This is a genomic window from Flavobacterium hydrocarbonoxydans (genome assembly GCF_009789235.1).
GTDB classification, from domain to species: domain Bacteria; phylum Bacteroidota; class Bacteroidia; order Flavobacteriales; family Flavobacteriaceae; genus Flavobacterium; species Flavobacterium hydrocarbonoxydans.
In genome coordinates this window covers 57,672-173,014 of the sequence record NZ_WSTB01000004.1, presented here as the reverse complement: position 1 = coordinate 173,014, position 115,343 = coordinate 57,672, and the positions used below count along the sequence as shown (strand labels likewise).

105 protein-coding genes and 1 tRNA gene (2 of these 106 cut by a window edge) are annotated in these 115,343 nt (G+C 34.5%); 53 read left to right on the top strand and 53 right to left on the bottom strand.

The features are described from left to right. Positions 1–734 carry the 5' portion of a rhomboid family intramembrane serine protease gene (locus GON26_RS08615; protein WP_160374430.1) on the bottom strand. 28 nt of this gene lie to the left of the window's left edge, so only the first 734 of its 762 coding nucleotides appear in the window; the start codon lies at positions 732–734; its stop codon lies beyond the left edge, outside the window. A gap of 208 nt (positions 735–942) precedes the next feature. Between GON26_RS08615 and GON26_RS08610 the strand changes: the two genes are divergently transcribed. Beyond that, complete coding sequence (locus GON26_RS08610; RefSeq protein ID WP_160374429.1) at positions 943–2,220, top strand: replication-associated recombination protein A; 1,278 nt, start codon at positions 943–945, stop codon at positions 2,218–2,220. A gap of 65 nt (positions 2,221–2,285) precedes the next feature. On the opposite strand, the gene GON26_RS08605 is transcribed toward GON26_RS08610, so the two are convergent. Genes GON26_RS08605 through GON26_RS08580 form a run of 6 tightly spaced genes read right to left on the bottom strand, consistent with a single transcriptional unit; the run spans position 2,286 to position 5,932 of the window. Continuing rightward, on the bottom strand, positions 2,286–3,050 hold the full coding sequence (locus GON26_RS08605; protein WP_160374428.1) for a hypothetical protein: 765 nt from the start codon (positions 3,048–3,050) through the stop codon (positions 2,286–2,288). A gap of 2 nt (positions 3,051–3,052) precedes the next feature. Then, entirely contained in the window at positions 3,053–3,742 is a 690-nt protein-coding gene (locus GON26_RS08600) for a YjjG family noncanonical pyrimidine nucleotidase (RefSeq protein WP_160374427.1), read from the bottom strand. A gap of 10 nt (positions 3,743–3,752) precedes the next feature. Next, positions 3,753–4,211, bottom strand: coding sequence for an RES family NAD+ phosphorylase (locus tag GON26_RS08595; RefSeq protein ID WP_160374426.1), 459 nt, complete (start codon positions 4,209–4,211; stop codon positions 3,753–3,755). After that, the gene (gene parS / locus GON26_RS08590) at positions 4,211–4,714 is read right to left on the bottom strand and encodes a type II RES/Xre toxin-antitoxin system antitoxin (protein ID WP_160374425.1); all 504 of its coding nucleotides are present in this window, start codon (positions 4,712–4,714) and stop codon (positions 4,211–4,213) included. Before parS ends, GON26_RS08595 begins: the two co-directional genes overlap by 1 nt. A 54-nt stretch (positions 4,715–4,768) precedes the next feature. After that, entirely contained in the window at positions 4,769–5,458 is a 690-nt protein-coding gene (radC, locus tag GON26_RS08585) for a RadC family protein (protein ID WP_160374424.1), read from the bottom strand. A 12-nt stretch (positions 5,459–5,470) separates the two neighbouring features. Further along, entirely contained in the window at positions 5,471–5,932 is a 462-nt protein-coding gene (locus GON26_RS08580; RefSeq protein ID WP_160374423.1) for a GNAT family N-acetyltransferase, read from the bottom strand. 125 nt (positions 5,933–6,057) lie between these two features. On the opposite strand from GON26_RS08580, the gene GON26_RS08575 reads away from it, so the two are divergent. After that, positions 6,058–6,699, top strand: coding sequence for a DUF1287 domain-containing protein (locus GON26_RS08575; protein ID WP_160374677.1), 642 nt, complete (start codon positions 6,058–6,060; stop codon positions 6,697–6,699). Between the two features lie 133 nt (positions 6,700–6,832). On the opposite strand, the gene GON26_RS08570 is transcribed toward GON26_RS08575, so the two are convergent. Beyond that, complete coding sequence (locus GON26_RS08570) at positions 6,833–8,188, bottom strand: UDP-N-acetylmuramate--L-alanine ligase (protein WP_160374422.1); 1,356 nt, start codon at positions 8,186–8,188, stop codon at positions 6,833–6,835. A gap of 45 nt (positions 8,189–8,233) precedes the next feature. Continuing rightward, on the bottom strand, positions 8,234–8,941 hold the full coding sequence (locus GON26_RS08565) for a tetratricopeptide repeat protein (protein WP_160374421.1): 708 nt from the start codon (positions 8,939–8,941) through the stop codon (positions 8,234–8,236). A 130-nt stretch (positions 8,942–9,071) separates the two neighbouring features. On the opposite strand from GON26_RS08565, the gene GON26_RS08560 reads away from it, so the two are divergent. Further along, positions 9,072–15,545 carry an alpha-2-macroglobulin family protein gene (locus tag GON26_RS08560; protein ID WP_160374420.1) on the top strand — a complete coding sequence of 2,158 codons (6,474 nt, stop codon included), beginning with the start codon at positions 9,072–9,074 and terminating at the stop codon, positions 15,543–15,545. 109 nt (positions 15,546–15,654) lie between these two features. Here the strand turns inward: GON26_RS08560 and GON26_RS08555 are convergent, their stop codons facing one another. Beyond that, positions 15,655–17,799, bottom strand: a complete 2,145-nt coding sequence (locus GON26_RS08555) for a S46 family peptidase (protein ID WP_160374419.1) — start codon at positions 17,797–17,799, stop codon at positions 15,655–15,657. 314 nt (positions 17,800–18,113) lie between these two features. Here GON26_RS08555 and GON26_RS08550 point away from each other — a divergent pair, with 314 nt between their 5' ends. Further along, the gene (locus GON26_RS08550; RefSeq protein WP_160374418.1) at positions 18,114–18,644 is read left to right on the top strand and encodes an outer membrane beta-barrel protein; all 531 of its coding nucleotides are present in this window, start codon (positions 18,114–18,116) and stop codon (positions 18,642–18,644) included. Between the two features lie 115 nt (positions 18,645–18,759). On the opposite strand, the gene obgE is transcribed toward GON26_RS08550, so the two are convergent. The 4 genes from obgE to hpt all read right to left on the bottom strand — a co-directional run bounded on the left by obgE (position 18,760) and on the right by hpt (position 22,579). Then, positions 18,760–19,761 carry a GTPase ObgE gene (obgE, locus tag GON26_RS08545; RefSeq protein WP_160374417.1) on the bottom strand — a complete coding sequence of 334 codons (1,002 nt, stop codon included), beginning with the start codon at positions 19,759–19,761 and terminating at the stop codon, positions 18,760–18,762. A gap of 164 nt (positions 19,762–19,925) precedes the next feature. Next, positions 19,926–21,200, bottom strand: a complete 1,275-nt coding sequence (locus tag GON26_RS08540) for a hemolysin family protein (RefSeq protein ID WP_160374416.1) — start codon at positions 21,198–21,200, stop codon at positions 19,926–19,928. A 201-nt stretch (positions 21,201–21,401) separates the two neighbouring features. After that, positions 21,402–21,974: an adenylate kinase gene (locus GON26_RS08535; RefSeq protein WP_160374415.1), complete on the bottom strand. Its 573-nt coding sequence runs from the start codon at positions 21,972–21,974 to the stop codon at positions 21,402–21,404. Between the two features lie 74 nt (positions 21,975–22,048). Continuing rightward, complete coding sequence (gene hpt / locus GON26_RS08530; RefSeq protein ID WP_160374414.1) at positions 22,049–22,579, bottom strand: hypoxanthine phosphoribosyltransferase; 531 nt, start codon at positions 22,577–22,579, stop codon at positions 22,049–22,051. Positions 22,580–22,763: 184 nt separating this feature from the next. On the opposite strand from hpt, the gene GON26_RS08525 reads away from it, so the two are divergent. The 15 genes from GON26_RS08525 (at position 22,764) to GON26_RS08455 (ending at position 35,437) form a co-directional block, all read left to right on the top strand. Beyond that, entirely contained in the window at positions 22,764–24,038 is a 1,275-nt protein-coding gene (locus tag GON26_RS08525; protein WP_160374413.1) for a PQQ-dependent sugar dehydrogenase, read from the top strand. 69 nt (positions 24,039–24,107) lie between these two features. Beyond that, the gene (locus GON26_RS08520) at positions 24,108–26,141 is read left to right on the top strand and encodes a TonB-dependent receptor (RefSeq protein ID WP_230407909.1); all 2,034 of its coding nucleotides are present in this window, start codon (positions 24,108–24,110) and stop codon (positions 26,139–26,141) included. A 25-nt stretch (positions 26,142–26,166) separates the two neighbouring features. Further along, positions 26,167–26,718, top strand: a complete 552-nt coding sequence (locus GON26_RS08515; RefSeq protein ID WP_160374411.1) for a hypothetical protein — start codon at positions 26,167–26,169, stop codon at positions 26,716–26,718. Between the two features lie 164 nt (positions 26,719–26,882). Beyond that, positions 26,883–27,131: a DUF6364 family protein gene (locus GON26_RS08510; RefSeq protein WP_160374410.1), complete on the top strand. Its 249-nt coding sequence runs from the start codon at positions 26,883–26,885 to the stop codon at positions 27,129–27,131. Further along, positions 27,128–27,541: a type II toxin-antitoxin system VapC family toxin gene (locus GON26_RS08505; RefSeq protein ID WP_160374409.1), complete on the top strand. Its 414-nt coding sequence runs from the start codon at positions 27,128–27,130 to the stop codon at positions 27,539–27,541. The genes GON26_RS08510 and GON26_RS08505 overlap by 4 nt, the downstream gene beginning before the upstream one ends. Positions 27,542–27,546: 5 nt before the next feature. Next, positions 27,547–28,695 (top strand): 5-(carboxyamino)imidazole ribonucleotide synthase, encoded by a 1,149-nt coding sequence (locus GON26_RS08500; RefSeq protein WP_160374408.1) that lies wholly within the window; start codon positions 27,547–27,549, stop codon positions 28,693–28,695. Positions 28,696–28,777: 82 nt separating this feature from the next. Then, on the top strand, positions 28,778–30,097 hold the full coding sequence (locus GON26_RS08495; RefSeq protein ID WP_160374407.1) for an AAA family ATPase: 1,320 nt from the start codon (positions 28,778–28,780) through the stop codon (positions 30,095–30,097). Between the two features lie 2 nt (positions 30,098–30,099). Beyond that, entirely contained in the window at positions 30,100–30,696 is a 597-nt protein-coding gene (locus GON26_RS08490; RefSeq protein ID WP_160374406.1) for an HNH endonuclease domain-containing protein, read from the top strand. A 74-nt stretch (positions 30,697–30,770) separates the two neighbouring features. Next, a complete protein-coding gene (gene purE, locus GON26_RS08485; protein WP_160374405.1) occupies positions 30,771–31,256 on the top strand; it encodes a 5-(carboxyamino)imidazole ribonucleotide mutase in 486 nt (161 codons plus the stop codon). Between the two features lie 156 nt (positions 31,257–31,412). After that, positions 31,413–31,640, top strand: a complete 228-nt coding sequence (locus GON26_RS08480; protein ID WP_160374404.1) for a hypothetical protein — start codon at positions 31,413–31,415, stop codon at positions 31,638–31,640. Beyond that, positions 31,640–31,927: a type II toxin-antitoxin system RelE/ParE family toxin gene (locus GON26_RS08475; protein ID WP_160374403.1), complete on the top strand. Its 288-nt coding sequence runs from the start codon at positions 31,640–31,642 to the stop codon at positions 31,925–31,927. Before GON26_RS08480 ends, GON26_RS08475 begins: the two co-directional genes overlap by 1 nt. A gap of 39 nt (positions 31,928–31,966) precedes the next feature. Further along, positions 31,967–33,994 (top strand): M3 family metallopeptidase, encoded by a 2,028-nt coding sequence (locus tag GON26_RS08470; protein ID WP_160374402.1) that lies wholly within the window; start codon positions 31,967–31,969, stop codon positions 33,992–33,994. A 34-nt stretch (positions 33,995–34,028) separates the two neighbouring features. Beyond that, positions 34,029–34,616, top strand: coding sequence for a zeta toxin family protein (locus tag GON26_RS08465; protein WP_160374401.1), 588 nt, complete (start codon positions 34,029–34,031; stop codon positions 34,614–34,616). Beyond that, positions 34,603–34,764: a hypothetical protein gene (locus GON26_RS08460; protein WP_160374400.1), complete on the top strand. Its 162-nt coding sequence runs from the start codon at positions 34,603–34,605 to the stop codon at positions 34,762–34,764. Before GON26_RS08465 ends, GON26_RS08460 begins: the two co-directional genes overlap by 14 nt. A 22-nt stretch (positions 34,765–34,786) precedes the next feature. Beyond that, a complete protein-coding gene (locus GON26_RS08455) occupies positions 34,787–35,437 on the top strand; it encodes a SanA/YdcF family protein (protein ID WP_230407908.1) in 651 nt (216 codons plus the stop codon). 103 nt (positions 35,438–35,540) lie between these two features. On the opposite strand, the gene GON26_RS08450 is transcribed toward GON26_RS08455, so the two are convergent. Further along, positions 35,541–37,001, bottom strand: a complete 1,461-nt coding sequence (locus tag GON26_RS08450; protein WP_160374398.1) for a hypothetical protein — start codon at positions 36,999–37,001, stop codon at positions 35,541–35,543. A gap of 363 nt (positions 37,002–37,364) precedes the next feature. Here GON26_RS08450 and GON26_RS08445 point away from each other — a divergent pair, with 363 nt between their 5' ends. From GON26_RS08445 to GON26_RS08420, 6 genes are all read left to right on the top strand, one after another. Beyond that, entirely contained in the window at positions 37,365–37,868 is a 504-nt protein-coding gene (locus GON26_RS08445) for a GbsR/MarR family transcriptional regulator (RefSeq protein WP_160374397.1), read from the top strand. A gap of 68 nt (positions 37,869–37,936) precedes the next feature. After that, positions 37,937–38,269 (top strand): hypothetical protein, encoded by a 333-nt coding sequence (locus tag GON26_RS08440; RefSeq protein ID WP_160374396.1) that lies wholly within the window; start codon positions 37,937–37,939, stop codon positions 38,267–38,269. A 2-nt stretch (positions 38,270–38,271) separates the two neighbouring features. After that, positions 38,272–38,715 (top strand): hypothetical protein, encoded by a 444-nt coding sequence (locus GON26_RS08435; RefSeq protein WP_160374395.1) that lies wholly within the window; start codon positions 38,272–38,274, stop codon positions 38,713–38,715. Between the two features lie 2 nt (positions 38,716–38,717). Continuing rightward, entirely contained in the window at positions 38,718–39,065 is a 348-nt protein-coding gene (locus GON26_RS08430; protein WP_160374394.1) for a hypothetical protein, read from the top strand. Positions 39,066–39,083: 18 nt separating this feature from the next. Next, on the top strand, positions 39,084–39,470 hold the full coding sequence (locus GON26_RS08425; protein ID WP_160374393.1) for a hypothetical protein: 387 nt from the start codon (positions 39,084–39,086) through the stop codon (positions 39,468–39,470). 68 nt (positions 39,471–39,538) lie between these two features. Continuing rightward, positions 39,539–40,444, top strand: a complete 906-nt coding sequence (locus tag GON26_RS08420) for a TIGR01777 family oxidoreductase (protein WP_160374392.1) — start codon at positions 39,539–39,541, stop codon at positions 40,442–40,444. A gap of 118 nt (positions 40,445–40,562) precedes the next feature. Here GON26_RS08420 and GON26_RS08415 read toward each other — a convergent pair whose 3' ends face one another. From GON26_RS08415 to GON26_RS08405, 3 genes are all read right to left on the bottom strand, one after another. Then, entirely contained in the window at positions 40,563–41,468 is a 906-nt protein-coding gene (locus GON26_RS08415; RefSeq protein WP_160374391.1) for an energy transducer TonB, read from the bottom strand. Between the two features lie 475 nt (positions 41,469–41,943). Then, positions 41,944–43,170 (bottom strand): Glu/Leu/Phe/Val dehydrogenase dimerization domain-containing protein, encoded by a 1,227-nt coding sequence (locus GON26_RS08410; protein ID WP_160374390.1) that lies wholly within the window; start codon positions 43,168–43,170, stop codon positions 41,944–41,946. A gap of 91 nt (positions 43,171–43,261) precedes the next feature. Next, positions 43,262–43,849, bottom strand: a complete 588-nt coding sequence (locus tag GON26_RS08405; RefSeq protein ID WP_160374389.1) for a chalcone isomerase family protein — start codon at positions 43,847–43,849, stop codon at positions 43,262–43,264. 481 nt (positions 43,850–44,330) lie between these two features. Here GON26_RS08405 and GON26_RS08400 point away from each other — a divergent pair, with 481 nt between their 5' ends. The 12 genes from GON26_RS08400 to GON26_RS08345 all read left to right on the top strand — a co-directional run bounded on the left by GON26_RS08400 (position 44,331) and on the right by GON26_RS08345 (position 53,087). Next, the gene (locus GON26_RS08400; protein WP_160374388.1) at positions 44,331–45,473 is read left to right on the top strand and encodes an acyl-CoA dehydrogenase family protein; all 1,143 of its coding nucleotides are present in this window, start codon (positions 44,331–44,333) and stop codon (positions 45,471–45,473) included. Between the two features lie 105 nt (positions 45,474–45,578). After that, on the top strand, positions 45,579–46,256 hold the full coding sequence (locus GON26_RS08395) for a Crp/Fnr family transcriptional regulator (RefSeq protein WP_160374387.1): 678 nt from the start codon (positions 45,579–45,581) through the stop codon (positions 46,254–46,256). Between the two features lie 81 nt (positions 46,257–46,337). After that, the gene (locus tag GON26_RS08390; RefSeq protein WP_160374386.1) at positions 46,338–46,934 is read left to right on the top strand and encodes a peroxiredoxin-like family protein; all 597 of its coding nucleotides are present in this window, start codon (positions 46,338–46,340) and stop codon (positions 46,932–46,934) included. Positions 46,935–46,940: 6 nt separating this feature from the next. Beyond that, complete coding sequence (locus GON26_RS08385; protein WP_160374385.1) at positions 46,941–47,399, top strand: YHS domain-containing (seleno)protein; 459 nt, start codon at positions 46,941–46,943, stop codon at positions 47,397–47,399. 8 nt (positions 47,400–47,407) lie between these two features. Then, complete coding sequence (locus GON26_RS08380) at positions 47,408–47,794, top strand: DoxX family membrane protein (RefSeq protein WP_160374384.1); 387 nt, start codon at positions 47,408–47,410, stop codon at positions 47,792–47,794. Between the two features lies 1 nt (position 47,795). Beyond that, positions 47,796–48,284 (top strand): DinB family protein, encoded by a 489-nt coding sequence (locus GON26_RS08375; RefSeq protein WP_160374383.1) that lies wholly within the window; start codon positions 47,796–47,798, stop codon positions 48,282–48,284. Next, the gene (locus tag GON26_RS08370; protein ID WP_160374382.1) at positions 48,272–48,982 is read left to right on the top strand and encodes an NRDE family protein; all 711 of its coding nucleotides are present in this window, start codon (positions 48,272–48,274) and stop codon (positions 48,980–48,982) included. Before GON26_RS08375 ends, GON26_RS08370 begins: the two co-directional genes overlap by 13 nt. Positions 48,983–48,993: 11 nt before the next feature. After that, on the top strand, positions 48,994–50,028 hold the full coding sequence (locus GON26_RS08365; RefSeq protein ID WP_160374381.1) for an ATP-grasp domain-containing protein: 1,035 nt from the start codon (positions 48,994–48,996) through the stop codon (positions 50,026–50,028). Next, positions 50,025–50,672, top strand: coding sequence for a hypothetical protein (locus GON26_RS08360; protein ID WP_160374380.1), 648 nt, complete (start codon positions 50,025–50,027; stop codon positions 50,670–50,672). The genes GON26_RS08365 and GON26_RS08360 overlap by 4 nt, the downstream gene beginning before the upstream one ends. 32 nt (positions 50,673–50,704) lie before the next feature. Then, the gene (locus GON26_RS08355) at positions 50,705–51,682 is read left to right on the top strand and encodes a M20/M25/M40 family metallo-hydrolase (protein WP_160374379.1); all 978 of its coding nucleotides are present in this window, start codon (positions 50,705–50,707) and stop codon (positions 51,680–51,682) included. A gap of 35 nt (positions 51,683–51,717) precedes the next feature. Further along, positions 51,718–52,395 carry an SDR family NAD(P)-dependent oxidoreductase gene (locus tag GON26_RS08350; protein ID WP_160374378.1) on the top strand — a complete coding sequence of 226 codons (678 nt, stop codon included), beginning with the start codon at positions 51,718–51,720 and terminating at the stop codon, positions 52,393–52,395. A gap of 86 nt (positions 52,396–52,481) precedes the next feature. Beyond that, positions 52,482–53,087 (top strand): SprT-like domain-containing protein, encoded by a 606-nt coding sequence (locus tag GON26_RS08345; protein WP_160374377.1) that lies wholly within the window; start codon positions 52,482–52,484, stop codon positions 53,085–53,087. A gap of 101 nt (positions 53,088–53,188) precedes the next feature. Here the strand turns inward: GON26_RS08345 and GON26_RS08340 are convergent, their stop codons facing one another. From GON26_RS08340 to gcvP, 6 genes are all read right to left on the bottom strand, one after another. Then, a complete protein-coding gene (locus GON26_RS08340) occupies positions 53,189–53,950 on the bottom strand; it encodes an ABC transporter ATP-binding protein (RefSeq protein ID WP_160374376.1) in 762 nt (253 codons plus the stop codon). Further along, positions 53,947–54,696, bottom strand: a complete 750-nt coding sequence (locus GON26_RS08335; protein WP_160374375.1) for an MlaE family ABC transporter permease — start codon at positions 54,694–54,696, stop codon at positions 53,947–53,949. The genes GON26_RS08340 and GON26_RS08335 overlap by 4 nt, the downstream gene beginning before the upstream one ends. A gap of 80 nt (positions 54,697–54,776) precedes the next feature. Further along, the gene (locus GON26_RS08330; protein WP_160374374.1) at positions 54,777–55,625 is read right to left on the bottom strand and encodes a glycosyltransferase; all 849 of its coding nucleotides are present in this window, start codon (positions 55,623–55,625) and stop codon (positions 54,777–54,779) included. Between the two features lie 93 nt (positions 55,626–55,718). Further along, positions 55,719–56,246 carry a class I SAM-dependent methyltransferase gene (locus GON26_RS08325; protein WP_160374373.1) on the bottom strand — a complete coding sequence of 176 codons (528 nt, stop codon included), beginning with the start codon at positions 56,244–56,246 and terminating at the stop codon, positions 55,719–55,721. A gap of 161 nt (positions 56,247–56,407) precedes the next feature. Continuing rightward, positions 56,408–57,466, bottom strand: coding sequence for a 3-oxoacyl-ACP synthase III family protein (locus tag GON26_RS08320; protein ID WP_160374372.1), 1,059 nt, complete (start codon positions 57,464–57,466; stop codon positions 56,408–56,410). 549 nt (positions 57,467–58,015) lie between these two features. Continuing rightward, positions 58,016–60,865: an aminomethyl-transferring glycine dehydrogenase gene (gene gcvP / locus GON26_RS08315; protein WP_160374371.1), complete on the bottom strand. Its 2,850-nt coding sequence runs from the start codon at positions 60,863–60,865 to the stop codon at positions 58,016–58,018. 221 nt (positions 60,866–61,086) lie between these two features. Between gcvP and GON26_RS08310 the strand changes: the two genes are divergently transcribed. Beyond that, positions 61,087–61,893, top strand: a complete 807-nt coding sequence (locus tag GON26_RS08310; protein ID WP_160374370.1) for a UbiA prenyltransferase family protein — start codon at positions 61,087–61,089, stop codon at positions 61,891–61,893. A 217-nt stretch (positions 61,894–62,110) separates the two neighbouring features. Here the strand turns inward: GON26_RS08310 and GON26_RS08305 are convergent, their stop codons facing one another. The 3 genes from GON26_RS08305 to GON26_RS08295 all read right to left on the bottom strand — a co-directional run bounded on the left by GON26_RS08305 (position 62,111) and on the right by GON26_RS08295 (position 63,999). Next, positions 62,111–62,593, bottom strand: coding sequence for an SRPBCC family protein (locus tag GON26_RS08305; protein WP_160374369.1), 483 nt, complete (start codon positions 62,591–62,593; stop codon positions 62,111–62,113). 311 nt (positions 62,594–62,904) lie between these two features. Next, complete coding sequence (locus tag GON26_RS08300; protein WP_047774417.1) at positions 62,905–63,300, bottom strand: ExbD/TolR family protein; 396 nt, start codon at positions 63,298–63,300, stop codon at positions 62,905–62,907. A gap of 3 nt (positions 63,301–63,303) precedes the next feature. Then, positions 63,304–63,999, bottom strand: coding sequence for a MotA/TolQ/ExbB proton channel family protein (locus tag GON26_RS08295; protein ID WP_160374368.1), 696 nt, complete (start codon positions 63,997–63,999; stop codon positions 63,304–63,306). A 131-nt stretch (positions 64,000–64,130) separates the two neighbouring features. Here GON26_RS08295 and GON26_RS08290 point away from each other — a divergent pair, with 131 nt between their 5' ends. The 3 genes from GON26_RS08290 to GON26_RS08280 all read left to right on the top strand — a co-directional run bounded on the left by GON26_RS08290 (position 64,131) and on the right by GON26_RS08280 (position 65,912). Next, a complete protein-coding gene (locus GON26_RS08290) occupies positions 64,131–65,363 on the top strand; it encodes a bifunctional folylpolyglutamate synthase/dihydrofolate synthase (RefSeq protein WP_160374367.1) in 1,233 nt (410 codons plus the stop codon). Positions 65,364–65,526: 163 nt separating this feature from the next. Next, positions 65,527–65,601, top strand: a tRNA-Val gene (locus tag GON26_RS08285). 59 nt (positions 65,602–65,660) lie between these two features. After that, on the top strand, positions 65,661–65,912 hold the full coding sequence (locus GON26_RS08280; protein WP_160374366.1) for a GIY-YIG nuclease family protein: 252 nt from the start codon (positions 65,661–65,663) through the stop codon (positions 65,910–65,912). A 365-nt stretch (positions 65,913–66,277) separates the two neighbouring features. Here GON26_RS08280 and GON26_RS08275 read toward each other — a convergent pair whose 3' ends face one another. From GON26_RS08275 to GON26_RS08240, 8 genes are all read right to left on the bottom strand, one after another. Then, on the bottom strand, positions 66,278–68,014 hold the full coding sequence (locus tag GON26_RS08275) for a phosphatidylinositol-specific phospholipase C (RefSeq protein ID WP_160374365.1): 1,737 nt from the start codon (positions 68,012–68,014) through the stop codon (positions 66,278–66,280). A gap of 306 nt (positions 68,015–68,320) precedes the next feature. Further along, complete coding sequence (locus GON26_RS08270; RefSeq protein ID WP_160374364.1) at positions 68,321–69,655, bottom strand: metal-dependent hydrolase family protein; 1,335 nt, start codon at positions 69,653–69,655, stop codon at positions 68,321–68,323. A 142-nt stretch (positions 69,656–69,797) separates the two neighbouring features. Continuing rightward, positions 69,798–71,108: a hypothetical protein gene (locus tag GON26_RS08265; protein WP_160374363.1), complete on the bottom strand. Its 1,311-nt coding sequence runs from the start codon at positions 71,106–71,108 to the stop codon at positions 69,798–69,800. A 105-nt stretch (positions 71,109–71,213) separates the two neighbouring features. Continuing rightward, a complete protein-coding gene (locus tag GON26_RS08260; protein ID WP_160374362.1) occupies positions 71,214–72,278 on the bottom strand; it encodes an outer membrane protein assembly factor BamB family protein in 1,065 nt (354 codons plus the stop codon). Positions 72,279–72,397: 119 nt separating this feature from the next. Then, positions 72,398–72,619: a hypothetical protein gene (locus GON26_RS08255; protein ID WP_160374361.1), complete on the bottom strand. Its 222-nt coding sequence runs from the start codon at positions 72,617–72,619 to the stop codon at positions 72,398–72,400. Between the two features lie 340 nt (positions 72,620–72,959). Next, entirely contained in the window at positions 72,960–75,143 is a 2,184-nt protein-coding gene (locus GON26_RS08250) for a hypothetical protein (protein ID WP_160374360.1), read from the bottom strand. Between the two features lie 197 nt (positions 75,144–75,340). After that, on the bottom strand, positions 75,341–76,564 hold the full coding sequence (locus tag GON26_RS08245; RefSeq protein WP_160374359.1) for a hypothetical protein: 1,224 nt from the start codon (positions 76,562–76,564) through the stop codon (positions 75,341–75,343). Between the two features lie 452 nt (positions 76,565–77,016). After that, a complete protein-coding gene (locus tag GON26_RS08240; protein ID WP_160374358.1) occupies positions 77,017–77,907 on the bottom strand; it encodes a winged helix-turn-helix domain-containing protein in 891 nt (296 codons plus the stop codon). A gap of 113 nt (positions 77,908–78,020) precedes the next feature. Here GON26_RS08240 and GON26_RS08235 point away from each other — a divergent pair, with 113 nt between their 5' ends. Together GON26_RS08235 and GON26_RS08230 are read left to right on the top strand one after the other, a co-directional pair. Beyond that, a complete protein-coding gene (locus tag GON26_RS08235) occupies positions 78,021–78,560 on the top strand; it encodes a hypothetical protein (RefSeq protein WP_160374357.1) in 540 nt (179 codons plus the stop codon). Between the two features lie 33 nt (positions 78,561–78,593). Further along, positions 78,594–79,241: a YceI family protein gene (locus tag GON26_RS08230; protein WP_160374356.1), complete on the top strand. Its 648-nt coding sequence runs from the start codon at positions 78,594–78,596 to the stop codon at positions 79,239–79,241. Between the two features lie 314 nt (positions 79,242–79,555). Here GON26_RS08230 and GON26_RS08225 read toward each other — a convergent pair whose 3' ends face one another. From GON26_RS08225 to GON26_RS08205, 5 genes are all read right to left on the bottom strand, one after another. Continuing rightward, entirely contained in the window at positions 79,556–80,089 is a 534-nt protein-coding gene (locus tag GON26_RS08225) for a hypothetical protein (protein ID WP_160374355.1), read from the bottom strand. Between the two features lie 117 nt (positions 80,090–80,206). Beyond that, complete coding sequence (locus GON26_RS08220; RefSeq protein WP_160374354.1) at positions 80,207–80,767, bottom strand: DUF7010 family protein; 561 nt, start codon at positions 80,765–80,767, stop codon at positions 80,207–80,209. Positions 80,768–81,018: 251 nt separating this feature from the next. Beyond that, positions 81,019–82,572: a rhomboid family intramembrane serine protease gene (locus tag GON26_RS08215; protein WP_160374353.1), complete on the bottom strand. Its 1,554-nt coding sequence runs from the start codon at positions 82,570–82,572 to the stop codon at positions 81,019–81,021. A 180-nt stretch (positions 82,573–82,752) separates the two neighbouring features. Then, positions 82,753–85,095, bottom strand: a complete 2,343-nt coding sequence (locus tag GON26_RS08210; RefSeq protein ID WP_160374352.1) for a DEAD/DEAH box helicase — start codon at positions 85,093–85,095, stop codon at positions 82,753–82,755. After that, positions 85,089–85,787, bottom strand: a complete 699-nt coding sequence (locus GON26_RS08205) for a hypothetical protein (protein WP_160374351.1) — start codon at positions 85,785–85,787, stop codon at positions 85,089–85,091. The genes GON26_RS08210 and GON26_RS08205 overlap by 7 nt, the downstream gene beginning before the upstream one ends. Before the next feature lie 435 nt (positions 85,788–86,222). Between GON26_RS08205 and GON26_RS08200 the strand changes: the two genes are divergently transcribed. After that, positions 86,223–86,750 (top strand): helix-turn-helix domain-containing protein, encoded by a 528-nt coding sequence (locus GON26_RS08200; RefSeq protein WP_160374350.1) that lies wholly within the window; start codon positions 86,223–86,225, stop codon positions 86,748–86,750. Between the two features lie 495 nt (positions 86,751–87,245). Here GON26_RS08200 and GON26_RS08195 read toward each other — a convergent pair whose 3' ends face one another. The 6 genes from GON26_RS08195 to GON26_RS08170 all read right to left on the bottom strand — a co-directional run bounded on the left by GON26_RS08195 (position 87,246) and on the right by GON26_RS08170 (position 91,800). After that, a complete protein-coding gene (locus GON26_RS08195) occupies positions 87,246–88,715 on the bottom strand; it encodes an FAD-dependent oxidoreductase (RefSeq protein WP_160374349.1) in 1,470 nt (489 codons plus the stop codon). 30 nt (positions 88,716–88,745) lie between these two features. Beyond that, positions 88,746–89,150, bottom strand: a complete 405-nt coding sequence (locus GON26_RS08190) for a hypothetical protein (protein ID WP_160374348.1) — start codon at positions 89,148–89,150, stop codon at positions 88,746–88,748. A 190-nt stretch (positions 89,151–89,340) separates the two neighbouring features. Next, positions 89,341–89,661 carry a nucleoside triphosphate pyrophosphohydrolase family protein gene (locus tag GON26_RS08185; RefSeq protein WP_160374347.1) on the bottom strand — a complete coding sequence of 107 codons (321 nt, stop codon included), beginning with the start codon at positions 89,659–89,661 and terminating at the stop codon, positions 89,341–89,343. 31 nt (positions 89,662–89,692) lie between these two features. Continuing rightward, complete coding sequence (locus tag GON26_RS08180) at positions 89,693–90,025, bottom strand: nuclear transport factor 2 family protein (RefSeq protein ID WP_160374346.1); 333 nt, start codon at positions 90,023–90,025, stop codon at positions 89,693–89,695. Positions 90,026–90,031: 6 nt separating this feature from the next. Then, the gene (locus tag GON26_RS08175; protein WP_160374345.1) at positions 90,032–90,955 is read right to left on the bottom strand and encodes a helix-turn-helix domain-containing protein; all 924 of its coding nucleotides are present in this window, start codon (positions 90,953–90,955) and stop codon (positions 90,032–90,034) included. A 38-nt stretch (positions 90,956–90,993) separates the two neighbouring features. Further along, positions 90,994–91,800 carry an SDR family oxidoreductase gene (locus GON26_RS08170; protein ID WP_160374344.1) on the bottom strand — a complete coding sequence of 269 codons (807 nt, stop codon included), beginning with the start codon at positions 91,798–91,800 and terminating at the stop codon, positions 90,994–90,996. A gap of 433 nt (positions 91,801–92,233) precedes the next feature. Between GON26_RS08170 and GON26_RS08165 the strand changes: the two genes are divergently transcribed. Next, positions 92,234–92,668 (top strand): PepSY-like domain-containing protein, encoded by a 435-nt coding sequence (locus GON26_RS08165; RefSeq protein WP_160374343.1) that lies wholly within the window; start codon positions 92,234–92,236, stop codon positions 92,666–92,668. A gap of 382 nt (positions 92,669–93,050) precedes the next feature. Further along, positions 93,051–93,545 (top strand): response regulator, encoded by a 495-nt coding sequence (locus GON26_RS08160; protein ID WP_160374342.1) that lies wholly within the window; start codon positions 93,051–93,053, stop codon positions 93,543–93,545. Here the strand turns inward: GON26_RS08160 and GON26_RS08155 are convergent. Both GON26_RS08155 and GON26_RS08150 read right to left on the bottom strand, forming a co-directional pair. After that, positions 93,517–94,767 carry a sensor histidine kinase gene (locus GON26_RS08155; protein ID WP_317164691.1) on the bottom strand — a complete coding sequence of 417 codons (1,251 nt, stop codon included), beginning with the start codon at positions 94,765–94,767 and terminating at the stop codon, positions 93,517–93,519. The genes GON26_RS08160 and GON26_RS08155 overlap by 29 nt on opposite strands. Positions 94,768–94,849: 82 nt before the next feature. Then, positions 94,850–96,199 carry a sigma-54-dependent transcriptional regulator gene (locus GON26_RS08150; RefSeq protein WP_160374340.1) on the bottom strand — a complete coding sequence of 450 codons (1,350 nt, stop codon included), beginning with the start codon at positions 96,197–96,199 and terminating at the stop codon, positions 94,850–94,852. Between the two features lie 289 nt (positions 96,200–96,488). On the opposite strand from GON26_RS08150, the gene GON26_RS08145 reads away from it, so the two are divergent. Genes GON26_RS08145 through GON26_RS08135 form a run of 3 tightly spaced genes read left to right on the top strand, consistent with a single transcriptional unit; the run spans position 96,489 to position 102,040 of the window. Next, positions 96,489–97,202 carry an ABC transporter ATP-binding protein gene (locus GON26_RS08145; RefSeq protein WP_160374339.1) on the top strand — a complete coding sequence of 238 codons (714 nt, stop codon included), beginning with the start codon at positions 96,489–96,491 and terminating at the stop codon, positions 97,200–97,202. Positions 97,203–97,206: 4 nt separating this feature from the next. Then, positions 97,207–99,627, top strand: coding sequence for an ABC transporter permease (locus GON26_RS08140; protein ID WP_160374338.1), 2,421 nt, complete (start codon positions 97,207–97,209; stop codon positions 99,625–99,627). 1 nt (position 99,628) lies between these two features. Continuing rightward, positions 99,629–102,040 (top strand): ABC transporter permease, encoded by a 2,412-nt coding sequence (locus GON26_RS08135; protein ID WP_160374337.1) that lies wholly within the window; start codon positions 99,629–99,631, stop codon positions 102,038–102,040. A gap of 109 nt (positions 102,041–102,149) precedes the next feature. Here the strand turns inward: GON26_RS08135 and GON26_RS08130 are convergent, their stop codons facing one another. Then, entirely contained in the window at positions 102,150–102,884 is a 735-nt protein-coding gene (locus tag GON26_RS08130) for an SDR family NAD(P)-dependent oxidoreductase (RefSeq protein WP_160374336.1), read from the bottom strand. Positions 102,885–102,961: 77 nt separating this feature from the next. Beyond that, a complete protein-coding gene (locus GON26_RS08125) occupies positions 102,962–103,531 on the bottom strand; it encodes a Crp/Fnr family transcriptional regulator (protein ID WP_160374335.1) in 570 nt (189 codons plus the stop codon). Between the two features lie 1,488 nt (positions 103,532–105,019). On the opposite strand from GON26_RS08125, the gene GON26_RS08120 reads away from it, so the two are divergent. The 4 genes from GON26_RS08120 to GON26_RS08105 all read left to right on the top strand — a co-directional run bounded on the left by GON26_RS08120 (position 105,020) and on the right by GON26_RS08105 (position 110,724). Further along, a complete protein-coding gene (locus GON26_RS08120; protein ID WP_160374334.1) occupies positions 105,020–106,204 on the top strand; it encodes a helix-turn-helix domain-containing protein in 1,185 nt (394 codons plus the stop codon). 71 nt (positions 106,205–106,275) lie between these two features. Further along, positions 106,276–108,666: an arylsulfatase gene (locus GON26_RS08115; protein WP_160374333.1), complete on the top strand. Its 2,391-nt coding sequence runs from the start codon at positions 106,276–106,278 to the stop codon at positions 108,664–108,666. Between the two features lie 326 nt (positions 108,667–108,992). Beyond that, positions 108,993–110,489: an MFS transporter gene (locus GON26_RS08110; protein WP_160374332.1), complete on the top strand. Its 1,497-nt coding sequence runs from the start codon at positions 108,993–108,995 to the stop codon at positions 110,487–110,489. A 10-nt stretch (positions 110,490–110,499) separates the two neighbouring features. After that, positions 110,500–110,724 (top strand): DUF6814 family protein, encoded by a 225-nt coding sequence (locus GON26_RS08105; RefSeq protein ID WP_160374331.1) that lies wholly within the window; start codon positions 110,500–110,502, stop codon positions 110,722–110,724. Positions 110,725–110,782: 58 nt separating this feature from the next. On the opposite strand, the gene GON26_RS08100 is transcribed toward GON26_RS08105, so the two are convergent. The 3 genes in view from GON26_RS08100 to GON26_RS08090 are tightly spaced (at most 60 nt apart) and all read right to left on the bottom strand, a layout consistent with a single transcriptional unit that may run on beyond the window. After that, positions 110,783–113,653 carry an alpha-amylase family glycosyl hydrolase gene (locus tag GON26_RS08100; RefSeq protein ID WP_160374330.1) on the bottom strand — a complete coding sequence of 957 codons (2,871 nt, stop codon included), beginning with the start codon at positions 113,651–113,653 and terminating at the stop codon, positions 110,783–110,785. 60 nt (positions 113,654–113,713) lie between these two features. Beyond that, positions 113,714–114,823 (bottom strand): SusE domain-containing protein, encoded by a 1,110-nt coding sequence (locus tag GON26_RS08095; protein ID WP_160374329.1) that lies wholly within the window; start codon positions 114,821–114,823, stop codon positions 113,714–113,716. A 25-nt stretch (positions 114,824–114,848) separates the two neighbouring features. Further along, positions 114,849–115,343, bottom strand: partial view of a RagB/SusD family nutrient uptake outer membrane protein gene (locus GON26_RS08090; protein WP_160374328.1) — the 3' portion only. Its footprint extends 1,113 nt past the window's final position; 495 of the gene's 1,608 nt are visible here — the last part of the coding sequence; its start codon lies off the right edge, out of view; its stop codon occupies positions 114,849–114,851.

Sequence of the window (115,343 nt, the reverse complement as noted above, 5' to 3'; positions counted from 1 at the left end):
ATAATATAGTGCACGGAAACATCAGAATTGAAATAAGTAGAACTATTTTCAGGTTCTTCTTCCGGAATTTCAGTATTGACAAAATTTCCGTTTTCGTCAAAATGTTTCATAAAAGCATCTTCTTCAGGATTGAAGTCAGGTTTTTGCCAATCATAGACAATAGGTTTTGTGTATTCTGGTGTTTTATAAAACATTGCTATTCCGAAACCTGTGATAAAACCTGCCAGATGTCCTTCCCAGGAAATAGACTGATCGACATCTGGAAAAACATACCAAATCATTCCGCCATAAAGCAAAATTACAGATAAGGAAAGCGCTACTAACCGGTAATATTTGGTTTGAATTCCTTTGAAAAATATAAAACTTACCAAAACATATATCAGTCCGCTGGCGCCAATATGATAATTTTCGCGGCCAATAATCCAGGTTATCAATCCTGAAAAAAGTATTCCGAAAGTGATAACGCCAAAAGTTTGTCTGGGATAAAAATATTGCATCGCTGCTAATAAAACCAAAAGCGGAATCGAATTGTTATACAAATGCCCTAAGTTTTCGTGAATAAAAGGGCTAAACAGAACACCTTGCAAACCGGAGAATTCACGAGGATAAACACCATGCTGGTAAAAGTCAAAATCGAAACGAATCTGAGCCCAGTAAACCACCCAAATGAAAAGCACAAAAAAAACCGGAAGCCCGATAACTGCATTTGAAAACTTAAAATGATTGTCGTTCATATTTAGCATTGATTTGAAAAGGAAGCATCAAAAAACTATCCAAAACTAATTTACTGATATTTTGTCAGCTAACTGAAAAACATTCTTTCGAAGCCGGATTTAGCCCTGATGGAAGCGGCATCCTTTTTATTTTTTCTTTAAAAATAAAAAGATACAGCGGACAGCAGGAAATAGCTCCTGAAAAAATTAAAAATAGTAATTTTACAAAATGGAAGCACCTTTAGCCGAGCGTATTCGCCCACAGCAATTAGAAGATTATATTAGTCAGAGTCATTTGGTTGGACCAAACGGTTCGCTGACGCAGCAAATTTCGAAAGGAATTATTCCGTCGTTGATTTTCTGGGGACCGCCGGGAACGGGAAAAACGACTTTGGCACAAATTATTGCACAGGAATCGAAGCGTCCGTTTTATATTTTGAGTGCGATAAATTCGGGCGTGAAAGACATACGTGATGTGATTGATAAGGCGAAACAAAGCGGTGGTTTGTTTACGGCTAAAAACCCTATTTTGTTTATTGATGAGATTCACAGATTTAGTAAATCGCAGCAGGATTCGCTTCTGGCAGCGGTCGAAAAAGGCATTATTACCCTAATTGGTGCCACGACCGAAAACCCAAGTTTTGAAGTTATTCCCGCATTATTATCGCGTTGTCAGGTGTATATTTTGAATGCTTTTACAAAAGATGATCTGGAAGCTTTACTGCACCGCGCGATGAAAACTGACTCGTATTTAGCATCAAAAAATATTGTTCTGAAAGAAACGGAAGCATTGTTGCGACTTTCCGGAGGTGATGGCAGAAAATTGCTGAATATTTTTGAATTGGTTGTAAACGCTTCGGCTGGCGATGAAATAATTATTACTAATGACAGAGTTTTTGAACTGGTGCAGCAAAACACGGTTTTGTATGACAAAACTGGTGAGCAGCATTATGATATTGTTTCGGCCTTTATAAAATCGATTCGTGGCAGCGATCCAAACGGTGCGGTTTATTGGCTGGCAAGAATGATTGAAGGCGGCGAAGATGTAAAATTTATCGCCCGAAGAATGCTTATTTTGTCCAGTGAAGATATTGGCAATGCCAATCCTACGGCTTTTATTATGGCTAATAATACCTTTCAGGCGGTGAGTACGATTGGCTATCCTGAAAGCAGAATTATTCTGAGCCAATGCGCTATTTATCTGGCCACTTCTCCTAAAAGTAATGCTTCGTATATGGCGATTGGAAATGCGCAACAATTGGTAAAACAAACCGGAGATTTGCCAGTTCCGATTCATTTGCGAAATGCCCCAACGAAACTGATGAAAGAGTTGGGTTATGGCGAAGATTATAAGTACTCGCACGATTATGCCAATAATTTTGCAGAACAGGAATTTTTACCTGAAGCGATAAAAGAAACGGTTCTTTATAATCCGGGAAGCAATTCCAGAGAGAACAGCAACCGCGAATTTTTAAAGAACCGTTGGAAAGATAAATATGGATATTAATATACTGTTTGTTGTTTATTTTTTTTCTAATAGCTGTTTAACATTCTTAATCTAAAATCTAAAATCTAGAACTTAACTACAACTTTTTCAGAAACTAATTTGTCGTCTTTATAATATTCAAAAAACCATTGATTGTCCTTTGCATTTAATGTTCCCTGAACACCATCTTTGATTGCAATAAAAGAATCCGGACGTGATGTTTTCATTAATTTCATCACTACTTTTGGCGTTTTATCAATCAACTGATAACCAGTTTCTGTTGGTTGTGCATATAGTAAATTCGGGTCTGAAACATCAGGAGTAGGAGTTGCAACAACCGCTGATACAACCGGAGTCGCAACAACTGCTGTTGTAACTGCTGGAGCAGCTACAGTTGATGTCGCTCTTGCAGGCAATGCTGCTTTTGTTCCGTTGTATTTATAATGCAATTCATTGATTGAGACAAAAGCCATATCCAGACATTCCTTATAGGCAACTTCATATTCTTTTTCTTTGCTTTTTCCAACACCGGATGTATAAATTACTTTTCCGTAACAATCTTTAAACTCTACAAAAAGTTTTGTCATTAAAAAAGCGTTATCTCTTTTTACCTCGGCGTATAAAAGATCGCAACGTTCGTTATAGCCTTCCGGGAGCTGTTCGTTTGAATAAAAAGCTTCAAAACCTGCTTTGATCAAATTTGCTTTTGTCATGGTTGACAATCTGTATTGATTATCTGTTTTTTGAAAATCATATCGCAGCGGTACAATCACAGCCTTATAATCGTTAATAGATTGTGAAAATCCGATAACGGAAGCAAATAGGGCAAGCAATAAAAATTTAATTTTCATAATTATAAATATTTTTTAAGTTCTAATAAATGATTAATTTGTTTAATATTTTCAGGTGTTTCGATTTTTTTTTCATTAAAAAAAATAGCATCCAAACCTGCATTCAAAGCTCCGTTAATATCTGCATCCAGACAATCTCCAATCATGATGCTGTTCGCTTTAGAAGCCTTCGCAATATTAATCGCATAATCAAAGATAATACTATTTGGTTTCTTTACGCCTGCTAATTCAGAATTTGTAATCGTTGTAAAATAACCTGAAAGCAACGCGTTGTTTATTTTTTTATCCTGAACACCCGCAAAACCATTGGTTATAATGTGCAATTTGTACTTTGATTTCAAATACTCCAAGACCTCAATTGCACCATCAAAAAGATGATTATTGTCGGTTAAGAATTCGATATAATCAACAGCAATTTCGCTAATTTCGTCATCTGAGATGTCAATGTTCAGAGCGTCAAAAGAAAATCTTAATCTGTTATAACGCAATTCCTGATGGGTGATTGTATCGTTTTGGTATAATTTCCAGCAAGCCTGATTAATAGGCGCATATTTTTCGATAAAATCAGTTGTCTTAATATGCGGATATTTATCTTTAAAAATTCGATCAAAAGCCATTTCGGAGTTTTTATCAAAATCCCAAAGTGTGTGATCTAAATCAAAAAAAACATCTGTAATCGTATTTTGTAACATGGTAATCTAATTATTTAAATATTCGTTTATCAAATGGAAAGTCATGCTGATCTATAATTTTAATTTTATGAAAATCCTTGTGATACGGATTAATAAGCAAATTAAAATCTCCCTTTACGACTGCTGATGGAACTTTCAAAACACAAGAATCATTTCTTCGGATGAAATCATCGCCCATTGCCGCTGTTTCGAATGTGCCGGGAAAAACAGACCAATCTTCTTTCAGGGTTTTCAGATCTAATACCTCAATGTCAATTTCGTCAGGAATAATAATAGTGAGCATTACAAAATCGCCTGGCAAAGTTGCTAACGAAAGATGTACTAAAACCTCAGCCATGGCAAGTGCCCTGTTCTCTGCACAATAAATAATTTCAGTTCCTTTAGAATTCCATCTTGCGCCTGAAATTGCTGCACCACGTCCAGACAGCTCAATCGGATATTTTTTGCGCGCTAATCGAAAAACTTCCATTACACAAAAATTCCCTGATCAATTTTATTCAATTCGTTCACCACCATTTCTTTTCCGTAAGAATCTCTTAAGAGTTCAAAAGGAGTTAAGGAAGCTAATGCAAACGAAGGTGTGTTCAACCATAAATAAAATTGTTCTTCAGAGTCAAAAACTTCTTTTCCTAATGAAGTAACCTCAGCTAATTCGAGAATTTTTTCTGACTGTAAAGACTTGAATATAAAATTCTCTTTTACTTTATTTCTTTGAAGTGATTTGGTTGAAATTCCTAAAAAAGAAGCCCAATCCTCTTCATTAAAAGGGGCATTTTCTTTTATCAGATTAAAAAAATCATACGGAATTCCTTCGCGAATAGAATGACTAATCAACATTTTGTTTTTTAAAAACTCCCTATAGGTTATGTTTTTAGTAATGAGTTTGTACCCACTATCCTTCTCGACCTTGGTGATAAACCCTCTTACAGCCTTATCAATGGCTTCTCCCGATTTTAATTTTACAGCTTCCATAAAAAAGACATTTGACCGTAAATATAAGACAAATGTCTGAAAGAAGCAAATTTATCAAAAAACGCCTTCATCTACAAAACTATAATATTTTGTTTCGGTTATAATCAGATGGTCTAAAACTTTAACATCTAAACTATCACCGGCTATTTTAAGTTTTTTAGTAATCTGAAGATCGGCGTTACTCGGTTTCAAAACGCCAGACGGATGATTGTGACACAAAATCAGTCCTGTAGCACCCGATTCGAGAGCCAATTTAAACACCAAACGCACATCGACAATGGTACTCGAAATTCCGCCTTTGCTTAATTGTGATTTCGAAATTACTTTATTTGAATTATTCAGAAAAAGAACCCAAAATTCTTCGTGTGGCAGTTCGCCAATAATAGGCTGCATGATTTCGAAAACCAATTTGCTTGACGTAATTTTAACAAGTTCAACAGCATCTTCAGACCTTCTTCTTCTACCTAATTCGAGTGCTGCAATGATTGCGATAGCTTTTGCCTCTCCTATTCCTTTAAAATTTATCAATTGCGAAATCGACATTTTCCCTAAAGAATTTAATGTATCTACACTTGCTAAAATTCGTTTACTCAAATCTACAGCCGATTCGTTTCGACTGCCGGAACCAATCAAAATTGCAATCAGCTCGGCATCACTTAACGCACTTTTTCCTTTCAGCATTAATTTTTCGCGCGGCCTGTCGTCTTCGGACCAATTTGTAATAGGAAAATGTGTTGATTCCATTAAAATTAAATATTAAATAATGCTTTTGCTCATACAAATGCTATTTGTCATACCTACATAAGGTTCATAGTTTTCTACTATTTCAAAACCTACTTTTTGATAGAGACTAATTGCTTCTGTCTGCTTGTACAATGTTTCTAAAATGAAAGTCTCAAAACCCTGCTCTTTGGCTTTCAGCTCCAATTCTTTGATAACTAATTGCGCCAGACCTAAACCTCTGGCTTCAGGAGAAACGAACATTCTCTTTAGCTCAGCCGAATTTTCATTGTACCTTTTAAAACAGCCACAGCCAACTGGTTTTTCATCAAGATAAACGATAATCACATTTGGGTTAAACTCTATCAGGTTATTGCCCCAATACTCTTTTTTTAATTCGGGATATCTTTCCCATAAAAAAGTATCGAAGGTTTGTATTAAAAATATAAAATCTGGGTTCTCGCTTGTCGTAGCGATCACTTTTGTTGTTGCATTCATACTTAAAAATAGTGTTTGGGGATTTTTTGTTAAAAATAAGAAAAATCATTCATTAAAAATGTATTCGCATTCTAAAAAGAATTAAATTTATAGATAATCCGAATAACAAATTCTAACCCAATATGATGAAGACTATTTGTGTCCTATTTCTAATCGCATTTTCAGTGATTTCCTGTAACCAAAAAGAAAAAACGCAATTTGCAGTACATCATTCTACAGAAAAAACGGTTAAAACATTTGAAGAAAAATTATCCGAAGCGGCAATTTCAATAATCGACCCTTCTATTGATTATGATCCGGCTTACTTTTCGATTAAATATCCAAACGGAGATGTTCCTGCAAATAAAGGTGTTTGTACCGATGTGATCATTCGTGCTTATAGAAAACTAGACATTGATTTACAAAAAGAAGTGCATGAAGATATGATAGGTAATTTTAATCTTTATCCAAATTTAAAGAAATGGGGAATGACCAAAACCGACAAAAATATCGATCACAGAAGAGTTCCTAATCTGGAAATTTTCTTTGAACGAAAAGGAACAAAATTACCCGTAACCCAAAATCCATCCGATTATAAAACTGGCGAGTTAGTAACCTGGATGATAAACGGAAAGTTACCGCACATTGGTATCATCACTAACAAAAAATCTCAAGACGGAAAACGAAATTTAATCGTTCACAATGTAGGCGGTGGACAAGTGTTGGAAGATTGTTTGTTTGAATATCCAATTGTGGGACATTTTTTATATACAAATTCCAAAATGTAAATCCTATTAAGGAAATTCCAAAACAGAAATTCCAAATTCCAAACAAGTGATGGTGAAATGAATTTCAAAAAAAAATGTGCCAATTATATAAAAACAATTGACACATTTTCAAATTATCTCATTGACTAATTAATTACTCAATCAAACCTTTTACCTCATCAAAATTCAATCCGCCGTAGTTTCCTGAACTCATTAATAAAAGTGCTGAATTCTCTAAATTTAAATTGAATAAATATTCTTTGAATTCAACAGGATTCGTGTAAATTATTAAATCTTTTCTATTGAAAGAGCTGGCGATTTGCTCGTAAGTTACTTCTTCTAATTGTTTGATTTTTACTGCATCCGGCGAATAAAAAACAACCGCTACACCAGCATATTCAAGTGCTCCTTCGTATTCTTTCAAAAACTCAGCATTCAAACTAGAATACGTATGCAATTCTAAACATGCCACCAACGTTCTGTTTGGATATTGCTCCTTTACCGCTTTTGTAGTTGCAGCCACTTTACTTGGCGAATGTGCAAAATCTTTATACGCTACTTTGCCTTTTCCTTCAGCAATTTTCTCCAATCGTTTAGACGCTCCTTTAAAACTGGCGATAGCTTCGTAAAAATCAGCTTCGTCAACGCCCATATTCTGGCAAATCCATTTGGCTCCAGCCAAATTATTTAAGTTGTGCGCACCAAAAACTTCGATTGGCATATCGCCTTCGGGAGTTTTCAATAACGTTACACCATCGTTTACGGAATATTCTGGTGTGTGATAGGCTAATTTACGAATTGGGTTTACAGCGGCCTCTGCAACGCGTTTTACTTCTGGATCATTTTCGTTGTACACTAAAATTCCGCCATTGGTGATTTTGGCAATAAAAATTTCGAATTGCTCCACGTAATTTTCATACGTTGGAAAAACATTAATATGATCCCATGCAATTCCGGAAATCAAGGCAATATTAGGCTGGTACAAATGAAATTTTGGTCTTCTGTCAATCGGAGAAGATAAATATTCGTCGCCTTCCAGAACCATAAAATCATTCTCTTCAGTAAGATGCACCATTGTATCAAAACCTTCCAGCTGTGCTCCTACCATATAATCAACTTCGATATTATGATAATGCATAACGTGCAAAATCATCGAAGTAATAGTAGTTTTTCCGTGAGAACCACCTATTACAACACGTGTTTTATTTTTAGACTGTTCATATAAAAACTCCGGGTACGAATATATTTTCAAACCTAATTCCTGCGCTTTTAGCAATTCAGGATTGTCAGCTTTGGCGTGCATTCCTAAAATTACAGCTTCGATATCAGCAGTAATTTTTTCGGGAAACCAGCCTAATTCAGCAGGTAAAATTCCTTTTTTATCCAAACGCGATTTCGATGGTTCAAAAATAGCATCGTCGCTGCCGGTAACCTTGTATCCTTTGTTATGTAATGCTAATGCTAAGTTGTGCATGGCGCTTCCGCCTATGGCGATGAAATGTGTTTTCATTTTAAATTTCAATTTTTTTATCTGATTCCGTTCTTAATCCGGAAGTTACGATTTTGATATTTCGTTATTTTTATCAAACTCCTGTTTTAAATGCTTTGCTTTTTTAGGGTCTTTTAATTTGTTCAAATATAAATTATATAATTTTTGAAATGTAATTTTTGATTTCCCAATTTCGTCTGCTTTTATATAATTTTTTTCAGCCTCAGCATATCTTTCAAAATATTCATCAATTCTCCCTTTGGACATATACCCGTCAACCGGCGATAACCGGGCCAGTTCATGCGAGTATTTCAAAGCTTTTGACTCACTGCCTCCTACTATTGCCGGCAGTTGCAGGTACAGCTCTATCAAAGCCCATCTCGCAGGCAGATGTTTTGGATCTAAAAGAATAGCTTTTTCGAATGCCTTTTTCATATCCGACACCATTCCTAAAGCTTTAAATTTATTGGCTTCTAAAGCCAGCATCCCTAAAGAACCTCCATATTTATAAAAATAATCGGCTTCGGTAGGTTTTATTTCTTTGAGCTTTTTATAATATACAGCAGTCTGCTCCCAATTTTTATGATGGGCAGCAATATCTGCCAGGCGTTCTAATGTTTTAATATCATTAGGATTACTTTTTAAAACTGCCTTAAAAGCAATCTCGGCTTCTTCATACTTTTTAGAATTAAATAACTTATCCGCTTTTTCAAAGTTAGATTGTGACCAAACAAATATTGGTATCATCAAAAAAAGGAATAGTAGCTTTTTCATGTTTCAAAAATAAGGAAATATAAAATGTATCATTAGGTTTTAGGGATAAATTAGTAATTTGTACGAAATTTATTTTATTACGTTTCCAACCTTTTTCAAAAAACAACACTCTATATAGAAAACTCACTTTATGAAAAAAATATTATTTGCGTTCTTATTGTTTTCTACAACGCTATTCGCTCAACAAAATGATAAAAAATGGGCCAAAGTAATTAACTATGAAAACGAAGGAAAAATAAAATCATCGAACGAGATTGTTGTCGAAATCTATAAAAAAGCGGTAGAAAATAAAGACGAAGTGCAAATGATAAAATGCTTTTTTTATCAGTCGAAATACCTGCAAACGGTTGATGAAAATGCACAAACGAAGATTATAAATAATTTGAAAAGCGAAATTAACCGTGTTTCGATTCCATCAAAAGCAATATTGAATTTCGTTTACGCGAAGTGTCTGAATGATTATTACAACAGAAACAATTCTAAAATCAGAAGCAGAACCAATACCAATGCTTTTGATGAAGATTTTTTGACCTGGACTGAAGCTACTTTCAAAAATCAAATAGGTTTGATTATGAAAAAGACTTTAGAAAACGAAACCGTTTTAAAATCAACTTCATTAGAAAAATACGAGGCAATCTTTGATTTTTTTACCTTAGAGAAATTCAAAAAAGAAAACCTTTTTGATTATCTTTTAAAAGAAAATCTGGCTTTTTACAAACAAAAAGTGCATCAATGGGAAGTTGTAAAAAGTGATTTTACGCCCTATACCAAACAACTTTTAGGGAAATCTACAGATTTCATAAAGGTCGATTTCGGTTTTGCTACAAATGAAAACCTACGTACCGTTTTATCTTTATATCAAAATCAGGAATCGAACAACCCCTCCGGAGACAATCAGCTGGAGCGCATGCAATACTGCAAAAATAATCTTCTGGATTCTGACGAGGCTTATTTCCCAGCTTTGACTTCCCTTCAAAAAGAAACAAAAGAAGCTATTCTGATTCAGAACATTCAATTGGAAAAAGCTTCTGTTTTATCGCAAAAAGCTTCAAAAGAAACTCATCCGGATTATAACATCCAGGCTGTCTTTTTATTAGACAGTATTATTGCCGTAAATAACAGATCAAACGCTTACAAACTGGCTGTACAGCAAAAAGGATATATTCAATCCAAATCATTAAATATTCAGCTTCAGAAATACAGTTATTCAGATGAAAATACGAGAGCCCTTATTCGATATAAAAATGTTTCAGAAGTAAAAGTTTCTTTCTATAAAATCAATCAAAAACAACTTTTAGATTTAAGAGATTATTCTAAAAAAGGCACTTTAGCATCCGTTATTATCCAAAAAGGGGCAGTTATTGTAACCCAAAACTATACCATCAAAAACAAAAATGATTTTTTTGAATACACTACCGAGGTACTTTTACCAAATTTAAAAACCGGTTCTTATTTGGTTTATTTTGAAAGTGATTCAGAAACCAAAGACGAAAAAGCTTTTTCCTATGAAACCATTACTGTTTCTAATTTAGCTGTTTTGGCTTCTCAGAATATTTCCGGAGAAACGTTTCAGGTTCTGGACAGAAAAACCGGAAAACCATTAGAGAATGTGACGGTAAAATCGAAACATTATAATTTAAAAACGAATAAAAACGGTGTTGCATCTTACAGTCAAAAGAAATTCATTTACAACAATAACGATATTGAATTATCAACGAAAAATGATACTGTTTTAGTTCAGAAAAACTATCTCAGCTATTTTAATGAATATTCCAAAAATGATAACGAAAACGAAGATGATTTTAAAGGAAAAGTAGATTTTTATTTAGACCGGGCAATTTATCGCCCCGGGCAAACGGTTTATTACAAAGGGATTGCCATCCAAAAAAAGAATAATGAAACAAAGGTAGTGGCTAAAACAACATTCAAAATTATTATTCAGGACGCTGATTATAATGATTTTAAAGAATTTGATGTTATTACAAATGAATTCGGTTCTTTTTCGGGGGAATTCGTTTTACCAAAAAATGGCTTGACAGGTAATTTTACCATTGAAGCAGATGAACCTGATACTTATGAAAATGACATAGACTATAACAAAGGTAAAGACGAACACGCTTTCTGGGAAAATGTTGACTTTGAAGATTCTGCAATTGATTTTAGAGTTGAGGAATACAAACGTCCAAAATTTGAAATTACTTTTGAACCAAAAAAAGAGAGCTTTAAGGTCAATGAGCTGATTAAAGTACAAGGAAGTGCGAAAGCTTTTGCGGGCAGCAACATTTCTGATGCTGTAGTGAAATACACGGTTACCCGATATTCCAATTATTTTAGAGGTTTTTCCGGACCAGATGAAGAAACGGAAATTATAATTACCGGCGAAACGAAAACAGATGCTTCGGGAAAATTCAGTATTGACTTTACTGCAATTCCTCCTAAAAACACTAAAAAAGAGCAATTACCTGTTTTTAATTATCATATAAAAACCACTGTTACTGATATTAACGGCGAAACTCACGATGCTGAAACCGATGTAAAAGTTGGTTATCATGACTTGGTATTGGGTACCTCAGTTCCTTTTCAAATTGAAACCAAAAATAAAAACGAAATTCTACTTACGAGCACCAACTTAAATGGCGAATTCCTGGCTGTCAAAGGCGAAATCAAAATCTTTTATAAAAGTCCTTTTTCCGGAAAATTCAAACCCAGAGTCTGGCCCGTACCTGATTTTGAAACCATAAAGAATGCAGATTTTGAACGCTTGTTTCCTTATGAACAAAACGAAAAAATAACAACTGATACCACAACAACTTTACTTTATTCTAAAAAAATAGATACAGAAAAAGATAAAAAGATTGTTTTGGATTTCATTTCAAATTATAAATCAGGGAATTATAAAATAGTATTTTCAGCTAAAGATAGTTTTGATAATACTATAAAATCTTCCACGGATTTTCAGATTACGCAAAGCAAAGACAAGTTTAATACCAGTACTTTATTTAGTATCAAACAGATTAATGAAGATCCTAAAAAAGATGGTTTTGTTCTCTTAAAAATAACGTCGGTGATTCCTGAGCTTTATTTTTCTGTTACAGGAAATTACGATAGTAAAGTCTTTTTTGAAAAAACAGAACATCTTGAAAACAATGAAAAAATCATTAAAATCGCATTAAAAAAAGAATTTGAAAAGCATTTAAAAATAGGAATTCAGAGTGTTTTTGAGAATACTGTTTTCAACAAAGATATTGACGTATTTTTAAAAACTGAAGCACCAAAACTGGAGTTTACTACCGAAACTTTTAGAAGCAAACTACAACCCGGAACTAATGAAAACTGGTCCTTTAAATTAAAATCGACCCATACTAAAAATGAAGCCGAAGTGCTGGCCTCGATGTATGACAGCTCCTTAGACCAATTTGCAGCAAGCAGTTGGAACACTTTGGGATTTTATGATTACTCCTATAATAGCAGTAATATTAAATCAGATTTGGGTTTTGAAAAAACATCAAGTTATCTTCAGAATTTAAATATCCCAAAAAACAGAATTGAACTTCATAATGAAACGGCCAAGCTTATCTGGTTTGGATTTGATTTTAACAATGCTAATAATTCTGTTTTCCTTCAAAGAGAATATCAAAAACAACTTCGCAAAAAAGCAGAAAAACCAATTAATGCCAAATTGATTTCCGGAATCGTAACAGACGAATCGAATATGCCGCTTCCTGGGGTTAGCATTACAATCGAAGGAACACAACGAGGTACAAGTTCTGATTTTGATGGTTATTATGAAATTGAAGCTGTAAGAAACGAAGAACTTGTTTTTAGTTATATCGGTTTTAAAAATCAGTCCATAATAGTCAAAGATGCAAAAATTATCGATATAGTTCTAACTGAAGACCACAATAGTCTAGAAGAAGTTGTTGTTACCGGTTATGGGATACAGACTAAGAAAGCCAGTCTCTCTGCATCAATTTCGCGAATTAGTACAGGAAATTTTCTAGTTGGAGCAGACAGTACCAGTGTTGCAGGTGTTGTTGCAGGTGTACAAATTAGAGGAGCAGCCAGTCTTGAAGGAAAAACTCCTTTATATGTGGTGGATGGACAAATTATAAATGATATAAAAAATATAGATCCTGCGACTATTTTATCTGTTGATGTTTTAAAAGATGACAAAGCAACCGCTCTTTACGGAAGCAGAGGTGCAAATGGAGTGATTATCATTAACACCAAAAAAGCATTAGAAGAACTGACACAGGTAAAAGCAAGAAAAAATCTTTCTGAAACTGCTTTCTTTTTACCGAATTTAAGAACTGATGCAGACGGAAAAGTAAGCTTCAACTTTACTTCTCCGGAAGCATTAACATCTTGGAAACTTCGTTTGCTAGCTCATAATAAAAAAGCGATTACAGGTTATTTAGAAAAAATTGTCCTTACTCAAAAAGAGTTAATGATTTTACCCAATTTTCCTCGCTTTTTCAGAGAGAAAGACACCATTGTAATTAGTGCTAAAATCTCGAATATTACCGGCGAAGCCAAAACAGGAATTGCCATGCTGCAGTTTTTTGATGCTGCAACCATGCAGCCAATAGACAACGAAATGCTGAATGCGCAAAACGTTAAGAACTTTACCATTCCGGCTTTTGGTAATACAACAGCCAACTGGACTATTACAATTCCGGAAGGCTTACAAGGTGTTCAGTATAAAATTCTGGCAAAATCAGGTGATTATTCGGATGGTGAAGAAAACATACTTCCGGTTTTAACGAATAATATGCTGGTTACAGAAAGTATTCCGATTTGGGTTCGTGAGAATTCTAAAAAAGAATATACGTTTGAGAATTTAAAAAACAATACCTCATCGACTTTAAAAAATCATCAGTTTACTTTCGAATATACATCAAACCCAACATGGATTACCATTCAGTCTCTTCCTTATTTGATGGAATACGAACATGAATGCGCGGAACAGACTTTTGCACGATTTTATGCCAATGCGCTGGCTTCGGATATTATCGGGAGTAATCCAAAAATTGCTACTGTGTTTGAAAAGTGGAGAAAAAGCGGAAATCTAAATTCCAAATTAGAAGAAAACGAAGAATTAAAATCGATAATTCTGGCAGAAACACCCTGGCTAAATGATGCTAAAAGTGAAGACGAAAAGAAAAAGAATCTGGGGCTGTTATTCGATTTAGAAAAAATGAAAAATTCTCAGGAAGCCACTTTCGATAAATTAAAGCAAAAACAAAAATCATCCGGAGGTTTCCCATGGTTTGAAGGCAGCGACGAAAGCGAATACATCACCAGACACATTCTGGCAGGATTAGGCCATTTATCTAAATTGAGTAAAGACGAAAATAATACTTCTAAAATGGACGAAATTGCTAAGACTGGAATTCCGTTTTTAGACCGTAAGTTTTTAGACTATCACAAAATCAGAACAAAGAATGCTAAAGCTACAAATAAATTGATTTGGGTAAATCCTAATGCTGATTTACATTATTTCTACACAAGAAGCTTTTATTTGGAAAAACACCCACTTTCGGATACTTTGAAAAAAGCGTCTAAAATGTATTTTGAAGCCGCTAAAAAAGACTGGCTTACCTATTCGCTTTACGAAAAAGGATTAGCCGCTTTGGCACTGAATCGTTTTGGAGAAAAAGAAACGGCTAAAAAAATCATCGAAAGCCTAAAAGAAACGTCATCAAATAACGAAGATTGGGGCATGTACTGGATTGCCAATAAAGCAGGCTGGTATTGGTATCAGGCGCCTATTGAAACTCAGGCTTTATTGATTGAGGCTTTCGCCGAAGTGACTCAGGACACCAAATCAGTCGATGCTATGAAAGTCTGGCTATTAAAAAACAAACAAACCAAAAACTGGCCCACCACAAAATCAACAACCGAAGCCATTTATGCTTTATTGATGCAAGGCACCGACTGGACAAGTGTAAAAGACAATACTATCATCAAACTTGGTAATGAAAAAATCATAACCAAAAAACTGTCAGAAAACGAAAAAGAAGCAGAAACAGGTTACATCAAACTCAACTGGAAAGCAGAAGAAGTAAAAAAAGAAATGGCGTCAATTTCTATCGAAAACAAATCGAAAGTTCCGGGATATGGCGGCGTGTATTGGCAATATTTTGAAGATTTGGATAAAATTCAAAATAACTCCGGGGCAGTTTTATCTGTTAGTAAAGAATTGTATTTGAAGAAAAGCACTTTGAAAGGAGATGAATTAGAAAAAATCTCTTCTAAAAATGAATTAAAAACGGGCGATTTGGTTACCGTGAGATTGATAATTTCATCGAAGGAAGACGTGGAATTTGTACATTTAAAAGACATGCGTGCTTCTTGTTTTGAGCCTGTAGCTGTACTTTCAGAATACCAATACAAAGATGGTTTAGGATATTATAGGAGTACAAAAGATGCTGCAACACATTTCTTTTTTGACCAAATCAACAAAGGAACCTATATTTTAGAATATGATATTCGGGTGAACAATAGTGGAGAATTTTCTAATGGAATTACCACAATCCAGAGTATGTATGCTCCTGAATTCGCCAGTCATACCAAAGGAATTCGGGTAAAAGTGAAACAATAAGTATAACTAAAATTCCAAAAATAAAATTCCTAATTCCAAAAAAAATCCGCCACGAATTCACGAATTATTTTAAAAATATTCGTGAATTCGTGGCGGAAAAAAAATCAGATTATTTAATAATCGTCAATTCATTTATAATATTTTTTGCTCCGGCGTATTTGTCAATAATCCAAAGTACATAACGAATATCAACGTTGATAGTTCTTTGCAAATTAGGATCAAAAATAACATCACCCGCCATAGCTTCGATATTTCCGTCAAAAGCAATTCCAATTAATTCTCCTTTTCCGTTAAGAACCGGTGAACCTGAATTTCCTCCTGTGATATCGTTATCCGTTAAGAAATTTACTGGCATATATCCTGCTTTATCCGCATATTGACCAAAATCTTTTGCTTTGTTCAATTCTAATAAACGAGCCGGTAAATCAAATTCCTGATCACCTGCTTTATACTTTTTCACCATACTTTCCATGGTTGTATAATTGTTGATTTTAGCATCATTGCGAGGGTCTGCAGGTAAAGCGCGAACTTTTCCATACGTCAATCTTAATGTAGAATTGGCATCCGGATATTGAATCGCATTTAGTTTTGATTCTCTAAAACCTTCAACCAATTTACGATAAGCTGTTGCAAAAACGTCGTCAGCTCTGGTTTGATCATCTGTTTTTGCACGGTATTTTGTCAATAAATCATTAGAAATAATATACAACGGGTCGTGTACAATTGCCAATGGCTTTGGATCTGCCATAAACGCCAGCACTTTTTCTTTAGTAGTAAAATAACTTACTTCTGTTGCTTTTGCTACATCATTTGTAAAATCTCCATTATTTTCAGATTTCATTTTAGCGATATGTGTTGCCAAACCATATTCAGCAGCTTTAGAAGAATACAAATTTAATTGTGCCGTTAAAACATCTTTTTCTAATGGAGCGTAAAATTCGCCATAGATGGTTTCAATCATGGCATTTATTTTAGGAAGCATTTCTGCTTTTTTTGCATCATTTTCGTTATAGTAAGCGATTAATGCGTTTCCTAAATTTGCTGGTCCTGTTGCATAACTAGACGTACGCAAAAGCTGCATAAGGTAATTATCGTGGCGTGCTTTTATATTGGTTTGTCGGTAATAGTTGTTAATAGTTGGAATTACATTTTCGTATTTTTCCTTATTAGCATCCTTACTTGCCCATTCGTAGAACTTATCTTCTTGTCCCGTTTTAGCTTCAACCGTTCCAGCTTTTGTTAAAGCATCAATCATTCCCTGACGATTTTTCCAGTAATTCGCTGTCGAAGCATATTTTGAAGCATATTGCAAACGAACTGTTGCATCAGCATCCATATATTTTTTCATTTGGTCCATTCCGGTTTTAGCACCTTCAACCCAGGCAGGATAAGCGTATTGAATGTTTTGCTCGATTCCACCAGCCGGCATCCAGCGGTTTGTTCTTCCAGGATAACCCAAAATCATGGCAAAATCATTTTCTTTAACCCCTTTGATACTTACTGGCAAATAATGCTTTGGCTGCAAAGGCACATTGTCTTTAGAATACGCTGCAGGATTACCGTTTTTATCAGCATAAACTCTGAACATAGAGAAATCTCCTGTTTGACGAGGCCACTCCCAGTTATCTGTATCCCCTCCAAATTTACCAACACTTTCCGGAGGCGTTCCTACTAAACGAACGTCTGTGTAATCCTGGTAAACAAAATAGTAATATTCATTTCCCTGAAAGAAAGGACGAACAGAAACCGTATATTTTCCGCCTTCGTTATTTTCTTTTTCAATTAATGCAATCTCTTGCTGAATGACTTTGTTTCTTTCTGTTTCTGTCATTGTATCGTTTACTTTTGACAAAATTCTTTTCGAAACATCATCCATACGCACGAAGAAACGAACGTATAATGATTTTGGTTTCATTTCAGCGCTTTTTTCTTTCGCCCAAAAACCATCTTTTAAATAGTTTTGTTCAGCAGTCGAAAGTTCTGCAATTGCGTTGTATCCACAGTGGTGATTCGTTAGAACTAAACCTTCTTTTGAAACGATTTCAGCAGTACATCCACCATTAAATTGTACAATCGCATCTTTTAAACTGTGATTGTTAATACTGTAAATTTCCTGAGCTGTCAATTGCAAGCCCATTTTTTGCATATCTCGATGATTCAGTCTTTCGATGAACATCAAAAACCACATTCCTTCATCAGCTCTTACCGGAAAAGCCATAAGTAACATGGTAAAGAATAAAATTATTTTTTTCATGATATTTTGTTTAAGTTATGCGAATATAATTCATTTTCTCAAAAAAATAGAAGCTTAACATATAAAAGCTAAAAAAATCAAATTCATTTTGAATAATTTTTAGTAAATCTATATTTATACTATAAAAAAAGAGAAACCGATTTCGTAAAAATTTAAAACAGAAAAACATATTAAAAACTAACATAAATTATAATTTCATTCTAAAAAAATATTTTATTTGTAAAAATAAACTCTCAATGAAAAAAATTTAATCAAAAACTTTTCTTACAAAATAAATAATACTAGTTTTGTAAAAATTAATTTACAAAACTAAAATGAAAAAATTATTAGTATGTGCTGCATTGCTTATAAGCGGATTGGCAAGTGCACAAAAAGGATCTGTATTAGTAGGTGGAAATATTGGATTTGCATCAGACAAAGTAGGAGAAGCCAAATCGACTTCTTTTGAATTTAACCCAAAAATTGGATATCAATTTGCGGATAAATGGACAGCAGGTGTTGAAGGATATATCGCAAGTGTTGATAGTGACTGGGCTGAGAAAACTGAAAAATACAAAATTGGCGGATTCGTCCGTTACACACAATCCCTTTCTGAAACCTTTGCTGTATTTGCAGATTTAGGAGCCGGTTATCAAAATGAATCCGTAAATGATGCAAAAGGAATGTATGTAAATCTAATTCCAAATTTATTCATTAATATGAAAAACGGATTTGGTTTGAATTTCTCTATTGGAGGAATTGGCTATAATAATCTTGACGGCAGAAATGACGAAAGAAGAGAAAGCTTCGGATTTGATTTTGGAAAAACATTCAACATCGGAATTTCTAAAAACTTCGCACTATAAAAATGAATACATAAAATAAAAGACCGCATAAAAACGGCCTTTTGTTTTTTGTTTGAATTTTAATGGTGAGTGTGAACCCGGGAAAATAGTATTATTTTTTCGGGTTTTGTATTTTCTATTCGTTCAACATTTTCCAAAGTTTGTCTTTCAATTCTGTCAAACCTTGTTGTGCAACAGATGAAATAAACATATAAGGAACATCTTTGAAAGCAACATCCAATTCTGCTTTCAATTCTGCTTTCAGTTCGTCGTCCAGCATATCGCATTTTGAGATAACCAGCAAACGTTCTTTATCTAACATTTCCGGATTGTATTTTGTTAATTCGTTTACCAAAATATCATACTCTCCCTTAATATCCGGCGTATCCACAGGAACTAAAAACAATAATGTTGAATTACGCTCGATATGACGCAAGAAATAATGTCCAAGACCTTTTCCTTCAGCGGCACCTTCGATAATTCCAGGAATATCAGCAATTACAAACGATTGATAATCTCTGTAAGCCACAATTCCTAAGTTTGGTTTTAGCGTTGTAAACGGATAATCCGCAATTTTTGGCTTAGCCGAAGTCAATACAGACAACAAAGTTGATTTTCCCGCATTAGGAAAACCTACCAATCCAACATCTGCCAAAACTTTAAGTTCCAGAATAACATCCATTTCTACTCCAGGCAAACCTGGCTGTGCGTATCGTGGTGTTTGATTGGTTGAACTTCTAAAGTGCCAGTTTCCTAAACCACCTTTTCCTCCTTTTGAAAGGATTCTTTTTTCACCGTCTTCGGTAATTTCGAATAAGGTTTCTCCGGTTTCTTTGTCTTTTACCACAGTTCCTAATGGCACTTCGATAAATTTATCATCTCCATCAGCCCCCGTACTACGGTCTCCTCCTCCATCTCCACCGTGACCAGCTTTAATATGACGAGCAAATTTTAAGTGAAACAATGTCCAAAGACCTTTATTTCCAACTAAATATACGTGTCCACCGCGTCCACCATCTCCTCCGTCTGGCCCACCTTTTTCAATAAATTTCTCTCTATGTAAATGTGTAGATCCTTTTCCTCCCTTTCCGGAAGAAACATATATCTTAACATAATCTACAAAATTTCCTTCTGTCATTGTTTTAAATTTCAGATTTTAGATTTTAGATTTTAGATTACTCTGAAATCTTATTTCCAAGATCTATTGTTAACTTATAGTTTCAAGTTTCAAGTTTCAGGTTTCAAGTTGGCACAACGCACGTAACCTGAAACCTGAAACAAAATAAAACCTGAAACAATTTTCTATTCTTTTAGTGTTTTTACCAACACTTTATCAATTTTTACGCCGTCCATATCGATTACTTCGAGCACAAATTTTTGCCAGATTAATTTCTCGCCTTCCTTCGGAATATGTGAAAGCTCGGTCATAATCATTCCGCTCACGGTGTTGACTTCATAATCATTTGTCAGTTCGTCTAACTCAAAATAAGTTAAGAAATCATGCAATGAATAATGTCCGTCCACCATCCAGGATCCATCTTCTCTTTCGATAAGTTGAAATTCATCTTTATAAAAATCGGATGCATCACCTACCAAAGCTTCCAGAATATCATTCAGGGTAATAATTCCCTGAAAAACACCATATTCATCCGAAACTAAAGCGTAGTGAACACCTGTTTTCTTAAAATTTTCAAGGGCTTTGTAGGCCGTCGTTTGCTCCATTAAATACGGTGCATCTGTCATTATTGCGCCTAAATCGAACGTATCTTTTTCGATGGAAGCGAATATGTTTTTTAATGTTACAATTCCTACTATATCATCGTAATTATCACTGTAAACTGGATAAATAGTATGTAAGTCTTCTAAAACCAGTTCTTTTATTTTTGCTTTATCAGCATTAAGCGGCAACATATCTACCGACTTGCGATGCGTCATTAAGGAGTTTACTTTTCGGTCGCCAATATGAAAAACACGCTCCACGATGTCCTGCTCTATTTCCTGAACTTCACCGCCTTCGGTTCCTTCTTTGATGATCGCTTTTATTTCTTCTTCGGTCACTTTTCCGTCGGCTGATGGTTTAATTTGCAGAACATTCAATAAAAAATCTGTCGATGATGTCAACAACCAAATAAATGGTGCTGTAATAATCGATACGATTTTCATCGGTAAGGCAACTGCTTTTGCAATCGCTTCCGGGTAATTTAAGCCAATACGTTTTGGCAATAATTCACCCAGGACCAATGAGAAAAACGTTAGTGTAACGACCACAATTCCCACTGCAACCGAATGGGCAAAGGGTTTTAAAACTGCAAATCCGCTAACAAATGTTTCTACATCCATCGTGATTTTGTCGCCAGAATAAATACCCGTCAAAATCCCGATTAAGGTAATTCCGATTTGTACTGTGGACAAAAACTTGTTTGGAGAATTGGCTAAATCGAGCGCAATTTTGGCACTTTTGTTCCCTTTTTTTGCTGCTGTCTCCAGTCGGTTTTTTCTGGCTGAAATCAGTGCGATTTCTGACATAGAGAAAACTCCGTTTAATAGTATCAGAAAAAATATTATTAGTATTTCCAATTTTTAGTAGATTCGTTATTTATTTGGTTCGTTAATGCAATTATTAATTCGGGTCGTTTCTAGCCCAGATGGAAGAGAAAAGCCCGGAGCTAAAAAAACTAATTTTTCTTACCAGAAAACAGCGACCAGCGGAAGCTCGTTTTATGGTGTAGAAAAATAGTTTTTTTAGCGAGGACTTGTAACGTACAGCTGGATTGGCTTCTACAAATTATCTATAACTGACGTTAATCTCTCAGTAATTTCTTCGATAGTTCCGATACCGTTTACGGCGTGAAACTTGTTTTGTTCTTTATAATACCCGATTAATGGGGCTGTTTTTTCGTTGTATTCCTGATATCTTACGCGAATTTTTTCTTCGTCCTGATCATCCACTCTTCCGCTGGTTTTTCCTCTTTCAAGTAAACGAGCTACCAGAATCTCGTCGTCAGCCTCCAAAGCGATTGTAGCGGTAACGCTAGAACCAATTGTTGGCAAAAATTTATCTAAAGCTTCAGCCTGATTGATTGTTCTTGGGTAACCATCGAACAAAAACCCGTTTGAATCTAAGTGTTTATTTACTTCATCGATCAACATTTCGGTAGTTAATTCGCAAGGAACCAGCTCTCCGTTATCCATAAAAACTCTTGCTTTTTTTCCTAAATCTGTATCATTTTTTAAGTTAAAACGAAAAATATCTCCTGTAGAAAGATGTGTTAATTTGTATTTTTCTTTTAAAAATTCTGCCTGAGTTCCTTTTCCTGCACCAGGCTTTCCGAATAAAACGATGTTAATCATAATGTTAGTGTTGCTTTGACTTCTTTAATTTTTAAGAAGTTTAAAATGAATATTATAGTTGTGTGTTTGTTATTTTATTCTGCTAATTTGTAAATTTCCGGCAAATTTCTGCCCAATCCATCGTAGTCTAAACCGTAACCTACGATGAATTTATTTGGAATTCTGATTCCGATATAATCTATTTTGATGTCTTTTTTGTATGCTTCGGGTTTAAAAAACAAGGTTGCAATTTTGAAATGCTTTACGTTTTGTTCTTTAAACATTCTTTTTAATTCTTCGATCGTGTTTCCGGTATCGATAATATCTTCGATAAGAACTACGGTTCTGCCTGTTAAATCCTGATTAATCCCAATTAATTCTTTGACGGTATTGGTCGAGGCTGTTCCTTCGTAAGAGGCCATTTTGATGAATGAAACCTCGCAATTGTGTTTGTATTTTTTCATAAAATCGGCCACAACCATAAAAGCTCCGTTAAGAACGCCAATAAAAATTGGAGTTTCATCTGCAAAATCGTCCTCTACCTGAGCAACTAACTTGGTTAAAGCAAAATCAATTTCTTTAGCCGAAATAAACGGAACAAATTGTTTATCGTGAAGTTGTATCATTATTTTGGGTTTAAAATAATGCGCAAAGATACAGAATTACAACCAAACTGTAAGTATCAAATTATAGTGTAGGCAATACTTTTTTCAGAATGTTAAATATCACTTAATATTTACAAATTTTTCCTTAAAAAGATTTTTAATTTTATTAAATTGTTGTTTTTAAAACTTTTAACTTCAAATCGAAATGAAAAATACCACGCAAATCTTATCCGCATCCCTATTGCTATTGATGACAGCCTGCAATGGGCAGGTCAAAAAAGAGGAAAAAGATGCTTTAGCAAAACAGCCCTCTATTATTGTAAAAACCGCTGTTGGAGATATTACGCTGCCTCCACCCTACGCAACAGAATCTAAAGCAAACAATAGTAAGGTTATTCAATGGCCAGAAGGAAAAACACCAACAGCACCGGAAGGTTTTACAGTAACGAAGTTTGCTGATGGTTTTGAGAATCCGCGCTGGACGTACATTGCGCCCAACAATGATATTTTTGTGGTAGAAAGCGGCACCAGAACAAGTAAAAACCAGATTATTATTTTACGTGATAAAGACAAAGACGGAAAATTTGAAACCCGTGAAGTATTCATTAAAGATCTCAACAGACCTTTTGGAATGCTGGTTCTAAAAGACTTTTTCTATATAGCTAATACGGATGGTTTGTATCGCTATCCTTATAAAAATGCTCCACTAAAATTAGAAACCAAAGGCGAAAAAATTCTGGAACTTCCAGCGGGAGGTTACAACAATCACTGGACAAGAAATATTATTGCCAATACTGACGGAACAAAAATCTACGTTTCTGTAGGTTCCGGAAGTAATGTAGGTGAAAACGGAATGGACAAAGAAGTACGCCGTGCCGATATCCTGGAAATTAACCCCGATGGAACCGGCGAGGTAATCTACGCTGCCGGACTAAGAAATCCGGTAGGAATGGACTGGAACCCTGTCAACAACGAATTGTGGACAGCTGTAAATGAACGTGATGAATTGGGTGATGACCTTGTTCCCGATTATATTACAAGCGTTAAAAAAGATGGTTTTTATGGCTGGCCGTATTCTTATTATGGTAACATTTTAGACCCAAGAATGAAAGGCGAACGAAAAGATTTAGCTGCAAAGGCTATTGTTCCGGATGTTTCAGTTGGGGCGCATACCGCTTCATTAGGATTGGCTTTTTATACTAAAAAAGGGTTTCCTGAGAAATATAAAAACGGTGCTTTTGTAGGGCAGCACGGTTCGTGGAATCGTTCAAAAATATCTGGTTATAAAGTAGTTTTTGTTCCTTTTTCCAACGGAAAACCTTCCGGAAAACCAGAAGATTTTTTAACAGGATTTGTAGCCAACGCTGAAAAAGCAGAAGTTTACGGACGCCCTGTGGCAGTTACCGTTATGAATGACGGATCGCTATTGGTGAATGACGATAGCGGTAATACAATCTGGAGAGTAACAGCGAATAAATAACCAACTCCTTTTATGATTTATAAAAAATATTGTTTTCTTTTTTTTGTGCTACTTTGTTTCCAAAACATTTTGGCACAAAAAAAAGAAGGCAAAAACATTGATGCTGCCAAAGCTGAAAAATTAAACGAAGTTGTTATCAGCTCGCTTCACATCAATGACAGTTTATTGAATGCTCCCGCTTCTATCGGGATTTTATCTAAAAAAGATTTAATGCAAAACAATACGACCGATATCAGCACGGTCGTTAATACCATTCCCGGTGTGTTCATGCAGTCTGCAAATTTTACTACAAGCCGTATTTCGATTCGGGGTATTGGCGCGAGAACTACTTATGGCACCAATAAAATCAGGGCTTTTTATGGCAGTATTCCGCTGACATCCGGAAACAGCGAAACCGTAATTGATGATATTGATCTGGAAAATATTGGCCAGATTGAAATTATAAAAGGACCTCTTTCGAGTGTGTATGGCGCTGGATTGGGCGGAGCCATTATAATTTCGCCTCAACTTCTGAAAATTCAGGGACAAAATGCTTCTATCAGTACCGTTTATGGTTCATTTGGTTTATTAAAAAATACGCTGAACTATTCCTTAAATAAAGAAAGTTCAAGCCTGAACGTGAGTTATCACAAACTAAAAACGGATGGCTGGCGGGAAAACAGCGCGTACAACAGAGAAGGAATCACGCTTGCAGGAGAACTTTTAAAAAGAAAGAACAGTCAATTGACTTATTTTTCAAATTACACCTATTTAAAAGCTTTTATCCCGAGTTCGATTAGTAAAAACGTCTTTGAAAATAATCCGCAAGCCGGTGCACCAACCTGGGTAGCTTCGAAAGGTTTTAAAGAATACAAATCTACATTGGCGGGATTGGCGTATGATTTTAAAATTAATGAAAATTTAAGCAATTCGTCATCCGTTTTTATCAATTATAAAGGCAGTAACGAGCCGCGGCCTTTTGATATTTTACGTCAATATACTTTTGCCACTGGTGCCAGAACGCAATTTTCGGGGAATTTTAAAATTAAAGAAACACAAAATCAATTCATTGCCGGAATCGAATATTTTACAGATAATTATAATGGAAATACGTTCGAAAATTTATATCAGCAAAATAATGGATTAGGGAGCTTACAGGGAAATCAACTGACTGAAACAGACCAGAAAAGACATTTTTATAATATATTTTCTCAAGTCCGAACCTTGCTTTCTGAGCAGTTTGAAATTCAGGCTGGAATTAACTATAATAAAACAGAATTTGAGTTAACAAATTATAACACTTCTTCTACCCAAAAATACAGTTATGACGGTATATTGGCTCCACAATTTTCTCTATTATTTAAGCCTAATACGCAACGAACGCTTTATTTTTCAGTTAGTCGCGGGTTCTCATTGCCAGCAACTGAAGAAACTTTAACCACTGAAGGTACAATCAACACGGACATTAAACCCGAAAATGGTTATAATTTTGAAACCGGAGGAAAATTCTATTTTTTAAACAAAAATCTTTACACCGAATTTGCCTTGTATCGCATGCAGATCAAAGATTTACTGGTAGCAAAAAGAATAGGCGATGATCAGTATGTAGGTATAAATGCAGGTGAAACATTTCATCAGGGTTTAGAAATTGCCTTAAAACACAACTGGCAGATGAACAACTTCTTTTTGTTAAACTCGTATGTTTCAGCTTCAATAGGAAATTATGAATTTAAGGATTTTATGGATAGCGGAAATGATTATTCCGGAAACAAATTAACCGGAGTTGCTGCCAACAAAGCGAATGCAGGCTTACTTTTAAACACTAGTTCTGGGCTTTACTTTTCTGCAGATTTTCAGTTTGTTGATGAAATTCCGCTAAACGACGCCAACTCAGATTACTCAGATGCTTATAATATTGTCAATCTAAAAACAGGCTATCGTTTTGAAATACTCCCTCAATTAACAACTCACCTGGCTTTTGGCGTAAACAATTTATTTGACGAAAAATATACTTCCTTAATTTTACCCAATGCCGTAGCGGTAGGAAACAATACTCCGCGATATTACTACCCGGGACTTCCTGTAAATTATTACGGCAGTATTTCATTAAATTATTTATTTTAGAGCAATGTTAATTCAAAATCTAAAAATGTCTTCTGAACTGCAAAGAAAACTCGACTACGTAAATGCTTACAGAGAAAACCGGCTGAAGGCGGCACAGGAAATTCTGGAAAACAAAGACTTATTTGACGAATTGATTGCTATTTGTTTTTCTCCTTCTGATAAAAACAATCACAAAGCCTGCTGGATTTTAGAATTTGTCGCTTACGAAGAACTTCTTTGGCTACAGCCGCATCTTGATTTTTTTTGTTCCAATATCAAAATCTTAAAAGATGAAAGTGCTATAAGACCGATTGCAAAAGTGGTTCAGCTTTTGGTTAAATCGCATTACCAAAAAGCAGAAAATAGTATTTTGCTTTCTGAAGAAAATCTTCAGGAATTAATCGAAATTAGTTTTGACTGGTTGATTACCGATGTAAAAGTGGCTACAAAAGCCTATTCGATTCGAACTTTATACTTACTCGGAAATCATTATGACTGGATTCATCCTGAGTTGAAAATTATTCTGGAGAAAGATTTCGGAGACCATTCAGCGGCATATAAAGCTGTCGCTAAAGAAGTTTTAAAGAAAATAAAATAGTTTTTGCCACAGATTAAATGGATTTGAAACTATTTTTTTCCGCCACGAATTCACGAATTTTTGAAGTTATATAATTAGAAATTCGTGAATTCGTGGCGGAAAAATTAAATTTGTAATTCGATCAAAATAATTATTTTACGTACATTTGTAAAAACTTTACGTATATGAATACCAAACTCACTTTATCGTTAGAAAAAGAAGTTATCGAACAAGCAAAATCGTATGCTAAAAAAACGGGCAGAAGCTTATCTGAACTGGTAGAAAGTTATTTTAAAAATCTGACTGAAAAAACAGAAACCTACGATGACATTCATCCAAAAGTAAAAAAACTGATTGGCATTGTAACTTTGCCTGACGATTTTGATGAAGAAAAAGTAAAAGAAGAGCATTACAGAGAAAAATACGGTCTATGAAAAACGTTTTTATTGACACTAATATTCTGATGGATATTTTTGCAAATAGACAACCTTTTGTACATAATTCTTTAAAAATTTACGCCTTAGGAGTTGATAAAAAAATAAATCTATATTCTACATCAAATACGGTCATCACGCTTCATTATTTGTTAAAAAAACTGATTCCTGAGGAAAAAATCCGAATGGCTTTGGATGAAATCACAGAAAATATTGAAATAATTTCAATTGATGTAAACATCATTAAAAAAAGCTTAAAATCAAACCATAAAGATTTTGAAGATGCCATTCAAATTACAGCTGCTCAATCTATTCATAATATGGATTGTATTGTTACCCGGGATTTGAAAGATTATAAATTTTCAGAAATTAACGTTTTCACACCAGATGAATTCTTAAATACACTATAAAAACAATGAATTATTTTTCTTCTGATTTTAAATTAGGAATCTTAGGAGGCGGACAATTAGGTAAAATGCTATTGTTTGACACTCGAAAATTTGACATACAAACTTATGTTTTAGACCCAAGCGATGAAGCACCGAGTAAATTTGCGTGCAATAAATTCTTTCAGGGCGATTTAATGGATTATGAAACGGTTTACAATTTCGGGAAACAAGTGGATGTTTTGACTTTTGAAATTGAATTGGTTAATCTGGAAGCTTTAACGCAATTAGAAAACGAAGGGCTAAAAATTTATCCGTCGCCAAAAACCTTAAAAGGAATTCAGAATAAAGGAATTCAGAAACAATTCTACGCTGATAACAATATCCCAACTGCTCCTTTTGAAAGATTTGAGAATTTAGATAATTTGAAATCTAAAATCAACGATTTAAAATTGCCTTTCGTCTGGAAATGTACCGAATTTGGTTACGACGGAAATGGTGTAAAAGTAATTCGCCAAGCATCTGATTTAGACAGTTTACCTAATGTAGAATGTATTGCTGAAACGATGATTCCTTTCAAAAATGAATTGGCCGTTATTGTTTGCAGAAATCCGTCAGGCGAAATCAAAACGTATCCTGTGGTCGAAATGGAATTTCACCCAGAAGCCAACCAAGTTGAATACGTAATTTGTCCGGCAAGAATCGACGAAAAAGTGGCTGAAAAAGCCCGAGCAATTGCGTTGAATGTTTCAGAGAAATTTAATCATGTTGGTTTATTGGCAGTTGAAATGTTCCAAACCAATGATGATGAAATCTTGGTAAACGAAGTCGCTCCACGACCACACAATTCAGGACATTATTCTATCGAAGCCAGTTATACATCACAATTCGAAAATCATTTACGTGCCATTCTGGATCTTCCGTTAGGAAATACCGACAGCAAAGTTGCCGGAATTATGGTAAATTTAGTAGGCGCAGAAGGTTTTTCTGGAGATGTAGTGTATGAAAACATCGAAACCATTTTAGGCTGGAACGGTGTTACACCACATATTTATGGTAAAAAACAAACACGCCCTTTCAGAAAAATGGGTCACGTTACGATTGTAAATGAAGATATGGCGGAAGCGAGAAGAATTGCGGAGGAGGTTAAGAATACGATTAGGGTGATTAGTGCTTAGTTCTTAGTCCTTAGTGTTTAGTCCTTAGTCCTCAGTTTATATTAGCAATCATTTTTTAATTAGCTTTGTAAAAATTCAATAAATGAAAATTTCAAAATTACATATCGATCAGTTTAGACATTTAGAAAATCTAGATTTTGATTTTACTTATCCTGAAGATTTCCATATTGAAGAAAAAAGAGGAAAACCTTTAGATAAAATATGTTTTATTGGACAGAGTGCTACTGGGAAAACTGGTTTGTTGGAATTATTTTATGAAAGACATTTTTTTATAAATAATCTTTTCATTAATAATCAAAATTATGTTGATCCTCCACTTGGAGAAGAAAAAAAATTTAATGGCAGTATAAACTTTAATTGGTTCGATAACAATGATAACAATATTGAGTTGTCAAATGAAAATTTAAAATATAATAATGACATCTATTATAATAAATTTATAGGTGGTTGGTCAGGTCAATTATTTGAAAAACGTGAAGAAAAAAAACTAATTTATTATTTTAAAGCTAATTTAATTTCAGATAAAAATATTGATATTTTTACTAAGAATCCAATTGACCTAATCGAAAAACACCAAAAAAACTCTGAAATTAGTCTCGAAAATATTCTAAATAGTAGTTTTAACACCCCAAACATACTTTTTAATGATGATGTAGATGTAAAAATATGGCTTTTTCTTCTAAGTGAAATTTTAGAATACCGCAAAAATTTCACTCAAAAAATGTCTGAATTAATCCATAAGGGGCTATTATCAAACCCTACTAAACTAGATAGCGAATATAAAAAATGGCAAAAAGAAAATCCAAATGAATTGGAAGCTTTTGTTGAAAATTTTAATCCAATTTTAGAAAAACTAAATCTAGAAGTTGATTTAGTGAATACAGAATATTCAATCCCTATTAAGAATAAAAGAAATGATGAAATAATTCCAATACAAAATACTAGTACAGGAACAAAAGGATTATTACTGTCATTTTTACCCCTATTCAAACTAGAGACAAAAGATTCTATAATTTTAATTGACGAACCAGAAAGATCCTTATATCCAGATATGCAAATGGACTTGATGGATCATTATCAAAACCTTGCTCCAAAAGCTCAATTTATAGTAGCAACTCATTCTCCATTTGTTGCTGCTTCATTTGAACCAGAGGAAAGATTTATTCTATATTTTGATGAGGAAGGAAAAGTTGCTGTTAGAAGAGGAAGTTCTCCAATTGGTGATGACCCGAATGATATGTTGAAGAATGATTTTGGAGTAAATTATTATAATAAACACGGAGAAGAAGCCTATCAAAGATATATTACTCTAAAACAAGAAGTTGCAAACGAAAGTGATCCTAAAAGAAAAAAAGAATTATTATTAGAAACCGTTAAACTCGGTGACACTTATAACTTCTAAATATGAGAAGAGTTATTAAAAATGACGATTCCGAAGTTAAAAAAAGTAATTTGGGTTATATCGAAGGCAATTCAAATAATAATTTAAAAATTTCGAAAATCTTATACAAAGAACAAAAGGGATTTTGTGTTTATACAGAAGAATATTTAGGAAGAGCAGACGCAAGAGATATCGAACATTTTAATCCAACTTTAAAAGGAACTAAAAAAGATTCTTATTCAAATTGGTTTTTAGTCAAACATCAATGGAATAAAGAAAAATCTACCAAATGGGAAGATTATCAACCTGTTTTGCACCCAACAGCAATTGATTTTGATGAAAGAGTAGTTTACGATGATGGCGATTATAGAGTTTCTGATTTAAATGATAATGAAGCTGTCAATTTGATAAATTTATTAAAGCTTGATGATATTATTTTAGCTGACGAAAGAAAAAAATACATTCAAAGAAAAACTAAAGAACTTGCCTTATATGGTGAATCACCAGAAGTTTTCTTTAAAGTATTAATTGATGACGATGTAAAACAAATATCTTATTTGAGAGCCATTGATAAAGAATTCAAGATTGACATTTGGAGTTTACTACCTGATCCACAATAAAAATTAAACAATATTATAGTAACAGTTTTCAAACCTGAAACCTGAAACCTGAAACAAAACAAACAAAAAAACACATGAGCAAAGTAGCCATTATAATGGGAAGCATCTCAGACATGCCAGTTATGCAGGATGCCATCGACATATTAAAACAATTTAATATTGAAGTAGAAGTAGATATCGTTTCGGCACACAGAACTCCGGAAAAATTATTCGATTTCAGCAAAAATGCACACACTCGTGGCATTTCGGTCATTATTGCCGGAGCTGGAGGAGCTGCACATTTACCTGGAATGGTGGCTTCGATGTCTCCTCTTCCTGTAATTGGAGTTCCAGTAAAATCAAGCAATTCTATTGATGGTTGGGATTCGGTTTTGTCGATTCTGCAAATGCCAGGCGGAGTTCCTGTTGCAACTGTGGCATTAAACGGAGCAAAAAATGCCGGAATTTTAGCCGCTCAAATCATCGGAAGTCATGATAAAAACGTTCTTGAAACTATTATCTCCTACAAAGAAGAATTGAAAGCTGCCGTTAACAAAGCGGCTGAAGGATTGAAAAAATAAGGTTATTTATTCCGCAGAGACTCACAGAGAAATACCACAGAGATTCGCTAAGATTTTTTTTAATTTATTATTGAAGAAAACTTTGTGAATCTCTGTGTTTACTTAGCGAGACTTTGTGGAACAAAAAATAAACCTTAACTTTGATAAAAAAGCGAAATGAACATTCAAACCTCTAAAATAGAACTGGCCAAAATTGTTTTAGATATAGATAATCCTGATCTAATTCAGGAAATTGTTGACTTCATTCAATCAAAAGAAAATCTTTCTGATGAGCAAAAGCACCGCATAGACGAGGCTATATATTCTTTAGAAAATAATGAAGGAACTCCGCACGATGCTGTTATGGAAGAAACCAAAAATCGTTATTCAAAATATTTTAAATAATGATTGTAATTTGGGCTCCACAGGCTAAAAAAGACTTTTGGAATAATATCGATTATTTAGAAGCCGAATGGTCTGTAAAAGTTGCAGCAAGTTTTATTGAGAAAGTAGATGCTACAATAGCTCTTTTAAAAAATGACAATGTTTTATTTGTAAAAACTAACTACAGAAACGTTTATAAAATTGTCATAACAAAACATATTTCACTTTATTATAGAATAGAAAACAACACTATCCAATTACTGCGTTTTTGGAATAATTTTCAAGATTTAAAGCAATTCAAATTATAATTCTTTCAATCTTTTAATTTTTAAATCATTAAATTCTACATGAGCATCTTAACACAATTTTTCAATACAAAACATAACACAGCACCTTTTTCTCAAATCAAAATCGAAGATTATTTTCCTGCTTTTCAGGAAGGAATTACTTTGGCGAAAGCCGAAATTGATGCCATCGTAAACAATCCTGAAGCACCAACTTTTGAGAATACCATTCTGGCAATGGAATTTGCAGGTGATATTTTGGACCGTCTTTCCAGTATTTTCTTTAATCTGAATTCGGCTGAAACGAATGATGAAATGCAAAAAATTGCTCAGGAAGTTTCGCCTTTATTATCAGAGTTCGGAAACGACATCACCTTAAATGCTGCCTTATTTACAAAAGTGAAAGCCGTTTACGACCAAAAACAGCAATTAAATCTAAATGCAGAGCAAACGACACTTTTAGATAAAAAATACAAAAGTTTTTCCAGAAACGGAGCCAATTTAGCCGAAGACAAAAAGGATCAATTACGCGAAATTGATAAAGAATTGTCCATGTTGAGTTTGCAGTTTGGTGAGAATGTTTTGGCCGAAACCAATGCTTTCGAATTGCATTTAACAGATGAGAAAGATTTATCAGGATTACCAGAAGGTACCATCGAAGCGGCCAGATTATTGGCGAAAAGTCAGGAAAAAGAAGGCTGGATTTTCACTTTAGACCATCCGAGCTATGTTCCGTTTTTGACGTATGCCGATAATCGCGAACTGCGTAAAAAAATGGCGATTGCTTTTGGGGCAAGATCTTTTCAGAATAACGAATTTGACAATCAGGAAAATGTACTGAAAATTGCCAAATTACGTTTCGAAAGAGCCAATTTATTAGGGTATAAAACGCACGCCCATTTTGTTCTGGAAGAAAGAATGGCGCAAAGCCCGGAGAAAGTTTTTACATTTTTAAATGATTTATTGGCTAAAGCAAAGCCGGCAGCTCAAAAGGAATTTGCTGAATTAACCGCTTTTGCGAAAAAGTTAGACGGAATCGAACAATTGGAAAAATGGGACGGAGCGTATTATTCTGAAAAATTAAAACAACAGCTTTTTAATTTGGATGACGAAAAACTGAAACCTTATTTTCAGTTAGAAAAAGTTTTAGAAGGTGCTTTTACGGTTGCTAAAAAATTATTCGGATTAACATTTACCGAAATTTTTGATATTGATAAATACCATGAAGAAGTTATAACTTACGAAGTAACCGACGAACAAAATAATTTGGTTTCGATTTTCTACGCCGACTTTTTCCCTAGAAAAGGAAAACGTAACGGTGCCTGGATGACTTCGTTTAAATCACAATCTATAAAAGACGGCGTAAACGAAAGACCACATATTTCGAACGTTTGTAATTTTACAAAACCCACAGAAACAAAACCTTCGTTGTTGACTTTTAATGAAGTAACGACTTTGTTTCATGAATTTGGTCACGGTTTACATGGGATGTTGGCCAACACCACCTATCCGAGTTTATCGGGAACTTCTGTGTATTGGGATTTCGTAGAATTACCAAGTCAGATTATGGAAAACTGGTGTTACGAGCCGGAAGCTTTGGCTTTGTTTGCCAATCATTATGAAACAGGCGAAATCATTCCACAAGAATATGTTCAGAAAATTAAAGAAAGTGCCAGTTTTCAGGAAGGACTAGCAACTATGCGTCAGTTGAGTTTTGGATTATTAGACATGGCCTGGCACGGACAAGATCCGACGAATATTACCGATTTGAAAACTTTCGAAACAGCACAATTCGCCAACACACAATTGTATCCTGATGTAAAAGAAAACGCGATGAGTACCGCTTTTTCGCATATTTTTCAAGGTGGCTATTCATCAGGTTATTACAGTTACAAATGGGCTGAAGTGCTGGATGCCGATGCTTTTGAATATTTTCAGGAAAACGGCATTTTCAATCCTGAAGTAGCGAAGAAATTCAAAGACAATGTACTTTCAAAAGGAGGAACAGAACATCCGATGATCTTGTACAAACGTTTTAGAGGTCAGGAACCAAAACCTGAAGCTTTATTAAAGAGAGCGGGATTGTTGTAGAAAATTTAGATATCTTTGCTTAACATTCAAACTATTGAAAGATAAAAACTTATATATCATAGCAGGTTGTAACGGAGCTGGAAAGACAACAGCTTCCTATACAATCTTACCTGAAATTTTAGATTGTAAAGAGTTTGTAAATGCTGATGAAATTGCTAAGGGGCTATCTCCTTTTCAACCTGAAAAAGTTAGTTTTGAAGCTGGCAGAATAATGCTCCATCGCATTGATGAATTATTAGAAAAGCAGGCCGATTTTGCTTTTGAAACAACTCTTTCAGCAAAGAGTTATATTTCGATTGTAAAAAAGGCTCAAAATCAAGGATACTTTGTAACATTAGTTTTCTTTTGGCTAAATTCTATCGAGCTTGCAAAACAGAGGGTCCTTGTTAGGGTTAGCGAAGGAGGACATAATATTCCTGAAGATATTATTGAACGACGATATCATAGAGGAATTAAAAACCTTTTCGAAATTTATTTAGATAAATGCAATAATGTAATGTTATTTGATAATTCTAATAAATTACCAGTTCTTATACTGGAAAAGGAACTTAATGAAGAAGCTATAATTTTAGATGAAATTTTATTTAAGAAAATAAATAATTTAAGAAATGACAAAAGATAAAATCAAAGAGTTGCAACATAAGATAGTAGAAGGTCTTAAGGTTTCATCAAAAAAAATGATTGAAAACAAAAAGAAAATTAACGGAAAAATTGTGGTCTATGCTGATGGAAAAATTCAGACCATAAACGCTGTTGATATTAAAGATTAATTCGTTTTTAAAATTGAAAAAATTGCTTAAAAAACTCGTTTTACTTTCTTTCATTGTATTAATTTTAATTATTGCGGTAAATTCACATGTAAAGTCAGCTACCAAAAGAGATATTCATTATTCGTTAAGGAAATTTCCGAAAAATGATGTCGGAATTATTTTTGGTGCCGGAATCAACGGAGACCAACCCAGCAAATATCTAAAAGACAGACTTGATGCCGGAATCTTTTTATACAAAGCGAAACGAATTAATAAAATTTTACTGTCTGGAGATAACGGCCGTGAAGGATATGATGAATTAACGGTAATGAAAAATTATTGTTTCAAACATGGCGTTGACACTACTAAAATCTTTATCGATTACGCAGGTTTCGATACCTATTCGACTATGTATCGCGCCAAACATATTTTTAAAATCAAAAAAGCCACTTTAATATCTCAAAAATATCACTTAAACCGAGCAATTTACATCGGACAAGAACTCGGAATAAAATCAGCAGGTTACTCTGCTAATAAAGGAAAATATCGAGGTTATAAATATGTCTGTTTTAGAGAATATCTTTCGACTTTCAAATCTTTTTTTGATGTCTTGAGAAATCGTGAACCTCACTTTTTAGGTAATGAAATTGATATTAATGGTGTTTCAAATTATTCAAAAGAAGACAAGCGATAAAGAAAAATCCGAAGTACAAACGACTTCGGATTTTTTTGTTTAAAACTAAATGTAATACAAAAAGTCAATTTCAGAATGATTTATTTAAAAATAATAAGACACTTTATTTATGATCGCGAACAAACTCCTTAAACTGTTCAAGTTTAAGTGCTTTTGTTTCTTCAATACGATTGCTTTTAGCAGTATTCTGTTTGCTTAGTAATTTAGGTTTATTGATCATCAGATAAGATTCGAAAACATGACTTAAATACAAAGGCGATTTACCGTTTCCTCGTTTCGTATCAAAATTATGAGACTGATGACAGGTAAAACAATTTACCAGATTACCTGCATTAATATCGTGTATGCTATCACTAAACGTTTGTGTGTAGGTTTCCATGGTAATGTTCGCCAAATTAGAAGAACCTCTTGCCAAAGAATCCGGTAAGACACTAGAAATTTTACTTTTTACAATGGTCTTTGCCTGTTGTTCAGAAGATAATCCATCCGTATTTAGCCAGATAGAACCGTTATAAAAATAGTTTTTGAAAACATCTTTTAATTTTCCTGCTACACATTTATTGATATTGTCAATATTATCAAAATTCAAAGGCTCAGATTGGCTGGTAGTCATAAAGGCACCAGAGCCGGAAACCTTTGGAACTCCATACTCAAAAAGAACAAATGCCTGATTTGGAAGAATTGGTTTATGCGTGAGGGTATCCCATGTAATACCACCCAACTCGGTTGTTTTTCCTTTTCCGTAAAACAACGTTTCAGTTGCCGAATTGGCATTATTGTTTTTCCAATCATAAACTGGAGCCATATCTTTATGCTCAAAAGTCGCCCAGATAAATTCAGGATGGTTTTTGACCACACCTACCACGTGCATTCCTAATAACGCCATCGTTTTTATGGCATACTGTCCGCTATTATTTTTCACAGCAGCTTTGGTTGTAAAATAATCTGCACGTTTCTCTTTTGCAATAGCATTAATATTAATCCATGAAACTTTTAATTCGAATGCACCAACAGGGAAAGTTTCTAAATTAGAATACGGTGTTCTTCCGCTATTAATCATAGAAGCAGCCAAAACAGCTTTATCCATAAAAGCATTGTTAATGTGAATGGAATAAAATACGGTATCACCAACAGTCTGGCCCGCATTTACTTTTGGATTTGAAATCAAAACACCAGCAGGACCAGCCTGGTTGTAGGAACTTAAAACCAACTTTAAGCCTAATTGCGGACTTACACTTTCCATCTCCGGACTCACTAGATTAAGAGAGTCTAAAAACAGCGGATTACCACTTGGCAACGGTTTGGTCAGCCACAAAAACTTCTGCCATGACCATTGATGAAAAATACAGTTAGTTGTGCTTGTGGTGTCAAACGGGCTTCCGTCACCTTCAGCCGGCGGTGGAGTCTGGTCATGAGGAAACCAGCTTTCTTCGCAATCGCAAGATTCAGAAGATACACTTGTGTATGAATTTAATGCGTTATTTCTATTAAAAAGAAAAAACCACAAAGCCACAGCAATTACCACAAGAAGTAGCAAGCTAATAATAGTATATTTTTTTTTCATTATTTCTAAGTTTATTAATTATTACGGAAAAACGTTTTTTAAGTGGGTTCTGCTCCTATTTGATTCGTTACTTGTATCATTACAGCTGTCTTAAAAACATCCTAAACAATACATTTTAGGTTATAATTCAAGTTCAAATCTATATCTAATAAACAGCCTTCATTAATAAAATGTTACAGGATTGACTTTATTGGGTATAAATCAGATAAAGCATTGACACAAAATAATCCTACAAGTATAAATACCTGATTTAAAGGTTTTTCTCGATTTAAATTAAATTATATCAAACAAACTTTCATTTATTTTTGAAAGTTTAAAAACTTTTACTTACATTTGTTTCATCAAAAGAAAAGAACGCTGAAAATGGAATTCAAAGAAGCAAAAAATAAGTTCGTACAAACCTGGGGAGCATTAGGTTCTCAATGGGGAATTAATAAAACCATGGCGCAAATTCATGCTTTATTGATGGTTTCGAACGAAGCTGTTTCTATGGAAGACATTATGGACGAATTGCAAATTTCGCGCGGAAATGCAAGTATGAATCTAAGAGCTTTAATGGATTGGGGAATTGTTTATAAAGAATACAAAGCCGGAGAAAGAAGAGAGTTTTTTACTGCCGAAAAAGATTTAGATGAATTAGCCGTAAAAATCGCCAGAGAAAGAAGCAAAAGAGAAATCAAACCAGCGCTTAAAATCTTAAAAGAAGTTTCCTCGATTGATTCGAAAGATTCGGCTGAAGAAAAACACTTTGTTGAGCAAACCTCCAAATTATATGATTTTGTTTTAAAAGCAGATAATATGTTAGACAAAATGACGGAATTCAACGAAAACTGGTTAGGACGTCTGGTTCTGAAAATCATGAAATAAAACTTCAAACTAAAAAAATTTAATTAAAACTTTCATTATTTTCTGAAAGTTTAAAACAAATAATAACTATGAAAACTATAAAAAACATTAACACATTTGCAGTCGGACTTCCGTTTTTGATTCTTTTAACTTATCCTATAGCAAAAGAAAGTGCTTACTTTTTCGCTTTATTTTCAACAATGGCAACGGGCTTTATACAAGTACTATTGGCAATAAAACTAATAGTTAGAGAACCAAGTAATAGAAATCTTCAAATTTATTTTGCGGGAGTAATTTTCTTTTTCTGCTTATGGTTCATCAATTCTCAAATCTATTATAATGATACTATAGATTACATACTATTTGGGATTCCACCAGTTTTAGCCATTTATCTATCAATACTAATCTATAAAAAGCTATAATCATGAACACACCAATACCAAACTGGATCATTATCCTTAGCGGGATAGGCCAGATATTTACTGCCCTTATCTACCCGTACATTCGACACAATGTATTTGATTGGTACAATGATGTAAAACAGCTTAAACCCTTAAATCAGGAAATTGCAAAAACGTATGGCAGATATATTCAGGGATTGAATTTTTGTTTTGGATTAATTGCAATTCTTTTTACAACCGAACTAAAAGAACAATCTGCTTTAGCGGTCGCACTCACCGGATTGATTGCCTTGTATTGGGTTGGAAAAGTTGCCACTCAAATTGCCTATTACCCGATGTATCAGATTCCGCAAAGATTAATTTTTAAAATTGGAAGTTACTTTATGAATACACTTTTTGTATTGTTTGCCACCGTAAATACAGCGTTGTTTCTTTATAATTTAATTGGCCATTATAAACTTCTTTAATCATGAATCTCAACATCGTAGGATATTTTATTTATCTCAGCATTACGGTTTTCATTATTCTGAAAGTTGGAAAAATCTGTTACAAAAACGGAAACATTTATGTAGCAGAATTGATTCCGAATCACGCAGACATCTGTCAAAAAATCAATCAGGTTTTGCTTTTGGGCTATTATCTTTTAAACATTGGGTATTGCGCCATGACTTTGATTTCCTGGAATAAAATCCTTTCAGCAACGCAATTGATTGAAACCATCGGGACAAAAACAGCGATTATTATTTTTATCATTTCAATATTGCATTACCTCAATATTATTATTCTAACCAAGTACATTCAAAAATTAATTAAATAACTCCTTAAATTAAATATCATGGAAACTACAAAAATCTTAATCGGTTACAGCATCTATTTACCAATAGCTTTGTTTCTTACTTACTATGTTTCTAAAACGCTTTTCAAAAACGGAAAAATCTTTATGTTAGACATTTTCAAAGGTCGCGAAGATATTGCCGAAGCGACAAACAGACTTTTCGAAACAGGATTTTATCTCTTGAATATTGGTTTTGCTTTGATGATTCTGGAAATGAATATTTACAAAGACGATTATCAAAGTTTGATTGAAGCTTTGAGTTACAAAATTGGTGGATTTGCTATTTATTTAGGAATTATGCTTTTCTTTAATTTGTATTTTTTCTTTAGAGGAAAAAGAAAAGCCAAAGAAGCACAAATTGAAGAAAGATTGGTTTTTAAAGCATAATTATTTACATTCTAAACCCGACAGGTTTTAAAAACCAGTCGGGTTTCGTCAACAGAAATAAACAGATCATGAAAAAACTCGTAATAGCTGCAGGAACAGGATTTTTAGGGCAAGTTTTGATGAATCACTTCAAAGATAAATTTGAAGAAATCGTGATTCTAACCCGAGGAAAATCAAAAACGATTGACGGAATTAAATATGTAAACTGGAACGCCAAAACTCTTTCCGGCTGGGAAAACGAATTGGAGAACGCAACCGTTTTAATCAATCTGGCAGGAAAATCTGTTGATTGCCGCTATACGAAAGAAAACAAAAAAGAAATTTTATTGTCCAGAATCGAAAGCACAAAGGTGTTAAACAAAGCGGTTGTAACTTGCAAAAATCCTCCGAAACATTGGCTGAATTCTTCCACTTCTACTATTTACAGATTTTCTTTGGATAAACAGATGGATGAAGTTGATGGCGAAATCGGGAATGACTTTTCAATAAATGTGGCGCTTTCCTGGGAAAAAGCATTTTTTAAAACCGAAACGCCAAAGACAATGAAAACGGCGTTACGGACTTCAATTGTATTAGGCAAAAACGGCGGCGCTTTTATTCCGTTAAAGACTTTGGCAAAAATTGGTTTTGGCGGAAAACAGGGAAAAGGAAATCAATTTGTCAGCTGGATTCACGAAGAAGATTTTGCCCAAGCAATAGATTTTGTTATCGAAAAAGAACTTACCGGAAAAATAAATATTGTTTCTCCGCAGCCAATTCCAAATCAGGATTTCATGAAAAAACTTCGAAAAGCTGTTGGTTTTCCTTTCGGGATTCCTTTAAATGCTTTGCTGCTTAAAATTGGTTCTTTCATCATTCGGACTGAACCAGAATTGGTTTTAAAAAGCAGAAATGTGATTCCGAAACGACTTTTGGATAATGGATTTGAATTTAAGTATGGGGATATTGATGAGGCATTTGAAAATTTGCTGTGATAAGCTTTCTTAATCATTATTCCTCCAATATTATCAGAAATGACACAAAAAAAAGGCTTTCTGAAAAGAATCAGAAAGCCTTTTTTATTTGTGTAAATCTGTGTACGCTGTGTTTGTTTTAATTCAAACTAAAATTATAAGTAATAGTTCCAGTTTGTTTGGTTGGAGCATTGCTGTCTGCATCCCATTTAGTATTCATAGCGGCCATTTTAGCCTGTTCTCTTAAACATTTAGCAGTAATTGTAGTTCCTTTTACTCCAGAAACAGCACTAATAGTATTGCCGTTTTTATCAACGGTAATTTGCACAACTACTGTACCTGTTTCATTGCTGCATTCACTATTTGGTTTTGGTTTAGACAATGCTTTTCGGCCGTTTAACGAATACCCTGAGCCTCCACCAGAACCGCCGCCGCTTCCGGCTCCGTAACCGCTTCCGGTACCAATACCATTCCCGGTACCGTTTCCGCCGCCAGTTCCACCTCCGGAACCACCCGTTCCGTAATAACCATTAGAGCCTAAGCTTCCGTTAGCTTTTCCTTTGTTTCCTGCCGTTTTATCATCGCCGTCACCTCCTTTGTTAGAACCTTTTAAAATACTCGATAAAGCATCATTGGTAGAATTCGAAACTTTTGGTTTTTGAGGTACCGGTTTTGCTTCCGGTTTTACAACAGGTGTATTTTTTTTAGATTTTTCTTTTACCGGAATTACTACGTCATTCACATCATCTGCGGTGTTTTCCTGAGTAATAATAGCCTCGTCTGGTGTTGCTTTTGCGGGAGTTTGTCTGGCTTCGTTTTTTACATCCAAAACCTCGCTTTTATAATTGTCCCCAGAACCTAAATCACTATCTCCAAAATTTACCGTTACGCCGCCACCGCCACCGCCTTCTGCAAGGGCAACGTTGTTTTCCGGATTATAAGGAGGCCAAAATCGTATAAAAAACAACAGCAGTAATACTAAAGCATAAATTGCTGTGGTGATTAATAAGGATTTCTTTTTGTCTGAAGAATCGGTTGAAGTCATTGTGATTCTGAATTTTTGTAATAGTATTTAATAAAAACGTTTAAAAGTACTAAAAATTGTTTAGAATCAAAGGTTGAGAAAGATTTTATAGACTGCGTTTTTTTGCACGCAGATTCCGCAGATTGGAGCAGATTTTATTGATCTCTGAAATATTAAAAACTGCATTTCGATTTCAGCTTCTAAAAAAAACAACCACAAATTCTCGTAAATTAATTTGTGCAAATTAGTGTAATTTGTGGTTAATGAACACTAACTATAACTTCGCAGGTTTTCAGTTTGCTAAATTTAAACTATTAACTTTTGTCAATAATGGTTTGTCTCTTTCCATATTTAGATATAATTAATTAGAAAAAATCTGCCAGATCTGCTTTTATCTGTTTTAAATCTGCGTGAAATTCTTTTGCCAATAACATCAAAAAAAAAACGAACCAAATATAGTATTTGATTCGTTTTATATTCAAGGGGGAAAAAGGGATTATACTAATTGTTTCAGTGCAATTTCAAAAGCTGTTGCGCTGATATTTGTTTTGGATGGATTCAAAGCATGTGCTTTTACAATCGCATTTTTTATAATTTCTGAAGTATCATTAAAGATTGCCTCGTCCGTCATTTGCACTTTTTTCTCCATGAAATAAGCAAAAACTCTTGCCATTCCGCAGTTTGAAATAAAGTCAGGAATCAAACTTACTTTATGATCTACTTCTTCCATAATCGAACCAAAGAAAATTTCTTTGTCGGCAAAAGGAACATTCGCTCCACAGGAAATAACTTCCAGTCCGTTGGCAATCAAACTATCAATTTGGGTTTGCTGTACTAGTCTTGAAGCAGCACATGGTGTGAAAATTTCAGCACCAATCGTCCAGATTTTAGCGTTGATTTCCTCAAACGGAATCATATTATCGGCAACTAATTTGTTACCGTCTTTGTTTAAAAACAACGTTCTGATTTCTTCAAAAGAAAAACCATCTTCCTTAATTAATCCACCATCGCGGTCAATAATTCCGATAACTTTAGCGCCCATTTCTGCCAGATAAAAAGCAGCAGCCGAACCTACGTTACCAAAACCCTGTACGATTGCTTTTTTGCCTTTGATGTCACCACCATAAGTTGCATAAAAATGGCGAACCGCTTCGGCAACTCCAAAACCGGTAATCATATCGGCAACGGTATATTTACGGGTTACATCTGGTGAGAATTTTGGGTTTTCAATAACCTTAATTACACCCTGACGTAATTGTCCTATTCTATTAATTTTATCAGCCTCAGTTGGTTTGAAGTGTCCGTTAAAAACACCTTCCTGGGGATGCCATACGCCACATTCTTCCGTCATCGGGATTACTTCGTGAATTTCATCTACATTCAAATCTCCACCAGTTCCGTAATAACTTTTCAGTAAAGGTGAAACGGCTTTGTACCAACGTTGCAAAACACCTTTTTTACGAGGATCGTTCGGGTCAAAATTAATTCCAGATTTTGCACCACCAATGGCTGGGCCAGAAACCGAAAATTTCACTTCCATTGTTTTGGCTAAGGATAGAACTTCGTTCATATCTAAGCCTTTTCTCATTCTGGTACCTCCACCAGCGGCTCCTCCACGAAGGGAGTTAATCACCGTCCATCCTTCAGCTTCTGTTTCAGAATCTTTCCAGTTAAAAACAATTTCAGGTGCTTTATTTTCAAATTGCTGTAATAAATCTTTCATTTTGTTGAGATATGTTTATTTTCAGCAAATATATACATTAGATTAATGCGAATACTTTATTGATATAGAAAAAATTTGAGGATAAGTCTAATTACTCGTATTTTCCTAAAAGTTCTTGTTTTAAATCTTTATCTACCGGATTTTCAGAAAGCCAGATTCCAAAAAATGCTTTTTTAAATTCAAAACCTTCAATTTTTCCTTCGTAATTATCATTTTTATAAATCCATAAAGAATGATCAAAAGGATTGTAAATAAGGTTGAAACAGTCTCCTGATTTTGTAGCTTCTTTGCTTAAAAGAGTTTCCAGTTCGGCAACTTCTTTGGCTAATTTTAGCATGACTTGTTCTCCAACAGAACGCTCCATTCCTTTTTCTAATGCTTTAGATAATTTTTTTGAGGTAACTAATGAAGAGGTAACCTGAATTCTGATAGCCATTTCGATATCACTTTCCATGATAAGTTTTGCGTCTTGTGTAAGTACAGAAAGGTATAATGCCTGTACATATAATTCAGTAAACATTTTAGAACGTTGTCCTACACCATTTAAAGTCAAACTTTTTCCTTTAAAATCTAAAGTTCTTGGAACTTTAACACCATTTATTTCTAAACTCTTTTGAGCGTTAACTGTCGAAAATTGTACGCTTAGGATTAACGTAAGTAATAATAGAATTTTTTTCATTTTAGTGGTATTTGTTTTTTTTGGCAAAAATAGTTTAATTTCTAAATTTTAAGACGATAATTGTTAGGTTTTTTGCATCTGATTTTGAAATTAAAAAAACGTATTGATTTCAAAATCAAATTAGTAAGAGTTGTTTTACGTAGAATTACGTACTTTAAGGTTGCGCTCGCTTTTTTGAACTGAAAATAGTCCAAATCATTTCAAATTATCCATTTTATTCTACATTTTTATTCTTAAATTTTAAGCAAATGTTTGTCAATTTGATGCGAAGTGGTTCAAAAATCAATATTTTCACGAAAACGTTATAGTATTTGTTGCTGATCTATTAAAATTGTATGCACGCATTGTTAATTTGGGTTTTAAAAATTATCTTTGGGAGCCTTTTTTTAGTAAAAAAGAGCTTATTCCATATTATTAAACAAAACCAAATCCCAATATTTTTAGAATTTGGGTGCAAAAAACAATAAAAAAGTTAAAGACTATGAATTTTAATCTAACCGAAGAACATTTAATGATTCAGCAGGCAGCAAGAGATTTTGCTCAAAACGAATTATTGGAAGGTGTGATAGAACGCGATGAAAAGCAAATTTTCCCTGCGGAACAAATAAAAAAAATGGGACAATTGGGTTTCATGGGAATGATGGTTGATCCAAAATATGGAGGAAGCGGTTTAGATACGATTTCTTATGTTATCGCTATGGAAGAAATTTCTAAAGTCGATGCTTCAGCTTCTGTAGTAATGTCGGTAAACAACTCTTTAGTATGCTGGGGATTACAGGAATTTGGAACTGAAGAACAAAAACAAAAATATTTACCGGGTCTGGCTTCGGGTGAAATTCACGGTGCTTTTTGTTTAAGTGAACCAGAAGCAGGAAGCGATGCCACCTCGCAAAAAACAACAGCGATTGACATGGGCGACCACTATTTGGTAAACGGTACAAAAAACTGGATTACGAATGGTAACACAGCATCTGTATATTTGGTAATTGCGCAAACCCATGCTGAAAAAAAACACAAAGGAATCAATGCGTTGATTATGACCAAAGATATGCCTGGTTTTTCTATTGGGCCAAAAGAACAAAAAATGGGTATTCGCGGTTCTGATACGCACTCTTTAATGTTTAGTGATGTAAAAGTTCCTAAAGAAAACAGAATCGGAGAAGACGGTTTCGGATTTAAATTTGCCATGAAAACACTTGCCGGCGGCCGTATTGGTATTGCTTCTCAGGCTTTAGGAATTGCTTCCGGTGCTTACGAATTGGCTCTTAAATATTCAAAAGAACGTAAAGCCTTCGGAACTGAAATTTGTAATCATCAGGCTATTGCTTTTAAATTAGCTGATATGGCGGTAAATATCGAGGCCGCACGTCATCTTTGCATGAAGGCTGCCTGGGACAAAGACCAGCACAATAATTATGATGTAAGTGGCGCAATGGCAAAATTATTTGCTTCGCAAGTGGCCATGGATACTGCTGTTGAGGCTGTTCAGATACACGGAGGAAATGGGTATGTAAAAGAATATCACGTAGAACGTTTTATGCGTGATGCCAAAATTACCCAGATTTACGAAGGAACTTCAGAAATTCAAAAAATCGTAATTTCGAGATCGGTTATTGCAGGATAATGTTCCTTAAAACATATAAAAAATAGATAAAACCCTTTCTGGCTAACGGCTTGAAAGGGTTTTGTTTTTGGGTTAAAATAGTTACTTTTACAAAAAGGTTTTTTTATGTATGAAGATTTAAAATATTGGTATTTAAGAGATCATAAATTGTTTAGAGTATTGAGCTATTCGCAAATCAAACAATTATGCATAATTACAGGTTTTAAAACAGCTACAAAAGGAGAAATCATTTACTTTTCGTCATCAGATGTGCCCCGTATTTTTTTACTCAAAAAAGGAAATATTAAAATTGTTGCGGTAGATGAAGACGGCAACGAAACCATAAAAGACATTATCCAGAAAGGCGATTTGTTTGGCGAACTGACTCTGGAAACCGATGACAAAGTTGAAGAATACGCAAAAGTACTATCCGATGATGTGTCTATCTGTAGTTTTCTAATGTCGGATTTTGAAGATTTATTGCTTAAAAATCCAACTTTGGCAATTTCTTATACCAAATTTGTGGGACTGAAAATGAAAAGAATTAAAAACAGCTATGCTAATTTAATTTCTAAAGATGCCAAAACAAGACTGAGTCAGTTTTTAAAAGACTGGGCCGAAAATGAAGGGGTACGTGAGGGCAATTCGGTTAGGATTGAAAATTATTTAACCCAAAACGATATCGCTCAGATTATCTGTACTTCCAGACAAACCGCCACACAATTGCTAAACGAACTGGAAGACAATCAGGTTTTGATTTACAACCGAAAAGAAATTCTAATTCAGGATATTACCCAATTATGATTATTTAGGCTGAAGTGTAAATTAGCCGACATTTAGTTTTTTGATCCTAAAGTAGTTTTGTATTGTTAAAAATATAAAACTATGAAAAAATTAATTTGTATTGTTTTAGTAACAATAACCTCGATTGCAAATGCGCAAAGCATACTACCCCAATCTGCAACCGATATTGCTCCTTTATTAATAGGAGAAAAAGTTCCAAATACCGTATTAAAATCATCTGACAATTCAGATGTAAAAATTGTAGATGAAATAAAAAAGAAGAAAACAGTTTTGGTTTTTTACCGTGGCGGCTGGTGCCCGTATTGTAATCAGCATTTAGCAGCTTTGGCTGAAGCCGAACAGCAAATTCTGGATTTAGGTTATCAAATTATTGCCATTAGCCCGGATAGTCCTGAAAATCTAAAAATTACCGAAGAAAAAGATAAAGTAAAATATACCTTATTATCGGATAGTAAAGGGGAACTGGCAAAAGCTTTCGGAATTGTTTTTGAAGCTCCGGAAAACTATAAACCAATAATTAACGTACATTCTAAAGGAGAGAATAAAACTTTTTTACCTGTTCCTTCGGTTTTTGTTTTGAATAAGGAAAGTGAAATCGAATTTGAATTCATAACACCGGATTTCAAGCACAGAATTACAAACGATTTATTGATTGCAGTTTTAAAAACTTTAAAATAACAAATAATGAAAAAGATAGTATTATTGCTGCTGTTATCCGTTTCGTTTGCTGGATTTTCCCAAACCGATGCTAAACGTATTAGTCAGTATAATTTAGAAAACAAAGTGGCTATTCAGGGTTACGATCCTGTGGCTTACTTTAAACAGGGAAAATCAATAAAAGGCAAAAAAGAAATTTCTGCCTCGCATCAGGGCGTGATTTATAATTTTTCTTCAGATACCAATAAAGCAGAATTCCTCAAAAATCCATCAAAATATGAGCCTCAATACGGCGGCTGGTGCGCTTATGCTTTAGGAAGTTCTGGCGAAAAAGTAGAAATCAATCCGGAAACTTTCAAAATCATTGATGGAAAATTGTATTTGTTTTACAATGCTTATTTCAATAATACGCTGAAAAGCTGGAACAAAAATGAGGCAGGCCTAAAATCGAAAGCCGACAGTAATTGGAAAAAAATCTATAATTAAATTTAAAGATGAAAAAAGTACAATTACAATGGGCTTTACGATTGCTTTCAGCCATTATTTTATTGCAAACGCTTTATTTTAAATTTAGCGGAGCTCCGGAAAGTATTTATATTTTCTCCACTTTAGGAATTGAACCTTACGGAAGATTTGGTTCCGGAATTGCCGAATTGCTTGTTGCTGTTTTATTGCTAATTCCAAAAAAAACATGGTTGGGCGCACTTGGTGGAATCATAATTATGGCAGGAGCAATTTTATCGCATATATTTGTTTTAGGAATTGAGGTTCAAAATGATAGCGGTTTTTTATTTGGATTGGCTGTTGTAGTAATGTTGTCTTGTTTAGTATTGCTTTATTGGGATAAAGAAAAAATTTCGAATGTTTTTAAAACAAAATAATATGTTAGTAAAATCGATACATCGCAGTTTAGACGAATTAATGGATTTGTTAATTCAATTGTCGGATGAAGAATATTCTAATTCGTGTAAAGCACTCAGTAACGCCAGCATTGGGGAGCATACCAGACATATTTTAGAAATGTTTCAATGTCTGGAAAAAAGTTATCCTTTTGGTATTCTGAATTACGACAATAGAGAACGCAATAAGCGTATTCAGACTGATACTGTTTTTGCATCTCAATGTATCCTGGAAGTAAAAAAAGGTTTGAAAGCCGAAAATAAAACCATTTATTTAGAACAGATAATTGATGGATTAGCCATACGGATTCAGAGTAATTACTTTAGGGAATTATTGTATAATCTGGAACACTGCATTCATCATCAGGCCTTGATAAAAGTGGCTGTTTTGCAATGCGAAAATGTGTTAATCGATGAGAATTTTGGAGTAGCCCGATCTACCATAGAATATAGAAAACAATGTGCACAGTAAGTTTTATAAATAATAAAAAACAAATTATCATCACCTCTAACCGGGATGAAGCAACAATTCGACCAAGTGCTCTTCCGCCTAAAAATTACAGTAAAAACGGAAAGAACATTATTTTTCCAAAAGATGAAAAAGCCGGAGGAACCTGGTTTGTTGTAGATACAGTAGGGACAATTCTGGTTCTGCTTAACGGTGGTTTAGAAAAACATACAGTAGAATTGCCTTATCGAAAAAGCAGAGGATTGATTGTTCTGGATATGATTAGTCAGGAATCGCCAAAGGATTTTTGGAAAGAAATAGATCTGGATAACATCGAGCCTTTTACATTGGTTTTATATCAAAACAAAAAGCTCTATGAATTAATTTGGGATGGAATTGTAAAAAGGGATCGTGCACTTGATGTAGCAAAAAATCATATTTGGTCCTCTGTTACTTTATATCCTGAGGCAATTCGAAAAGAGCGAATTTATTGGTTTGACCATTTTTTAACAAAGAAAAAAAAGCCAGCTCCAACTGATATGATTCGATTTCATAGATATACCGAGGTAGAAAATGACGAAAACGGCATGATTATCAATCGCAATGACCTATTAAAAACACTAAGTATTACACAAGCTGTTATCGAAAAAAATAAAGGAGTTATCGAATATCATGATTTGCAGACCCAAAAAGATTTTCAAACATCATTTATAAGTATTTAAACGAAAAAAAAATGAAACTTTTTATACATAAAATAACCAATTGGGAATACTGGCCTTTTCAGGTTTTGTATTTTCCTATTTATTTTCTTTGGGCTTTTTATGCTTTCAAAGCAAAATCTATTTTTTTCTTTAATGCTTCGAATCCCAGAATTAAAAATGGTGGATTTATGATGGAAAGCAAAAAAGCGATTTATGATTTATTGCCTAAAAAATATTATCCTAAAACGGTTTTGATTCGTGAAAATACCGATTTGAATAAAATGGTTAATTCGCTTGTCGAAAAAGGAATTTATTTTCCTTTGATAGCGAAACCGGATATTGGTCTGCGCGGTTCAGGAGTAAAAAAAATCAGAACGGTAACCGAACTTAAAAACTATGCAGAAAAAGCAAATTTCGATTTTTTATTGCAGGATTTAATTCCGTTCAAAAACGAAGTAGGTGTTTTTTATGTGCGTCACCCACACGAAAAACAAGGCAAAATTACCGGAATTGTCGCTAAGGAATTTTTAATTGTTACCGGCAACGGTACTTCGTCTATCGAGGATTTAATCATGAAGACTCCAAGATTTATGCTGCAAATGAGCGCTTTGCAAGAAGAATATGGCGATCAGTTAAAACGTGTTTTGTCTAAAAATGAAACCATGAATCTGGTTCCTTTCGGGAATCATGCCAGAGGTGCCAAGTTTCTGGATGCGAGCCATCTGATTTCTGATAAATTAACGCAGGTGATTAACGATATTTCCACGCAGGTACCGGAATTTTATTTTGGAAGATTCGATATTATGTACAATTCTATTGAAGAGTTAGAACGTGGAGAAAATTTTCAAATTGTAGAACTTAACGGAGCTGCCAGCGAACCTACCCATATTTACGATCCTAAACATTCCGTTTGGTTTGCCTGGAAAGAGTTAGCACGCCACATTACTTATATGTACGAAATAAGCGTTGCCAATCACAAACGCGGGTTTCCGTATCTGACACACAAAACAGGAATGCAGGAATATCGTTTACATGTGGCTCAAAACAATAAAATTTTGAATTTTTGAAAAGAATAAAAAACATATCAGTTGGTTTTCTGGTGAGTTTCATTGGGTCAATTCCGTTGGGCTATCTTAATTTGGTCGGATTGGAAATTTATTCCAAATCAGGATTCGATAATTTGGTGTTGTATCTTTTTGGAGTTGTTTTTGTCGAAAGCTTTGTGATTTATTTTACGTTATTGTTTGCAAAACAGTTAGTAGGCAACAAAAAACTAATGAAAATTATTGATGTTTTTGCTATTGTTTTTATGTTTCTTCTGGCGTATTTATTTTATTCGAATGCCAATCAAACAACAACTTCTAGTCTAAAATTCAATCAATATCTTATGTATTCTCCGTTTGTAATTGGCGTGATTTTGAATTGTTTTAACTTTTTGCAAGTTCCTTTCTGGACCAGTTGGAATTTATATCTCATTAACGGAAAGTATATTACTACCGAAAATAAATTAAAATATTATTATATTGCAGGCACTTTGATTGGTATTTTTTTAGGAATGTTGAGTCTGGTTGTGATTTTGCAGGTATTTTTTCAAAAAAATATGTCATTTTCGAAGTATATAATGCCTGTTTTTATTCCCTTATTTTTTATTATTCTAGGAAGTATTCAGGTGTTTAAAGTGTATAAAAAATATTTTAAATCAGTTGTTTAGAAAGTAAGTTTCTAAACAGAAACCTTATTTTTATGAAAAAGCTATACTTTTTGTTGCCGTTTGTTTTTCTGGCTTGCAAAACCAATTCGCCTATCCAGACCGAAGTGTCTTCAAAAACCAATACAAAACCTATTGAGGTAACGTATAAAGTAAAAGAAGAAGATGTTGCTTCAACTTTAAAATACCTGTCATCGGATGAATTGGAAGGAAGAGAAACCGGAACAAAAGGAATTGAAAAAGCAGCGGTTTTTCTGGAAGATTTTTTCAAAAAAAACAATGTAAAACCTTATTTCGTAAGTTATCGCGATACCCTTACCAATTTTAAAACACCGGCTTATAATATTGTAGGCGTTCTGGAAGGAACTGATCCTGTTCTTAAAAAAGAGTTTGTGGTTTTAAGCGCGCATTATGATCATATAGGTGTTGAAAAAAACAAACAGGGTGATGTTATAAATAATGGTGCCAATGATGATGCTTCCGGGGTAACAGCTGTGGCTGAAATGGCAAAATATTTCAGTGAAACAAAATCGAATAAGCGAAGCATTCTTTTTGTGTTTTTTGCTGGAGAAGAAAAAGGATTGTTAGGTTCTAAAAGTTTAGTGCAGAAACTAAAAGCACAAAATTTTAATTTATATGCACAATTGAATATTGAAATGATTGGTGTGCCAATGAAACGCGATTATCTGGCTTACATTACAGGTTTTGACAAATCGAATATGGCGCAAAAAATAAACGAATATACCGGTAAAAACTCCATTGGTTTTTTACCAAAAGAAGCGGAATACGAATTATTCTACCGCTCAGATAATTATTCTTTTTATGATGTTTTCAAAAAACCTTGTCAGTCGATAAGTACTTTTGATTTTGAAAATTTTGAATTCTATCATCATCCTTCAGACGAATTCAAACTAATGGATATTCCGCACATGACTAATTTTATTCAGGAATTATTGCCGGCGGTAACGCAAATCGCAACTTCGCCAACGCAGGAAATTACTATGATTAAATAATCTGTCTTTTTAGCGGATTTGCTTATTTTTGTGGCATGAAAAATATTATTATCACAGGAACTTCAAGAGGAATTGGTTATGAACTGGCTTTGCAATTTGCAACAGCCGGGCATCAGGTTCTGGCAATTTCGAGAAAAATACCTCAGACACTTTTAGAAAATAAAAACATAACCTGCCTTTCAGTTGATTTGGCAGACGAATCGGCTTTGGGAATTGTTGATGATTTTTTGTCTAAAACCTGGAAAAAAGTTGATGCGGTAGTCCATAATGCTGGGGCTTTATTGCTGAAACCTTTTGCCGAAACGACTCAGGCTGATTTTGAAAGTATTTATAAAGTGAATGTTTTTGCAGTTGCAAATCTTACCAGAATTTGTTTGCCTTACCTTCAAAAAGGAAGTCATGTCGTAACGATTAGTTCGATTGGCGGTGTACGCGGAAGTCTAAAATTTGCTGGTTTGGCGGCCTATAGTTCGAGTAAAGGAGCAGTAATTACACTAACCGAATTATTAGCCGAAGAATATAAAGAACGCGGCATTGCATTTAATGTTTTGGCTTTGGGTTCTGTTCAGACTGAAATGCTGAATGAAGCTTTCCCAGGTTATCAGGCGCCCATTTCTGCAGAAGGAATGGCAACTTATATTAATGATTTTACTCTAAACGGAAATAAATATTTTAACGGAAAAGTGTTGGAGGTTTCTTCAACGAACCCTTAGTTGAAATTCCAATTTTTTAAATTTCAAATCTCAAATTCCAATTGAAAGAAACATCTAACTTTTAACAAATAACATCTAACTGCCAATTGAACGAAACTCTCGCGAAATATATACCAGAACATGCGGTAAAACCCGTTTTTGAATTGATTGTGGCCAATCAGGTTCATCTGAAAATCGTCAATGAACGCCAAACGCGCCATGGTGATTACAGACGAGGCTTGAGTGGTAAACATGAAATTACGGTGAATGCGAGTTTGAATAAATATCGTTTCCTGATTACTTTAATTCATGAGATTTCGCATTTGGTGGCTTTTGAAAAATTTGGACGAAATATAAAACCTCATGGAAACGAATGGAAATATACGTTTCAGCGCATGATGGTACCGTTTATTCGCCCGGAGATTTTCCCGGGACAATTGCTGCCGCTTCTAGCGAGGCATTTTAAGAACCCTACGGCGAGTAGTGATACCGATACGACTTTGTCTTTAGCTTTGAAGCAATTCGATAAGGAAAACGATAAAAATTATGTTTTTGAAATTCCGTACGGAAGTGTTTTCAGAATCAAAAACGGAAAAATATTTAAGAAGTTAGCCGTAAGGACCAAACGCTTCGAATGTATCGAAATCAGCTCTGGAAAAACCTATCTTTTTAACCCGAATGCTGAGGTAGAATTGATAAAAAATTCCAATTAGAAAATTCCAAATTCCAATCTGCAATAAACTTCAATAAAAAATCCAAATTCCAAACTTAAAAATTGGAATTTGGATTTTTTTATATTGGGATTTAAAAGGATTTATCCTTTCAAATAGGCTTCTCGTACTTTTTTGAATAAATTAGAAGAGTAAACAAATTTCACAATGTCTTTGTTATCCGTTCTGAAGATTTCTTCTTTGGTTCCCTGCCAGGCTTTAATTCCCTTTTTTAAGAAAACAATATTCTCGCCAATTTCCATTACCGAGTTCATGTCGTGCGTATTGATTACGGTTGTAATATTATATTCTTTGGTAATTTCCTGAATCAGGTTGTCTATTAGGGTTGAGGTGTTGGGATCAAGACCAGAGTTGGGTTCGTCGCAGAATAAATATTTGGGATTGTTTACAATTGCACGTGCAATCGCGACACGCTTTTGCATACCACCTGAAATTTCTGAAGGTAATTTTTTATGAGCATCTACTAAATTTACTCTTTCCAGAACAAAATCAACACGTTCTTTGATTTTTGCCTTGTTGTCATTGGTAAACATTCTCAATGGGAAAGCCACATTTTCAGCTACAGTCATCGAATCGAATAAAGCACTTCCCTGAAAAACCATTCCAATTTCAGTTCTTAATTCTCTTTTTTCATCCGGATCTAATTCAGAATAGACACGTCCGTCAAACTCAATTGTACCAACATCAGGAGTGTGAATTCCTAATAAACTTTTTAATAATACCGTTTTTCCAGAACCACTTTGTCCGATAATCAGGTTGGTCTTTCCAGTTTCAAAAACTGTCGAAACTCCTTTTAGAACCCTACTGTCACCAAATGATTTTTCTAAATTTTTTACTTCTATCATGATCCTAATAACAATTGTGTTAGTATATAATTGAAAAGAATGATGGAAACCGATGTCCAGACAAACGATACCGTACTTGCTTTTCCTACTTCAAGCGCTCCACCTTTCATATAATAACCATGAAATGATGGAATTGTAGCCAGTAACATCGCAAAGATTAAGGTTTTGATAAAAGCATAGGTAATATGAAACGGAATAAAATCCATTTGAGCACCATCAATAAAATCGGTACTGGTTGTAAAACCACCGTAAACTCCAGCTAACCAGCCACCAAAAATGCCTAAAAACATACTGATCCCAATAACAAATGGGTACAATAATAAAGCGATAATTTTAGGAAAAACCAGGTAGTTTAATGAGTTTACACCCATTACTTCAAGAGCATCAATTTGTTCTGTAACACGCATGGTACCGATACTGGATGTAATAAAAGATCCCATTTTACCAGCCATAATAACCGAAATAAAAGTAGGAGCAAATTCCAGGATCACGGATTGACGTGTGGCAAAACCAATTAAATATTTTGGAATTAAAGGATTGGTTAAGTTTAATGCTGTCTGAATCGCTACAACTCCTCCAACGAAGAAAGAAATAAAGCAAACAATACCAAGAGAGTCAATAATTAAGTCGTCTATTTCTTTGAAAATTAATTGTCGCATAACAGGCCATTTGGTCTGTTTATTGAAAATTTCTTTCAGCATTAAAAAATATCTTCCTATTTGAGATAAATATCGAATGAGCATCATAGTTTTACAAATATTGGCTAAGGTAAAAAGAAGTTATGAGTTTTGGGGCATGAGTTAATGAATTTCGGTAGTTTTCCGAATCAAATTAACTTTTGTTTCATTTTCTCAAAACGATATTTTCTAATAAATTTAGCTTGTTCTGGAGTAACTAATAAAGGTGTTTTGGCTGATTTTGCTTTCCAGAATCCTTTTATGTAATCGAAAAAGAGAAATGGTTTCTTCTTCATCATCGCCAGTTTGGCCGAGGCAATAGCCGTAATCCAGAAACCGTAGCCTAAAGTATAGAAAGCTTCGCCCTGTTTATAACGGGCCGTTTTATTATAGTTGGCGCCAGTTGGTTTTAAGTGTTTTACATGAAGAGATTCATCGGTTACGATTTTCCAGTCATAAAATTTACACAATAGTTCGTCAACAGTATCCCAGCCCATTGCCGGTTTTAGACCTCCAATTTGTTGATAGGTTTCCTTGCGATAGGCTTTTAAAGCTCCGCGAATATGATCCTTATCAGTTAGGTTCTCCAGAACCCAATCGCCGTTTTTTTCGATGTAGCAAAAACCGCCCACCATTCCAATTTTTGGGTCGGATTCAAAGTGTTTGATGATCGTTTCGAAATAGTTGGGTGGAAAAATTAAATCGCCGTCAATTTTTACAATAATATCAAAATCATTGTCCAGCGTTTCAAATCCTTTTTGATAGGCCTGAATTACTTTGCTTCCGGGCATATGAATCGCATCTGATGTTTTGTTTACAACAGAAATATATGGATTTTCCTTGGCGAAACTTAAAACTACTTCTTCGGTTTTATCAGTCGAATTATCGTTTACCACAACTATTTTTGATGGTAAAACGGTTTGCGAAACCAATGATTGTAAAGTTAAACCAATTAAATCCTGTTCGTTATGCGCGGGAATGACGATGTAATATTTCATAAAATTTAAATTAAATCCCAATTTTTTAAAATTCCAAATTCCAATTTAAAGCTGGTTCAAATTGGAATTTGGAATTTAAATATTGGAATTTGTTTATGCTTTCACTTTTTCTGCCACAACAATATAATATCTTGGAGTGAAATATCTTAGTAATGGTCTGAAACCAATTTTTTTTACGGGATGCGTAAATTTTTCGCGTGCGGTAATTTTCCATCCTGTTTTTTCTAAAAGCCAGTCCAGCTGCCAGTCTTCAAATTCGTGGTAGTGTCTGTCCCACATATCTGTTTTGCTGCGATAAGCGGGTGAAAACCATAAACGCAACGGAATCGAAATTAATAATTTATCACATTTTACATTTTGTAAAACCGTATAAGGATTTAGTAAATGTTCGAAAATTTCAAAGGCTGTAAAAACATCATATTGTTCTGTTTGTAAAGCCGTTTGATTGTTGTCTAAATCTTCACCTGTTGTGTTTTTTACCGTATAACCATTCTCTTCCATGATTTTAGAGAAAGGATTTGGAACCCCTAAATCAAAAATAGTTTCTGAGGTAGCAACGTGTTTTTGTAGAAATTCTAAAGTATGTTTGAATCTTTTATTGGGAAACGTTTTTTCGTACATAGTCTTTACGCGGAACTAATCTATGGATTGTTCTTAAATTAAATTAGGTTGCAAATGTACTAAAAAAGTCCACATTTTGAGGTGCGGACTTTCTTTAGTTTTCAGTGACAGTTTTCAGTTTAGCAGACTGTAAACTGTAAATTGTGATTCAATACTTTTTTTTAATATCGATATACAAATGCATTAACATTCATTCCGGCTCCAACCGAAGCAAAAATGATTACATCGCCTTTATTGATTTCGTGGTTTTCTATTTTTCCTTGTAATATAAGGTCGTACAGCGTTGGAACTGTTGCAACACTGCTATTCCCTAAATCATGGATGCTCATGGGCATAATGTTTTCAGGTGGTGTTTTGTCGTATAATTTGTAAAAACGCTGAATAATTGCTTCATCCATTTTTTCGTTAGCCTGATGAATGAGGATTTTTTTAACCTCGTCAATTGCGATTCCGCTTTTGTCAAGGCAATCTTTCATCGCACACGGCACCTGACTCAAAGCAAATTCATAGATTTTACGGCCATACATTTTGATATATTTAATGTCTGGATCTAATTCTGGATTATACGATTTTCCGAAGAATAAAAAGTTGGCTTCATCATTGGCAAAAGTGGCACTTTCGTAAGACAATAAACCCGTTTCATCATCCGAGGCTTCTAAAATAGAGGCTCCCGCACCATCAGAATAAATCATAGAATCACGGTCATGATCGTCAACAACTCTTGATAAGGTTTCAGCACCAATTACCAAAACACGTTTTGCCATTCCGGATTTGATGAAAGCATTGGCCTGCAAAACTCCCTCAATCCAGCCAGGACAGCCAAAAAGAATGTCGTAAGCTACACATTTTGGGTTTTTGATATCCAGTTTATGTTTTACGCGAGTAGCCAAACTCGGAATCATATCTGATTGGTTGGTACCTGATTTTACATCGCCAAAATTGTGTGCAAAAATAATATAATCAATAGATTCCTTATCAATGTTAGCATTTGCTATTGCTTTTTCAGCAGCAAAAAAAGCTAAATCTGAAGTAGTATGATGGTCTTCGGCGTAACGACGGTTTTGAATTCCCGTTATGCCTTTGAATTTTTTAATTACAACTTCGTTTGGATAACCAAAAGGAGTTCCATCTTCATTTAAAAAAACATGTTTGTCAAAGTCTGTGTTCTGAACTTCTTTGTTCGGAATGTAACTTCCGATACCGATAATTTTTATTTTCATTATTCCTTATATCCAATAAATTCAAGGCTAATTTATAAATAAATAAATAATTATAGCCATAAAAAGTACTATGCACGCATATAATTATGGAATAATAATTTTTTATTGGAAATATTGGTTATTTTTTAATGAATTTTAGGTTTTGCCGAGATTTCAAACGTTTGAAATGGATTATGAGGTTAATTTTTTTTGTTTCAGGTTTCAGGTTTCAGGTTTTCTCGCGATGTGAATTTTAGAATCTTGTCAAAAATGCAACAAGTAAAATTTTAAAATGGATGTGACTCGTTAAAACGTTTTTTTTGCGTGAGGGATAGGAATAAGCTACCGAAGTAGCATGGATAGCCCGACAGTATTTAAGAAAAGGCCTCATAAGCGCAAAGTGGGTTAGGCCTTTTTTTAAATACTGGCACGCCCAGATTATTTTAGATTTTAGATTTTAGATTTTCCAAAAAAATCGCTTCGTACTTTTTTGGAATTTGGAAATTGAAAAATAAAACCCGACAAGTTTGAGGCCTGTCGGGTTTAAATATTTATAGAAAAACGTATTTCTTAGTTTTCCATGTAAGCTTCGATAGGCGCACAGCTGCAAACTAAATTTCTGTCACCGTAAGCATCATCTACACGACGAACAGATGGCCAGAATTTATTTTCAGCGATGTATTCTAATGGGTAAGCTGCTTTTTCTCTGGTATAAGGGAAAGCCCAGGTATCAGTAGTTAACATTGCCAATGTGTGCGGTGCATTTTTCAATACATTGTTTTTATCATCAGCAGTTGCCGCTTCAATTTCTTTTCTGATTGAAATAAGCGCATCACAAAAACGATCTAATTCTGCTAAATCTTCAGACTCAGTTGGTTCGATCATTAAAGTTCCAGCTACCGGGAAAGAAACTGTTGGTGCGTGGAAACCGTAATCAATTAAACGTTTTGCGATATCACCCACTTCAATTCCGTTTTCTTTGAATGAACGGCAATCCAAAATCATTTCGTGAGCCGCTCTTCCGCATTCTCCAGTATAAAGAATTGGGTAGTGTCCTTCGAAACGGGCTTTCATGTAGTTCGCATTCAAAATAGCATGCTCAGTAGCGCTTTTTAATCCTTCAGCACCCATCATAGTAATGTAACCGTAAGAGATTAAACATACTAAAGCTGATCCGTAAGGTGCAGATGAAATAGCGGTAATCGCTTGTTCGCCACCTACTTTTAGGATTGGGTTTGTTGGTAAAAAAGGAACCAGTTTTTCGTTTACACAAATTGGTCCAACTCCAGGTCCACCGCCACCATGAGGAATAGCGAATGTTTTGTGTAAGTTTAAGTGACAAACGTCAGCGCCAATGGTAGCCGGGTTGGTTAATCCAACTTGTGCGTTCATGTTGGCACCATCCATATATACTAATCCGCCATTGTCGTGGATTAATTTAGTAATTTCGATAATTGAAGATTCGAAAACTCCGTGCGTAGAAGGATACGTTACCATTAAACAAGATAAATCATCTTTGTGTTCAATCGCTTTTTCTCTTAAATCTTCTACGTCAATGTTTCCTTCCGGAGTAGTTTTGGTAACGATGATTTTCATTCCGGCCATCGCTGCAGAAGCAGGATTGGTTCCGTGAGCCGATGAAGGAATCAAACATACATTACGGTGGCTATCGCCTCTTGATAAATGGTACGCACGAATAGCCATTAAACCAGCGTATTCTCCCTGTGCTCCTGAATTAGGCTGCAATGTTGTTCCGGCAAATCCAGTAATAACATTTAATTGCTCCTCTAATTTTTTAAGCATCGTGATATAACCTTCCGCTTGCTCTACTGGTGCAAATGGGTGAATGCTGTTCCAGTTTGGCATTGATAAAGGTAACATTTCTGAAGCTGCGTTTAATTTCATCGTACAAGAACCTAATGAAATCATCGAATGATTCAATGATAAATCTTTACGCTCTAATTTTTTGATGTAACGCATGATCTGACTTTCCGAATGATGATTGTTGAATACATCATGCGTTAAGAAAGGCGATGTTCTTTCTAATGAAGCTGGTAATTGACTTGCTTCTGTTAATTCAGAAACCGTAAAAGTTTCTTTTCCTAAAGCTTCAGCAAAAATCGCTATAATTTGGTTGATGTCAGCAATGGAAGTCGTTTCGTTGAATGAAATAGAAATCGTATCCGCATCAACATAGAAAAAGTTTACTTCGTTTTTCTCTGCTATGGCTTTTACTTTTTGAGCATCTGCTTTTACCAAGATAGTGTCAAAGTAAGCCGTGTTCGTTTGGTAAACGCCTAATTTATTTAAAGCTTCAGCAGCTGTAACTGCCGATGCGTGAACTTTACCAGCAATATACTGTAATCCTTTTGGTCCGTGGTAAACTGCGTACATTCCGGCCATAACCGCTAGTAAAACCTGAGCAGTACAAATGTTTGAAGTTGCTTTTTCACGTTTGATGTGTTGCTCACGGGTTCCTAAAGCCATACGTAAAGCGCGGTTTCCGTTTACATCAATAGAAACTCCGATGATACGACCCGGCATAGAACGTTTGTATTCATCTTTAGTAGCAAAAAAAGCAGCGTGAGGACCACCATAACCCATTGGTACACCAAAACGCTGAGTCGTTCCAACCACTACTGCAGCTCCCATTTCTCCTGGAGAAGTTAAAGTCGCTAATGATAAAATATCAGCAGCAAAGGCTACTTTGATTTCGTTTTCTTTTGCTTTAGCAACAAAAGCGGTATAATCGTTTACCTGACCATATTTTCCCGGATATTGCAAAATCGCTCCGAAGAACTCATTCGAAAAATCAAAAGTTTCGTGGTTTCCAACAACCAATTCAATTCCAACCGGAGTTGAACGTGTTTGAAGGATCGATAAAGTCTGAGGTAAAATTTCTTCAGAAACGAAGAATTTATTTGTGTTGTTTTTCTTTTGATCACGTGTACGAACGTCAAACAATAAAGCCATTGCTTCAGCAGCTGCAGTACCTTCATCCAATAAAGAAGCATTGGCAATTTCCATTCCTGAAAGTTCAATAACAGTAGTCTGGAAATTTAAAATAGCTTCCAGACGACCCTGAGCAATTTCTGCTTGGTAAGGTGTGTAAGCCGTGTACCATCCTGGATTTTCGAAGATATTTCTTTGAATTGGAGCCGGAACAATAGTTGGGTGATAACCCAAACCAATATACGATTTGAATACTTTATTTTTCTTTCCTAATTCCTGAATATGATTTGCAAATTCATATTCGGTCATGGCAGGATCTAAGTTTAATGGCGCTTTTAGACGAATATCATCCGGAAGTGTTTCGTAAACAAGTTGTTCGATCGATTCAACTCCAATAGTTTGTAACATGTGTTGAAGATCTGTTTCTCTTGGGCCAATGTGTCTTAAAGCAAAAGCATCTGTTCTCATTTGTAGCTATCTATTTTTTTTAAAAGTCAATGTAATATGCAAAGCTAATTTCGATTTAATCGAGTGTTTCTCTATGTTTATTACATTTTATAGTAAATGTGTTGTTTTTTTGTGGCGCAAAATTAAGTATTATTAATAATTTAATGGGTATTTTTAACTTCAATTTTTATGAAATTTATAACTAAAGAGTTGATTTGTTAATAATTGATTAGATTTAAGGAATGAAACTATTGAAACAGATATTCGATTTTTACCTGAACAGCAGTATTCATGTGGCTTTGTCGTGTTATGCTTTGGTTCGGATTACGTTTCATTTCTTTGACATTCAATATAATGAAGCAATGGCGTTGTTCGTTTTTTTCGGAACAATTGTAGGGTATAATTTTGTTAAATACGATGCCTTGGTTCGTGTCAAAAGAAAACCTGTTGGAAACCAATTAAAAATCATCGCCGTTTTGAGCTTTATTTCGCTGATTTTGGTGGGCTATTATTTTTTCCATTTAAAGAGAATCAGCCAAATTGTATCGGTTTTAATTTTTCTAATAACCGCGCTTTATACACTTCCGTTTTTTCCAAACCGAAAAAATGCCCGCAACTGGGCCGGAGTAAAAATTTATATTGTAGCACTTTGCTGGGTGGGCGCAACCTTGGTTTTACCCTATATAAATGCCGAAATTCCGTTTACCTCCAATTTTTTTATAAAATGCATTCAGCGTTTTGTTTTGGTTTTTGTGCTGATTTTGGTTTTTGAGATTTTAGATCTGGCCAATGATGATCCGCATTTGCAAACCGTACCGCAAACCATTGGGGTAAAGCGAACTAAAATTTTAGGATTTTCATTATTAGTTCCGTTTTGGGTTTTAGGAATTTTGAGTTTTACACTTCATGACCTAATTATCAATCTTGTAATGGTCGTTACATTGATGTTGTTTATTCTGTTTGCCAACACCAACCGCTCTAAATATTATACTTCTTTCTGGGTAGAGAGTGTCCCTATTTTTTGGTGGCTGATGATTGTTTATTTTTAAAAAAAGGCATTTAATTTTCTAAATAATTTGGGCGTGCCCCTCCGGGTCGGGCTATCCGCTACAAGTCCTCGCACTTCCTTCGTCAGGCTGCGGGCTTTTCGCTACTATCCCTCACGCAAATCGTAAAATGAGAAAATTTATTTTCAAAAGAGAGTCAAGTCAATTAAGCATGATTTGTAAAATCTTCTCAATCTGCCAAATCTGCGAGAGAAAAAATCTATTTCGTTTTTTGTTCAGCCAATGCTAAATCTGTTTTTTCAGATACTTTTTTTAAGGTTTTATTTCGTTCCAAAAGAAAATTAGTCAAATGCTTTTTCAAAAATAAAATATCAAATAATTTTCCAAAAATACCAAACGGAGTTTCATAATGTAATTTGTCCGTCATGGTCGTGAACCCGTTTTCTTCTTCATAAATATGTTCATGTCTGAAAGATTTGAATTTTCCTTCTTCCATTTCATCCACAAAATAATCATAGAAATTCATGACCGGAATTCTGCTTTTGTGCGTGAGATAAAACCCGAAATGTTTACCACGCCAGGTTACCGTTTCATCCAGATTAATTAATCCTGAAGTAATTCCGGCAATAGCTTTTTCATTTGTTTTGCTCGCAGATTGCATGTGAATGCTGATATTTCTTGAAGCATCAAAAACGATTTGTTTTGAGGCGTATATTTTTGTTGTGAGGGTTATGGTTGTCATTAATTTATTTTTTTGCGCAATCTTGTTATTTCGACGAGAAGCTAGACAAAGATTGGAATTTCGTTGCGGAGATTTACTTCGTTTGTTAATTATTGTTCAAGTCTCCTTCGTCGGGTTTGTTTGTTTTTAAGATTCTTGTTTTCGTGAAGTTTCTTCCTTGCCCGCAATGATGATAACGTCTTTTTTTTCCGTGAGGGATAGGAGCTGGCTACCGAAGTAGCGCGGATAGCCCGACCGCAATAAATAAATGGGCTAATCAGCAAGCTGTTGATTCGCCCATTTATTTATTGCGGTCACGGCCTGATTATTATTTACTTAGGACTCGTAGCAATTACAAACTTTAAGTTGTTCTTGACTCCTATTTGCAGTACATCTACCAAATCCTGCACCTGCAGATTAAACGGAATTCTGACTACGACTGTTTGTTGTTTATCTGCTCCTATTTTTGACATTAGACTGGTTTCGAGATTTTCGAAATCAACGGGTTCTTTGTCGATGTAGAATTTCTTGTCTTCGGTAACCGATAAACTGATTAATTGTTTATTGGTTTTTTCGTTTGCCTTTGCTTTTGGCAAGGTCATTTTGATCACATTAGGATTTGCCAGCGTTGAGATAATTAGGAAAAACAACAGCAGGAAAAACATAATATCACTCAAGGATGAAGTCGCCACTTCGGCATGAAACCTTCTTTTTCTTTTGATAGACATACCTTATGCTCTTTGAATTATATTTACAAATTCTAAAATTTGCTTCTGGATTTTTAAAGCAAAATCATCAATTTTTCCGTTTAGTATATGGTATGCGCTATAGGCGATAATCCCCACAATAAGCCCTGCCCCACTACTAATCATTTTTTCGTATAAACCTCCTGAAATGTTTCCGATACTAATATTTTCGGTAACGGAGATGCTGTAGAAAATTTTGATTACTCCTGAAATTGTTCCAACAAAACCTAACGTTGGCGCAATTCCGGCAATTAATCCAAGATGTCCTAAGCGTCTTTCCATTTCACCAATTTCGATATCGGCGGCACGATCCATATTGGATTCGATTTCGGCAATTGGTCTCCCGATTACCAGAACACCTTCTTTCAGGATATTGGCTGCAGATGTATTGTTTCTTTCGACAATGATTCGGGCCATTTCAATATTTCCGGAATTCAGTTTGTCACCTACTTCCTGAATTAGTTTTGAATCGGTTTTTGACGCTTTTGTAATGTATAAATATCGTTCTATAATTACGTAGAACGTATAAAACAAAAGGATGGCAATTGGAATCAGGAAAAAACCTCCTTTTAGGATAAAACCTAAAACTGAGATTTCGGTATTGGGAGCAATTTTTTCGATAACTACGTTTGATGCGGCGCTTGCAATGGTATCCGTTTGTAATTGAAGGAAGGTAAACATATTTTAATTCGTGTTTTTAATAATTAATTCTAAAAAATATTTCAATTTTGCAATAAAGATAATTTTCGCTGTAATATAAAACTAAAAAAATCGAAAATTATTTCAATCAGGAACCTTTTTATCCAAAATAGATGAACTATCAAGAAACCACGCACTGGATGTTTAACCAATTGCCTATGTACCAATTGCAGGGCGCTTCGGCATACAAAGAAGATCTGACCAATATTAAATTACTGGCGGCGCATCTTGATCATCCGGAAAAGCAGCTGAAGTGCCTGCACGTTGCGGGTACCAACGGAAAAGGTTCGACCTCGCACATGCTGGCTTCTATCTTGCAGGAAGCAGGTTATAAAGTGGGTTTATACACTTCGCCACACCTGAAAGACTTTCGCGAAAGAATCAAAATTAACGGAGAAGAAATCCCGGAAGCTTTTGTTTGTGAGTTCATTGCAAAACACAAATCCTTTTTTGAAGCCAACGATATGAGTTTCTTCGAGATGTCGGTTGGTCTGGCCTTTGATTATTTCGCTTCGGAGAAAGTCGATATTGCAATTATCGAAGTGGGACTTGGCGGAAGATTAGACGCAACGAATATTATCACGCCTTTAGTTTCGGTCATTACCAACATAGATTTAGACCATACCCAGTTTTTAGGCAATACGCCTAAAGCGATTGCGGGCGAAAAAGCCGGAATCATAAAACCAGCTGTTCCTGTTGTTATTGGTGAATATACGCCTGAAACACAGCCTGTTTTTTTGGCTAAAGCCGAAGAAAACAAAGCACCGATTTACTTTGCTTCTGATTTAATTACCGAAGTTTTCCCTTCGGATTTAATCGGGGATTATCAGTTTCATAATAAAAAAACGGTGCAGCAGACTATTGAAGTTTTGAACGCTCAAGGCGAATTTAAAGTTTCGAACGAAAATCTAAAATCAGGTTTATTGAAGGTTTCGAAAAACACAGGTTTGCAGGGAAGATGGCAGCAGCTGGGTGAAAACCCGAAAATAATTTGCGACACAGCGCACAACAAACACGGTTTATCAGTTGTGATGAATCAGATCGGGAAGGAAAGTTTTGAAAAGCTGCATATTGTTTTAGGGGTTGTAAACGACAAGGACTTAGATGCTATTTTGCCTCTTTTTCCTAAAAAGGCACAGTATTATTTCTGCAAACCTGATTCGGCAAGAGGTTTGGATACTGAAATTCTAAAAGAAGCTGCTGAAAAACACGGTTTATTGGGAGAAAAATACGAATCGGTTACGGCTGCTTTTAATGAAGCCAGGAAAAATGCTTCGGCAAATGATTTTATTTATGTGGGCGGAAGCACTTTTGTAGTGGCCGAATTGCCGCTGGATGCTAAATGACACTAAAAGTTGTAAAAAAGAGCATTTCTAATAAATTCAACATCAGCTACATAAAAAAAATATTAAAAAAAGTTTAAATTTTTACTGCAAATCCTTTGCATAACTGAAAAACTAGCGTATATTTGCACTCGCAATCACGAAATGATAGCAACCTAGTAAAATAGGGCGATTAGCTCAGCTGGTTCAGAGCACCTCGTTTACACCGAGGGGGTCGGGGGTTCGAACCCCTCATCGCCCACAAACTTCCAAAAACTCCAAAGTCATTTGATTTTGGAGTTTTTTTTATTTTCTAAACCTATGGAATATATCGTTTATATTTTATTTAGCGAAAGCAAGAATAGATTTTATATAGGATTTACTTCTGATTTACAAGAAAGAATTATTCGTCATAATCAAAAAAGCAAAGGTTTTACTGGAAACGTAAATGATTGGAAAATTGTTTATACAGAAAACTATGCTACCAAAGAACTTGCATACAAAAGAGAATTACAAATTAAATCATGGAAAAGCAGAATCAAAATTCAAGAGCTGATTTCTAAAAAAGATTAGCTCAAATGGTTCAGAGCATTCCGATTTTTCATCGGAAGTGGTCGGGGGTTCGAACCCCTCATCGCCCACCAAGAAACTCCATTAGAAATAATGGAGTTTTTTTATGGCACATTGTTCGGTCACATTTTAGAAATTCCAAATATTTAGAAATTCCAATTTTCTAAATTCCAAATTCCAAACACGATATTAAAAATTTACCGCAAAGTTCGCTAAGTTTTTTTGCTCAGCTTTTATAAAAGGCAAAATTCGCAAAGCTTTGTATTGATTAAGCTTTGTGGTCTTTGCTGTAAATATTTAGAAATTCCAAATTTTCTAAAATTTCAAAGTCTTAATTAACGGGGCCTGGTAAATTATTACTGACCCCATTATCTTTTACCAGATGCTACATGCAATTCGACATGGTTGTTTTGTGTATTAGCTGTTTTAATAAAAACTAAATCCTGTGTATAGTCGTTTTCAAAAGGCATTATTTGCCAAGTGCCATTCGTTTCGCATTTAAAAGCGGTTTTGCACTTGAGAGTAAACTCTTTGTATTGCGATTTTACCGATGCAACATACACTTCTACATATCCTGAGGCCGTATTGCTTGTTTTGATAAATACTAAATCGGCACCATAACCATCAAAACCTGCCGTTGTCCAGACACCATCCTCTTCACAATCAAATGCGGTAACAACATTAAGAATTATCGTTCTGTAATTAGAAGCACCTGATGCAATAAGTACTTCTACTTTTTTTGACGCTGTGTTTTTTGTTTTAATGTATATCAGATCGGGCTGTAAACTCGTTTTCTGATAAAACGCCATTGTCCAGACACCGTCGTTTTCGCAATTGAAGACTGTAGCCGTTTGCAAAATCATTTTCTGATAACCAGAAGATCCCGATGCAATATGTAGTTCTACTTTTTTCGATTCTGTATTCTTGGTTTTGATAAAAACAAGTTCGGGAGCATTTTGAGGAACCCCGGAATTTAAAAAAAAGGGATTTTTAAAATTCATTAGTAACCATGTGCCGTTAGTTTCACTATTAAATACCGTTGGTTTATCAAAAGTGAGTTTCTGATATAAAAAGTCACCTGAAGCGGCTTTTATTTCTACTTTACCAGATTGCGTATTAGTTGTTTTAATAAAAACCAAGTCCAGATGATTATTAAAAAAGTTGTTTGACCCATATCTTGACATTGTCCATGTACCGTCGGTTTCATTTGCAAAATAGGTGGCTTTTTGAACAATAATCTCATGGAAAGGCTCAAAATTACATCCTATTAGTTTTCTGATTAAGCCCGACTCAGATTCAGGAAAATCCATAGGAATAATTCCGAAGCGAGCTTTTCCTTTGCCACCAAGATAGTCAAGCAATAATCGATTTGTTTCTTTTGCGAGCGTTTTAGGAGGAAAAAAAACACTTCCTCCCCCATCTAGTGTTCCACTCGTAAAGTTCATATACAACCTGTTCTCATTGTTTTTTGCCTTGTCCAAAACAGGTTTTACATGATTTTCGAATTTATTCTTCAATTTTACCGATAAATGCCCTCCAAATTTATCCTGAACACAGAACTTAATTCCTGCACTACTTTCCCATTCAGCAGTTTTGTCATCAGGCCAATTATCGTATATATTGATACCAATAGGAAAATTAGATAATGGTGCTATAAAGCGTCGCATAAAAATAATTTTTCCGCGCACTTCACCAAGTTTCGGTATTCGGTCTTCTTTATACCAATAGTCCAGATCTTTAATAACGGGCCATAACTTTTCATATAGCTCTACATTATCCTTATTTTTTTCGTGCGAAATAGACATCACGATACATTCAGATGGAAATTGTTGCAATAAAATAGTACTGGTTCTCAGAATATCATCAAAGGTAAATCCTAAAGATACGATGCCATGATACGCATCCATTTTACCGTCTTTTACTTTCAGCCTGATATCCCAAAACCGAATTCCATTTTTAAATTGAGTCTCAAGATTCATAGTTTGACATTGAGCCAAATTGCTTTCGTTGTAAGTACAGGTGTCATGCGTACCAGGTATGGTCAAATCATTCAGGCTTTTGCTATCTTCCAAATAGCTCATCCAGTTTTGTGTAAAGTGTGACATAGCAGTTGTGTTTTTAAAAATTGGTTAAAAAAATAATGCAAAGTTTTTTTATTTAAACCAATTCAAAATGCGTATAAACACCTGTTTTTCAATACAAAGCAAATAATTTTAACGAACCAGTGGAGAGTTTTAAAAATTTTTAACGCAGAGAACGCTAAGTGCTTTTTTTTGCGAAGTAGCTTTTATAAAAGAAAAAGTTCGCAAAGCTTTGTGTTGATTTAGCTTTGCGAACTTTATACGTTTTCAGGGATTCTTGGATAAAAATCTTTGCGGTCTTTGCGGTAAAAACACAATTAGGTGTCTAAATTATTTGTCAAGTAAATTTTTATAAATAACTCCGTCTTTTATAATCAACAATAATATTTTCTCATAGTCTTCCAAAATACTCAAATTGGTTAGGGGATTTCCGTCCACTAGTAAAATATCGGCATAAGCACCTTCTTCTATAACTCCCAATTTGTTTGGATAGGGGTTACGCTGACCGCTCAGGGTAAGTAATTCTGCATTTGTTGCAGTAGCCATTTTTAATATTTCATAAGGCTTATACCAGCGTAATAACTTGACAAGATCACCCGCTCTCTTAGCCGAATGCTCAGGCTCAAAAAGGCAATCTGTTCCAAAAGCTGTTTTTATGTTGTATTTTTTTGCAAAATTATAGGCTTTATCAGTACCGCTCATCATCGTTTGTTGTTTTATGCGGTTTGGTGAGCCTTCTGCATACAAACTTTTGCCATCATCTATAAAAGGCTGCAGACTTAACCAAGCCTTTTTATCTGCTAACATTTTTGCTGTTTCATCATCAATTAGCTGGGCATGGTCTATGCAAAGTACGCCCGCCCGCAATGCAGTTTGTATAGCTCTTGGTGTATAAGCGTGAACCGTAACATAAGTACCCCAGTTTTGTGCTGCATCAACAGCAGCTTTCATTTCGGCTTCTGTAAATTGAGATACATCTAAAGGATCATAAGTCGAAGAAACTCCTCCACCTGCAGCAAGTTTTATTTGTGTTGCGCCAAGGCGAAGCTGCTCCCGTACCCGTTTTAATACCTGATCCGGACCATCGGCTATTACACCAAAATTATTACGTTCGGTAAAATCAAGGCTTGCTGTAATATCTCTTGGAACTGCATTTGGACTAAGAAAATCACCATGACCACCGGTTTGGGAAATCATCGCACCTGAAGGATAAATACGCGGACCAATAATTAAACCTCTGTCTATCGCTTTTTGCAAACCTGCAGCGGGACCAGCAAGGTCTCTGAAAGTTGTAAAACCCTGCATAAGGTCTTTCTCTGCCGATTTTATAGCATTTGCAGTAATGTATTCTATATCGCTGTTCAGGAGTTCTACGAGGTTCATCGACTCCATCATGATATGGGTGTGCGCGTCAATAAGGCCTGGCATCAAAAATTTTCCTTTACCATCAATAATGGTAACATTTTGGCTTTTATCTGTGGGGATTGCTGCTGTAGAAATTTTACTAATCAGATTATTAACAATCAAAAGATTTCCGGTAATCGTTTTTTCGTCTTTACCATTAAAAATCTGAACGTTGTTGATCAGGATTGTTTTTTGAGCCATCGCATAAAATGAACTCATTACAATTGCAATTGTAAATAATTTTAGTTTTATAAGATTCATCTTTATGTGGTATTAAAATTATAAAACACTAATATAGTGAATCTTACATTAAATTATTGAATTACTCTGGGCGTTATAGGATAATAGCTAACTCATTTATAACTGACCTAATTTTGTACTTTTTAAGGGCACCGAAAAATAGTCATAGCATAACTTCTTTACATATATAACCCTGGTTTGCAAAAAAATCCTTTGGAAAATTCATTAAATAATTTCCGCGCAATTGCCACAGTATTAAGGTTCCGTCTTTAAGAAAAATCCATCGGGAAAAACTTCTCTCTGATTCTCTATTTTCTGTTAATTCAAAGAAAATAGCATCCTTGTATCTCCCGTTGTATTTCTTTTTATCAATTCCATTTTCCTCTAAATCCTCCTTGAATTCATTTTTTGCTTCTGTACTTAAGGATTTAGATTTAACCCAATGTATTTCTCCTAAACAATTACCGCAGTTTAGCGTGTATTTATATATCGGATTTTCGTTTAATAAATTTATTAAATCTTTTTTTCTGCGAATAATTGATCGTTTAGTAGTTAATAGCTCATTGACTCCTGAAATCGTATAGAATTGAATATTTTTTGAGATTGTTGAATCCTTTAATAACATTTCGAGGCACCTTCTTCCTACGAGTCCACCCCATTCTATTGATGACATATCAACAATTTCTGCTTTAGAGATTTCAAATTCTTTTTTCAGGGATCTAAAAGTTCCTGGAAATGCATTTCTAGCTTCTAAAAAATTTTCTTTGTCTGCTAGAAAAGTCGAATAGATTTCTTTAACAAATGAAGTATTAAAATTTATTCCGCTTAATCTTTCTTTGTTGTTTGGAAGTTTATCCGGTAATAATTGAGCTACTAACTCGGAAATTTTCGAATCGTAGATTCTTCTTTTCTTTGTATTCCACGGCAGCATATAAGGATATTGCCCAAACGAATATGCTGACAGCGTATCCTTTTCGTTTATTATGCTAACGATGATGACTGGATAATCATCTGTAGAATGAGAACCTTCAAGAGATGAAGCAGCATGATTTGCTTTTTTGTAGTCTTTGATAGTATTGATTGCGATAGCATCTATTTCCTTTGTTGTCTTTCTACCTTTTGTATATTCCTTCCAAAGATTTTCTGCATTATTAATAAGCCATAGAGAATCTCTGCCAAAGGAAATCAAAGGGTTTTTAAACGTAGCATAATCATTTGTATTTCTAATCGATTTAACTAATTCAGAAACTAATTTAGGGTCAATTCTTTTTATGATGGAGTCAGGCTTTTCTAATGAGGTAAGCAGGAGATCTTGCTTTTTAATCTGAAATTTATTATCAAAATTTGACCAGCCTCCATAAGCATCAGTAATAAGTATTTTATCCCAATCATTTGAAGGGTCATTATTATTTTGCCCAATTAAAATTTGGATTCCAAATAAAAAAATTAAGATAGTTAAAAATGGTTTCCTCATGATTATGACCAGTGTTTTTTTGTACTTGGGGCTGTTGTGGATTTTTGAAACTAACTTTCTATTAAGCCTATTGCTCAAATCAGTTGTAACTATTGGCAGATATTTTTATTTCAACACCCAAATTTCACTTCCACCAGTGGGGAAATATATTTTGTTCTTTTCAACAATTGGCGTTATGATTCCATAATTAAAAGGTTGAATAAAATTAATCTTTCCTTTATTTATGTTTACAGAATATAAATTTCTATTCATTGTTCCAAAATAAATATTTTCTTTATAATGGATAATATTAGTTTCTGCCAGGTCTTTATTTAAGTTTAATATCCAATTTGTTTTTCCATTTTCAATATGCAAAGAAATGATTTTGTTGTCATAAGTACTCAAGATTACATTTTTGTTTACAATGCAAGGTTCATACAATAAATCACAATTTAAAGATTTAGACCAAATTTCATTTCCATTCTCATAATTCAACATTAAAACTTTACCGTTTTTGAAATCTTTATCAAGTAAAACTAAAAGTCCTTTTTCTGTTTTATATTGACTAATAGTTTTGAAATTTTTATATTTATTTTCCCAAATTATTTTCCCGTTCTCATTGTTAATTGCCAAAAGTTTAGCTGTAAACTCTGAAAAACCTATATAAATTGTTTCTTTAAAAAACGCTGGTTTATTTGTCTCGGTAATGTTAGAGTCTTTCGGGAGAAACCATACCACTTTTCCATTAGTTTTATCTATTTTACTAAATCCATTTCCTTGTACTGAACCATAAATTGATTGATTATATCCAGCTAAATCATATCTTAAATTTATTTCGCCGTTAATCTTCCATTTTAATTTGCCTCTAATATCAAAACAATTTAAATCCGTCCCATATTCGGTTAAAAATAGATTTTGATCAACAATCAATGGTTCGTGAATGGGACTGTAATCTGTTTTGAAATTTAATCCAATTTTTCCATTTTCTATATTTACAGAATAAAAGTTATTATTTAAATCTGCGAAATATAATTGATTGTTATTAAAAACCATAGAAGATGACATCCAATCCAATTTTGCATTTTTCCAAAGCAATTTTACATATTTATTATTTTCGGATTCGCTATTGGCCTCTTTACAAGATAGAAAAGAAAGAAATAAAGCTACTATTAAATATTTTATGGTTTTCATTATCGGTGTTTTTTTTCTTCTAAAGTAGCTGCTAATATTTTTGCAGTTTGGCAAAGTGGGGAAATCGAAGAACTGAATTTTGTTTAGCACTAAAACCACAATATGTTGTGCGTTCGTTTTTATTTTTTCAGCTTATCAATTCTTTTTTCTAGTTCAGATTGATTTGCAATCTTATTTTGGTGTTTTATATTCTTAAATCCAAAATCCAAAAGTTCTGTTAGAAAGTCATTTTTGTATTTTCCGTTTAAGCGATTTTCTACAAGTTCAGTACGGCAGATAAAAATTTCAGCAAGTACATCAGCAGGAACTTCATTTGCAGATCCTGTTGTATTTAAAATCATTTCCAAAAAGTAATCAAACAATTGTTCGTCTCCGCCTTGGCAAGTTATAGCTTGCAGTTTAATTAAAGCAGGATTAAGTTTTTCTTCAGTAAAATTTACAAAGGAACATTTCCTTTATTTTCTGAATATTCTTTCATCGTGACGATAATTTCATGACGAGTTTGCCCGGACAAATTCACAGAAATGACAAAAACTAAAAGAGTGAATATTATTTTCATTAATTATTTTTTACGGTCTGTTTCGCTTATCATATATAATGTTACACCAAATACAAAACTACGTTTTTATTAAGTGAATTGCCGAAATCCGTTGTAGTAGCTGCTATGGGGTGGCCTTATTTTTACGTTAATGTTTTTACGTCATTATACAATATTTTTAAATGGTCGTCCGTCAAATCCATTAAAGGTTCATACATAAATGAATTAACGTGAATATTTTCTGGAGTCATTAAATTTACTCTATCTAAAATTCCTAAGTTGTCTTTTTCTAAAGGGAATTCTGCTCTATATTTATCGACAATTTGTCCTGTTTGTTTTTTCAATATATGATTATGAAAATTAGGGTCAACTATTTTTGAGATCATAAATTTTTCTGCAAGAAGTCTTATTCCAATTGAGATACAGATTTTATACTTTATGTCTATTGGGTTCCCATCTGCGATATTATAGATTTCCTCTGCTTTGGCAATTATAAGGTCAAAAACATTATAGTTTAAATTTGCTTTTATTTTTGTCTGTTGAAAAGTTGTGTTGAAAACATCTAAAACAGATTGCACTGTTATTTCTTCTGTTTTATTAATTCCTTTATCTGCTCTTTCAGGCTTCATATGAAGTAATGAAGTTAAAAGTAAATAATTATTGTTATCGTCTCCAATGGTGAAATCAATTAGGTTTCTTACAAATGGAACACAAGCAATAAAAGTAAAATCACAAATGTCATAATTACTTCTTAAGATTGGAAAGACATCTCTTTTTTCTCCGATACTTAACTCTATTTCTCCAGATTTCCTTGTTGTTGTCCAATTTCCTTGATAGTTAATTTTAGCTCCTAATCTACTTTTAATAGTTTTGTAGAAATCAAAATTATGAGTTAGAATAATCATAAAAAAATGAGGGTCGTCCAAAACGTCTTTTAGATATTCTATTATGGCGTATTTGTTTTTGTAATCAAATGAGTCTGCTATATCGTCAACAATTACAAGTTGGTTTTTGTTTAATTTCCTTCTTGTCTCAATTTGAAAAATAATATTCAAAAGATAAAAAACTCTTTGTTCACCCGTACTCAGTGATTCTTGTAATTCAGCACCACCTAAAAATTTTGTATCATCAGGCCCATTTCCATCTGTATATTTAAATAGCAAAGATGCAGGTTCGCTATTTAATATTACACTTTCTTGATTTTTAATATGTACTTCAAAAGGGACAGTGAATCTTCTTTTAAAAATATCAATTACATTTTTCCAATCATCTTGTTCCTTTTTTGCTTCGAGTATGATTTTATCCCTTTGAACAGATGAGTCTTTATGTAATTTTAAAAGAACATTAAACTCATTTTTGAATTTAGCTAAGTAGTTTAATACAAGCTTTTTCTTAAAATTAGATAAATCTGCAAATTCTTTAATGATTTCTTGATTTTCTTCAACGTAATTTCTAAACTTTCTTAGTTCTGCATTACTATTAAGTAACTTATCAATTTCATTGAATGTATTTGCTAATAAAGGATCTTTAAGAACTTTCTCTTTTTCGTTAAATATTAAATCTTCTAATTCTTTGGCATTTGTTATTTCCTGTTCTTTTATCTTTACTTTATGATTTGCTGAGAAGAAATTGTTGTCTTTGAGTGATTTTGTAACAGTGTCAGCATTATAATGATTAAATGTTCCCTTCATAAAAAGAGCGTCATTTTCATTAACAAGAGTGTCATAGACTTTTATGTAATCTTTAATTTTTGATTTAAAGTCTTTGCTTTCAAGAAATTTCATAGATTTATCATTAAATACTTCTGAATAAAGTATAGCTGAATATATTGGCTCTTTAATTTCATTTATTTCAGCATCATATCTTTCGAACATTTTGAAAAGGTCTTGTCTGAAAACCGATTCAATTTCGCTTTCAACTGCATTGCTCTTAATTCCAAATAATGGTTGAATTTGCTTTAAAAAATCATTTTTTGACTCATTTAGTTTTGAATTTAATGCGTCATATTCATTTTTAAGTTTTTCATTTGCAAGAATTGTCGATGCTTCTTTGAAATCTGCTGACTTCATTCTTTGAATAACAAAAATTTCATCCTTTTCGATATCAATTCCATCAATTTTTACTTGTCTGTGATTTATTCTGTTTGAAAAAATTCTGTCTTTTGAAACTTTACCTTCTGCTATATCATCAAATGTTGATGCAAGAGAAGATTTCATTACTCCGTTTGGAGCATAAATTAGTTGTGTTTTTGATTCTCCAAAGTTGAATTTATGTTTGAACCGTCTTATTCCATAACAGTTTTCTAAGTGAATTTCTAATTCTGTCATTTAGTTTGGTTTTTGTCTGTTATTATTCGTTGAAGTCTGAATGTCATCCTTAGCCTGACCGCTAACGTTCTGGTATTACTGCGGGTTTGAGATTAAATTAAAGCACATTCTTCGGATTTGCCAAATTCTTCCTAAATTCAAAACTATCTTTCCATTAAGCCCAATGCCCAAATCCGTTGTTGTTGTGTGCTGTTTTTTTATTCAATTGTCACTTCTTGGGCGTGAACTCTAATTCTGTCAATATGACTTAAAATATCCTTTGAACTATAAAATTTTTCTAATTCTTTAAAGGTTAGCCAACGTGAGCCTAACATATTTTCAATATATAATTCATCAAATATTTTAAAACTGATTGCTTTACCTTTTGAATTTTTTTTAGTTAAGGATTTTTCATTTTCCTTTATTTTCAACACTTGACAAATTGGAACGTGAATCCCTGTACTTACAAGTTTACTATCTTCTGATGCAATGTAGGAAGTTGGTCTTAAAAAAGCAGAGCAAAATGGAAGTCTATATCCTGATTTTTTTTCTTCATCTTCATAATTTGAGCAAAAACCGGATTTACATAAATTTTTGTCTAATTTTTCAAATTGATTTGCAATATTTCCACTTGAAAGATTTAAGTTATTCGAATTCCACGTTTTATATTGTAAAACTAAAAATCTAACTTGATTAGTTTTTAAGTTAAACTGTTCATAAATCAAATCAGCGCCAATAATATGTTCTGGTTTATCGGGATGTAATAATCTTAAGCGTAAAACTTTGTTGTCATCCAACTTATAATCTACAAATTCGTCATCTTTATATAAAGTTTCTGAAAATTTAAATGATGGTCTTTCAGCCAAATAAAAATCTCTATTTAATATTTTATGTTCTGAAATTTTTCGAGGTTGAAAATATGTCAAAGCATTTTTTAAGTCAAAAATTCGTTTATTTAAAAATCTTTTAGATTTATCTTTTTCAACAATTTCTTCAAGTTCTTTTAACTCTTCATTGATTAAATCAATTGGATCAATTGTAACTTTATCAGTTGATTTGCTTTCTGCTTTTTCTTTAAAAAATTTAACAACATCACTTTCATTTTTTCTTGCGAGCAAAGTAGTAACTTCAGAATATAATTGAGGACTTAAATCCTCAATAAGATCAAGAGTTTGTTCATAGGTTACAGGTTGGTTCGCTCTTTTTGCCAAACTTACTGCTTCACGAACTGCATTTACTGCTTGAAACGCGTTATTTCTTCTTTCATCTTCGTTATATTCCTTATCACTAAAGTAACTCATAGATTTATTTTTAGATTGGTTTTTTCTGCGAATTTTTGGCAAAATAACAAACAACTTGTTTATACCAGCCATAAAAATCATTTCTTTATAGCTAAAAACAAATATCCTCATTCGTTCATCATCCCCCTTACGGAAAACCATAATCAACAAATATTTGTCCCAGACAAGTATAAGCATAATCAAACACCCAAACACAAGTAGTTTTACGGTTTTTTAGAAAAATTGTGATTAAACGTTTAGATTAAATCCTCAATTCAGTTAAGCACAACTTAGTAACAATCGTAATCGTACCTTCCAACTTGCCACAAAATAAAATTCTCAAAAAAAATATCACAGTTGTTGTGACAAAACAGAAATAAAATAAAAATTATCACAATTACTGTGGCAAAAAAATTGAAAAGAAAAAAATGCGCAACTTGTTGCAATAAAAATAAATTTTAAAAAAAAATGCCACACTTTTTTGCAATTAAATAATAATTATGAAAATTTTGCCACAACAAAAAATGTAATGAAATCTAAAAGTGTGAAGGAGATAGATTGCTACAAGTACAACACTTTGATTAAAATTTAAAAACTAGTACATAAACTTCCGGCTAAGAATCGATCGTAAGTTTATAGCCTTTGCCGCGGATCACCACAATTTTGAGGTTCGGATCATGTTCCAGTTTTTTTCTGAGTTTAGAGATGAACATATCCAGACTGCGCCCCACAATAACACCTTCGTCTTCCCAAATCTCTTTTTGGAGTCGGCTTCGCTCTATAGTCTCGTTGGGAGACAAGGCAAAAATGAGTAATACACGGGTTTCTGTTCCGGTAAGGTCTAAGGTGGTTTCGTTTATGATCAGCTTTCTGTTTTTCGCATCAAACAACACGGCGCCTAAAGTGAATAAATTAGTATCACCTGCATCCGGTACAACTGCTTTTGGTTTCGCCGATCTTAAAAATACAAAACCAACAAATGCTAAAAAGGACAGACTCCCCAGGAGGTAGCCACTTTTTGCGGTATTGATTCCCGTCGGTTTAAATTTGATGTTGATTGTGTAACAGGCTCTGGGCTGCTTTCTTCCTAAGCAGGCTACAATATCATCTTTGGTATTCTTAGACATCGCATATCCATAGGCTACACTGGCAGAACCACAGTTTAGGACATTCACCACATAATCACTGGTAAGCGGGTCTTTGGATAACAAACGCTGGGTGGTTTTCACTAAAGAATCGGTCTGGAAAGTAAGTTCGTTCTCAAACCTGATCTGGTACTCATTTTCGGCAATCTTTTTTATCGGAAGCACCCTTGAAGTACTATCGCCTGATTGTAAAAGCAGTTCATGACCTATTCTGCGAAGCAAAACTTCCCTCCTAGCCACAGCAAAATCGTCAGTATCTGTAATAGTAAAAGCGGCACAGATTCCAACTGCAAACAAAAGCAGCAGGAATCCTAAGAGATACTTTCCTTTTCCGGACAGGAGTTTTTGGCTATTACGCATAGTGTCACTGTTTTATTTACAAAGTTTACATTTTTATTTACAATTCAAATGACTTAAGCCGAAAAATATCAAACTAATTTCGCTGTATCAAACTTTAAAAGGATATAAAAAATATGAAAAAAAACATTTATGCGCTGCTCTTACCGCTGGTTGTGGTAAGTGGACTACTGTTTGCGAATTGCGAAACTAAAAATGAAACGCCTAAAAAGCCAATCCAAAAGACGCTCTCTGCTACTGAAAGGAAAGCCCAATTGAAAAAATGGGAAGCTACCCCTGATGGTATAAAACACAACCAGTGGAAGGCGTCTCCCCAAGGTAAAAAAGTGCTTGCCAGCGCTGCTAAAATAGGTGCACCTACAAGAACCTTTACCAATATGGAGGCTGTGGTAACCTCTCTTTCTCTTCCGCCAGGATCGGCATTGGGTTTCGCGGTGATGGCCAGGATTAATGGTGATGATTATATTGTGAGGTTTGAAACGGAAAAGTCTCAATTGAAGCAATTGCAGAGCCTGAAAGTCAACGACAAAATAATTTTGAAAAGTCATGGCGTATCGTACGCGCCCAAATATTCCTATCCAATAATAACGGGCGACTATGTAGAACGGGATAATAAAGTAATTTATAAACGTGCCCCTCGCAAAGGCGGCTGCTAAGTAATAAATAACATAACACTCACTTATATACTTATGAAAAACAAAATCACCATTTTAATTACTGCACTTTTAATCTTCGGTTGCCGAGGACCTGTAAAAGAAGAAAACACCAACACTGCATCGGCAAGCACTTTACCTATTGGACATGAAAAATATACTGTAAACACGAAGCAAAGTCTTGTGGTATGGAAAGGCTCTAATCTAATGGGTTCCAATACTCACATGGGCTATATCTATTTATCCAAAGGAGAACTGATTATAGAAAACGGTCAGCTTATAGGCGGCAGCGCTGAAGTGGATATGAATACCATTGAAGATGAAAAACACGGGAGAGATAACGACCTTGTTAAACACTTAAAAGATTCTGATTTTTTTGATGTTAAAAAATTCCCCACTTCTACCATCGTACTTACCAATAATGCTGCAACAACTGGCGACAAAAGGAACGTAACCGGCAACCTGACGATTAAAGGGATCACACAACCGGTAACTTTTTCAGCCAAAACGGAAGTTACCAAGGGGGTTTTCAAACTGAATGGCAGACTGGCCATTGACCGTACAAAATGGGACATCCGCTATAAATCTGGAAAATTCTATGATCTTTTAGCTGATCAGACGATATCGGATTCTATTGAATTTCATATCAATATCGTAGCCAGAAACAAAGAGCTGAATCTTTGAAATTAGGAAATTCTAATTCTTTTTAAATTCCAAATTCCAATCCTTTTGGAAATTCCAATCTTGTTGTAAATTCCAAATTTGTTGTAAATTCCAAATTTTCTTAAATTCCAAATTCCAATCCTTTTGAAATTCTAATTTTTGAAATTTCAATAGGATTGGAAATTCTAAATCCAAATGTTAGCTTATTTCAGTACAGTACCGTAAATTTCGTTCAGCAGGTTTTGTCTCATTTTAGAATTTCTTTGGTCCAGAAGTATAATGATCCCCCAGTTTTTAGTTCTGTTGTAGCAGCCGTAAGCTGTTTGTTATTTTATTTACTCCAATATTATTTTGGAAGATTTAAAGATTTCAACCCATTTTTCCTGAGATTGTGGTGTAAGCTCTTTTTGTTTCGTTGACCATAAACTAGAATAGGAACCATAATTTCCCTGAATAGCATAGAAAATTAGAGTTTCTGTTGGAGCTACAATTTTATAGATAAACCAGGGATGTTTTGCTTTTTCATCCTTTTCAATTAATGCCTTTTTGGTTGTTGGTGCGTTTTTTTTATACATTTCATATAATTGTTCTATTTCGGATTCTATTGGCTCCGTCATAGGACTATGGTAAATATTTCTTGTTACCATTTCGCTATGATTTACAATAGTTTCTTTTCCCTTTAATAATATCATCGCCGTCATCGTGCCTGTTTCATTATCTTGCTGGTCTACGATATGCCAGTCTTCATCTTTCGGCCAATTAATGCTTAAGGTTTCCGTTTTTGAATTTAAATTTAAGTTTGATTGCGCATTACTATTACTACCTATTAAAAGTGCAAACAGAACGATAATTTTAAATTGTCTTTTCATTGATTATGAGTGAATATAAAATTTATATTTATGGGGAAAGGTATTTGTAAACGTTCCACAGCTATGATTGAGTAATACGATTTAAAATTTAGTTCTAAAGGCAATCCAAAATTCAACTTAGTAGTTTCCGGCGGTCTGTTTTTTTTGTTCACTACGGTATAAAATGTAAATACTTATTCCCAGTATTATCTCAATCACACCTCCTGTTAATGCAGAAACAAATGCTGTTGCTTCTAATTTAAATAATATATAGGCTGCCAATCCCAACATTGCTCCTAAAATCCAATATATACGCGTCCCGTAAACAGTTGCAAAAGTCAGATGTCTTCCGCCTATTATCATCAGCATTCCCTGAAAAAACCATTCTGCTTTAATTAAAGATAAACCAAAAGCCAGAGGAATACACATGATCATCCATATTGTTCCTTCCATTGTAAGTTTTGCTAACGGATTATTTTTATCATGCCCGCCTTTGAGCCCTATTAATTTTCCAATTAAATTTGCGACTGGAAAAATAAGCACTCCTCCAATTATCAAAGTCCAAATACCATTTTGGGGTGAGTAGAAATTCACCGCTAAACTAGAAACCAACCAAACTATTCCCGAAACAATGACCCCAACGGAACCGTATCCGTAGCCCTTTTTCATATCTTGTTGCGCCTCTTGTAAATTTGTCATATTTGAATTTTAAATTAATGGTGAATTTTTGTTTTTGCCTGCCGCCAATGTCAGTCTGTGAAAAAATAAAACGGAGCGTCTGAAAATTTTATATTGGCCGTTTTCCTAAGCTAGTACTCGGGTAATTTCTAGATTTAAAGCGTTTTTTTTACCAGCTGACGTTCTTGTTACAAACTGCTGTTAAATTAAGCCTTATTTTCGGATTCTCAACCCGATAGCGAACAGGTGATGCAAATCAGTTGTAGCTGTTATTAGTCATTTTTTTGTCTATCATCTAGTTTGTATAATAAAATTCCAATTAATGCACCACTTAAAAGCCCTCCGATATGAGCTGCATTGTCAATTCCTCCTGTCAAACCCCAAAGCAAATTTATTACTACATAAATCCCAATCATTATCAAAACTCCTTTTTTTCCTCCCTCTGGAAAAGCATTCGTTAAAAGCAATCCTAATATTGCTCCATAAAGGCCAAAAATTGCTCCTGATGCCCCAACACTTATTGTGTTAGGATACCACAAAATACTAGCAAGGCTTCCACAAAGTCCGGAAAGAATATATAAGATAAAATACTTTTTTCGCCCAAGCAAAGGCTCTACAAAAATTGCTGCAATTACAAGTCCTGAAATGTTCAGAATTAAGTGCATAATACCTCCATGCAAAAACATACTTGTCAATAATCTCCACCATTCTCCACCAGTAGTTTCCAGTCTTCTGTTTCCTCCCCATTGGAGTAATTCTATTCCGTTTGGAGATATTATATTAATTCCAGAAAAAACCATTAATAAAAATACCAGAATGTTTAAGTCTAAAATTACTGAAGTTGCAAAATGGTCTCCCTTCGGGATAAGATAATTAAGCATATCCACCAAGTCGTCTTGTTTTGGTTTTTTACCTGACAAAAACCTTTTTCTTTCCGTTTCACTATATCGAGGCCAAATTAAAGAAAATAACAAAATACCTAAACCAATACCAAATGAGCCAAAAATCCAAACAAATTTGTTTCCATTCCTTTCTTCAAACTTTTCTTTAACTGGCTCTAATACTATAAAATTTTTATCTGCTTTTTGATTTATTCTCGATTCAATCGCTTTTAAATAATTTATTCGGTCATCAGATGTTGGTATTCTTTCAAAATGATCTAATGAATGAAAATCGTAATTATTCATTTTTTCAATACATTCAGCATAAAACATTTCATATTTTTTTTCTTTTTCTTCATTACTAATTTTATTGCTAATTTGTTCGCTAAAATCTACACCATACCAATATTTTGGAATTGTATTGATTTTTTCTAAATGATTTTTAGTGATTGGCGTAACGAAGAATATGTGAAAATTAAGATACTGATTGTATTTTCCGCTTTGTCTAAAGTCAGTAAAAGAACCTCCATAATATTCTGCAACAGAAAATTTTGCTAACTTATAATATCTTGATTTTTCTACTTTTTGTATATCTGTAATTATCGATAGTTTTTGGAGTTTCCCTGTTGCTGTTGTTAAATAACTTTGTGAAATCATAAGACAGGCAATGATTGTCCCTGCTGATAAAAACTGGAAAAAGAAGCGTCCATTGTCATCGTCTTTTTTAAAGACTAGAATTCGGAATCTAGGTCTTAACCAAATTAAAATTGGTATCCAGGGCAATGTCATTGGAAGCCAGAAACACCAAACATCTTCTTTTATATCGATAATATCATATTGAATAGCAAAAATCCAGCGAAAAAGTAAAAGTCCAACTGTTGTCGAAAATGCAATTATAAAAAATGTTGGGAGTATGTGTTTAAGCTTTGTAAAGTATGTTTCCAATGTTCTGTTTTTCTATTTTTTTTGATTTTGATTTGTGATGATATATATCGTTCTGGTATCACAGCGTATTTGACACTAAATTAATCACATTCTTCGGATTTGACAAATCATCGCAGATACAAAACCAACTTTCTATTAAGCCAAATTCCTAAATTGCTAGTAGCATTGTTGGCTAGTTATTTATAAATATCGTTCAATTAACTTCAAATTGTCTGGATTATTAATGAATTCATTAATACTCTCTTTAAAAATAATTTCAGTTTCGTCTATTTTTTCAATATGTTCAATTAATTCTTCAATTTCGTCAAAACTAAAGCCATATTTTATTAGCCATATTTCAGTTTCATTATTTGTACCATATTTTATATAATTACTTAATACTTTGGCTCTAATGTCATTTGTTTTGTGAAAGTATAGTAGAAATACGCTAGAGACTGGATTTGATACTGAAAGAGAAAGGACTTTATCAATATAATCATAAGTGTCATAAATGATTTTATCAAAGTCAATGTCATTTTCTAATAAGTTTCCTTTAAAAAGAGAAGCGCCCCTTTTAAAACTAATATCAGGAATAGCGTTGGCTATACAAGAATATCTTATACCTTTTTCTTTTAGTAATTTTCTATACTGGCTAAGGGAAATTTCTTTCTTTACTAATTGTCTTCGCAGCTTTCTTCTAAAATCTTTCTCTGATAAGAATGCATAACGCAAAGAAATTATTTCTGCAAAAGATTTTCCTTGAATCATCCAAAGCAATACAGGAATAGATGCGCTTAAAACTGCTTTTTCACCATTTGTTAATTCTTGTCTTCTCAAATGAACTTTAAAAATAGTCTCAAATGATTTTTTTATTTTTTTTCTAACCGAATCTTTAAGATGGTAATACTCTTTTGCTGTTAGTGGATTTAACTCTTCATTTAAGAAATTATCTAAAATGAATTTAACATCATCGTCTATATTTGAATTGTTAATTCTTTCAATTTGTGAATTTGTTAAGTGTAGCTCAGAATCGAAAGTGTCATTTTTTATTGCATCAACTATATCTATAAAATCCTCATTGTTTACGTCAGTGGTCAAATCTAAATTGGAAATATTAGATAAAGATGATTCTTTATTCAAACGTTCTATAAATAGCTTTTTATTTTTACTTTCAATTATTACATATCCAAAGTCAAAAAAGTCATTTTCAATAGTTGTTCTACCAGCTCTTCCAATTAAGTTCTTGAGATTTAATATTTTTTGGTCTTCATTACCCGTAAAACTGAAATTATTAACCCAAACTATATCAAATGGCATATTTATACCTTGAATTAAGGTAGATGTTGAAAAGCAAATTTTTGCGTGATGACCATTTACAAATTCTTCTATTATTAATCTTGCTTTTAGTGGGATTGAACCGTGGTGGATAACAATACCTCTTTTCATAAGAAAAATTAATATTGAATACTTTTCGTTGTCGTCTTTAATGCCAAAAAATTGTTCAAGCTTATTAATATATGATAAGCTTTTGGTATCAGTGATTTTAGGGCATAATTCTATATATTCTGAAAACTCTTCAATATATGTTCCATCATATATTTTTGCTTTAGAAATGTAAATTAAAGCTGTTCCACCATTAACAATAATATCTTTTACAATCTCACCAACTACGATTTTTTCTTTAACTCTATCATCAAATGGTGAAAAATAGGTAAATAAACCTTTGTTATTTTCTATGTAAATTTTACCAACTGTTTTTTGATTATAATTTTCTGAGTCAATGTTATTTGTAATGTTATGCTTTTTAAATTGTGCATCGGGATTTAGTACGAACGGATGAGTAAAAACTTTTTTTATATTATTTAATTTTTTATCAATTCTTCTTACCAAAGAGTCAAATTTCATTCCTCGAATACCTTCTTCTGAGATTTGTGCTTCATCTAATAGAATAAGTTCTAAATTAAGTTTGTCAACATTTTTAAAAATTTCTTCACCTCTTTCGGGTGTTATAATGTAGATTCTGTTTTTTGTCCTTTTAGTGTTTACTATTTCAATAAATTGGAGTACTAGTGTTTCATTTGAAACTAGTTTTTTGACTTTAATTAAATATTCAGATAGTAATGCCCTTGATGGTAATATGATTATTATATCACCTTTTGTTTCCTTAATCAACTCTTGAAATAGATATGATTTTCCGGCACTAGTAGGCGCAGAAAAAGAGAAGTTTGTATATTTTTTTATTGAGTTATAAGCATCTGCTTGTACAGGAGTAAAATTGTGACCAGTTTCTTCAATTATGGTTTGAGCATATGCGTTATAAATAGCCTCAATAAAGGAGTTAGGTTCACTTGTTTTATAAAATAATCCCATTAAAAACATCAATTTCCCTTCATAAGCTTTGAATTGTTCAGTATTATATTTTTTTAAGTATGATAACGTTTCAAGGTGGCTATTATCAATAGGTCCATAGGTATGAAAGTCAAAAAGAATTTCTTTGATTAATTCAGAATCAATAGTTTGATTAAAAAGGATATTACTTAGCATAATTCAACAGCAATTAAGTAAAGTTCTTTATGCTTAATTATTTCAGCTATAGGAGCAGAGAGTAACGCATTATTTAAAATTGTAATAATATTTCCCCCGTTAAATGAAAATGCAGCAGTATAACCTTTTTCATCCTTGATTATGTTTGCTTTTGTGGTAGAATCTAGAAAAGGTTCAAGCCATTTAAGCTCTGCATTATCTCTATCTCCAATGAATTTTTCAATTTGATCTAATGCTTTTGCCCTTGGAGTTGAGTCCAAACTGAATTTTGCTTCCCCAAAAACTAAATAGTTATTTGTGCTAATTGTATGAAAATCAAACCCAGGGTTTCCTGTAATCTTTTCCTTTAAAAGTTCTGCTAAGGGAATTCTTTGGTGTGAATGTTCTATTTCCAAAGCAAGTTGTGCGGAGTAAGAAACTATAAATTCTCCAATGTCTTCATTCAAAGATGTCGTAATTCCAGCAATTATATCATTTACTATTTTATCAATTGTTTTTTCGGCATTTACCTTGAAAACTTTTTTTGAAATCTCATCTAAGCTATTTATCCAACTAGTATCTGTAATATAGGTTTCAAATTCTTTAACAATTGGTTTGAAGTCTTTAATTTTGATGTGTAGGCAATTTATATCACAACTTGTAGAAGCTGGAAAATGCTTCAAAGTTTTTTTGTCAATTAGGTCTATTTTCATTGTTTTTTTTCTGCTGTGTGTTTTATAATTACTGCTTATTTATATATAAAATCATACAAGTCAACCGCTATAAATTATAGCTATGCATAACAAAATCATCGTTTATCATCCAAAAACAAATATCAAAAATTAATAATCATTCCCCTTACGGAAAACCATAATCGTCAAATATTTGTACCAGACAAGTATAGCTATAATCAAACACCTAAACACAAGTAGTTTTACGGTTTTTTCGAAAAGTTTTTAAATGGTATTTCGAAACGTTTAGGTTAATCAGCTAACAAAACCGTAGCAAAAAAATAATAACTAAAAAAAATGATACGCTTTCTGTAGCAGAAAAAATAAAAAAATTATATTTGCTACGCTTTTAGTAGCAAAAAAAATGAGAATTTTAAAATTGCTACAACAATACAATAAACCAATAAAGCGTGAGTGATGGAAAAAGATAAAAAAATTGGAGCATTATTAGGACTAACACAAGAGCATATTGCCATGTTATTACAAATTACACGCAGTCAATGGTCACTGTATGTAATCGGAAAACGTAGTCTGCCTATAGCCGCTAAACTAAAACTGGCTGACATGCTAAACTTTACAAACCAACTGAACAGTGAAGGAGTTGAGCGCATAGACGTTATAAAAAATCAGGAATCAAAAATCAGGAAGTTTATAGAGGAACACCTCATCATCAATAAACACAAGCAATATGCTACTGAGGCTAAACTTAACAGTTACAAGAAAAAATACGAAGAAGGGATCACCGCTTTTCAGCTTGCAGATTTTTTAGCGGGCAAAAAACAGGAAACGGCTGAATACCAAAAGGCTCTTTTGGATATCATAAAAAGCGACGCCATAAAGACAATCGAAAAAAATGGTTTGGAACTGCAGGAACAATACTCCCTTAAACTACAAGTGCTGCAAAACGAAGAATTGCTGTTGAAAGAGCGATTACGAAACGTTTAAGTTAAATCATGAAGTGTTTGTGATTAGTTATTATCGGTTAACAAAACCTGGTAACAATCGTAAATCATATTGCGGCTAAAAAACGAATCCCAATTTGAGTTGCCTCCAGCTTTAGCTGGAGGTAAGAAAATCTAAGCAAAAAAGGCTTTAGCCAAAATCGCAATTTCGGCTAAAGCCATTCCATTTATAAACCTGTAATCCTCCAGCTAAAGCAGGAGGCAATTCAAAATTTTCAATAATAATTAGGGTGTAAAATCACAAATACACCCGTTTGCAATAAATTTATAAATGTTCATCACTAATTTATAGTTATTCAAACATAGAAATTAAGATTGAAAAATGGATTAAAATAAACCCGTTGGATGTAATGAATAAAATATAATTAAACACAAGCTATGTGTTTTAATGCAAGTGAAACGCCTTTTTTGAGTTCAATACGCTATGTTTCTATGTGTTAAAAAAATTCACCTTAACGGTTTACAGTAGCACTTATATTCAAACCCCTTTCTTCTTGATGCACCTTCCTCTGGGCTCATCGCCCTCGTGAAGCACAATATCAGAATGCAGGAACTGTGCGGCCGCTGCGGAATCTTTTACTTTTACAGCACTGCGTTCCAGCATTTCGGCTTCAAAGGCCTTTAATACGCTTTCGCGCAGTCCGGATTTTTTCCAGTGCGATCCGGGCTGGCATCCTTTTGCAATAGCACGTGCGAGTGAGAGTGCGTCCAGCAACGCCTGATTGGCCCCCTGCCCTTTAAACGGACTCATGGGGTGTGCCGCATCTCCTATCAGCGTTACGGGTCCGCCATTTGCCAGGACTTCTGCCTGAAGCAATTCGCGGTCATAAACCGGATAGCCGGAAACCTGTGCTTCCTGAGTGGCTGCTAAAATTTGTGGAATCGGGTCGTGCCATTGTGTTCTTCGGCATGCTTCTGCTTTGAGTGCCTGAGGTCCCAGAGCACTTAACGCTTTGGCCTCATTTTCCGGCATTGGGAAACTAAGCTGCCACATCACCGAGTCAGACGTATAAGGCATGATATAAATTCTTTCGTTGCCGTTGGCCGTTTGAAACACCGTAGCCGAATCCAGTAAGGAACTCTCCACACCTTCAAGGGCACTTAATGGACAAATTCCTAATATCACAATACAATCCAAATAGCGCAAAGGAGCCTGATCTTCGCCAATAAGCAGCCTGCGTACTGCACTGCGAATACCATCGGCACCCACCACCAGATCTGCTTTAACGGTTTTTATCTCTTCGTTTACCTGAAAATTCAAAACAACTCCTTCGCCTTCACCCTTACTTTCTTCAAAATCCAATAACTGGTGACCCCATTGTACGACATCGGGTGTACCGAGTTGTTCCAGCAATGCCAGACGCAAAGACTGGCGTGCGATATGTATGTTGGAACGCTTGGGTGCCGTTGTCGCTTCTGACTGAATCCACTTTCGGTTTCCCCATTCGCCAATCACTTTTCCCTCTGTCGTATGCACCAGATGTCTTGTGGAAACCACGCCGTCTGCTAACGAAAAAATTCCAAATCCTTCGATTGCTTTACTGGCTTGTTGCAGCGTAAGTCCGTAACCCTGAGAGCGGGCACCAAAATGACTGTCGCGTTCATAAAGTGTAAAAGGAATACCGCGGTGCAGGCAAGCCACAGCCAGAGCCACTCCGCCTATTCCGCCGCCTATAATAGCAACGTGCGGGTAGTTTTCGATATCTGCTGCAGGAGAACTGGCAGCCGCTACCAACCCGGAGCCGTTACAGTTCAGGCATTGGTTTAAGTGGGCTTTTGGGCGCACGGGAGCTGTACCTTCGCCATTCGACTTTTCAAATTCTTCGAATGCCTGCTGGTACCTAAGCCGTACTTTTTTGCTGAGTCTTTGGCTTTTTTTGCCGCTTCCCTGACATGCTTCACAAATAGTCCAGCCTGCTTCTTTATTTTCCAATTCTTTCTCTTTCATTTATTTTAACTTGACTACTTCTGTATGGTCTTACTTCGTTTTATTTTTCCATCTGAAATAAAAGAAAATATAAAACAGCAAATGAACGGTTAATGATCCCAGGACTAAAAATCGCTGTACAGCCAAATAATCCTGAAGATGCTGTTCGGCCAGACCCGGAGTGATGCCATCATACACCATCATTTCACCTACTATGAAAATTACATTCACTAAAAGGAAATAAAACAAAAAAACAGAAACGCTTATAGATTTCCGATTGCAAAAATAAAGAAATATCGGCAGTATAACATTGAGCACGATTACAATTGCATAATAGCTATTGCCGTTGGCTGTTGGATTCCAACCCGGAAAAATATCCGCAATAGAATCGATTTTCCATAATGCCAAAAACAAAAATAAAATCAGGAAGATTAATACGAGTAATAACTTTTTCATAAGCAGGTCCTGAAAAGATTTCAGCTTACTTGAGGTATAAGCGCTCTTTTCCTGAGGACGAATATAAGAAATATGTTTAGGCAAAATAATAAATCTATCTGCATCATTTAATAGTGATGTTTCTTAAATTCGGTATAAACAGTTTACAAAAAACTCCATTATTTCTAATGGAGTTTTTTGCGTATTGGCTCTAACCAATCAGCTTTTCGGTTTTCGATAAAAAATGTTCCAGCGCTTCTTTAATATCAATGTCCGTTCTGTTTGCTAATACAATTAGCCACCAGATACTTTCGCCTAGTTTATGTTCAAGTTCGGAATCAGTATTGGCTTTTGGCCAGCGCTGCTGTTGCGACATTATGTTTCTGCCTACCAATCCTGCATCAGTTAAAAAGGCTAAGGCATCTTCTTCAACTGTCCATTCACTCCCGTGATGCAGAAGTTCTAATTCGTGATATTTTTTTCTTATCACAAGAGAACGATTGATAATATCCTCAAAGTTGTTTGCAGCCATCTTATTTATTTTTATAATTGATAAATTCTACTTAGAGTAAATCTGCTTTTACAGTAAAAATCTTTCCTTCTTTAAATGTAAAATCAAACATTCCTCCTATTTTCCCACCCGGAAATTCTCCTTTAAACTCCACTTCGATATAAGCCGTGTTGTTGCTAATATCCAGTTTAACCAAAGCGGTCTGTGTTTTATAGCCAATAAAATAACTCGTGTAATATTCCAGAATACCTTCGTGACCAACAAACTTTTCACCTACCGAAGGATCATCAAGAACAGCGTCTTTACAATATTTCTCCAGGTATTTTTCGGTATTATAACTATTACTCACTTCTATCCAGTCTGTTAAAAATGCTTTGACATCCATACTATTTTAATTTTGTTGAAACAGCTCTTTGAATTGTACAGGAGTCTGGTTAGTCTTCTTTTTAAATAATTTACTAAAGGATTGCGGATGCTCAAAACCTAACAAATAAGCCACTTCGGCAACGGTTATATTACTTGTTGTCAGGTATTCTTTTGCTTTTTCAATTACTTTTTCATGAATGTGATGCTGGGCATTTTGTCCGGTAAGCGAACGGAGCATATCACTCAGATAACGTGGTGACAAATGGAGTTGGTATGCCAGATATTCCACCGTAAGAAGTCCTTCATTAATGGCTTTTTTCTTTTCAAAATAATCAGCTAATAATTGTTCCATTTGCGAAAGTAAATCGCTGTTAGCCGTTTTTCTGGTAAGGAATTGTCGTTTATAAAAGCGGTTACTATAATGTAGCAAAACTTCGATATGCGATACCATTACATCCTGACTAAAATCATCTATGGTATTGTTTAATTCTTCTTTGATATTTTCAAATACAGTAAATATAACCTGCTTTTCCTTATCCGATAAAAACAAAGCTTCATTAACCGAATAAGAAAAGTAACCAAAACTCTTAATCTTGGTTCCAAGCGAATAGTTTCGTAAAAAATCAGGATGAATCAGTAAAGTATAACCGGAATAATCTTTTTCATCTTCGGTGCTTGAAATAATTTGATTAGGAGAAACAAAAGATAAGCCTCCTTCATCAAAATCATAATAATGCTGGCCATATTTTATTTTTCCTGTCAGGCTTTTTTTATATGAAATTTTAAAAAAATTCAACAGTAAAGCTTTAGGCAATTCTTCTGCTGGTGTTTTGATGTCCGCATAATTTACAAGACTCACCAGCGGATGCAGTGGCTTTGGAAAACCCAATGCCTGATGCAATTCGGATATCGAATTAAACTTTTTGGGTATATTATTTTCTTTTTTCACAAATACAAAATTATGTTATCTACTCTTTAGATCTGAATTTAATACGCAAACATTTCCTGCATCTTAGCATACTGTACTTCAGGCCCCGTTTTCAATCGTTCGTCGTAAAACGCTTCGGCATCAGATCCCGCCAGATATCTGATTTGTTTTTTGTTATCGGTTGCCGCTTCGTAAATAACAGCTGCAACATATTCAGCGGTTGAAAACTGACTGACTCTTTCAGCACTGTAACCTTCACTGACTTTATCTGCTAATTGCTGATAGGCATGGTGCATGCCGCCATCCAGTGAACGGCCGGCAAAATCAGTCTGAATTCCACCTGGCGCAATAATCTTTACACCAATTCCAAAATGAGCCAGATCATAAGCCAGACTTTCTGAGAATCCATCTACAGCAAACTTGGTAGCACAATATACAGAGCAAGTTGCATAACCTATAAGCCCAAACATTGACGTGACGTTTATAAACAAACCCTTTTTGTTTTCACGGAAGTACGGTATAAAAGCTTTTGTTACTCTTATAACGCCTAATAAATTGGTATCAATTTGCCTTAAAATCTGTTCGTCACTTAACGATTCTAACGGACCTAATAAACCATAACCCGCATTGTTCAGTACCACATCTATGGTCTGTTGAGCTATACAATTTTTAATTGTTTCTTCAATTTCTACCGAATTGGTTACATCTAATTTGATGATTTTTATATTATCAAGAAGGGTTAGTTCTTTTTCTTCTTCAGGTTTACGCATGGTAGCAATTACGTTCCATCCTTTTGATTGAAACAATCTTGCTGTAGCTTTTCCTAATCCTGACGAAGCTCCTGTAATAAAAATTGTCTTTTGCATTTTTAAATCTGATTTAAATTATATAATGCAAATTTCTCCATACACACAAAACTATATGTTGCCAAAATGAGTTTGGTTGTAGCCAAAATGACGTTCAGACAATCTGTTTAGAGTATTCACCTTACATTTCCTTTTACGCTAAAGGTTTCAAACTATTCATTTCAAGCTGTAGCAAAATTTTAAAAAAAAATATTTTCGCTTCGCTTTTTGTAGCAAAATAAAAAAAATAAAAAAATTGCTCGACTTTTTGCAATAAATAAAAATTTTGAAAAAAAATGCCACAACATTACCAAGACAATTATTTATAGTGAAAGTAATCCGGAAAAATGCTCTAAAACCTGAACTCAAAAAATCTAAAAGCTTTCTTAAAATGATTTGATACCCTTTTTGCATATTGTAACTTAGTAATACAATAACCCAAAATGCACAAATTATGAAAAAAAGAATAATTTTTGCCGCATTATTACTAGGTTTTGTAATAGCGGCTCCCGCACAAAAGAAAATTGAAACTTCAGAATTACCGAAGCCTGCACAGGAATTTTTGCAGAAACACTTTAGTGATATCCCCATAAAAGTAGCCAAAAAAGATGCCGAACATGGCGAGAAAGGGTACGAAGTTATCCTTACCGACGGCACAGAAGTAGAATTTTGGAAAGACGGCGTGTATCGCGAAGTTGATGGCGATGACAAACCAATACCAACTGCGTTTATTCCTGAGTCGGTCAAAGACTATGTGGCGAAAAACTATCCTAACGAGAAAATCACCCACATTGATTACGGACACAAAGACCTCGATGTTGACCTGACAAATAATATCGATCTGGAGTTTACCAAAGAAGGAAAATTTCTAAAAGGGAAGAAAAAATAAACCACTATGGGATAAAAGTCCATAATTTAGATTTAGCAGACTTTCAGTCTAGCTTATAGTTCTTTTTCATTAACCACAAATTGCACAGATTTTCAAAAATTAATTAGCGAGAATTTGTGCAATTTGTGGTTTATATTTTTAGAAGCTGAAAGTATTGAGTTCATTGACCTAAGACTGTCTTTTATTACCTCTCCAGATTTAATGTAATTACTTTATTTTTCCCTTGAAATGAAAATTTTGAAATGTTTTTTGAAAATTTTATAAAAATAAAATCATTTCAAATTCGAATATTTGTAAATGTAATTATGATGAATTAGTGTACGAAATTTTCTTCTTTGGAAGAAACTCTCAAACCTTTTGTCTGACTATAATTTTGGAACTCATGAATAACGCAGGAAACATAATCGTAATCGAAAACAATAAGAGAGATAGACAATTATTTACAGAACTTTTTTCAGAATTAAATTTTTCTAATGAAATCGTTTATTTTTCGTCTGGAAAAGAGGCTTACAATTCCATCATTTCCAGTAATAAAAAACCATTTCTTATCTTCTCTGATATTGTTTTGCTTCAGATGGAAGATCATAAACTAATCGACCGAACGTATAAAAATGTGAGCAAAGAACTCAATTGTCCGTATTTGTTTTTTACAACAGCTGTCGAGCAGTCTTTTGTCATAGATGCCTACTCCAACCCAACCAAAAGTTATTTTATAAAACCTTTTGAATACGAAAAATTCAAGGAAGTCATCAAATCTATTATTGATTACTGGCTGAAAGAAGAAAAAATGCCGCAGCACATTGAAAAATTAGCCAAAGAGATACCCGTTAAAACTAAGCTAAAAGAGATTAAGCAATCAGGCAAATTACAAAAGTAGTTTGCCTGTTTTGGTTTTTAAAATCAAGATACCCGCCATGGGCTTCTATAATACTTTTGGATAAAGTGAGTCCAATTCCGGCGCCGGCTATCCTGGTGGTAAAAAACGGAAGGAATATTTTGTTTTCAATTTCTTTTTCAATTCCGCTTCCGGTATCGGTAATGTTGATGAAAAGTCGGTTTTCTTTGGCTTCCGCCGAAATAAAAATGCTTTTATCCGCTGTATGTTCCAGAGCATGCACACAATTGGTCAGCAGGTTAATCAAAACTTGTTCTATCTGCTGCGAATCAACTTCTAACTCCCGATTGAACGGAATGTTATTGATAACTTCTATTTGATTTTGTCTGAATAAGGGCGTCATGATCTGCAAACTATTTTCGATCAGTTGCTGTAATTCAATCTTTTCTTTTTTGGGAGAAGGCAGCATGGCTAACTTTCGGTAGCCTTCGACAAACTTTTGCAGGAGGTCGCTTCGTCTTAACATCGTGCCCACACTGCTTCGGATGTCTTCCAGATCTTCTGCCGAAATGGTTTCCTGTTCTACCAGCTCTTGTAAATTTTGCGAAAGCGAACGAATAGGCGTTATCGAATTTAGAAGTTCATGCGATATTACTTTCATCAGATTTACCCAGGCTTCTTTTTCTTTTTTCTCGACTACATTCTGAATTGAATCCAGCAGCACAATAAAATAATCCAGACCATAAATTTCAGCTCTCGAAGTCTGCATCACAAACGTTTGGGTATGCTGGCTATTGACACTTATTTCTAAGGAGGTTTTGATTTCCTGAAAACCCTGCTCTTCTATAGCATCACATAAAGTGGGCAGCTGATTTTTCAGGTATTTCCATTTTGAAACCTTCGGCACCTCAAAATGTTCTGAAAAATAATCATTCATTAAAAAAACATCCCAGTCGGCTTCTTGCTTTTGCAGGATAATAATTCCCGTTTCGATAGTATTAAGAATCGAACGGTAGATAATATCGCGCGAAATCTGTTCGTTTTGTTTGCCTTTTAAGGTATCGTACAACTGAAATAAATTCCCATTATTGGTATTGTTCTTTTGCATGGAATAATCCGATGTAAAATCGTTTTGTAATATCGAACCAATCGTTTTGTCATAAACCAGAATGATTTTTTTTATATAAAAATACATTTCGATCAACAAGAAAACAACAATCACAAAACCAAACACAGCCGTAATAACCAGGTGATTCCTCTGCATATAAAGCGAAAACTCTACGCAGCAAAGAATCAAAATCGATCTTAAAAATAAGAGGTTATAGGTTTTAAAAGATGTAAGCATATTAGTTGGTACTGATATTATATTTTTCTAAACGGCGGTACAAAGCCCCTCTTGACAAGCCGAGTTCTTCAGCAGTTTTACTGATATTATTATGGTGTTTTACCAAAGCTTTTTCAACAGTCGCTTTCTCCACTGCCGAAAGCTGACTGTCATCCGGATTGTCTTCATACAGCGTAATCGTATCCAAATCCAGATCAGAAACCGTGATACAGTTGTTCTCGCAAAGAATAACGGCGCGCTCAATTTTGTTTTCCATTTCACGAATGTTACCGTTCCATGCGTGTTTCTCGATTTGGTCAAATACTTTTTTGTCAAAAGTAATCTCGTCCCTTCCGTATTTGATACTCATTTTTTGCAAAAGATATTCGGCTAACGGAATTTTATCTTCGTTACGCTCCCGCAAAGGCGGCAGAATAATTTCCATCGTATTGATGCGGTAATACAAATCTTCCCTAAAATTTTTATCGGCAACTTCCTGTTTTAAATTTAAGTTGGTAGCCGTGATAATCCTAACATTAAGAGGCCGGGCTTTAGTCTCGCCCAAGCGTGTTACGGTCTTGGTTTGAATGACCTGCAGCAGTTTCGATTGCAGATGCAGTGGTACATTACCAATTTCATCCAGAAAAATGGTTCCGTTTTGCGTCATTTCAAAACGGCCGGGTGTATCTGTTTTAGCATCTGTAAAAGCACCTTTGGCATAGCCAAATAATTCACTTTCGAATATATTATTATTTAAGGAACCCAGATCAATCGCAATAAAAGGACTGTTTCTTCTGTCGGATTGTTTGTAGATATGATGCGCCAGAACAAACTTACCGGTACCGTTCTCTCCTAAGATCAAAACATTGGCATCAGTCCTTGCCACTTTATCTGCCAGGGAATACGCTTTTTTAATCACTTCAGAATTACCTGTAAAAAAATCATCCGCAACCTCAGCGTGTTTCTCTTTTCGCTGTTCTTTTCTTGCTTTCTCAACGGCTTGTTTTACAGATTCGAGCAGCTTAACATTTTCCCACGGTTTCAGGATATAATCAAAAGCGCCATTTTTTAATCCTTCAACAGCCGTTTCTACTTTTCCGAAAGCGGTCATCAGAATCACCACCGTTTTAGGCGAAAGTGTTTTTATTTCTTTAAGTAAATACAAACCTTCCCTTCCGTCTTCAAAACCTATTCTGTAATTCATGTCGAGCAAAACCACATCAATGGTATTTTTTGATAATAATTCGACAATATTTTTTGGATTATTCATCGTATAAATATGCTCAAAATACTTTTTCAGGTACAATTTCGACGCAAAAAGTATGTCTTCCTGATCGTCTATGATTAAAATTGAGGCATTTGTCTTTTTCATTCTTGTTCAGTTTTGGACGAAAGGTGTCCAATAATGGACACGGTTATTTTTTGGATTAAAATAAATGCGTAAAAATAAGACTGTTATAAAGTTTAATTTTTTGGCACGAAAATCATATTATGACTAGCAAATCATTAATTATGAATGCCTTTCGAAAGTAAAAGTAACAAAAAAAATAACTGTTAATTGTATTTAAAATACCTTAATTTTCAGCTGTGTTTCTTTTGCTTCGATGGCAAAATCAAGTAGCAGTCAAGTATCAATAAAACATTAAAAAAAACCAGAACGTATGATTACCATTAAAAAGCTTTCAAAAATATTCAGAACCGAAGAATTAGAAACCAAAGCCTTGAGCGAGATTTCATTAAACATCAATCAGGGCGATTTTGTCTCGATAATGGGACCATCAGGAAGCGGAAAATCAACTTTATTAAATATCGTAGGCTTACTGGATAGCGCTTCAGATGGAAGTTATCAGTTATTGAATCAGGAAATGGTAGGCTTAAAAGAGAAAGACAAATCCAAAGCAAGAAAAGAAAACATTGGTTTTATTTTTCAGAATTTCAACCTGATCGATGAATTATCAGTATATGATAATATTGAGCTGCCTTTAATTTACAACAATGTTCCATTAGCGGAGCGAAAGAAAAAAATAGAAGCCATTGCAACCAAATTGGCCATAGCCCACCGGCTGAAACACCACCCGCAGCAGCTTTCAGGTGGTCAGCAACAGCGTGTGGCCGTAGCAAGAGCCTTGATTAATGATCCTAAAATAATTCTTGCCGATGAGCCAACCGGAAACCTGGACAGTAAAAACGGTAATGAAGTAATGGAACTATTAACGGATCTGCATGCCAATGGAGCCACCATTTTAATGGTTACCCACTCTGATTATGATGCTTCATTCTCGCAAAAAACAATTTTGATGAAAGACGGAATGATCCTTTCAGAAAAAATGAACAACCGAAATGTAGATGTTTTAGTAGCCAATTCTAAAAACTAAAACCATGCTAAAAAACTGGATCAACATATTTATATACCACCTCAAAAACAACAAGCTATTTACTGCTTTGAATGTTTTAGGTCTGAGTATTGGTATTGCAGGATTAATTTTTGCGATTTTATATTGGAATGATGAACATTCTTATGATGCCTGGAATCCACAAAAAGATAAAATATTTTTGCTCACCAACGAAATGAGTGAAAATACATTTTGGGCCTCAAGTTCTGCTCCTGTAGGTGCTGCAATAAAAGAGAAAACATCAGAAATAGAAGCGTATTGCTATATGGACGGTGACTATATTAATGATATAATCAAGTTTAGAGATAAAAAAATACAATCTGATAAAATTGTAAGTGCGCAGAAAAATTTCTTTGAGTTTTTTCCTTTTGATTTTGTTGAAGGAAACCGAAAAAAGGCGCTTCCGGATGAAAATAGCATTTGTTTATCTGAAGAATTAGCGTTTCAAATCTTCGGAAATGAGAGTGCTTTAGGTAAAGAGTTGACTATTCAAAATAAAAAAGTACTGGTAAGAGGGGTTTATAAATTAGATAAAAAGTCTTCTTATAATCCGTCTTGTGTAGTCAATTTTGTTGATTTATTCCTAAAAAAGACAATCACTCAATGGGGGAATTTTCATTATGTTTTAATGATTAAAGCCAAACAAGCTAATGCAACTAGTGCTATCACCAGAAATTTAGAAAAATTATATTACACCAATCTTACGGAGCGTTTTGCGAAGTTAAACGGTATGACACCAGCAGCTTATGCAGAAAAATATGGTGTTCCACAGCCTCATTTAGAATCGTTAGAATCTATCCGATTACATACTAAAACTGGCGGATTAGTCGAGGGAAAAGGAAATTATCAGTTTCTATTGATAATGGTAGGATTATCGATTTTGATCCTAATTCTTTCGATAGTAAATTATGTAAACTCAGCCACTGCAAACTCCATAAAAAGAGCGAAAGAAGTTGGTGTTCGCAAGATTATTGGGGCTTCAAAAGCCAATATTGTTCAGCAATTTGTTTTAGAAACCATTCTAATCACCTTATTCTCGATTTTACTTTCATTAGTTATAGTTGAATTGTCATTGCCCTATTACAATGATTTTCTAGAAAAAACATTAACCCTGCAAGGAAGTCAATTTTACCTTCAGCTTGTTATCATATTTATTGTAACTGTTGCCGTTGCTGGTATTTTTCCTGCAATTTATGTTTCTAATTTTGAAGTCCTAAACGTTTTAAAAGGCAATTTCGGACGAAGCAAAAGCGGCGTTTGGCTCCGAAATGGAATGCTAATATTTCAATTTGCTATAGCTGCTTTCTTCATCATCGGATCTTATATTGTTTATAGTCAAATCGATCACATGAATAAAAAAGATTTAGGTTTTAAAGCCAATCAAATCTTGAATATCTCATACCGAAATGTCTATGGAGAAGAAATTACAGATGATTTTAGATTTAATCGATATCAAATTATCAAGAATGAATTATTGCGAATTAAAGGAGTCAAAAAAGTAGCTGGAGGTGCATTTGTTTTTGGAAAAAGTGTGAGTACATCAAGCTATAAATACAAAGACATTGAAGTAGATGGATCTAATATATCGATAGATTTCGGAATGTTGGAAATGCTTAAAATAAAGCTGGCAAAAGGCCGCTTTTTAAGTCCTAAATTTGCTCAGGATACCATAAATACAATGCTAATTAATGAAGCAGCATTAAAACAATTAAACGAAAAAGATCCGATAGGTAAGAAGATCGACTGGAACGGAATGGAAGTAACTATTGTTGGGGTTGTAAAAGATTTTAATCTTGGTAATCCGGGTGATCCTATTCCGCCTATGTCATTTTTCCACTTCAAAACAGTTCCGTGGCTTGCCGGAGCATTAAATAATATTTATGTAGATGTTGATGCCCAACAAATGGAACAAGCGCTGACTGCTATTCAAAAATTTTGGGCAAAAAATGTAGATCCCGATTACCCTTTTACCTATGATTTTGTAGAAAAAGAATACAAGAGATCCTATAGCAACTATGTCAAACAAAAGAATCTTTTTTCATTATTAAATGTAATTGTCATTCTTATTGCTCTTTTTGGGTTATTCTCATTGGCTTCCTTTTCTATCGAAAGAAAAATGAAAGAAATTGCGATAAGGAAAACGCTGGGTGCAGAAACGAATGTGTTGCTCAAAGAACTCTCCAAACAATATGTTGTGTATTGTGTTATTGGCTTCTTGATTGCTTTGTTCCCTACCTATTACTTACTTAGCAAGTGGTTAGAGAATTTTGCTTACCGACTTGAACTTACGATATATCCGTTTTTAATTGGTTTCATCGTACTGTTACTGCTCACCTTAGTTGTGGTACTTTCAAGAGCCTATCAGGCGACCAAAGTTGATGTTCTACAATACCTAAAATACGAGTAACATGCTAAAGAACTGGATCAACATATTTATATACCACATCAAAAACAACAAGCTTTTTACTGCTTTGAATGTTTTGGGTCTGAGTATTGGTATCGCAGGATTAATATTTGCTATTCTGTATTGGAATGACGAACATTCGTACGATCAATGGAATCCTAAAAAGGATAAAATATATACTGTAATGAACGATTTGGGCGGCGGAAATCTCTGGGCAGTAAGTTCAGCTATGACGGCTCCTGAACTAAAAAGAAGTACCTCCTATCTGGAAGATTATTGTTATTTTACCAGTAATTACGCTAAGAAAACCATACAGTATAATGGCAAAATAGAACTAATCGATAAGGTATTCTCGGCGCAAAGCAGTTTCTTTTCTTTTTTCCCATTCGAATTTGTTCATGGCAGCGGAAAAAGCGCACTAAAGGATCGCAATAGCATGGCTATTTCCGAAGAAACGGCGACCCGTTTGTTCAAGGACGACAATCCTATGGGAAAACAGGTAAAATTTGCAGATCGTCTTTTTGTTATTCGTGGTGTGTATCGCATAACTGGTAAATCATCGGTAATGCCTGCACTTGTTACCACTAAGATTCAGGATCAAATAGAAAAAGAAAGAGACGGCTGGTCTTTTAATTTTGGGTTAATGCTCCGACTAAAAAGACAAAGTGATACCACCGCCGTTATAAAAAATCTGGACGCTATCTTTTTGGAGAAAAACTACAAAGTACAGGCAAGGAATGAAGGTATGTCGCTTAAGGAATTTACCCAAAGATACGGAGAACCGGTTAAGGCAAGGTTGCTTTCGCTTTCAAAATCCAGATTGTATAATGGCAATTATTCCTTTCCGGAAGGAACCGGTAATTATATTTTTCTGCAAATACTAATGGGACTCTCTGTACTTATCCTGTTATTATCGATTGTCAATTACATCAATCTTGCCACGGCTAATGCTATAAAGCGTGCGAAAGAAGTAGGTGTCAGGAAGGTGGTAGGCGCTTCTAAACTGCAGATTATTGCTCAGTTTGTGTTTGAAACTATTCTGATTACGCTTTTTTCACTCTTACTGGCTCTGGTCATTGTCGAGCTTTCGCTTCCTTTTTATAATGATTTTCTAAACAAAAGTCTGGTGCTTAAAGGCTCTCAGCTTTATTTGCAATTAATTGTAGTTTTTATTCTTGTTGTTTTTGTGTCGGGTGTATTTCCGGCTGTATATATCTCCAATTTTGAAGCACTTAAAGTATTAAAAGGTAATTTTTCGCGAAGCAAAAGTGGTATCTGGCTTCGCAACGGTATGCTGGTTTTGCAGTTTGCCATTGCCACCTTTTTTATCATTGGTTCTTTTATAGTGTATCAACAGGTCAATTTTATGACAGAGAAAGATTTAGGTTTTAATGGTTCGCAGGTAATGGATATTGCTTTTAAACCCAAAAAAGGACTTAATCAATTTGAAAGATATACCACTATCAAACAGGAACTTCTAAAACTTAAAGGTGTCGAGACCGTATCAGCAGGAGCATTTTCTATCGGAGGTCTGGATAACTCCTGGACCGGGCTGCATTATAAAGAAAATCCAGAAGTCATAACACAACAAATGGGTGTCGATTTTGGAATGCTGGAATTGTTGGGAGTACAAGTGATAAAAGGAAGAGGCTTAAACGAAAAATTAGCCTCGGACAGTGTTTCTAATGTTTTACTGAATGAAACTGCCGCCAAAACGTTGGGAGAAAAAGACCCTATAGGCAAGATAGTCTCTTTTGATGATAAGACCGTTAAAGTAGTAGGAGTGGTAAAAAACTTCCATTACTTTGGATTAGAAAATAAAATTGGCCCTATGATTTTCTTTCACCTAAAGATGGAAGACTGGACACAGAACGACATGAGTAATATCGCAGTTAAAATTTCTCCTCAAGATATGTCAACTACAATTGCTGCACTCAATGCCTTTTGGAAAGCAAAAGTAGATGCTGAATATCCTTTTGAATATAATTTTGTGGATCAAAATTTTAAGCGAACGTTTCAGAAATATGAAAACCAGAGTGCTCTGTTTTCTTTGCTCAATGCAATTGTTATTCTTATTGCTGTTTTTGGGTTGTTTGCCTTAGCTTCCTTTTCTATGGAAAGAAGATTAAGAGAGATTGCTATCCGAAAAACATTAGGAGCAGAAACGAATGTGTTATTAAAAGAGCTCTCTAAACAATATGTGGTTTTCTGTATATCAGGTTTTTTAATCGGAATCCTTCCGGCTTATTTTTTATTACAAAAATGGCTCGAAAATTTTGCTTTCAGGATAACAATTCCTTTTCTGCCTTTTATTGTGGCCTTGGTATTTCTACTGTTTTTAACTTTAGTCATTGTATTAACCAAAGCCTATCAGGTAACTAAAATTGATGTGCTAAAATACCTCAAATACGAGTAGGGTAATTTATTCTTTACGGCATCACAAAATAATAAAAACCTCCAAAATCATTGACTTTGGAGGTTTTTTGTATCGCGCAATCTTTTGCAGAACGCGAATTGATATTTTTTTACCACGGGCTTATTCCGCTTTCATCCTCGATATCATTACTAAAGAATTTACCTGTTGGTCCATTCTCATCTGTAAGGGTGTGTTTGATGATAAAAGTAGCTGCACTTGCTATTGTTCCAGGTCCGCTATGATGATTAAAATCTGTTGCGGTGTAGCCCGGATCTATTACATTTACTCTAAAAGTGTCTTTCAATTCGTGAGCTAATGCAATCGTGTACGCATTTAGTGCCGCCTTCGATGTTCCGTAGCCAGCTGTTTTAACCGCATAATATTTCCAGTCCGGATCACTATGCAACGTCAGCGAAGCTAGTCCGGAAGTAATGTTACTAATTATGGGACTATCTGATTTTTTTAATAGTTCCAAAAATTGTTGTGTAACACGAATGACACCAAAGAAATTAGTCTCAAATATTTCCTGAATATTCTCGATAGCCGTATCCGATGCCGGTTGCGGATTAACGCCTAAGATTCCGGCATTGTTAATCAGGATATCTAGTTTTCCCTGCTCCTTTTCTATAGTATTTTTGGCCTCCAGAACAGAGTCGGGATTCGTAACATCAATCTGAATGGCTTTGATATTTTGAAATCCATTCTCGTTTAATTCTTTTACTACCGCTTTTCCGTTCTCAAGGCTGCGGCTCCCCAGGTAAACAAACAATCCTTTTTCCGAAAGCTGCTTTGCGGTTTCCAAACCAATGCTTCTATTGGCTCCTGTTATTAGTACTGACTTCATTTTGTATGATTTAAGATTATTGAAGCAAAGGTGCTCCGTTTAAAAATGAAATCATTTGCCATTTGACAAAAAGCAACTTAACGGATGCTTTTTCTGATGCGGCTTAAAGAAGATTGCGTGATGCCCAGATAAGAAGCAATATAGGAAAGCGGTATAAGATTAACCAGATTAGGATAAATTTTCAGAAACATGACATAACGTGTCGTAGCATCTTCTGTCACCAGCGGGCTTCTTCTTTCTACTTTTTGTCGCAATGCTTTCGAAATAATTTTATGCACTATCGCTTCCCAGGGAATAATAGTGTCCAGCAGTTCTTTCCAGTCTTTCCTCGAAAACACCAGCAGTTTGCAATCGGTTATGGCCTGCACGTACGCATTCGAACAAATCTCGTTTTCGAAACTTTCCAGATCGACCACCATATTATTTTCTACAATAAAGTATTTGGTAATCTCTTCTCCTTTATTATTATAATAACACACCCGTATAACACCCTCTAAAACAAAACCCACTTGTTGTGCAATTTTACCTGCTTCCGAAAAATAGGCATCTTTAGGAAGTTCCAGCACAGTAGCCTTATTGATAATGAGGTCAATTTGCTGTTGGTTTAAGTCACCAAACTGCAGTATATAGTTTATAAAGTCTTTCATGCGTGCAAGTTAATCAAAGTTATTTTTTTACTATTTGTCATTTGGCAAAAAGTTGCCTTCCTCATCATCGAACTTCTTATCATTTTGCCTGGCACCCATTCTGTACTGTTTACGGTTTAGTAGGCATCCTAAATATGCCTGACTTTTGATTTTTTACTTATAAAATGAGACTGTAGTTTCCTGTAATCCGATTGGGAACTTATCAGAAGAGGTTTATGGTTACTTCAGATAGATTCTAAACTCCGTTGGAGCCGTTTTTTACTGATTCGACCCGGTCGGCAACCTATCCGGATAGGTTGCCAACCTATACCTACCCGGTCTTGAACCTATCTAACCCGGTTCCGAACCCCGCTGGATAGGTTCTAAGGTCCGTCCGACAGGTTCCGAACCTATCGAGACCTGGTTCCAGACCTATCTGGATAGGTTCCGAACCTATACTGACCCAGTCCCGAACCTATCCAGATAGGTTCCAGACCGGGTGCGAGGTGGTTCCGAACCTATCCAGCGGGGTTTGGAACCTATCTAGCGGACCTTAGAACCGGGTCAGCGGGGTTCCCGACCGGGTGCGAGGTATTGAAAACCTATCCGGACAAGTACCGAACCAAAGCTCTACTCTGAAATCTATTTATGATAAGGATTTTTATGGCTTTTTAGTTTTGCTATAAAAAAAATCACCTTCTTTTTATTCCATCAAAGCGTGTTTGGTTTTTTAGGTTTGCTTCTTTTAATACCCTAAAAAAGCCATCCGGTAAAAGTGTTGTTTTTAAGAATTCAGGCTGAAGAGTCCTATCTTCCATTTAAAAGAAATTTAAAGCAGCCTTACCTCATCATACAGAAACTGAAGCCGTTTTTTCTTTATACTAAAGAGGTCTAAGATTGTCTCAGAAGCTGTTGATTTAGAAAGGTGAAATTTGTTCCTATTGATAGAGGTGTTTTAATCTGTTAGATTTTTAACTATTTTTTTAGCAGCCATCTTTCTGCATATCTGAATAAAGAGCAGCCTCTCCCGCAAAAGCTTTACTACTAAAATATTGGACACCTATTAAAGTGGTTATAAAATTAGACAGGTATCAATCAACCCGAATATTTACAAAAAAAGGTCTATCTAAATGTGTTGTTTATTATTTCTTGTAAATTTCTAATGAAGCTTGCTTTGGGATAGTTGTTTAATCAATCAATGGAAAACCTTCTACAAAACGGTTGTAAAATGTAAATATTCATCAAATCAATACAAATTTAAAGCGGTTATTAAATAGCAGCTCTAGTTATGTCACTAAAACATTACTAACTTTGAATTTTAAAATTTATAGTAAAATTCTTAAAGGAGATTAAATAAAACCACGTTATTTGAAATTTTATTTTACTTATTTCATTCTTTATTCCTAATTTTAGTACAAAAATTTGCAGCTTCCTTGGGTATATACTACTAAATAGGATATAACAGGCATAAAATACATTTTATATTAAATAGGTTAACTTTTAATCTTTATGAATAATTTCATTTTTACGGCATTGTTTATTGGTTTACTTGTCATTAGTCTGTTGATAACGTATGGCGTAAAAAAAGAGAAGAATAATTGGTTATTAATAGGGAGTCTTTTTTGCCTGATGTACGCTTTATTTGCCACATGGCTCATAGATACAAATACTATTGCAAAGGTTCCTTATCTGTCCCGAACAGGAAATATTTTTGGCTATCTGATATATCCTTTTATGTACCTGTTTATACGTAATATGCTGTATCCGGGCAGGATGTTTAAGAAAATGGATGTTTTATTTATGGTTCCGGCCTTATTTTATTGTATAGATATGATTCCTTTTTTTCTGTTATCCAATAATGAAAAGATACTTATTGTAAAAAATAATCTTTTGAATAATAAAAATACGTTTGCTGAAGGCTGGCTGGTACATCCTACCTTTCATTTTGGCCTAAGAACCTATTGGGCCGTATTTAATCATATACTAATTGGTATTCTTTTGTATAATAATAAGCCATATAAACACCCTCAAAATAAAAATGTATTTCATTTTTTACTGACACTGGCTCTTATTTTCCTGCCTTTGACTCTTGTAAATATTTATGGAATTACAAACAATCCACAATGGTGGAATAATCATATTTTTTCTGTAACTTTAGGCACCCCATTATTTGCTTCCGGCATCTACCTTTTGTTTTCACCCGGTGTTATGTATGGTTCCCATTCATTACGTTTTAATCAACGTACTGATAAACAGGATAACCAGCAGGATATACTAGTAGAGTTTAACGAAAACGGTAAAACAGATGAAATACCCAAGAGCAAATTTGATTATGAGATAGTTGCAGACCACATAGGTCAACTGGTTTTGTTTATGGAGAACGACAAACCTTTTATAGAGCCCAATCTTAGCCTTCACAAATTGGCAGATTTAACCAATATTCCGGTTTATATCATATCTAATATTATCAATCATCATTTCAAGTCTAATTTTAATACCTGGATAAACAGTTACCGTATTCAATACTTTTTTACCCTAACTGATAATCCGGATTTAAAACAATTTACGATAGAAGCATTAGCAATGAAATCGGGATTCGCAAACAGAGTAACCTTTAATGTAGCCTTTAAACGTGAGATAGGAGAATCTCCAGGGAAATATTTAAAATCCAACCCAAAGAAACAAGTCATATAATAAGAATTACTAATGCCTGTTAGCAATTCTTATTAATCTATACTATTGATTAATTAATAAATAATAACCTTATGAAAAAAAACTTTTTACTTACAGGATTTATAGCTGTATTTTCTTTTACCGCAATGAATGCGCAGGAAACTACATCTTCTCAAAACTGGCCTGACAGAACAGTTTTGCCTATTGAGCCCTATCAAAAAGTGGGAAAAATAGCTCCTACCATTAAAGATTCGGACAAAATTGACTGGCCAAAAGAAATTGGTGCTCCAGAAGGTGCTCCAAATGTCTTGTTGATTATGATTGATGATGTTGGTTTTGGTGCCAGTTCTGCTTTTGGAGGACCTATCCCGACACCCAACTTTGATGCGCTTGCAGCAAACGGATTAAAATACAATCGTTTTCATACTACTGCAGTTTGTTCTCCTTCAAGAGCAGCACTTATTACAGGTAGAAATCACCATACAGCCGCAACAGGTATCATTATGGAGTTCTCAACTCCATTTCCTGGCTACAACAGTTTAGTGCCGAAAAGTGTAGCTACTATAGGTAAAATATTAACAGATAATGGTTATGGAACTTCATGGTTTGGTAAAAATCATAATGTACCAGACTGGCAGTCATCACCAGCAGGTCCTTTCAATCTATGGCCAACCGGTTTAGGTTTCGAATATTTCTATGGTTTCCTTGGAGCAGATGCCCATCAGTTTAGACCTGCAATTATGGAAAACACAAAACCTATCGATCCGTATTTGAAAGATGGAAAAGTGGATGAAGATTATATCTTAGACAAAGATTTAGCCGATCACGCCATCCATTGGATTCAGACTCAAAAAGCAGTATCGCCTAAAAAACCTTTCTTTGCTTACTATACACCAGGAACAGCACATGCTCCGCATCAGGCACCTAAAGAATGGATTGCTAAATTTAAAGGAAAATTTGATCAGGGATTTGACAAACAGCGTATTGCCACGTATGAAAATCAAAAAAGATTAGGAATTATACCTGCTGATGCAAAATTAGCTCCTACCCCAAATGATTATCAAAAATGGGATAAACTGACTCCAGGTTTGAAAAAAGTAGCTGCCAGAGAAATGGAAGTATATGCTGCGATGTTAGCGTATTGTGATTACGAAATTGGAAGAATTCTTGAAACCATCAAAGATTTAGGAGAAGAAAACAATACCATGGTTATCTTTATTATGGGTGATAATGGTGCCAGTGCTGAAGACCCTACAGGTTACGGATTAACTAGTGAATTAGGGGTATTAGCAAATGGTCTGGTAGATACAGAAGAATATATGCTAAAACATTTAGATGAATTTGGAGGAGCCTGGCAAGCTGAACATTATTCTCAAAGCTGGGCACATGCCATGAATGCACCTTACCAATGGGATAAAAAAATTGCATCGCATTTAGGTGGTAGCCGTACAGGGATGGTTATTTCCTGGCCAGCAAGAATCAAACAAACAGGACAAGTTCGTAGCCAGTTTGCTCATATTACAGATATTGTTCCGACCATTCTGGAAGCAGCAAACATACCTGCTCCAAAAAGTGTAGATGGTTTTAAACAAGAGCCAATGGCAGGAACAAGTTTGGTGTACTCTTTTGATAATGCAAACGCACCTGAAACACATACGACCCAATATTTTGAAGTAATTGCCAATAGAGCTATTTATAAAGATGGGTGGATGGCAAGTACCACTCCTAAAAACTTACCTTGGCAAGGACACCCTGTACCATCAGAAGATCCTGTAAAAGATTATAAATGGGAATTGTATGACTTAACAAAAGATTTTACACAATCTAACAATATTGCAGCAAAAAATCCTGAGAAGCTAAAAGAAATGCAGGCCGCTTTTATGGCTGAAGCTGCAAAATATAAAGTATTCCCTTTTGATGACCGTTATATCGACAGAGTAAATCCTGAAAACCGTCCGAACTTAAACAAAGGAAGAAATGAGTTTGTTTATCATGAAGGTAATTCACGTATTACGGAAGGTATGGCGCCAAATATGAAAAATACTTCTTTCACCATTACTGCAGAAGTAGAAGTAAAAGCAGGTGAAGAAGGTATGATTGTTACGCAAGGTGGATATTTTGGAGGTTTAGCTTTAATGCTGCAAAAAGGAAAACCAACATTCTCTTATGCTTTTTCACATTACCCAGAACACAAATGGACAATTCAATCTCCAACAGCTTTAACAGCTGGTAAACACACTATTCTTTTGAAATTTGATTATGCAGGTGGCGGAGCTGGTAAACCGGCAAAAGCTACTATTTTAGTAGATGGAAATAAAGTAGCAGAAGGAGATATTGCCAGAACAATTCCGAGTCGTTTCTCAGCTGATGAAACTTTAGATGTAGGGGAAGATTTTGGTACTCCTATAACCAGAGATTATGATGCTCCATTTTTCTTTCAGGGAGAAATTGAAAAAGTTACAATCACGCTACCGAAAGGATAATAGTAACATAAACAAAAGAGCTACGTAGATTGTATCTATATACTATTAAAAAGCAAAAACTCCTTAAGCAATTAAGGAGTTTTTTTATGGAATAAAACTAAGCTCACTTTACAAACTAATGTTGGTTTATTTGGCAAATGACACCAATATTACTTTCATAAAACTATTTCTGTCACCTTTAAACATTAGTCTCAACAATTTTAAATTGTCTGTCAACAAATAAATACAGATTGTTAAAAAAGTATTGAATAGGTAAACAAATAACTCTTATATTAGTAAACTAATATTTTATAATTTTATTTGTTGCCAAAAACACAATAGCATATATGAGTAAAGATTCTACGAAAGGCATTTGGAAAGTAATTTCCGCCTCCTCAATGGGCACAATGATCGAATGGTATGATTTCTATATTTTCGGAAGTTTAGCCGTCGTGATTTCAACCAAGTTCTTCCCTAGTGACAATCCTACCGCTGCCTTTTTATCTACTCTTGCTACTTTTGCTGCCGGTTTTGTAGTACGTCCTTTTGGTGCTTTATTCTTTGGAAGATTAGGAGACATCATTGGAAGAAAATATACCTTCATGGCTACTTTATTATTAATGGGCGGTTCTACTTTTTTGATAGGCTGTATCCCTAGTTATGATACTATTGGCTTTATGGCTCCTGTATTGGTATTGTTATTACGTCTGCTTCAGGGTTTGGCTCTTGGCGGCGAATATGGCGGAGCTGCAACCTACGTAGCTGAGCACTCTCCTGCGGGTCAAAAAGGCTATTGGACATCCTGGATTCAGACTACAGCCACCGTTGGATTATTTATTTCGTTGATGGTAATTCTGGCTACTAAAAATATCCTTACTCCCGAAGATTTTGATACCTGGGGATGGCGTGTTCCTTTTTGGGTTTCTATCGTAATGGTAGGTGTTTCGTACCTCATCAGGAAAAACATGGATGAATCTCCTGTATTTGCTAAGGCAAAAAAAGAAGGTACCACCAGTGCTAATCCGCTGAAGGAAAGTTTCGGGAATCGCTATAATTTAAAGTTTGTATTGCTGGCACTATTTGGAGCAACTATGGGGCAGGGCGTTGTTTGGTACACCGGTCAGTTTTATGCCATGAGTTTCATGAAGACTGTTATGAATATCGATTCATCGCAGGTAGATGAGTTACTGGGAATTGCGTTGTTATTAGGAACTCCGTTTTTTATTGTCTTTGGATGGCTGAGTGATAAAGTAGGCCGAAAATATATTATGCTAGGCGGAATGTTATTGGCTATCCTATTGTACAGACCTATTTACAGAACGATGTATGAGACAACAGATCTGGCTCTTAAAACAGAACTTCTCTCTGAAACAAAACAAAACCTGGAGATCAATAAGGATAAAGATTCTATTTATACTACGCAGAAAACCTACAATGATGGTACATTTTTAATAGAGAAAAAGACTCATTTTGCCCATAAAAAAGAACCTCAGATCACTAAGTCGATTACGATTAATCTGCAAGACAAATGGGCCTTGATATTCTTGGTCTTTGTTCAGGTTTTATTTGTGACCATGGTATATGGGCCTATTGCTGCTTTTCTAGTTGAAATGTTTCCAACAAAAATCAGATATACATCGATGTCTTTGCCTTACCATGTAGGAAATGGAATTTTTGGTGGTTTACTTCCGGCTATTTCCACCTATTTTGTAACACATGCCAAAGCATCCGGCAAAAGCGATTACTATCTGGATGGGCTTTGGTATCCTATCATCATAGCCTCAGTGTGTTTTGTAATTGGATTAATTTATATAGATAATAAAAATAAAACTACTCACCTTTAATTTGCTAAAAATGAATTTATTGAAACAACTTTTAGGCATTATCTGGATTCTACTAGCCATTGCTGCCGCCTATTTTTGTGTATTTGAATTTGGTTTACCCAAGTTTCTGTCTGACCAACAAGAAGATTTAGTATTTGGAATCATTATACTGTTTATCCTTACTCCTTTGATTGTGGTAGGCATGGGAGTCTTTGGTTACTACGCATTAATTGGAGAGTATAACAATAAAAAATAGAAATAAAAAAGGCTGTCTATATTGCAAGACAGCCTTTTCAAATTACTAACCAAAAATATTATTTTTTGATAAATTTCATTACCTGAACGTTATCATTCTCATCAATTGCTTTTACAACATAAATTCCGGTTTTTAGTTCGCTTACGCCAAATTGAAATTCCTGATTTCCTTTTGGTTCAAAACTCTTCACCAATTGGCCGGATAACGAATAAACCTCCACTTTTGCCGCCGCTACATTTAAAGTAAAATAAGCCGCAACCGGATTTGGAAACAAACTAATTGTATTCCCTTTTTCAAAATCTTCAATCGCCAGGCTGGCTACTTTGTTTCCGTAAATTCTGAATTCTCCCGGAGGAATATTTATAGGAGTGGCAACATTTGTAACCTCTATAGTGGTATTATCCATCAGGTTGTACCACGTTCCTGTATAAGGAAAACCCGTTGCAAGATTTTGTGCCGTAACATTAAAATTGGCTAAAATCAAAACGTCTTTTAACTGAGTCGAAGCCAGACTGCTGTTTGTGATTTTGATATTGACATACAACGAGCTTGTATTGGCAATTGTAGGTGTTCCTAAGAAAACCGGCTCTGTTGTTTTCATCGTGATCATCTTCGCCCAATCATTGTAGATTTTGCTTCTGCTTGAATTCCCTAACCAGTTCCCTGTCCATTGTGGCTGAGGTTTAGTATCTAGTTTGCAATCACCAGTAGTTGCGTCGCTACTTGTGTTTACAGTACCGTTATTACAAGTAAAAATAGATTGCTCCCAACCTAAATCTCCAAAATGCCAGATCATTTTTGGTCCGGGAATCAATAACGAAACAGCCCCGATAGCTGACATTCTTGACAATGCAATATCCAAAGTTTTTACGTTATGTGCAGAATTTGCAGAATTTCCGTATTGTAGGTTTTTATACATCAAACGTTCTTCGTCATGACTTTCTGCATAACCCATCAGACGATTTGCAGTAAATCCGCGACTTGCGCTAGTCATTTTATAAATATTACTGGTATATCCCATAGACAATTCGTTGTAGGGATCAGTCATTTTTCCCCACATCATAATCCCTTTGCTAGGTGATTCTGTAACTCTATAATCTGCCCATTGTTTTTCCTCAGCATCTGTACCTAAATGCTCAAAGATGGCATAATGCGTAGGATCAAGCCCCCACGAATAATCGGCATACGATTTCAAAACATCTATTCTGTCTTGCTGCAAAGCATTTGTACAAGACTCATCACTGGCAGTACAATTTTGTGTAAAACCTTTGGTTAAATCCCAACGTAAACCGTCAATTTTGTACTCTTCAATCCATTGTTTGACCACTCTTTTTACATAATTCTGAGTTCGTAGTTGTTGATGATTAAAATCTTCCCCAACATTATAACTGTGTTTTGCAACCGTATTAAAGTATGGATTCTCAGTAGTTGGCGATCCAAAACCGTCTTTATCAGGATCGTTCATCCACATTCTGACCATTGGGTTTCTACCAAAAGCATGGTTTAATGCTACATCAAGAATAACGGCAATTCCGTTTTGATGACATAAATCAATAAATTCTTTTAGCTTGTCCGATGTGCCGTAAAACTTATCCAAAGCCATGTGAAAAGAGGTATTATAACCCCAGCTTTCATTACCTTCAAACTCCATTACCGGCATTAACTGAATTGCGTTTACTTTTAAATTTTTAAAATAATCAATTCTGTCAATCAAACTCTGGTAACTTCTTTTCGCATCAAAATCACGAACCAATACTTCATAAACAACCAATTTTTCTTTTGCTGGTTTAGTGAAGTTAGTCACCTGCCAATTATAAGGAGTCTGTCCCGTTTTAAGAACAGTAACTTCAAAATTTTGTCCTGTTGGATACACCGGCATATTCGGGTAACTAGCAGCAGGAATGTTAGCATCATCAAAAGGAGACAATACTAAAGTTGAATACGGGTCAGCTGTTTTTACCATAGAAGGCGAATTAGCCAATGGTGTTGCATCTACCACCCAATACTGATAGGTGTTATTTACTCCAGAAACCAATCCGGTAAGTTCTAACCAGAATTTACCCGAAGTTGGATCTTTTTTCATCGCATAGGCCGAAGTTGGCTGCCAATTGTTGAAGCTTCCAGCAACATACACAAAATCTTTTAGCGGCGCATCTAAAACCAAAGTAGCTTTGGTTACATCTGTCGCGTTGTAATTAATTCCGTCAACTAAACCCGCTGGCATAGCCTGAGAAACCGTATTTGGATTTACAATAACCGAAAACTTTTTGCTGATGGTTACAGTACCCTGCACAACAGACAATTCAAAATTTTGATTGGTCGTAATATTGGTCGCTGTATAGGAATAGTTTGAGGTACTCGCATTGGTGTTAATTGAAGTGCCGTTTGCTTTTAAAGTATAACTGGCCACTCCGTTTGTATTGTTAGCTGCAATATTAAAACTAGAACCAGAGGCTAAAATAGTCGCACTGTTTTCAGTTGGGGCAGTAAGATTTACCTGAAAAGAACCTACTTCAACCAGAATGTCCTGCGATTTTTTATCGCCTGTTCCGTTTTTGGCTTTAATTAAAAACCCAATTTTACCAATTCCTGTTGTATTATAATAGGTTGTTGGTGTAATTGTTTTGGTATAAGTATCTGTCCCTGCATTGTAAGTAAACTTACTTGCTTCATCAGATGCCTCCCAAGAACCATTTAAAGGCGTTCCTTTTTGAGTCGTGTCATTCGTATCAAAAGCCCAAGCCCATAGATACAAAGCATTTCCTGTAACAGCCCAAGTACCTTCGTTGATACTGCTACCATTTATAGTAATGGTGATGGAAGTATTTTCCTCGAAAGTTGATGGACTTACAGAATAAGTTGCCGTTTGTATTTGAGCAAATGTAATTGCCGAAAACAAAAGGAAGATTAATAGTAATGTTTTTTTCATAGTTGTATTGTTTATTAAAAAAGGGCTATCCGCAGATAGCCCTTTTAAACTTATAATAAATTATTCTTGATTAGGTATCATTAAATAACTTCCATCTAAATCATTGAAATAAATTACATATTTAGATTTTTCTACTGGAATATTAGGGCTTCCTCCTGCCGTAGAACCTACCCCTGTAAAAGGTGTTGAAGCTCCCCAAGAAACATCCCAAGCATCATTTGCTCTAAATTTAAGCTCACCATTGTTCAATGGAGTAACTCCTAGAGACCAGATATGAGCATCAAAAGTAGATTGAGTCATAGCTGTTGAAGCATCCCAGCCTCCTGCTGTACTACTACCAATAATTCCTACCGTAGAATATGTAGCTGCAGCTGAAGCATCATAAGCTACCAATGTATAAGTTAATGTTTCAATATTCATTGTGAATGTATAGAAACCATCAGCAGCAATAACAAAACTTGCCGGATCTGGATCAGCTTCTGTTCCTCTATAAACAAGACTTCCATCGGCCCCACCATACATTGGTGCCCAATTTCCTAAATTTTTAATTGTTTTAAAAGCTCCAGCTTTAAAGAAACCTGTAAACTTATATTCTTTAGGGTTTGTAGCGCTTCTGAATAATATTTGATTTCCATTATTATTATTCCAACCAGCTACAGAAGCATCACCCACTAAATACCATTCTTCAAAGTCATAATCAACCCTTCCAGAATAAGGAGTAACACTAATAGAAATTAATGACTCAGATGTCATTGGTACTCCTCCTGAAACACTTGACATTACTTTCACATCATACAAAGCTGCTACTTCTGTTTCTCCTCCTAAATCAATTGCTGCTTGATTTAAATCTCTAACCAACACTTCGGCTTGTGTAATATTACTTGTAGTAGCCAATGTTTTAGCTTCAGTAAAATCACCATCTTTTTTATCCATTAATAAAGTATAAGTTACCACAACATTATCAGAATATTTTGCTGATGACCATACAAAACGATCTGCAACTGCAGCTGCATTATCTTCATCTAAAACAAATGTTTTTCCAGATTCTGGAGCAATTAATTCTGGAGTGTTAACAGCTTCAATAATTGGTCTGTCCTCTACATCGTCGGCATTACATGATACCGCTAGAACGCTTACAAATGCGAATAAAATTTTATATATATTTTTCATGTTTTTATTATTTTTTTGTGGTTAGTTAGTATCCAGGATTTTGTTTTAATGTTGGATTTGCTTGAATATTTCTTGCAGGTATAGGCATCAAATCTCTAAAAGAAGCTGTTGAAGTACCGTTCATAGTACCGCCTTTCCATTGCCAGATTTTAGAACCTCCCGTGAATTTTCCAAAACGAATCAAATCTGTTCTACGGTGACATTCCCAAAACAATTCTCTTCCTCTTTCATCCAAAAGGAAATCCAGTGTTAAAGCTGCAGTAGTAATAGGTGTAGCATTTGCTCTTTCTCTAATTTTATTTACATATCCCAAAGCAGTTGCAACATCTGCACCTGTAGCTCCTCTTACAGCACACTCAGCATACATTAAATAGGCATCTGTTAATCTAAACATTGGAAAATCGATATCTGGAATATCATTTCTTTGTGCTGCCGATCCGTCTGCATTTTTATTTATGTATTTGGTTACAGCATATCCATCAGTAAAAGTACCAACGTTAGCAATATCCAAAGCCTGACC

What these genes read in the sequence shown, in the direction of transcription:
- GON26_RS08200 (WP_160374350.1), top strand. Translation starts at nt 86,223, where the DNA reads ATGGAAAAAGATAAAAAAATTGGAGCATTATTAGGACTAACACAAGAG.
- GON26_RS08470 (WP_160374402.1), top strand. Translation starts at nt 31,967, where the DNA reads ATGAGCATCTTAACACAATTTTTCAATACAAAACATAACACAGCACCT.
- GON26_RS08205 (WP_160374351.1), bottom strand. Translation starts at nt 85,787, where the DNA reads ATGAAAATAGACCTAATTGACAAAAAAACTTTGAAGCATTTTCCAGCT.
- GON26_RS08095 (WP_160374329.1), bottom strand. Translation starts at nt 114,823, where the DNA reads ATGAAAAATATATATAAAATTTTATTCGCATTTGTAAGCGTTCTAGCG.
- GON26_RS08140 (WP_160374338.1), top strand. Translation starts at nt 97,207, where the DNA reads ATGCTAAAAAACTGGATCAACATATTTATATACCACCTCAAAAACAAC.
- GON26_RS08235 (WP_160374357.1), top strand. Translation starts at nt 78,021, where the DNA reads ATGAAAAAAAACATTTATGCGCTGCTCTTACCGCTGGTTGTGGTAAGT.
- GON26_RS08185 (WP_160374347.1), bottom strand. Translation starts at nt 89,661, where the DNA reads ATGGCTGCAAACAACTTTGAGGATATTATCAATCGTTCTCTTGTGATA.
- GON26_RS08445 (WP_160374397.1), top strand. Translation starts at nt 37,365, where the DNA reads ATGGAATTCAAAGAAGCAAAAAATAAGTTCGTACAAACCTGGGGAGCA.
- GON26_RS08550 (WP_160374418.1), top strand. Translation starts at nt 18,114, where the DNA reads ATGAAAAAATTATTAGTATGTGCTGCATTGCTTATAAGCGGATTGGCA.
- GON26_RS08350 (WP_160374378.1), top strand. Translation starts at nt 51,718, where the DNA reads ATGAAAAATATTATTATCACAGGAACTTCAAGAGGAATTGGTTATGAA.
- GON26_RS08250 (WP_160374360.1), bottom strand. Translation starts at nt 75,143, where the DNA reads ATGACAGAATTAGAAATTCACTTAGAAAACTGTTATGGAATAAGACGG.
- gcvP (WP_160374371.1), bottom strand. Translation starts at nt 60,865, where the DNA reads ATGAGAACAGATGCTTTTGCTTTAAGACACATTGGCCCAAGAGAAACA.
- GON26_RS08260 (WP_160374362.1), bottom strand. Translation starts at nt 72,278, where the DNA reads ATGAAAACCATAAAATATTTAATAGTAGCTTTATTTCTTTCTTTTCTA.
- GON26_RS08160 (WP_160374342.1), top strand. Translation starts at nt 93,051, where the DNA reads ATGAATAACGCAGGAAACATAATCGTAATCGAAAACAATAAGAGAGAT.
- GON26_RS08355 (WP_160374379.1), top strand. Translation starts at nt 50,705, where the DNA reads ATGAAAAAGCTATACTTTTTGTTGCCGTTTGTTTTTCTGGCTTGCAAA.
- GON26_RS08310 (WP_160374370.1), top strand. Translation starts at nt 61,087, where the DNA reads ATGAAACTATTGAAACAGATATTCGATTTTTACCTGAACAGCAGTATT.
- GON26_RS08380 (WP_160374384.1), top strand. Translation starts at nt 47,408, where the DNA reads ATGAAAAAAGTACAATTACAATGGGCTTTACGATTGCTTTCAGCCATT.
- GON26_RS08245 (WP_160374359.1), bottom strand. Translation starts at nt 76,564, where the DNA reads ATGGTTTTCCGTAAGGGGGATGATGAACGAATGAGGATATTTGTTTTT.
- GON26_RS08255 (WP_160374361.1), bottom strand. Translation starts at nt 72,619, where the DNA reads ATGATTTTAAATACAACAGGATCTGCAAATGAAGTTCCTGCTGATGTA.
- GON26_RS08150 (WP_160374340.1), bottom strand. Translation starts at nt 96,199, where the DNA reads ATGAAAAAGACAAATGCCTCAATTTTAATCATAGACGATCAGGAAGAC.
- GON26_RS08565 (WP_160374421.1), bottom strand. Translation starts at nt 8,941, where the DNA reads ATGAAAAAGCTACTATTCCTTTTTTTGATGATACCAATATTTGTTTGG.
- GON26_RS08325 (WP_160374373.1), bottom strand. Translation starts at nt 56,246, where the DNA reads ATGTACGAAAAAACGTTTCCCAATAAAAGATTCAAACATACTTTAGAA.
- GON26_RS08525 (WP_160374413.1), top strand. Translation starts at nt 22,764, where the DNA reads ATGAAAAATACCACGCAAATCTTATCCGCATCCCTATTGCTATTGATG.
- GON26_RS08610 (WP_160374429.1), top strand. Translation starts at nt 943, where the DNA reads ATGGAAGCACCTTTAGCCGAGCGTATTCGCCCACAGCAATTAGAAGAT.
- GON26_RS08290 (WP_160374367.1), top strand. Translation starts at nt 64,131, where the DNA reads ATGAACTATCAAGAAACCACGCACTGGATGTTTAACCAATTGCCTATG.
- GON26_RS08505 (WP_160374409.1), top strand. Translation starts at nt 27,128, where the DNA reads ATGAAAAACGTTTTTATTGACACTAATATTCTGATGGATATTTTTGCA.
- GON26_RS08340 (WP_160374376.1), bottom strand. Translation starts at nt 53,950, where the DNA reads ATGATAGAAGTAAAAAATTTAGAAAAATCATTTGGTGACAGTAGGGTT.
- GON26_RS08395 (WP_160374387.1), top strand. Translation starts at nt 45,579, where the DNA reads ATGTATGAAGATTTAAAATATTGGTATTTAAGAGATCATAAATTGTTT.
- GON26_RS08430 (WP_160374394.1), top strand. Translation starts at nt 38,718, where the DNA reads ATGAATCTCAACATCGTAGGATATTTTATTTATCTCAGCATTACGGTT.
- parS (WP_160374425.1), bottom strand. Translation starts at nt 4,714, where the DNA reads ATGGAAGCTGTAAAATTAAAATCGGGAGAAGCCATTGATAAGGCTGTA.
- GON26_RS08115 (WP_160374333.1), top strand. Translation starts at nt 106,276, where the DNA reads ATGAAAAAAAACTTTTTACTTACAGGATTTATAGCTGTATTTTCTTTT.
- GON26_RS08370 (WP_160374382.1), top strand. Translation starts at nt 48,272, where the DNA reads ATGTGCACAGTAAGTTTTATAAATAATAAAAAACAAATTATCATCACC.
- GON26_RS08155 (WP_317164691.1), bottom strand. Translation starts at nt 94,767, where the DNA reads ATGCAGAGGAATCACCTGGTTATTACGGCTGTGTTTGGTTTTGTGATT.
- GON26_RS08190 (WP_160374348.1), bottom strand. Translation starts at nt 89,150, where the DNA reads ATGAAAAAGTTATTACTCGTATTAATCTTCCTGATTTTATTTTTGTTT.
- GON26_RS08280 (WP_160374366.1), top strand. Translation starts at nt 65,661, where the DNA reads ATGGAATATATCGTTTATATTTTATTTAGCGAAAGCAAGAATAGATTT.
- GON26_RS08135 (WP_160374337.1), top strand. Translation starts at nt 99,629, where the DNA reads ATGCTAAAGAACTGGATCAACATATTTATATACCACATCAAAAACAAC.
- GON26_RS08295 (WP_160374368.1), bottom strand. Translation starts at nt 63,999, where the DNA reads ATGTTTACCTTCCTTCAATTACAAACGGATACCATTGCAAGCGCCGCA.
- GON26_RS08580 (WP_160374423.1), bottom strand. Translation starts at nt 5,932, where the DNA reads ATGAATGCAACAACAAAAGTGATCGCTACGACAAGCGAGAACCCAGAT.
- GON26_RS08125 (WP_160374335.1), bottom strand. Translation starts at nt 103,531, where the DNA reads ATGAAAGACTTTATAAACTATATACTGCAGTTTGGTGACTTAAACCAA.
- GON26_RS08435 (WP_160374395.1), top strand. Translation starts at nt 38,272, where the DNA reads ATGAACACACCAATACCAAACTGGATCATTATCCTTAGCGGGATAGGC.
- GON26_RS08210 (WP_160374352.1), bottom strand. Translation starts at nt 85,095, where the DNA reads ATGCTAAGTAATATCCTTTTTAATCAAACTATTGATTCTGAATTAATC.
- GON26_RS08300 (WP_047774417.1), bottom strand. Translation starts at nt 63,300, where the DNA reads ATGTCTATCAAAAGAAAAAGAAGGTTTCATGCCGAAGTGGCGACTTCA.
- GON26_RS08195 (WP_160374349.1), bottom strand. Translation starts at nt 88,715, where the DNA reads ATGAAAGAGAAAGAATTGGAAAATAAAGAAGCAGGCTGGACTATTTGT.
- GON26_RS08420 (WP_160374392.1), top strand. Translation starts at nt 39,539, where the DNA reads ATGAAAAAACTCGTAATAGCTGCAGGAACAGGATTTTTAGGGCAAGTT.
- GON26_RS08225 (WP_160374355.1), bottom strand. Translation starts at nt 80,089, where the DNA reads ATGAAAAGACAATTTAAAATTATCGTTCTGTTTGCACTTTTAATAGGT.
- GON26_RS08460 (WP_160374400.1), top strand. Translation starts at nt 34,603, where the DNA reads ATGACAAAAGATAAAATCAAAGAGTTGCAACATAAGATAGTAGAAGGT.
- GON26_RS08330 (WP_160374374.1), bottom strand. Translation starts at nt 55,625, where the DNA reads ATGAAATATTACATCGTCATTCCCGCGCATAACGAACAGGATTTAATT.
- GON26_RS08570 (WP_160374422.1), bottom strand. Translation starts at nt 8,188, where the DNA reads ATGAAAACACATTTCATCGCCATAGGCGGAAGCGCCATGCACAACTTA.
- GON26_RS08490 (WP_160374406.1), top strand. Translation starts at nt 30,100, where the DNA reads ATGAGAAGAGTTATTAAAAATGACGATTCCGAAGTTAAAAAAAGTAAT.
- GON26_RS08275 (WP_160374365.1), bottom strand. Translation starts at nt 68,014, where the DNA reads ATGTCACACTTTACACAAAACTGGATGAGCTATTTGGAAGATAGCAAA.
- GON26_RS08100 (WP_160374330.1), bottom strand. Translation starts at nt 113,653, where the DNA reads ATGAAAAAAACATTACTATTAATCTTCCTTTTGTTTTCGGCAATTACA.
- GON26_RS08265 (WP_160374363.1), bottom strand. Translation starts at nt 71,108, where the DNA reads ATGAGGAAACCATTTTTAACTATCTTAATTTTTTTATTTGGAATCCAA.
- GON26_RS08305 (WP_160374369.1), bottom strand. Translation starts at nt 62,593, where the DNA reads ATGACAACCATAACCCTCACAACAAAAATATACGCCTCAAAACAAATC.
- GON26_RS08555 (WP_160374419.1), bottom strand. Translation starts at nt 17,799, where the DNA reads ATGAAAAAAATAATTTTATTCTTTACCATGTTACTTATGGCTTTTCCG.
- GON26_RS08425 (WP_160374393.1), top strand. Translation starts at nt 39,084, where the DNA reads ATGGAAACTACAAAAATCTTAATCGGTTACAGCATCTATTTACCAATA.
- GON26_RS08165 (WP_160374343.1), top strand. Translation starts at nt 92,234, where the DNA reads ATGAAAAAAAGAATAATTTTTGCCGCATTATTACTAGGTTTTGTAATA.
- purE (WP_160374405.1), top strand. Translation starts at nt 30,771, where the DNA reads ATGAGCAAAGTAGCCATTATAATGGGAAGCATCTCAGACATGCCAGTT.
- GON26_RS08495 (WP_160374407.1), top strand. Translation starts at nt 28,778, where the DNA reads ATGAAAATTTCAAAATTACATATCGATCAGTTTAGACATTTAGAAAAT.
- GON26_RS08510 (WP_160374410.1), top strand. Translation starts at nt 26,883, where the DNA reads ATGAATACCAAACTCACTTTATCGTTAGAAAAAGAAGTTATCGAACAA.
- GON26_RS08405 (WP_160374389.1), bottom strand. Translation starts at nt 43,849, where the DNA reads ATGAAAAAAATTCTATTATTACTTACGTTAATCCTAAGCGTACAATTT.
- GON26_RS08515 (WP_160374411.1), top strand. Translation starts at nt 26,167, where the DNA reads ATGTCTTCTGAACTGCAAAGAAAACTCGACTACGTAAATGCTTACAGA.
- GON26_RS08600 (WP_160374427.1), bottom strand. Translation starts at nt 3,742, where the DNA reads ATGTTACAAAATACGATTACAGATGTTTTTTTTGATTTAGATCACACA.
- GON26_RS08220 (WP_160374354.1), bottom strand. Translation starts at nt 80,767, where the DNA reads ATGACAAATTTACAAGAGGCGCAACAAGATATGAAAAAGGGCTACGGA.
- GON26_RS08595 (WP_160374426.1), bottom strand. Translation starts at nt 4,211, where the DNA reads ATGGAAGTTTTTCGATTAGCGCGCAAAAAATATCCGATTGAGCTGTCT.
- GON26_RS08130 (WP_160374336.1), bottom strand. Translation starts at nt 102,884, where the DNA reads ATGAAGTCAGTACTAATAACAGGAGCCAATAGAAGCATTGGTTTGGAA.
- GON26_RS08450 (WP_160374398.1), bottom strand. Translation starts at nt 37,001, where the DNA reads ATGAAAAAAAAATATACTATTATTAGCTTGCTACTTCTTGTGGTAATT.
- hpt (WP_160374414.1), bottom strand. Translation starts at nt 22,579, where the DNA reads ATGATACAACTTCACGATAAACAATTTGTTCCGTTTATTTCGGCTAAA.
- radC (WP_160374424.1), bottom strand. Translation starts at nt 5,458, where the DNA reads ATGGAATCAACACATTTTCCTATTACAAATTGGTCCGAAGACGACAGG.
- obgE (WP_160374417.1), bottom strand. Translation starts at nt 19,761, where the DNA reads ATGACAGAAGGAAATTTTGTAGATTATGTTAAGATATATGTTTCTTCC.
- GON26_RS08270 (WP_160374364.1), bottom strand. Translation starts at nt 69,655, where the DNA reads ATGAATCTTATAAAACTAAAATTATTTACAATTGCAATTGTAATGAGT.
- GON26_RS08415 (WP_160374391.1), bottom strand. Translation starts at nt 41,468, where the DNA reads ATGACTTCAACCGATTCTTCAGACAAAAAGAAATCCTTATTAATCACC.
- GON26_RS08170 (WP_160374344.1), bottom strand. Translation starts at nt 91,800, where the DNA reads ATGCAAAAGACAATTTTTATTACAGGAGCTTCGTCAGGATTAGGAAAA.
- GON26_RS08375 (WP_160374383.1), top strand. Translation starts at nt 47,796, where the DNA reads ATGTTAGTAAAATCGATACATCGCAGTTTAGACGAATTAATGGATTTG.
- GON26_RS08320 (WP_160374372.1), bottom strand. Translation starts at nt 57,466, where the DNA reads ATGAAAATAAAAATTATCGGTATCGGAAGTTACATTCCGAACAAAGAA.
- GON26_RS08560 (WP_160374420.1), top strand. Translation starts at nt 9,072, where the DNA reads ATGAAAAAAATATTATTTGCGTTCTTATTGTTTTCTACAACGCTATTC.
- GON26_RS08480 (WP_160374404.1), top strand. Translation starts at nt 31,413, where the DNA reads ATGAACATTCAAACCTCTAAAATAGAACTGGCCAAAATTGTTTTAGAT.
- GON26_RS08410 (WP_160374390.1), bottom strand. Translation starts at nt 43,170, where the DNA reads ATGAAAGATTTATTACAGCAATTTGAAAATAAAGCACCTGAAATTGTT.
- GON26_RS08120 (WP_160374334.1), top strand. Translation starts at nt 105,020, where the DNA reads ATGAATAATTTCATTTTTACGGCATTGTTTATTGGTTTACTTGTCATT.
- GON26_RS08400 (WP_160374388.1), top strand. Translation starts at nt 44,331, where the DNA reads ATGAATTTTAATCTAACCGAAGAACATTTAATGATTCAGCAGGCAGCA.
- GON26_RS08500 (WP_160374408.1), top strand. Translation starts at nt 27,547, where the DNA reads ATGAATTATTTTTCTTCTGATTTTAAATTAGGAATCTTAGGAGGCGGA.
- GON26_RS08230 (WP_160374356.1), top strand. Translation starts at nt 78,594, where the DNA reads ATGAAAAACAAAATCACCATTTTAATTACTGCACTTTTAATCTTCGGT.
- GON26_RS08240 (WP_160374358.1), bottom strand. Translation starts at nt 77,907, where the DNA reads ATGCGTAATAGCCAAAAACTCCTGTCCGGAAAAGGAAAGTATCTCTTA.
- GON26_RS08535 (WP_160374415.1), bottom strand. Translation starts at nt 21,974, where the DNA reads ATGATTAACATCGTTTTATTCGGAAAGCCTGGTGCAGGAAAAGGAACT.
- GON26_RS08110 (WP_160374332.1), top strand. Translation starts at nt 108,993, where the DNA reads ATGAGTAAAGATTCTACGAAAGGCATTTGGAAAGTAATTTCCGCCTCC.
- GON26_RS08180 (WP_160374346.1), bottom strand. Translation starts at nt 90,025, where the DNA reads ATGGATGTCAAAGCATTTTTAACAGACTGGATAGAAGTGAGTAATAGT.
- GON26_RS08475 (WP_160374403.1), top strand. Translation starts at nt 31,640, where the DNA reads ATGATTGTAATTTGGGCTCCACAGGCTAAAAAAGACTTTTGGAATAAT.
- GON26_RS08105 (WP_160374331.1), top strand. Translation starts at nt 110,500, where the DNA reads ATGAATTTATTGAAACAACTTTTAGGCATTATCTGGATTCTACTAGCC.
- GON26_RS08390 (WP_160374386.1), top strand. Translation starts at nt 46,338, where the DNA reads ATGAAAAAATTAATTTGTATTGTTTTAGTAACAATAACCTCGATTGCA.
- GON26_RS08440 (WP_160374396.1), top strand. Translation starts at nt 37,937, where the DNA reads ATGAAAACTATAAAAAACATTAACACATTTGCAGTCGGACTTCCGTTT.
- GON26_RS08605 (WP_160374428.1), bottom strand. Translation starts at nt 3,050, where the DNA reads ATGAAAATTAAATTTTTATTGCTTGCCCTATTTGCTTCCGTTATCGGA.
- GON26_RS08145 (WP_160374339.1), top strand. Translation starts at nt 96,489, where the DNA reads ATGATTACCATTAAAAAGCTTTCAAAAATATTCAGAACCGAAGAATTA.
- GON26_RS08335 (WP_160374375.1), bottom strand. Translation starts at nt 54,696, where the DNA reads ATGATGCTCATTCGATATTTATCTCAAATAGGAAGATATTTTTTAATG.
- GON26_RS08575 (WP_160374677.1), top strand. Translation starts at nt 6,058, where the DNA reads ATGAAGACTATTTGTGTCCTATTTCTAATCGCATTTTCAGTGATTTCC.
- GON26_RS08365 (WP_160374381.1), top strand. Translation starts at nt 48,994, where the DNA reads ATGAAACTTTTTATACATAAAATAACCAATTGGGAATACTGGCCTTTT.
- GON26_RS08385 (WP_160374385.1), top strand. Translation starts at nt 46,941, where the DNA reads ATGAAAAAGATAGTATTATTGCTGCTGTTATCCGTTTCGTTTGCTGGA.